The sequence below is a fragment of the Collinsella sp. CLA-ER-H7 genome (assembly GCF_040092345.1).
In the GTDB taxonomy this organism is placed as follows: Bacteria; Actinomycetota; Coriobacteriia; order Coriobacteriales; family Coriobacteriaceae; genus Collinsella.
The window spans coordinates 1-115,343 of record NZ_JBBNLT010000004.1 but is presented as its reverse complement, the minus strand read 5'-3'; the positions used below and the strand labels follow the sequence as shown (position 1 = coordinate 115,343).

Annotated in this window: 90 protein-coding genes and 7 tRNA genes (1 of these 97 running past the window's edge); 15 read left to right on the top strand and 82 right to left on the bottom strand. The window is 60.4% G+C overall.

What is annotated here, in order from left to right; all coding sequences use genetic code 11:
- The 15 genes from AAAX75_RS03770 to aspS all read right to left on the bottom strand — a co-directional run.
- A protein-coding gene (locus AAAX75_RS03770; protein WP_349091146.1) for a glycoside hydrolase family 88 protein crosses the window boundary here: on the bottom strand, window positions 1–933 show its 5' portion. The gene continues 306 nt to the left of window position 1, outside the view; 933 of the gene's 1,239 nt are visible here — the first part of the coding sequence; its start codon is at window positions 931–933; the stop codon falls past the left edge of the window.
- A gap of 107 nt (window positions 934–1,040) precedes the next feature.
- Window positions 1,041–1,709: an SGNH/GDSL hydrolase family protein gene (locus tag AAAX75_RS03765; RefSeq protein WP_349091145.1), complete on the bottom strand. Its 669-nt coding sequence runs from the start codon at window positions 1,707–1,709 to the stop codon at window positions 1,041–1,043.
- Window positions 1,710–1,778: 69 nt separating this feature from the next.
- Window positions 1,779–3,941 carry a pectinesterase family protein gene (locus tag AAAX75_RS03760; protein WP_349091144.1) on the bottom strand — a complete coding sequence of 721 codons (2,163 nt, stop codon included), beginning with the start codon at window positions 3,939–3,941 and terminating at the stop codon, window positions 1,779–1,781.
- A gap of 137 nt (window positions 3,942–4,078) precedes the next feature.
- Window positions 4,079–5,674 (bottom strand): glycoside hydrolase family 28 protein, encoded by a 1,596-nt coding sequence (locus AAAX75_RS03755; RefSeq protein ID WP_349091143.1) that lies wholly within the window; start codon window positions 5,672–5,674, stop codon window positions 4,079–4,081.
- Between the two features lie 115 nt (window positions 5,675–5,789).
- Window positions 5,790–7,349 carry an MFS transporter gene (locus AAAX75_RS03750; RefSeq protein WP_215693149.1) on the bottom strand — a complete coding sequence of 520 codons (1,560 nt, stop codon included), beginning with the start codon at window positions 7,347–7,349 and terminating at the stop codon, window positions 5,790–5,792.
- A 353-nt stretch (window positions 7,350–7,702) separates the two neighbouring features.
- Window positions 7,703–9,187 carry an altronate dehydratase family protein gene (locus AAAX75_RS03745; protein ID WP_349091142.1) on the bottom strand — a complete coding sequence of 495 codons (1,485 nt, stop codon included), beginning with the start codon at window positions 9,185–9,187 and terminating at the stop codon, window positions 7,703–7,705.
- Between the two features lie 75 nt (window positions 9,188–9,262).
- Window positions 9,263–10,777 (bottom strand): tagaturonate reductase, encoded by a 1,515-nt coding sequence (locus AAAX75_RS03740; protein ID WP_349091141.1) that lies wholly within the window; start codon window positions 10,775–10,777, stop codon window positions 9,263–9,265.
- A 94-nt stretch (window positions 10,778–10,871) separates the two neighbouring features.
- Complete coding sequence (uxaC, locus tag AAAX75_RS03735; RefSeq protein WP_055309673.1) at window positions 10,872–12,299, bottom strand: glucuronate isomerase; 1,428 nt, start codon at window positions 12,297–12,299, stop codon at window positions 10,872–10,874.
- A gap of 460 nt (window positions 12,300–12,759) precedes the next feature.
- Window positions 12,760–13,839 (bottom strand): substrate-binding domain-containing protein, encoded by a 1,080-nt coding sequence (locus AAAX75_RS03730; protein WP_055309672.1) that lies wholly within the window; start codon window positions 13,837–13,839, stop codon window positions 12,760–12,762.
- 144 nt (window positions 13,840–13,983) lie between these two features.
- Complete coding sequence (locus AAAX75_RS03725) at window positions 13,984–14,184, bottom strand: hypothetical protein (protein WP_035136858.1); 201 nt, start codon at window positions 14,182–14,184, stop codon at window positions 13,984–13,986.
- A 203-nt stretch (window positions 14,185–14,387) separates the two neighbouring features.
- Window positions 14,388–16,715: a ferrous iron transporter B gene (locus AAAX75_RS03720; RefSeq protein WP_349091140.1), complete on the bottom strand. Its 2,328-nt coding sequence runs from the start codon at window positions 16,713–16,715 to the stop codon at window positions 14,388–14,390.
- A gap of 122 nt (window positions 16,716–16,837) precedes the next feature.
- Window positions 16,838–17,059 carry a FeoA family protein gene (locus tag AAAX75_RS03715; RefSeq protein WP_006234774.1) on the bottom strand — a complete coding sequence of 74 codons (222 nt, stop codon included), beginning with the start codon at window positions 17,057–17,059 and terminating at the stop codon, window positions 16,838–16,840.
- 39 nt (window positions 17,060–17,098) lie between these two features.
- Window positions 17,099–17,341 carry a FeoA family protein gene (locus AAAX75_RS03710; RefSeq protein ID WP_040358815.1) on the bottom strand — a complete coding sequence of 81 codons (243 nt, stop codon included), beginning with the start codon at window positions 17,339–17,341 and terminating at the stop codon, window positions 17,099–17,101.
- A 232-nt stretch (window positions 17,342–17,573) separates the two neighbouring features.
- Window positions 17,574–17,822 carry an HPr family phosphocarrier protein gene (locus tag AAAX75_RS03705; RefSeq protein WP_022094361.1) on the bottom strand — a complete coding sequence of 83 codons (249 nt, stop codon included), beginning with the start codon at window positions 17,820–17,822 and terminating at the stop codon, window positions 17,574–17,576.
- 356 nt (window positions 17,823–18,178) lie between these two features.
- The gene (gene aspS / locus AAAX75_RS03700) at window positions 18,179–19,966 is read right to left on the bottom strand and encodes an aspartate--tRNA ligase (RefSeq protein ID WP_349091139.1); all 1,788 of its coding nucleotides are present in this window, start codon (window positions 19,964–19,966) and stop codon (window positions 18,179–18,181) included.
- A gap of 256 nt (window positions 19,967–20,222) precedes the next feature.
- On the opposite strand from aspS, the gene serB reads away from it, so the two are divergent.
- The 4 genes from serB to AAAX75_RS03680 all read left to right on the top strand — a co-directional run bounded on the left by serB (window position 20,223) and on the right by AAAX75_RS03680 (window position 23,207).
- Window positions 20,223–20,858 carry a phosphoserine phosphatase SerB gene (gene serB, locus AAAX75_RS03695; protein WP_349091138.1) on the top strand — a complete coding sequence of 212 codons (636 nt, stop codon included), beginning with the start codon at window positions 20,223–20,225 and terminating at the stop codon, window positions 20,856–20,858.
- A 114-nt stretch (window positions 20,859–20,972) separates the two neighbouring features.
- A complete protein-coding gene (larB, locus tag AAAX75_RS03690; protein ID WP_349091137.1) occupies window positions 20,973–21,755 on the top strand; it encodes a nickel pincer cofactor biosynthesis protein LarB in 783 nt (260 codons plus the stop codon).
- Window positions 21,756–21,765: 10 nt separating this feature from the next.
- Window positions 21,766–22,665: a LarC family nickel insertion protein gene (locus AAAX75_RS03685; protein ID WP_349091135.1), complete on the top strand. Its 900-nt coding sequence runs from the start codon at window positions 21,766–21,768 to the stop codon at window positions 22,663–22,665.
- Between the two features lie 2 nt (window positions 22,666–22,667).
- On the top strand, window positions 22,668–23,207 hold the full coding sequence (locus AAAX75_RS03680) for a TetR/AcrR family transcriptional regulator (RefSeq protein ID WP_349091134.1): 540 nt from the start codon (window positions 22,668–22,670) through the stop codon (window positions 23,205–23,207).
- A 278-nt stretch (window positions 23,208–23,485) separates the two neighbouring features.
- Here the strand turns inward: AAAX75_RS03680 and larD are convergent, their stop codons facing one another.
- The 19 genes from larD to AAAX75_RS03585 form a co-directional block, all read right to left on the bottom strand.
- Window positions 23,486–24,217: a D/L-lactic acid transporter LarD gene (larD, locus tag AAAX75_RS03675; protein ID WP_349091133.1), complete on the bottom strand. Its 732-nt coding sequence runs from the start codon at window positions 24,215–24,217 to the stop codon at window positions 23,486–23,488.
- A 49-nt stretch (window positions 24,218–24,266) separates the two neighbouring features.
- Entirely contained in the window at window positions 24,267–25,544 is a 1,278-nt protein-coding gene (gene larA, locus AAAX75_RS03670; protein ID WP_349091132.1) for a nickel-dependent lactate racemase, read from the bottom strand.
- Between the two features lie 420 nt (window positions 25,545–25,964).
- Window positions 25,965–28,697 carry a phosphoenolpyruvate carboxylase gene (locus AAAX75_RS03665; protein ID WP_346964898.1) on the bottom strand — a complete coding sequence of 911 codons (2,733 nt, stop codon included), beginning with the start codon at window positions 28,695–28,697 and terminating at the stop codon, window positions 25,965–25,967.
- Window positions 28,698–29,035: 338 nt separating this feature from the next.
- The gene (gene hisS, locus AAAX75_RS03660) at window positions 29,036–30,349 is read right to left on the bottom strand and encodes a histidine--tRNA ligase (protein WP_117640032.1); all 1,314 of its coding nucleotides are present in this window, start codon (window positions 30,347–30,349) and stop codon (window positions 29,036–29,038) included.
- A gap of 304 nt (window positions 30,350–30,653) precedes the next feature.
- Window positions 30,654–30,836, bottom strand: coding sequence for a hypothetical protein (locus tag AAAX75_RS03655; protein WP_349091131.1), 183 nt, complete (start codon window positions 30,834–30,836; stop codon window positions 30,654–30,656).
- A gap of 51 nt (window positions 30,837–30,887) precedes the next feature.
- Window positions 30,888–32,183 carry a M20 family metallopeptidase gene (locus tag AAAX75_RS03650; RefSeq protein WP_349091130.1) on the bottom strand — a complete coding sequence of 432 codons (1,296 nt, stop codon included), beginning with the start codon at window positions 32,181–32,183 and terminating at the stop codon, window positions 30,888–30,890.
- 115 nt (window positions 32,184–32,298) lie between these two features.
- On the bottom strand, window positions 32,299–33,282 hold the full coding sequence (locus AAAX75_RS03645; protein ID WP_349091129.1) for a DMT family transporter: 984 nt from the start codon (window positions 33,280–33,282) through the stop codon (window positions 32,299–32,301).
- A 339-nt stretch (window positions 33,283–33,621) separates the two neighbouring features.
- Window positions 33,622–35,811: a YhgE/Pip domain-containing protein gene (locus AAAX75_RS03640; protein WP_349091128.1), complete on the bottom strand. Its 2,190-nt coding sequence runs from the start codon at window positions 35,809–35,811 to the stop codon at window positions 33,622–33,624.
- Window positions 35,812–38,577, bottom strand: a complete 2,766-nt coding sequence (locus tag AAAX75_RS03635; protein ID WP_349091127.1) for a YhgE/Pip domain-containing protein — start codon at window positions 38,575–38,577, stop codon at window positions 35,812–35,814.
- Window positions 38,578–39,068: 491 nt separating this feature from the next.
- Window positions 39,069–41,093: a molecular chaperone HtpG gene (htpG, locus tag AAAX75_RS03630; protein WP_349091126.1), complete on the bottom strand. Its 2,025-nt coding sequence runs from the start codon at window positions 41,091–41,093 to the stop codon at window positions 39,069–39,071.
- Window positions 41,094–41,294: 201 nt separating this feature from the next.
- Window positions 41,295–41,795: a GNAT family N-acetyltransferase gene (locus AAAX75_RS03625; RefSeq protein WP_349091125.1), complete on the bottom strand. Its 501-nt coding sequence runs from the start codon at window positions 41,793–41,795 to the stop codon at window positions 41,295–41,297.
- 39 nt (window positions 41,796–41,834) lie between these two features.
- Window positions 41,835–42,485: a CpsB/CapC family capsule biosynthesis tyrosine phosphatase gene (locus AAAX75_RS03620; RefSeq protein ID WP_022094060.1), complete on the bottom strand. Its 651-nt coding sequence runs from the start codon at window positions 42,483–42,485 to the stop codon at window positions 41,835–41,837.
- A gap of 17 nt (window positions 42,486–42,502) precedes the next feature.
- Window positions 42,503–43,240 carry a CpsD/CapB family tyrosine-protein kinase gene (locus AAAX75_RS03615; RefSeq protein WP_055309657.1) on the bottom strand — a complete coding sequence of 246 codons (738 nt, stop codon included), beginning with the start codon at window positions 43,238–43,240 and terminating at the stop codon, window positions 42,503–42,505.
- 2 nt (window positions 43,241–43,242) lie between these two features.
- On the bottom strand, window positions 43,243–43,899 hold the full coding sequence (locus AAAX75_RS03610) for a Wzz/FepE/Etk N-terminal domain-containing protein (RefSeq protein WP_349091124.1): 657 nt from the start codon (window positions 43,897–43,899) through the stop codon (window positions 43,243–43,245).
- A 195-nt stretch (window positions 43,900–44,094) separates the two neighbouring features.
- Window positions 44,095–45,519, bottom strand: a complete 1,425-nt coding sequence (locus AAAX75_RS03605) for an ATP-binding protein (protein WP_349091123.1) — start codon at window positions 45,517–45,519, stop codon at window positions 44,095–44,097.
- A 3-nt stretch (window positions 45,520–45,522) separates the two neighbouring features.
- Entirely contained in the window at window positions 45,523–46,251 is a 729-nt protein-coding gene (locus AAAX75_RS03600; protein WP_089572665.1) for a response regulator transcription factor, read from the bottom strand.
- 64 nt (window positions 46,252–46,315) lie between these two features.
- Complete coding sequence (gene pstB / locus AAAX75_RS03595) at window positions 46,316–47,191, bottom strand: phosphate ABC transporter ATP-binding protein PstB (protein WP_349091122.1); 876 nt, start codon at window positions 47,189–47,191, stop codon at window positions 46,316–46,318.
- 103 nt (window positions 47,192–47,294) lie between these two features.
- Window positions 47,295–48,533 carry an ATP-binding protein gene (locus AAAX75_RS03590; RefSeq protein WP_349091121.1) on the bottom strand — a complete coding sequence of 413 codons (1,239 nt, stop codon included), beginning with the start codon at window positions 48,531–48,533 and terminating at the stop codon, window positions 47,295–47,297.
- A 26-nt stretch (window positions 48,534–48,559) separates the two neighbouring features.
- The gene (locus AAAX75_RS03585; RefSeq protein WP_055285941.1) at window positions 48,560–49,255 is read right to left on the bottom strand and encodes a response regulator transcription factor; all 696 of its coding nucleotides are present in this window, start codon (window positions 49,253–49,255) and stop codon (window positions 48,560–48,562) included.
- Window positions 49,256–49,452: 197 nt separating this feature from the next.
- Here AAAX75_RS03585 and AAAX75_RS03580 point away from each other — a divergent pair, with 197 nt between their 5' ends.
- Entirely contained in the window at window positions 49,453–50,793 is a 1,341-nt protein-coding gene (locus tag AAAX75_RS03580) for a D-alanyl-D-alanine carboxypeptidase family protein (RefSeq protein WP_349091120.1), read from the top strand.
- A gap of 323 nt (window positions 50,794–51,116) precedes the next feature.
- On the opposite strand, the gene AAAX75_RS03575 is transcribed toward AAAX75_RS03580, so the two are convergent.
- The 7 genes from AAAX75_RS03575 to serS form a co-directional block, all read right to left on the bottom strand.
- A tRNA-Ser gene (locus AAAX75_RS03575) sits at window positions 51,117–51,207 on the bottom strand.
- 92 nt (window positions 51,208–51,299) lie between these two features.
- A complete protein-coding gene (locus tag AAAX75_RS03570) occupies window positions 51,300–53,741 on the bottom strand; it encodes a hypothetical protein (protein WP_349091119.1) in 2,442 nt (813 codons plus the stop codon).
- Between the two features lie 564 nt (window positions 53,742–54,305).
- Window positions 54,306–54,382 (bottom strand) — tRNA-Arg (locus AAAX75_RS03565).
- 378 nt (window positions 54,383–54,760) lie between these two features.
- Window positions 54,761–54,837: transfer RNA gene (locus tag AAAX75_RS03560), tRNA-Arg, on the bottom strand.
- 354 nt (window positions 54,838–55,191) lie between these two features.
- A tRNA-Arg gene (locus tag AAAX75_RS03555) sits at window positions 55,192–55,268 on the bottom strand.
- Between the two features lie 77 nt (window positions 55,269–55,345).
- Window positions 55,346–55,723, bottom strand: coding sequence for a hypothetical protein (locus AAAX75_RS03550; protein WP_349091118.1), 378 nt, complete (start codon window positions 55,721–55,723; stop codon window positions 55,346–55,348).
- 173 nt (window positions 55,724–55,896) lie between these two features.
- The gene (gene serS / locus AAAX75_RS03545) at window positions 55,897–57,180 is read right to left on the bottom strand and encodes a serine--tRNA ligase (protein WP_055285929.1); all 1,284 of its coding nucleotides are present in this window, start codon (window positions 57,178–57,180) and stop codon (window positions 55,897–55,899) included.
- Window positions 57,181–57,291: 111 nt separating this feature from the next.
- On the opposite strand from serS, the gene AAAX75_RS03540 reads away from it, so the two are divergent.
- The gene (locus tag AAAX75_RS03540) at window positions 57,292–57,465 is read left to right on the top strand and encodes a DUF6724 family protein (RefSeq protein WP_006235069.1); all 174 of its coding nucleotides are present in this window, start codon (window positions 57,292–57,294) and stop codon (window positions 57,463–57,465) included.
- Window positions 57,466–57,622: 157 nt separating this feature from the next.
- Here AAAX75_RS03540 and proC read toward each other — a convergent pair whose 3' ends face one another.
- The 26 genes from proC to AAAX75_RS03410 all read right to left on the bottom strand — a co-directional run bounded on the left by proC (window position 57,623) and on the right by AAAX75_RS03410 (window position 81,217).
- Entirely contained in the window at window positions 57,623–58,393 is a 771-nt protein-coding gene (gene proC / locus AAAX75_RS03535; protein WP_349091116.1) for a pyrroline-5-carboxylate reductase, read from the bottom strand.
- A gap of 73 nt (window positions 58,394–58,466) precedes the next feature.
- Window positions 58,467–58,937, bottom strand: coding sequence for a 23S rRNA (pseudouridine(1915)-N(3))-methyltransferase RlmH (gene rlmH, locus AAAX75_RS03530; protein WP_271743785.1), 471 nt, complete (start codon window positions 58,935–58,937; stop codon window positions 58,467–58,469).
- A gap of 6 nt (window positions 58,938–58,943) precedes the next feature.
- The gene (locus AAAX75_RS03525) at window positions 58,944–59,882 is read right to left on the bottom strand and encodes an SPFH domain-containing protein (RefSeq protein ID WP_195362148.1); all 939 of its coding nucleotides are present in this window, start codon (window positions 59,880–59,882) and stop codon (window positions 58,944–58,946) included.
- A 288-nt stretch (window positions 59,883–60,170) separates the two neighbouring features.
- Window positions 60,171–60,257: transfer RNA gene (locus AAAX75_RS03520), tRNA-Leu, on the bottom strand.
- Window positions 60,258–60,300: 43 nt separating this feature from the next.
- Window positions 60,301–61,218, bottom strand: a complete 918-nt coding sequence (locus AAAX75_RS03515; RefSeq protein ID WP_349091115.1) for a TatD family hydrolase — start codon at window positions 61,216–61,218, stop codon at window positions 60,301–60,303.
- Window positions 61,208–62,068, bottom strand: coding sequence for a 16S rRNA (adenine(1518)-N(6)/adenine(1519)-N(6))-dimethyltransferase RsmA (gene rsmA / locus AAAX75_RS03510; RefSeq protein ID WP_349091114.1), 861 nt, complete (start codon window positions 62,066–62,068; stop codon window positions 61,208–61,210). Before rsmA ends, AAAX75_RS03515 begins: the two co-directional genes overlap by 11 nt.
- Before the next feature lie 110 nt (window positions 62,069–62,178).
- On the bottom strand, window positions 62,179–63,780 hold the full coding sequence (gene metG / locus AAAX75_RS03505; RefSeq protein WP_349091113.1) for a methionine--tRNA ligase: 1,602 nt from the start codon (window positions 63,778–63,780) through the stop codon (window positions 62,179–62,181).
- A gap of 69 nt (window positions 63,781–63,849) precedes the next feature.
- Window positions 63,850–64,728: a 16S rRNA (cytidine(1402)-2'-O)-methyltransferase gene (gene rsmI / locus AAAX75_RS03500; protein ID WP_138374422.1), complete on the bottom strand. Its 879-nt coding sequence runs from the start codon at window positions 64,726–64,728 to the stop codon at window positions 63,850–63,852.
- A gap of 6 nt (window positions 64,729–64,734) precedes the next feature.
- The gene (locus AAAX75_RS03495; protein WP_118256686.1) at window positions 64,735–65,796 is read right to left on the bottom strand and encodes a cellulase family glycosylhydrolase; all 1,062 of its coding nucleotides are present in this window, start codon (window positions 65,794–65,796) and stop codon (window positions 64,735–64,737) included.
- Between the two features lie 666 nt (window positions 65,797–66,462).
- A tRNA-Phe gene (locus tag AAAX75_RS03490) sits at window positions 66,463–66,535 on the bottom strand.
- 123 nt (window positions 66,536–66,658) lie between these two features.
- Complete coding sequence (locus AAAX75_RS03485) at window positions 66,659–66,943, bottom strand: ribbon-helix-helix domain-containing protein (RefSeq protein ID WP_035137167.1); 285 nt, start codon at window positions 66,941–66,943, stop codon at window positions 66,659–66,661.
- Entirely contained in the window at window positions 66,943–67,209 is a 267-nt protein-coding gene (locus AAAX75_RS03480) for a hypothetical protein (protein ID WP_117736226.1), read from the bottom strand. Before AAAX75_RS03480 ends, AAAX75_RS03485 begins: the two co-directional genes overlap by 1 nt.
- A 58-nt stretch (window positions 67,210–67,267) precedes the next feature.
- Window positions 67,268–67,627, bottom strand: a complete 360-nt coding sequence (locus AAAX75_RS03475) for a DUF192 domain-containing protein (RefSeq protein ID WP_346979013.1) — start codon at window positions 67,625–67,627, stop codon at window positions 67,268–67,270.
- On the bottom strand, window positions 67,624–68,100 hold the full coding sequence (locus AAAX75_RS03470) for a hypothetical protein (protein WP_349091112.1): 477 nt from the start codon (window positions 68,098–68,100) through the stop codon (window positions 67,624–67,626). The genes AAAX75_RS03475 and AAAX75_RS03470 overlap by 4 nt, the downstream gene beginning before the upstream one ends.
- On the bottom strand, window positions 68,100–70,160 hold the full coding sequence (locus AAAX75_RS03465; protein WP_349091111.1) for a hypothetical protein: 2,061 nt from the start codon (window positions 70,158–70,160) through the stop codon (window positions 68,100–68,102). The genes AAAX75_RS03470 and AAAX75_RS03465 overlap by 1 nt, the downstream gene beginning before the upstream one ends.
- Before the next feature lie 64 nt (window positions 70,161–70,224).
- On the bottom strand, window positions 70,225–70,761 hold the full coding sequence (locus AAAX75_RS03460; RefSeq protein WP_099432619.1) for a TadE family protein: 537 nt from the start codon (window positions 70,759–70,761) through the stop codon (window positions 70,225–70,227).
- A complete protein-coding gene (locus AAAX75_RS03455) occupies window positions 70,697–70,915 on the bottom strand; it encodes a hypothetical protein (RefSeq protein WP_147579407.1) in 219 nt (72 codons plus the stop codon). Before AAAX75_RS03455 ends, AAAX75_RS03460 begins: the two co-directional genes overlap by 65 nt.
- Before the next feature lies 1 nt (window position 70,916).
- Entirely contained in the window at window positions 70,917–71,480 is a 564-nt protein-coding gene (locus AAAX75_RS03450) for a hypothetical protein (RefSeq protein ID WP_349091109.1), read from the bottom strand.
- Window positions 71,444–71,677 carry a hypothetical protein gene (locus AAAX75_RS03445; RefSeq protein WP_006235091.1) on the bottom strand — a complete coding sequence of 78 codons (234 nt, stop codon included), beginning with the start codon at window positions 71,675–71,677 and terminating at the stop codon, window positions 71,444–71,446. Before AAAX75_RS03445 ends, AAAX75_RS03450 begins: the two co-directional genes overlap by 37 nt.
- A gap of 10 nt (window positions 71,678–71,687) precedes the next feature.
- On the bottom strand, window positions 71,688–72,329 hold the full coding sequence (locus AAAX75_RS03440; RefSeq protein ID WP_349091108.1) for a type II secretion system F family protein: 642 nt from the start codon (window positions 72,327–72,329) through the stop codon (window positions 71,688–71,690).
- Window positions 72,326–73,174: a type II secretion system F family protein gene (locus tag AAAX75_RS03435; protein ID WP_349091107.1), complete on the bottom strand. Its 849-nt coding sequence runs from the start codon at window positions 73,172–73,174 to the stop codon at window positions 72,326–72,328. The genes AAAX75_RS03440 and AAAX75_RS03435 overlap by 4 nt, the downstream gene beginning before the upstream one ends.
- Window positions 73,175–73,224: 50 nt before the next feature.
- A complete protein-coding gene (locus AAAX75_RS03430) occupies window positions 73,225–74,553 on the bottom strand; it encodes a CpaF family protein (RefSeq protein WP_349091106.1) in 1,329 nt (442 codons plus the stop codon).
- Complete coding sequence (locus tag AAAX75_RS03425; protein WP_349091105.1) at window positions 74,550–76,199, bottom strand: P-loop NTPase; 1,650 nt, start codon at window positions 76,197–76,199, stop codon at window positions 74,550–74,552. The genes AAAX75_RS03430 and AAAX75_RS03425 overlap by 4 nt, the downstream gene beginning before the upstream one ends.
- A complete protein-coding gene (gene cpaB, locus AAAX75_RS03420; protein ID WP_349091104.1) occupies window positions 76,199–76,858 on the bottom strand; it encodes a Flp pilus assembly protein CpaB in 660 nt (219 codons plus the stop codon). The genes AAAX75_RS03425 and cpaB overlap by 1 nt, the downstream gene beginning before the upstream one ends.
- Window positions 76,859–77,110: 252 nt before the next feature.
- Complete coding sequence (rsgA, locus tag AAAX75_RS03415) at window positions 77,111–78,190, bottom strand: ribosome small subunit-dependent GTPase A (RefSeq protein WP_349091178.1); 1,080 nt, start codon at window positions 78,188–78,190, stop codon at window positions 77,111–77,113.
- Between the two features lie 345 nt (window positions 78,191–78,535).
- Window positions 78,536–81,217, bottom strand: a complete 2,682-nt coding sequence (locus AAAX75_RS03410; RefSeq protein ID WP_349091103.1) for a cation-translocating P-type ATPase — start codon at window positions 81,215–81,217, stop codon at window positions 78,536–78,538.
- Window positions 81,218–81,658: 441 nt separating this feature from the next.
- Here AAAX75_RS03410 and pyk point away from each other — a divergent pair, with 441 nt between their 5' ends.
- Window positions 81,659–83,119 carry a pyruvate kinase gene (pyk, locus tag AAAX75_RS03405; protein ID WP_089572705.1) on the top strand — a complete coding sequence of 487 codons (1,461 nt, stop codon included), beginning with the start codon at window positions 81,659–81,661 and terminating at the stop codon, window positions 83,117–83,119.
- Between the two features lie 423 nt (window positions 83,120–83,542).
- Entirely contained in the window at window positions 83,543–84,616 is a 1,074-nt protein-coding gene (locus AAAX75_RS03400) for a hypothetical protein (protein ID WP_349091102.1), read from the top strand.
- On the opposite strand, the gene AAAX75_RS03395 is transcribed toward AAAX75_RS03400, so the two are convergent.
- The 6 genes from AAAX75_RS03395 to pheS form a co-directional block, all read right to left on the bottom strand.
- Window positions 84,613–85,461: a hypothetical protein gene (locus tag AAAX75_RS03395; RefSeq protein ID WP_271758490.1), complete on the bottom strand. Its 849-nt coding sequence runs from the start codon at window positions 85,459–85,461 to the stop codon at window positions 84,613–84,615. The two genes, AAAX75_RS03400 and AAAX75_RS03395, sit on opposite strands and share 4 nt — an antisense overlap.
- An 80-nt stretch (window positions 85,462–85,541) precedes the next feature.
- Entirely contained in the window at window positions 85,542–86,312 is a 771-nt protein-coding gene (locus AAAX75_RS03390; RefSeq protein ID WP_349091101.1) for an ABC transporter ATP-binding protein, read from the bottom strand.
- Window positions 86,313–86,356: 44 nt separating this feature from the next.
- Window positions 86,357–87,193 (bottom strand): energy-coupling factor transporter transmembrane component T, encoded by an 837-nt coding sequence (locus AAAX75_RS03385; RefSeq protein WP_349091100.1) that lies wholly within the window; start codon window positions 87,191–87,193, stop codon window positions 86,357–86,359.
- Window positions 87,171–88,256, bottom strand: coding sequence for a cobalt transporter CbiM (gene cbiM / locus AAAX75_RS03380; protein ID WP_349091099.1), 1,086 nt, complete (start codon window positions 88,254–88,256; stop codon window positions 87,171–87,173). Before cbiM ends, AAAX75_RS03385 begins: the two co-directional genes overlap by 23 nt.
- A 246-nt stretch (window positions 88,257–88,502) precedes the next feature.
- A complete protein-coding gene (pheT, locus tag AAAX75_RS03375) occupies window positions 88,503–90,956 on the bottom strand; it encodes a phenylalanine--tRNA ligase subunit beta (protein WP_349091098.1) in 2,454 nt (817 codons plus the stop codon).
- Window positions 90,957–91,019: 63 nt separating this feature from the next.
- On the bottom strand, window positions 91,020–92,096 hold the full coding sequence (gene pheS / locus AAAX75_RS03370) for a phenylalanine--tRNA ligase subunit alpha (RefSeq protein ID WP_117770495.1): 1,077 nt from the start codon (window positions 92,094–92,096) through the stop codon (window positions 91,020–91,022).
- Window positions 92,097–92,600: 504 nt separating this feature from the next.
- Here pheS and AAAX75_RS03365 point away from each other — a divergent pair.
- A complete protein-coding gene (locus tag AAAX75_RS03365; protein ID WP_349091097.1) occupies window positions 92,601–94,184 on the top strand; it encodes a carboxypeptidase M32 in 1,584 nt (527 codons plus the stop codon).
- A gap of 212 nt (window positions 94,185–94,396) precedes the next feature.
- Here the strand turns inward: AAAX75_RS03365 and glmM are convergent, their stop codons facing one another.
- The 3 genes from glmM to AAAX75_RS03350 all read right to left on the bottom strand — a co-directional run bounded on the left by glmM (window position 94,397) and on the right by AAAX75_RS03350 (window position 99,296).
- The gene (gene glmM / locus AAAX75_RS03360; protein ID WP_117821123.1) at window positions 94,397–95,728 is read right to left on the bottom strand and encodes a phosphoglucosamine mutase; all 1,332 of its coding nucleotides are present in this window, start codon (window positions 95,726–95,728) and stop codon (window positions 94,397–94,399) included.
- Between the two features lie 83 nt (window positions 95,729–95,811).
- Complete coding sequence (locus AAAX75_RS03355) at window positions 95,812–98,124, bottom strand: DUF4012 domain-containing protein (RefSeq protein ID WP_349091096.1); 2,313 nt, start codon at window positions 98,122–98,124, stop codon at window positions 95,812–95,814.
- 149 nt (window positions 98,125–98,273) lie between these two features.
- Entirely contained in the window at window positions 98,274–99,296 is a 1,023-nt protein-coding gene (locus AAAX75_RS03350) for an EamA family transporter (protein WP_349091095.1), read from the bottom strand.
- A gap of 289 nt (window positions 99,297–99,585) precedes the next feature.
- Here AAAX75_RS03350 and AAAX75_RS03345 point away from each other — a divergent pair.
- Window positions 99,586–99,660 (top strand) — tRNA-Val (locus tag AAAX75_RS03345).
- 226 nt (window positions 99,661–99,886) lie between these two features.
- Window positions 99,887–100,573, top strand: coding sequence for a DUF5710 domain-containing protein (locus AAAX75_RS03340; RefSeq protein ID WP_349091094.1), 687 nt, complete (start codon window positions 99,887–99,889; stop codon window positions 100,571–100,573).
- A 445-nt stretch (window positions 100,574–101,018) separates the two neighbouring features.
- On the opposite strand, the gene AAAX75_RS03335 is transcribed toward AAAX75_RS03340, so the two are convergent.
- The gene (locus AAAX75_RS03335) at window positions 101,019–102,101 is read right to left on the bottom strand and encodes an HNH endonuclease (protein ID WP_349091093.1); all 1,083 of its coding nucleotides are present in this window, start codon (window positions 102,099–102,101) and stop codon (window positions 101,019–101,021) included.
- Window positions 102,102–102,316: 215 nt separating this feature from the next.
- Here AAAX75_RS03335 and AAAX75_RS03330 point away from each other — a divergent pair, with 215 nt between their 5' ends.
- Window positions 102,317–102,808 (top strand): hypothetical protein, encoded by a 492-nt coding sequence (locus AAAX75_RS03330; protein ID WP_226790459.1) that lies wholly within the window; start codon window positions 102,317–102,319, stop codon window positions 102,806–102,808.
- A 100-nt stretch (window positions 102,809–102,908) separates the two neighbouring features.
- Here AAAX75_RS03330 and AAAX75_RS03325 read toward each other — a convergent pair whose 3' ends face one another.
- Window positions 102,909–104,375: an ATP-binding protein gene (locus tag AAAX75_RS03325; RefSeq protein WP_349091092.1), complete on the bottom strand. Its 1,467-nt coding sequence runs from the start codon at window positions 104,373–104,375 to the stop codon at window positions 102,909–102,911.
- 532 nt (window positions 104,376–104,907) lie between these two features.
- Between AAAX75_RS03325 and AAAX75_RS03320 the strand changes: the two genes are divergently transcribed.
- Both AAAX75_RS03320 and AAAX75_RS03315 read left to right on the top strand, forming a co-directional pair.
- Window positions 104,908–107,952: an insulinase family protein gene (locus tag AAAX75_RS03320; protein ID WP_349091091.1), complete on the top strand. Its 3,045-nt coding sequence runs from the start codon at window positions 104,908–104,910 to the stop codon at window positions 107,950–107,952.
- A gap of 364 nt (window positions 107,953–108,316) precedes the next feature.
- A complete protein-coding gene (locus AAAX75_RS03315; RefSeq protein WP_349091089.1) occupies window positions 108,317–108,913 on the top strand; it encodes a 5-formyltetrahydrofolate cyclo-ligase in 597 nt (198 codons plus the stop codon).
- Window positions 108,914–108,936: 23 nt separating this feature from the next.
- Here AAAX75_RS03315 and metA read toward each other — a convergent pair whose 3' ends face one another.
- Window positions 108,937–109,863: a homoserine O-succinyltransferase gene (metA, locus tag AAAX75_RS03310; RefSeq protein ID WP_349091088.1), complete on the bottom strand. Its 927-nt coding sequence runs from the start codon at window positions 109,861–109,863 to the stop codon at window positions 108,937–108,939.
- A gap of 210 nt (window positions 109,864–110,073) precedes the next feature.
- On the opposite strand from metA, the gene AAAX75_RS03305 reads away from it, so the two are divergent.
- Window positions 110,074–111,051, top strand: a complete 978-nt coding sequence (locus tag AAAX75_RS03305; RefSeq protein WP_349091087.1) for an L-lactate dehydrogenase — start codon at window positions 110,074–110,076, stop codon at window positions 111,049–111,051.
- Window positions 111,052–111,185: 134 nt separating this feature from the next.
- Here the strand turns inward: AAAX75_RS03305 and AAAX75_RS03300 are convergent, their stop codons facing one another.
- From AAAX75_RS03300 to AAAX75_RS03290, 3 genes are all read right to left on the bottom strand, one after another.
- Window positions 111,186–112,154 carry an SIS domain-containing protein gene (locus AAAX75_RS03300; protein WP_349091086.1) on the bottom strand — a complete coding sequence of 323 codons (969 nt, stop codon included), beginning with the start codon at window positions 112,152–112,154 and terminating at the stop codon, window positions 111,186–111,188.
- 144 nt (window positions 112,155–112,298) lie between these two features.
- A complete protein-coding gene (locus AAAX75_RS03295; RefSeq protein ID WP_349091085.1) occupies window positions 112,299–113,054 on the bottom strand; it encodes a GntR family transcriptional regulator in 756 nt (251 codons plus the stop codon).
- A gap of 2 nt (window positions 113,055–113,056) precedes the next feature.
- On the bottom strand, window positions 113,057–115,036 hold the full coding sequence (locus AAAX75_RS03290; protein WP_349091084.1) for an ATP-dependent DNA helicase RecQ: 1,980 nt from the start codon (window positions 115,034–115,036) through the stop codon (window positions 113,057–113,059).
- Window positions 115,037–115,343: the final 307 nt, after the last annotated feature.

Sequence of the window (115,343 nt, the reverse complement as noted above, 5' to 3'; positions counted from 1 at the left end):
GAAGGCGCGACGGCCGTACTGGTAGTAACGCTCGCCCAGCACGCCCAGACGCACGCCCTTCATGATGGCATTGGCAAAGATGGCGCTGCCCGACTCCTCCAGGTAGTTGGGGGCGATATTGGGCAGGTTGATGACCTGGTGCCACATCCCGGTCTTCTCGTCCTGATACGGCAGCATGGCGTCGATCAGATCGTGGAACATCTTGCGAATCTCGTCCTTCTCGGCTGACATCGAAGGCGGCATAAGCTCCCAGGTGTCGATGAGCGCCATGGCAAACCAGCCCTCGGCGCGCAGCCAGAAGTTAGCCGAAAGACCGGTGACCGGGTCGCACCAGAACTGTTTGCGGCTCGCGTCGTAAGCGTGATAGTACAGACCGTTGAGGGGGTTGCGCATCAGGTCATGCACGACCTGGAACATATGGAAGCTGTCCGAGCAGGCACGACGGTTGTGGAAGCTCAGCTCGTACTGCATGTAGAACGGCTGGGCCATATACATGCCATCGAGCCAGATCTGGTTGGGATAGACGGCCTTGTGCCAAAACACGCCTTCTTGGGTGCGCGGCTGGGTCTCGAGCTGGCGGTAGATGGTGTCCATGGCGGCACGGTACTTGGGCTTGCCCACCAGGTCATACAGCTTGTAGAGGGTCTTGCCCGCATTGACGTTATCGAGGTTGTAATCCTGCGGGTTGTAATGCTTGATGGTACCGTCATCCTGGACAAAGAAATCGATGTAGTCATCGGCAAAGGTCAGGTAGCGCTGCTCACCCGTGATCTCGTACAGCTCGATGAGCGCCTTGATCATGCAGCCGTCGATATAGTTCCAGGTGTTCTCCTTGCCGGCGCGAATCTTTTCGATATTCCAAGCCGGCGCCTGCGGCGTAGAGGTTTCGATCAACTGCTCGATATAACGGTCCAGGATTTGATTGCAACCCATTGCTGTCCCCTCTGACATAAACGATAGGTGAACGTTACCCCTAGTGTAACGCGAACGGGGAATATAGGGTGAACGTTAACCCTATATTCCCCGCAAACGGCAGACTTTTAGCGGCAAACGGCGGTGAGACCCGCGGCGATGCGATGCGCCAGGCGCTCATAGCCGGCAGGACTGTAATGCAGACCGTCCGGCATATAGAGCTCGCGGTGCTCTGGCAAAAACGGGCTGATGCCACTTTGCGCATACAGGTCAATCACCGGAACGGAGTAGCGGTCACAGACCTCGAGCATCGCCTTTACGTAGGCGACCTGCGTCAACCCCAGGTGATTGAGCTCATCGCTTGCCGGGATATCCTTCTCGTGCTTACCGCTCGTCTTGCACGGCGTCATAAACACAAGCTTTGCCTGGGGCGAGCGTGCCGTGATGGTGCGGATCAGGTAATCGAGTGCACCATAGAACTCGTGCACATCGGTACTGCCCAACTCGCCAAGCGGCACGTTGCGGCTAAAGTCGTTGACGCCGCCAAAGACGATGTAGATATCGGCCGCATCGTCGATACCGTCCAGGCGCTCGACAAACGAATCGGTACGGTCGGCCTTGATGGCGATACGCGAACCCTTGATGCCAAAGTTCTCGATGGTTGCGCCGCCCAGTAGCGCGCCCAAGTGCGAGGTCCACGAAATGTCGTTGCCTCCCCCACTGCAGCCGTTATCGCCCCAGGTGGTCGAATCGCCAAAGCAGCAAATGGTCGATTCACTCAAACTCTTCGTTTCCATAATCTTCTCCTCATCCGCCCATCGACGGTCATACAGGAACGTACCGTTTATTCGCAGCATGCCGAGGGGCTATGCACGGGCGCATTCCGCAACGTGCGAATCGAGCCATTCGATATCCTCGGCAAGATGTGCCACGCCCAGATGGTGTTCACCCGGACACACCTCGTGCCGCAGGCCATCTCTGCGACCCAGCAACTTGTAGGCATCGCGCACGATCTCGAGCTGCTCGCCAACATTTTTCAGCCCGCGCGAACCGTTCAGATGATCCTCTTCGCAGCTCTGCACTAACAACGGGCGCGGTGCAATAAGCGAGGCAATATCGCCCATGTCGAGTAAGCGCCAAAGTCCGGGTGTGTAGTTGCAGCTGCAATTGCCATTGAGATGCAGCAGCGAATCGTCGACACCGTACAGATAGCCCGAGACAAACGCCTTGCGCACACGCGGGTCGAGTGCGGCCAGGTACAACGTCATGTAGCCGCCACCCGAAAAACCAAAGCAACCCAGGTCATCCATGGCAATGTCGCCGCGCGCCTCTAGGTAATCGATCAGACGCATGTTATCCCAGGCGTTGAGGCCCGCAACCGTAAGACCCAGCGGCTCGGCCATACGTGCTTGATTCAGACACGTACCGCGCAGGTAGCTGTTCTCGTCATCGCCCTGACCCTTCCAGTCACGACGGTATCCCCAACCGCGCGCATCAGGGCAGACGGTCACGTAACCCATGCGTGCCAAACGCAGACCGTAGTCGTAATTGAACTTACGCACGGCATCATCGACAGCCGGCACGCCCGCAACACCGGCTACGCTTGCAGCACCCGCTCCCTGATGACCATGCGGGCAGATATAACAGCGTTTGAGTCCCCGCTCATCAAGCTTAGGATGAGACGGCTCCAACAGGTAGAACGGCATCCAAACATCACGCTCGACCTGCAACATCGCATGGGTGCGCACGATGCCGCCGGCAACCCGCACGCGGCTGAGCTCACGAATCTCAATCGGGACGCGGTCCATAAGCGAAAGGCCCAAAACATCGTACAGACGAGTCCTGGTCGCAATCTTCCATGCCTCAAAATCTGCAGGAGTCTTGCCCGCAAATGCGGCGGAGCGCCCCTCGCGCTTCAGCCGGGCACGCAGCGCAGGCTCGTCTTCGCAGTACGTCTCGATGTGCACGGTGCGACCATTGGCAGATAGCCCAGCCGTCTCAACCGCATCACCGTCGCCGCCCTCGGGATCCCAGCCGTCCGCACCGGCAAGCACCTGTTCGCGGGCGTACCCGGCAGCAGCCATCACATCGAGTTCATTCGCCCACGGCACCCAGCCGGTAGCATCACCCGCCGGCCCATGCAGGATCGTGCCAGCATACTGCACGCAGTTGTGCGCCGCCGGCTTATTCCAATCCCACCAGCCTTCGCGCTTGATATGTCGCCCCAGCCAGCAATCGATCAGCACAGTTTGCGCCCATTCGCGCCAAGGGCGACCCAGGTAGACCGAATCCGGCGCCACGTCATCCGGAGCTGTAAACGAACAACCATGAAACACAAATCCGTACGGCTCGCCTTTAGGCGTGGAGGCTGCCGTTACATACCCGTTGACATCCATATCGCGGTTGAGCGAGCGAATCTCGCATCCCTCAAAGTAGGCACGCGCGCCGCCAAAGATAAAGTCGACATCGCCCTCGATCCGGCAACGTCGGAAATACTGGCGCCCCACCCGGCGCGGCGCATACTGTTTGGGTCCTATGAACCCACCAGGTTTGGCCTCATGCGGCGGCAGCGGACCCAAAAACAGCGTGTCTTGGTGTCCCTTAATGCAGCAGGCATCGACAACCAGACGGTCGCCATCAGCATACAGGGCAATCGCCTGACCGACCTCGCGCCCATCGCCCGCATCGTTTTCGATCGTGAGGTTTGCAAGCGTCACGTCATCGGCATCGACCAGCACCGTATACGTGCGGAAGGTGCCGAGCTTTCCGTCCTGGCCGCTGCCGTCCCCCGAGGGCATCTGCGCCGCAAGGCCGCCAACGATACGCACGCTGTCGGCCGTCTCTCCCTCAATCGTCACATGCGGGCGATGAATCTCGACCCGTTCGCGGTACTCACCCGGCTCGATATGGATTGTCACCGGCCGTCCGTCATTCGGACAGGATTCGTCAATTGCCTCCAAGGCCTTAGAGATACTGTGATATGCCCCCGCACGCTCGGGCGAAACCTCAAAAAATCGTCTCTCACTCATCATCAGTCACCGCGTCCTTTCGTCGTAGACCGTCTACGTTGCAGTTTCGGCATATAAAAAGTTCGCGCAATGGGTCGGGAAGGCCCTGCCCATCGCGCGCCGCGACATACCGAATTTAATTGTTTAGGAGCAAACGCCTACGCACGGATAACCTTGTCGACGTTCTGGAGCTGCAGTTCCTCGCCGTCCTGGCCCTCGATCACCACATTTTGCAGGTCGAGTACCTTGACGTTTTGCGCGATGATGCCCTGGCGCACCATGGGCTCAACGCCACAGGCCATGGCCGGAACAAAGGGCTCGGCATCCTCGGCAAAGGTCACGTGGACATCCTGGAACGTCAGGCGCGTTACTTTGCTCTCGGGCAGGCCCGTGATGTAGGCAGCGGCCGCGTGGCAGTTGGTGGCCTCGATATCGCAAAACGTCGTGGCACCAAAGCCGGGCGTGCGGTCGTCGACAGGCAGCGCCTCGCGAGACTGCACGTAATCGGTCTTGCCGTCCTTGTCACAGAAGTAGAAGGAGTTGACCACAAAGGGCGTGAGCACCTCGTCCATGCGAATGTGCTCAAAGGTAATGCCCTCGTTAACGGCGTCCTTGCCGCGACCGCGGCGGGTCTTGACGCGCAGGCCGCGGTCGGTGCGCTCAAAGAGGCACTTGCTCACGGTGAGGTCCTTGATGCCGCCGGCGGCCTCGGACCCCAAGACCACGGCGCCGTGGCCATCGTGCATGTAGCAGTGCGAGATCAACACGTCGTGCGTAGCGGGGCGAAGCTCGGGCTCAATGCCCAGCTTGCCGCTCTTGACGGCGATGCAGTCGTCACCCACTGAGAACTGACAACCAAGGATGCGGACAAAACCGCAGCTGTCGGGATCGAAGCCGTCGGTGTTGTGGGAGTTCTTGGGACCCTCGATGGACAGGCAGAGCGCATCGACGTGCTCGCACAGGATGGGGTGGATGTTCCACGCCGGGCTGTTGCGGACGGTGAAGCCGGCCAAGCTCACGTTCTCACACTCGGATAGGAAGATCATGCGCGGGCGGGCGACCTCGCGGCCCTCCTCCGGGCGAAAGATGTTCTTAAAGTCCTTGTTCCACCAGTTGTCCTCGGCAAAATCGGTCTGACCGTCGATCGCGCCGCGACCATAGATGCACACGTCGTGCACGCCCAGGCCCGTAAAGGTAGAGCAGTAGGTCGAGAAGCTCTCGCCCTCCCAGCGGCCCAGGGGCAGCATATCGGTGCCGGCATACCCGGCACCCTCGTTGCCCGTGACCGTACCGGGAATGTAGGCAAGCGCCGCACGATCGTGGCGGGCCAGCAGCACCGCTCCCTCGGCGAGCTCGATGTTGATATTGCTCTTAAGGAAGAGAGACTTGATGCGATAACTACCAGCGGGGATCAGCACGCGGCCACCCTTGGGGCAGGCCATGATGGCAGCCTGGATGTTGGTGGTGTCATCATGCTCGGCATCGCCCTTGGCGCCACAGTCGCGAACGTTGATGGTAAAAGGCTCAGCCGGCGTGGTGACACCTACGCTCAGCTCACGCTCGCCACAAACAAAACGAACCAGGTTGCGCTTGCCGGGGGTCAGGCCGTCGACATAGGTCTCGACCGTATTCGTGGTACCGGCGGGCTCGTCGTTGACAAAGATCTCCCACGTATCGGCACAGGTAAAGTAGCCGCCGTCGTCAAGCTCGATCACGGCCGCGCGGGCGTTGCGCCAGATAACGTTCGTCTCCATGGATTTCTCCCTCAAAAAGATGCTCTAAAGGCAAATTGTACGCTGTTGAAAAAGGGCCGTGCCTGCCGGCGGAATTCCGGTGGCACGGCCCTGTGATTTGGACGATATGTCGGCCTTACTCGGCGGGGGTTACGCTACCGTCCTGGAAGCCAACGTTGTTGTGGGCAAAGCAGTCCTCGTACTTAAAGCCGGAGAGCTCCTCGCAAAGCGCCTTGACCTCGGGCTTGACGTCGGCCATCTTGCCGCCCTCCTTGACGCGGCGGATCTCGTCGCAAAGGACGTCGCACTGCTCCTTGTCAATCTTGATGCCGCGGGCAAGGACAGCCGCGAGCAGGAAGAAGCCGGCGCAGCCGATGAGCATGTAGCCGCAGATGTACAGAGGCACGGTGGCGGGCTGGGTCACGGCGTCGCTGTTGCCGGCGGTCTGAATGAAGCCGGAGGCAGCAAGGACGATGGCCCATGCGTTAACGGCGATAGCCTGGGCGATCTGCTGGCAGAGCTGCTGAGCGGAGCTGTAGATGCCCTCGCGACGACGCAGGGTGATGAGCTCATCGACATCGGGGATGTAGTTGAGCAGAACATCGGGCAGGTACTGGAAGCCGACGTAGAAGAACTTCCAGATGGCGAAGATGATGGGGTAGGCGATCATGGCGATGGCGACCGTGGAGGTGCCATTGATCTGACCAAAGGCGAAGTAGTTGTAGGCGATGATGCACGCAGCGCAACCGACGTTGGCCAGGTACCAAGACTTGTGGAAGCCCTTCTTGGCCATGAGAGCGACCCAGATGGCGGTGCAGACGATAGCGACGACCTTGCCAGGCATCTCCATCACGGACTCGTAGGACTTAGGAATCTGCAGGCAGTAGACGATGAAGAAGGACAGGCAGGCAGACCAGCAGGCAGCAGCGAGCTTCGTGGAGACCTGTGCGTACAGGACCTTGCGGAAGGACTTGTTGCGGAAGGTGGAGATAACGTCGATGAAGAACTTCTTGATACCCTCGCCGACGCTCTCGATCTTCTCCTGAGCGACCTCCTCGGGGGTGTGCTCCCACGTGGACAGGTACACACAAAGCAGCGAGATTGCCATGACCGAAGCGTTGATCGTAGCGATGATGAAGTAGCTGAACGGGTTGGTCTCGCCGAAGGTGCCAAAGCCGAAGCCCACAAGTGCAGCCATCAGGAAGCCGGCGGCGTTACCAAAGAGATGCTTGTAGCCGGTGAGGTACGTACGCTCCTTAAAGTCGTCGGTCATCTCGATGGTAAGCGGCGACAGGTTGGCGGTGCAGAACGTGTACGCGACGTTGTAGATCAAGTACAGCACAAAGTAGTACGGGAAGCCAAACGGCGTAGCCACGAAGATGAGCGGCTCGGCGATCATCATCGGGATGGCCAGCAAAATCCAGAAACGGCGACGACCAAAGATGCGGCCAATCTTGGTGGCATAGAAGTTATCGGCCACAAAGCCCATCAGCGGGCAAAGAATGGCGTTGACATAGATGGCAAACGAGCTGATCAGTGCAGCCTCGCCTGCGGACAGGCCACACTCCGTGGACAGGAACAGCACCATGTAGCTGTGCGTAAAGGTCAGGGCACCGGAATTGAGCATACCGCCCATACCAAAGCCCAAGCGCGTCCAGAATGTGATCTTACGCTTTTTTCCGATCTTATTAGTCATCGAGCTCCCTCTCTTTTCTCGATTGTCTTGTAACAAGACATTTGAGTCCACACTGACATCTGTCTGCCCAGCATTTAGGGTGAACGTTTAGTTAGATTATGCACGATTGCTTATGATAGGTGAACGTTCACTTGAATAATATCCTTGAACGGTCGATTTTTACCGCCGAACGGACACAATTGAGGCTCTAAGACCTATTGTCTGCTGGTAAAGGTGTCATGCTGGACACCCATGAGATAGGTGAACGTTTATCGTATTTTCCAATTTTTTCACTTAACCACAAAACGAAAACCCCGCCGGGAATACTCCCGACGGGGCCGACGACATAGCGCTACGCTTGGGTGCATTTGCCACTACAGGCAGACGCCGTCCTTCCAGATGCTGATCTCGTGACAGCCACGGCGCTCGGCACTCGTGAGCTTACCGCTCGCCGTCTCCAGCACCAGCTGGTACAGATCGTGGGCAGCCTCGTCGAGCGTGCGCTCACCCGTGGCAATCACGCCAGCGTTAAAGTCCATCCAGTTGGCCTTGTGGTCGCACAAACGCTGATTGGTGAACACCTTGAGGGTAGGCGCCGGCGCGCCAAACGGTGTGCCGCGGCCGGTCGAGAACAGAATCACGTGGCAGCCGGCAGCCGTCAACGCCGTGGTGGATACCATGTCGTTGCCCGGACCGCACAGCATGTTCAGGCCGTGTTTATTTGCCTGGCCGGCATACGGCAGCACGTCGACGATGGGGGCAGATCCGCCCTTTTGCACGCAGCCGCAGCTCTTGTCCTCGAGCGTGGTAATACCGCCGTCCTTGTTGCCGGGACTCGGGTTCTCATAAACGACCTCGCCGTGGCTAATAAAGTAGTCCTTAAATCCATTGAGCATGTCGGAGGCAGCGTTAAAGACCTGCTCGTTCTCGCAACGGTCGAGCAGGATGCTCTCCGCGCCAAACATCTCGGGCACCTCGGTAAGCACCGACGTGCCGCCACGGGCGACGACCATATCGCTCACGCGACCGATCGTGGGGTTGGCGGTAATGCCCGAAAGACCGTCGGAGCCGCCACACTTAAGACCAATGACCAGCTCGGAGGCCGGAATGGGCTCGCGCTTGGACTGCTTTGCCAGGTCTGCCAGCTCGGCCAGAATCTTGTGGCCCTCGATTTGCTCGTCGGCTACATCCTGGCAGGTGAGAAAGCGAACGCGCTCGTGATCGAAGTCACCGAGCTCGTCGAGCACCTGCTGGTGTGTGCAGTTCTCGCAACCGAGCGACAGGAACAGCACGCCGGCCGCATTAGGGTGACGCGAGAGCGCCACCAGCAGACGACGCGTCTGGACATGGTCGGCGCCGGTCTGCGAGCAACCGAACGGATGCGGGAAGTAGTAGACGCCCTCCAGCGAGCCATCGACCAGATCCTGGGCCTGCTCGCACATGGCACGGGCGACTTCGTTGACACAGCCGACCGTGGGGATGATCCACAGCTCGTTGCGCGTCGCGGCACGACCGTCGGCGCGGCGGAACCCCATAAAGGTCTCGGGCTCAACCGACTCAACGACCGGATGCGTGGGGTTGTAGGTGTACTCGACCTCGCCCGAAAGGTTGGTCTTCACATTGTGCGTGTGGAGCCACTGACCGGGCTGGACATCGCCCGTCACATGGCCGATAGGAAGGCCGTACTTGATGACGTCCTCCCCCGCGGCAATCGAGCGCACGGCCATCTTATGACCCTGCGGAATATCCTCCGCGGCCACGACCTCGCCCACCCCGGGAACCGCGACGGCGGTGCCCTTGGCAAGCGGCGACAGCGCGACGATCACGTTGTCGGCCGGATTGATCTGGATAGTGTTCATTGCAAATGGTCCTAACCCTACAGGTTGAGCAGAAGTCGAGACGCGGGCACGCCGTCCCGCGCCCGCACCGGGAATTTACGCCTGAGCGTTGGCGAAGGCCTGCTTGGTGCCCTCGACGCGCACGACGGTGAGCGCGTTGACGACAAACTCCTCGAGACCGGCGATCTGCGTAAGGTCCTCGCCCCACATTTGCTCATTGGTGAGCACGTCGTGCACCAGCTCGGCATCATCTGCACCGGCGTGGGCGGCGTAGAAATCGAGCACGAAGGCATCGTCCTGAGCGGTGTACTCGGTGCCGTCGGCGCGGCGCAGGTGCAGGCCATCGCCCTCGCGAGCAACGAGCTCCTGAGTATAGAAGGCAATGAGCGTAGCGAGGCTCGTCGCCAGGCACTTGGGCAGGTTGCCGGTCTCGGCAACGTAGTCCTTGAGCGTGGGCAGGTCGCGAGCGCGCCACTTAGCCGTGGAGTTGAGGCAGATGGAGAGCAGCGCATGATCAATAAACGGGTTGTCGAAGCGGTTTTCGACGGCGGCGGCAAAGGCCTTGCAGTCCTCGACATCCAAGTCGGCGGCAAGCGTCGGAATGACCTCGTCGTAGAGCATGGTGTTCATGAAGCCGCGAATGGTCTCATCATGCATGCAGTCGCGCACGATATCAAAGCCGGCAACCCAGGAACCCGGGACAAAGGCGGTATGGGCACCGTTGAGGATGCGGACCTTGCGCTTTTTGTACGGGGTGACGTCGGGAGTCACAAAGACACCCGGAAGACCAGCCTTCACAAAGGGAAGCTTCTCGGCAAGCGACTCGTCGCCCTGGATGCCCCACATCTGGAAGGGCTCGCGCACGGCCAGGAAGGGATCCTCGTAGCCCAGACGCTCGGCAACCGCCGCGGCCTCCTTAGGATCGCGGATGCGACCCGGAACGATGGTGTCGACAAGCGTGGTGCAGACGGTGCAGTCGTTAGCCATCCACTGCGCAAACTCGTCCTCCCAGCCCCAGTCGCTCACATACTGGTTCATGATGCGCAGCAACTCCTCGCCGTTGTGATCGATGAGCTCGCAGGCGAGGACGATGACGCCCGGCTTACCGGCAGCCCAGCGGGTGTGGAGCACCTGGGCAAGCTTGGCGGGGAAGCTCGCAGGTGGCATGTCGTCGGCCTTGCAGGACGGATCATAGGCGATACCGGCCTCGGTGGTGTTGGAGACGATGATCTCTAGGTCGTCGGAGACGGCGACCTCCATCATGGCGCGATAGTCGTCCTCACGATACGGGTTAAGGCAGCGGCTGCAGGCGCTGATCACGCGGGACTCGTCAACCGTGTTGCCGTTCTCCTTGCCGCGCACCAGCACGGTGTACAGGTCGTCCTGGGCATTGATACCGTCGGCAAAGCCAAAGGCACCGCTGATGGGCTGCACCATGACGACCTTGCCGTTCCAGCCGGTGGCCTCGTTGCCCATGTCAAAGAAGCGGTCGACGAAGGCGCGCAGGAAATTGCCCTCGCCAAACTGCAGAACCTTCTCGGGAGCATCCTTGGGCAGCAGATAGCCCTTGTAGCCGATCTTCTCGAGCGCATCGTAGCTGATGTTCTCCATCTATGTGTCTCCTTAGATGTCTGTTAGCGTGCAAGCAAAACGGGGCGCCGCGTGTGGCAACGGCGCCCAGGGTTCAATGTGATTCGATGCGGGCTTAGGCCTCGACGGTGTCCAGGTCAAAGCCAAAGTAGCGGACCGCATTGTTGTAGCTGATGTCGCGCACGATACTGCCCAGCAGCTCCATGTCGGCCGGATACTTGCCCTGCTCGACCCACTCGCCGATCACGCTGCACAGCACGCGACGGAAGTACTCGTGGCGCGGATAGGACAGGAAGGAGCGGGAATCGGTAAGCATGCCCACAAAGTTGCCCAACACGCCCTCGTTAGCCAGAGCCGTAAGCTGCTCGCGCATGCCGACCTCGTTGTCGTTGAACCACCAGGCGGAGCCGTTCTGGATCTTACCGGCAGTCGGAGCCTCCTGGAAGCAACCCATGACGGTATCGATCATGGTGTTATCGATGGGGTTCAGGCTGTACAGGATGGTCTTGGGCAGGCCGCAGGTCTCCTGGATGGAGTTGAGGAAATCGGCGAGCTGGTCGGACGGCGTGTAGTTGGAGATGCAGTCGTAGCCGGTGTCGGGACCGAGTTTGGCGAACATGGCGCGGTTGTTGTCGCGCTTGCAGCCAAAGTGCAGCTGCATGGCCCAGCCCAGACGGACATACTCGCCGGCAACGAACTGCATAAAGGCAGTCTTGTACTTGAGGACCTCTTCCTCGGTAAGCGGCTCGGCAGCCAGACCCTTGGCAAAGATAGCCTCGATCTCGTCGGCGGTAGCCGGGACGTACATAACGTAGTCGAGTGCGTGGTCGGAGGCGCGGCAGCCCAGCTCGTGAGCAACGTCGTAGCGCTTGGAAATGGCAGCCTTCATGCCCTCAAAGTCGCTGACCTCAACGCCGGCAACCTCGGAAAGGTGCTTGCAGTAGTCGGCAAACTCCTGGCCGCGCTCGATGCGCAGAGCGGCATCGGGGCGCATGGCGGGAACGACCTGAACGTCAAAGCTGTCGTCGGCGGCAATCTTCTTGTGCCACTCAAAGCTGTCGGCGGGGTCGTCGGTAGTGCAGATCATGCGGACGTTGGACTGCTTGATCAGGTTGCGGCAGGTAAAGCTAGCCTCAGCGAGCTTGGCGTTGGCAAGGTCCCAGACCTCCTGGGCAGTCTTGCCGTTGAGGACGCCCTCGTAGCCAAAGTAGCGCTTAAGCTCCAGGTGGCTCCACTCAAAGACGGGGTTGCCAACGCAGCGACCCAGGGTCTCGGCCCACTTTTGGAACTTCTCGCGAGCAGGGGCGTCGCCAGTGATAAAACGCTCGTCGACGCCGTTGGCACGCATCAGGCGCCACTTGTAGTGGTCGCCGCCCAGCCAAACCTCGGTGATGTTCTCGAAACGCTTGTCCTCCCAAATCTCCTTAGGAGAAATGTGGCAGTGATAGTCGACGATGGGCATGCCCTCGGCAAAGTTGTGGAACAGCTCCTCGCCGGTCTTAGTGCTCAGCAGGAAATCCTGATCGTCCATAAAGTTTTTCATCAAACAGCCCCTTTGCTGGCAACGCGGGCGCACGGCGCGCTCGTTATCCTTTAGGTGAACGTTCACTATACTAATCCATTGCACCTCAAAAGGTGAACGTTCACCTAACCACCACGGGGTGAACGGTAGATTTTGCCCGTTCAACGGTTGCTGGGGATGTGACTTGCATGTATTGCGGACTGGTTGGCGTCCCCGAGCACCGAACTTGAGCGCTTTTGCTCAGGTGGGTCATGTCCCGACGTACATTTTTGGGAGTATTCAGCATTGGAGCGCGCCGTGCGCCATCCTCAGCGTCCTATTTGGAACGCAGATAGCGCCCGATCGGCATAAAAAGTGCCCCCGATGGCAAATTACGCCATCGGGGGCACTTAAAACAGTCGTTCTGCACCTCATTCAGGGCATGCCAATGCTGAATACTCCCAAAAATGCACGTCGCAAGAGGGGGTACCTGCTCAATCGGCTAAATACCCGCAAGTTCGCAGTAGCGGTCGACATTGCTGGCAAATACCATCTCGACGGCACCCTTCTGGACGGGCACCGTCGGGGTCCTTCCCCACAGCAGATAATCGCCCAGCGTCTTAGCGCCGCGATACGCCAGGCTCGTCGGGTCCTTATAGACAATATTGGTAAAGATACCGCGGCGCAAGGCCAGAGCACTTTCGGGAAACAGGTCGTTGCCGATCACCATGACCTGACCGGCCTTGCCGGTCGAGACGAGCGCGTCGGCAACCACTTCGGAACCAACGGCAAAAACGCTACAGATAAGTTCAGGGGCGTCCGGCGCACTCAAGCGCTTTTCGAGCTCATGCTCGAGTTGTTTGACTTGCGCATGGGCACCTGCAAGATCCTCAACCTGCCACGGAATATCACGTTCGCGCAGGTAATTGTGGAAGGCGCGGGCGGTTAGATAGTGCGAATCGGTATATGGGTCGCCTGTCAAAAGGAGCACGCGGGCGTCGGCCCCAGAAGCATGGACCAGGTTTGCCGCCTGCTCGGCCATAAGGCTGCCTGCCGTCGAATAATCGGCCAAGCTCGCACCCAAACGATTCAAATGCGGACGGTCGCCGTCGACAAGCTCAATCGTCACGCCCGCCTCGGCGATCTGCCCCAAAAGCTCAGTCGCACGATCGTCGCCCGGCGCATAGGCGAGCAAGCCATCAATCTTCTCGCCCACCTGCAGACGCTCGTCGATTTGCTCGAGTGCATCAGCGTAGCCGCCCACGCCAAATTCAACGCGCTCAACCGTAATGCCCCGGTCGATGACCTCCTGTTCAAAGCGATTGCAGCCTTCCCACAGGTAACGGAAAAAGTACGCTCCCTCGCGCGATGCGCGGGGCAGGCAAAACACCAGATTGATATCCTTGCGGCGCAGGCTTGAGGCACTTGTGTTGCGGTGATAGCCCATGGCCTCGGCCTTAGCGTTCACCTTGGCGCGCACGGATTCGCTCACGCCGGCCTTTCCCGTCAGGGCCTTGTGCACGGTATTGATGGAAACGCCAAGCTCGGCGGCTATGTCCTTCATGGTTACGCGAGCGCTCATGCGGTTACTCCGTTATAGATAAGTTGCCAATTAATAGTCCAGTTAACGATACCCCAAAAATACTCTTCGACTCGCCGTGCTCTCCCTCAAATGCACAAAGCGCCCCGCGAACGGATGCCCGCGGAGCGCTTGGATGTCCGGACCTTATTTGATACCGCGACCCAAGTCTTCGGCGATTTTGTCTACGCCCTTAAGTGCAGCGCACGTCTTTTTGTTGGAACAATGCCCCGTGCAAACGCCACCCTGAGCGCAGTCGGCGCAGGTGCCCTTGCGGTAGATGCGCACGCATACCGCGACAAACGCAATACCGATAACAGCCAGTACAACAATATCGATAGGTGCCATAGCAAGCCTCCTCTAGTTAACCACCACTTACTTTACCCCATTCTCCACCTACCAAAAAGGGACAGGTTTATTTTGGTCGGTTTTATCTGCGGAAACGCCACATCTTAACTTCTGGGGCAAAGTAATCTGTCTCCCATGCACAAAAAGCCCGAGTGTCGCTGGGACACCCGGGCTTTCGGAAAGGGGTTAATCCTTATTCGGACTTAAGCGGAAACTGCGGCGGAAGCAGTGTTGGTCTCGTCCTCGTCGGTCCAAGCGTGCTTGGGCATAGGACGGAAAATCTGGAAGAGCATCGCGACCAGCAGCACGATAGCCACAACCGTCCATAAGCCAAACTGCCCAAGGACAAGCAGGTTGTAGAACTGGTTGATGAACAGGCCGATCACCCAAGCAAAGGCGCACTCGTAACCGATGGCAATCGCGAACCACTTGCCGGAATCCATCTGGTTGCGGATGGCACCCATGGCAGCAAAGCACGGAGCGCACAGCAGGTTGAACGCGCCAAAGGCGACGCAAGCGCCCATGGTGGGGAACATGCCGGCAAACGCGGTCCACAGGCTCGGGTCGGTCTCGCCCGCGTCGGCAACGGACAGCAGCGAGCCGGCGGTGGCGACGACGTTCTCCTTGGCGACAAGGCCCGAGACGGACAGCGCTGTTGCCTGCCAGGTGCTAAAGCCAAGCGGGGCGAAGATCCAGGAGACCAGGTTGCCGAGCATGGCAAGCACGGAGTAGTCCATGAACTCCTCGGAGATGCCGTCCATCGCGGGCAGGTAGCCAAAGGAACCATTGTAGCTACCAAAGTTGGACAGGAACCAAACCACGACAGTGGACGCGAAGATGACCGTGCCGGCCTTCTTGATAAAGGCCCAGCAGCGCTCCCACACGTGCAGCGCCCAAGAGCGGATCGCCGGGAAGTGGTAGGCAGGAAGCTCCATAACGAACGGCGTCGGGCGACCGGCGAAGAGCTTGGTCTTTTTGAGCATGAGGCCCGAGGCGACGACGGCAAAGACGCCCAAGAAGTAGAAGAGCGGGCTGATCCACGCGGCGGTGGTGGAAGAATCGCCGATGATGGAGCCCATGAGCAGGGCGATGATCGGCAGCTTAGCGCCACAGGGAATGAACGTGGTGGTCATGACCGTCATGCGGCGGTCCTTCTCGTTCTCGATGGTCTTGGTGGCCATGACGCCGGGGACGCCGCAGCCCGAGGACACGAGCATGGGGATAAAGGACTTACCGGACAGGCCAAAGCGGCGGAACACGCGGTCCATGATGAAGGCGACGCGGGCCATATAGCCGCAGTCCTCCAGGAAGGACAGCATGACGAACAGCAGGAACATCTGCGGGACGAAGCCGAAGATGGCGCCCAGGCCGCCGACGATACCGTCACAGACGAGCGAATCGACCAGGCCGCCGTCCTCGGTGCCACCCGCCACAAGGGCGTCGTGCACCACGGTGGTAATACCCGGAACATAGGGGCCGTACTGCGCCGGGTCGACCGAGTCGGCATTGTCGCCCGCAGCCTCGACGGCCGCGTCGTAGGCGTCGCGGCCCTGACCGAGCACGTACCAACCGTCGGTACCGAAGAGCTGGTCGTTGGTGAAGTCGGTCACCGTGCCGCCCAAGGTAGAAACGGCGATGTAGTACACGCAGAACATGATGACCACAAAGATCGGCAGGCCCAGGATACGGTTGGTAACCACGCGGTCGATCTTCTCGGAGGTGCTCATCTTTGCCGGAGCCTTGGTCATGCACTCGTCGATGATGTGCGCGATGACGCCATAGCGCTCACCGGTGATGATGGACTCGGCATCGTCGTCGCAGTCCTGCTCGCACTGGGCGACCAGCTCCTCCACGCGAGCGGCCTTCTCCTTGGTGAGGTTGATGAGCTTGCAGGCGTCTGCATCACGCTCGAACAGCTTAACGGCGTAGTAGCGACGCTTGTTAGCAGGAACGCTCGCCGGCAGGTTGTTCTCGATGTGCGTCAGGACGTCCTCGATGGAGGAGTCGAACTTGTGCTCCGGCACCTGGCCCTTGGAAGCAGCGGACTTCTTGACCTGCTCGAAGAGCTCCTTGATGCCCTTGTTCTTAAGAGCCGAGATCATCATGACCGGGCAGCCGAGCTTCTTGGAGAGCTTGTCCGTGTCGATCTTATCGCCGTTCTTCTCGACCAGGTCGGCCATGTTGAGGGCAACGACCACGGGCAGGCCGGTCTCGATGACCTGAAGCGCCAGGTACAGGTTGCGCTCGAGGTTGGTGGCGTCGACAACCTGGACGACCACATCGGGCTCGCCGCTCATGAGGTAATCGCGTGAGCATTGCTCCTCGGGGCTGTAGGGGGAAAGCGAGTAGATGCCAGGGAGGTCCGTGATGGTAACGTTCTTGTCGCTTAGGAGCTTGGCTTCCTTTTTCTCAACCGTGACGCCGGGCCAGTTGCCAACGTAGCCGTTGGCGCCGGTGATCAGGTTGAAAAGCGTGGTCTTGCCGCAGTTGGGGTTACCCGCCAGCGCGACATGGATCTGAGAATCCGCCATTCAATCCTTCTTCCTTGTGTGCCTGCGCTGCTTTCTCCGCGCAGGCTGGATAATGTGCTTCAAATTGCAGCATTAAGTTAGAAATACCTAACTTTATCTGCAGAAAGATGCGCCACGAGTCCTTACTGAACCTCGACGACGGCGGCCTCCTCCTTGCGGATGGAAAGCTCGTAGCCGCGCACGTTGATCTCGACCGGATCACCGAGCGGCGCGACCTTCACGACCTTGAACGAAGTGCCCTTGATGAGCCCCAGGTCCATAAGGTGGCGGCGAAGCGCACCCTCACCGTGAAGCTTGACGATGGTAGAGCTCTCGCCCACCTTAACGTCACCCAACGTCTTCATCCTCTTGTCCCCCTTTCGGTTTTTATGAAATGCTGCAGACTAGCCGACGGTCATGATGTGCATGGCAACCTTGGAATCGATACCAAAGCGTGCGCCCAGCACAGTGACGATGATATTGGCGCCACTCGAGCTCACCACGTGGATTTCGCTGCCCTCGACAAAGCCGAGGTCCTTGAGGTGGTGTTTCATGTCCTCATTGCCCTTTACACGGGACACGCGCACGGTTTCGCCCGCTTTTACCATCGAAAGCGGCATGGCCGGCATCTGCGGTCCGCAAGACATGAGTGGCTCCTAACGTCAGTTCGTCCTTAACATCGACACGGTAAAAGTTAACCACGCCTATGTTCACTATAGTAAACTAACACGTGGTTAACTTTTTGGAAAGGGTCCGCATTCAGATTTCGAAAAAGTTTCCTATACGAAACAAAGGCGCCGCAAAGACTGTCTCTTTGCGGCGCCTTGCCATACCAATTGATGCAACAGAGGGGACTGCCCCTTTGTCACATTGTTGAGGTTAGAGCGAGAGGTTTCTGATCGACGTAACGCAGGAGGCCTCATCTACGCCCGAAACGCGAAAGATGATGTCCTCGCCGCACTCGCCGTAGAGAGCCATGAGTCCCATGACATCGCGGCCATCCGTGTGACGATCGCCGATGCTGACTGACACGTCGCTACGATGCTTGGCAATGATGTCATAGAGCAGCGCAACCGGGCGGGCATGTAGTCCCAACGGATCTTTAATCGTCTTCGTAAACTCGACCATGTCCCCTCCCGCGACATCGCACATCGGCCGGCAAAACCCAGCCACGTGGTAGTTATTGTAGCGTTAGATGCTTGTTGAGGGCGGGATGGAAATCGCATCCCATTTCGAGCGTCAATGATGGGACACAGTTTCCGCCAGAAAGCTCAACCGGAAAGCGCGTCCCGTTATTTGGCTGGATTCTGGGTCGCAGTTTCCAAAAGGACCCTGTTTGGGAAACTGCGACCCGTTTTGGACGCAAATTCCGGGTCGCAGTTTCCGCGACGCCCAGTCAACCTATGCCCTCGCAACGCCCGCGCATAAAAAACGAGGGAAGGCGCGCGTCCTTCCCTCGTTACGGGCAATATGTAGCCGCTTGCCTACATCAGGCGCAGGCTGACGTCCTTGAGCTGGGCGCCGGAAACGGCACTCGGGGCGCCCGACATGAGGTCGGAGCCGCTGGCCGTCTTGGGGAACGCCATGACGTCGCGGATGGAGTCGGAGCCGGTGAGCAGCATGCACACGCGGTCCAGGCCCAGAGCGAAACCGCCCATCGGGGGTGCACCAAACTTGAGCGCCTCCATGAGGAAGCCGAACTGAGACTCGGCACGCTCCTCGGTAAAGCCCAGGAGCTTGAGCATGGACATCTGCATCTCGGCGTTGTGGATACGCATACCGCCGCCGCCGGCCTCAAAGCCGTCCATGACAAAGTCGTAGGTGCACGAACCGGCTGCCAGCGGATCGGCCTCGATCTTGGCGATGTCGGTCTCGGTCGGCAGGGTAAAGGGCTGGTGCTCGGCAGCATAGGCCTTGCGGTCCTCATCCCAGTGGAACAGCGGGAAGTTGACGACCCACAGGAAGTCGTGGCCCTCGCGCTTGATCTCGAGCGCGTTGGCCATGTGGGAACGCATGCCGCCCAGGATCTCGTCAGAGAGCAGGCGCGGGCCGGCGGCGAACATCACAAGGTCGCCGGGCTCGACGTCCATGCGCTCGCGCAGAGCCGCCATCTCCTCGTCCGAGAAGAACTTGACGATGGGGCTGTTGATGGAGCCGTCCTCGCGGAAGGCGATCCATGCCAGGCCCTTGGCGCCAAACGTGGAGGCCACGCCGGCAAGCTTATCGATCTTGGCACGTGCCCAGGCACCGGCGCCCTTGGCGTTAATGGCCTTGACGGCAGAGCCCTCCTCGTTTGCGGCAGTCGCAAAGACCTTGAACTTGGAGTTGGCAAAGATGTCGGTCAGGTCGACCAGGTGCATGCCATAGCGGGTATCGGGCTTGTCGGAGCCATAGGTGTCCATGGCATCCCAGTAGTTCATGCGACGCAGCGGTGTGGGCATCTCGACACCCATGCGGCCGAAGGCATCGGACAGGACCTCTTCGAGTGCGCTCATGACATCGTTCTGGTCCACGAAGGACATCTCGATATCGACCTGGGTGAACTCGGGCTGACGGTCGGCACGCAGGTCCTCGTCGCGGAAGCACTTGGCAACCTGGTAGTAGCGCTCGACGCCACCGACCATGAGCAGCTGCTTCAGGAGCTGCGGGGACTGCGGCAGGGCGTAGAAGTTGCCCGGCTGAATACGGCTGGGAACGATGAAGTCGCGGGCGCCCTCGGGCGTGGACTTAAACAGGGAGGGCGTCTCAACCTCCATGAACTCACGGTTGTGCAGCGCCTCGCGAATGGCAAAGGTAAAGTCGGAGCGCAGCTTGAGGTTGGCCATCATCTCGGGACGACGGAGGTCCAGATAGCGATAGCGCAGACGGGTGTCCTCGCTGGTCTCGATGCCGTCCTCGATCTGGAACGGCGGGGTGACGGACGTGTTGAGCACCTCGGCGTGGTCGGTCAGGACCTCGATCTCGCCGGTCGCGAGCTTGGTGTTGGTGGTCTCCTCGCCACGGGAGCGCACGACGCCGTGGATCTTGATGGGCCACTCGGGACGCATGGTCTCGGCGATCTTAAAGGCGTCGCCGTCGGAGTGCTCGGGGTCGAAGGTGAGCTGCGTGATGCCCTCGCGGTCGCGAAGGTCGCAGAAAATAAGGCCGCCGTGGTCACGGCGACGGCTCACCCAACCGGTGAGGGTGACCTCTTCGCCCACGTTCTCGCGGCGAAGCTCGCCGCAGGTACGGGTGTGCATGGAATGCTCGTCGATGGGACGGGTCTGGCTCATACCAGTGATCCTCCTTTATGGATCTGTGCCGCCCCGTGTCGTTCCGGGCGGCGTCGTACAGATTTGCCCAGCCTGCGTAAACCGCGCAGCCAGACATGGCGTTCTATCTTATCGCACCTGCGTCGATGTGCCGCGGAAAAGTAGCTCCTGCCCAAAGACTTGACGGAGACGAAACAATTGACGCACCGTGACCGTCGCCGACGCGCGCCACGTGCGACAATGTGCCCCAATACAACTGCACTCGGAAAGGCCCGCCATGACTGCACGCCTCATCGTTATGGATATCGACTCCACGCTCATCAACCAGGAAGTCATCGACCTGTTGGGCGAGGAGGCCGGCGTAGGCGAGCAAGTGGCGCAGATCACTGAGCGCGCCATGCGCGGCGAGCTCGACTTTAAGCAGGCGCTCGAGGAGCGCGTGAAGCTGCTTGCCGGCTTGGACAAGAGCGTGTTCGAGCGCACCTTTGAGCGCGTGACGTTTACCCCCGGCGCGCTGGAGCTTGTGCGCTCGGCACACAGCAAGGGCTGGAAGGTTGGCGTCGTGAGTGGCGGCTTCCACGAGGTCGCCGACAAGATCGTGGCCGCCGCGGGCATCGACTTTTGCCTGGCTAACCGCCTGGAGGTCGTGGACGGCAAGCTCACCGGTAAGTTGGCAGCAGACATTGTGACCAAGGAGTCCAAGCTCATCCAGCTGCTGGACTGGGCAGTTGAGTGCGGCGTCGACATGGCCCACACGGTCGCTATTGGCGACGGCGCCAACGATATCCCCATGATTCAGGCCGCGGGCACTGGCATCGCGTTTTGCGCCAAGCCCAAAACGCGCGAAGCCGCCCCGTTTGCCATCGACGAGCGCAACCTGATGCTCGCCATGGACATCATCCTGCGCGACTAGCCGATCCGTCTAACAATTGAATTAGTCTGTCCTATAGTTTCCGAACAATTTTGTCTTAGTGTTCGGAAACATACCCTTTGAGTGCTAGACTTTGCGCCGTCGAAGGGAACATATATGGATAAGCGAGACCTAGAGCAGCTGCTGAGCGATGTTGCCGGCGGAGCAGTCACTCCGGCAGTCGCCCTCACGCGCATCCAGACGGCGCCGACCGCCGATCTGGGTTTTGCGCAGCTCGATCTTTCGCGCGGAGTGCGCCAGGGAGCCGGCGAGGTTGTCTACGGTGCCGGTAAAACCGCCGAGCAGATTGCCGCCATTATCGAAGCGCTGCGCGATGCCGGCCAGGAACGTATCCTGGTCACGCGCCTGGATGCCGAAAAAGCCGCGCGCACCGCTGAGCTTCTCGGCAACGGCATTGACCTGGGATATGTCCCGGACGCGCAGCTCGCCCTCGTGGGCGGCAAGCCCTCCCCTACCGGCAACGGACGCATCGTCGTCGCCTGCGCCGGCACGAGCGACTTACCCGTCGCCGAAGAAGCCGCGTTGACGGCCGAGTTCTATGGCAACGAGGTCGACCGCCTCTACGACGTAGGTGTCGCCGGCCTGCACCGCCTGCTCGCGCATGCCGAGGAACTTGCCCAGGCGCAGGTGGTCATCGCCATCGCCGGCATGGAGGGCGCGCTGGCGAGCGTTATCGGCGGTCTGGTGAGCTGTCCGGTCATCGCCGTTCCCACCAGCGTTGGCTACGGCGCAAGTTTTGGTGGCGTAGCCGCGCTGCTCGCCATGCTCAGCTCCTGTGCCAGCGGCGTTTCGGTCGTCAATATCGACAACGGCTTTGGCGCCGCCTACCAGGCAAGTCTTATCAATCATCTGAGCGCCGGCACACCCCGCGCCCGCTAAGGAGCATTCCATGTCCAATCATCAGCACACGCTTATCATCGACGGCACCTCGGGCATCAGCGGCGACATGACCGTCGCGGCCCTGCTCGATCTGGGCGCCAGCGAGGAGCACCTGCGCGAACAGCTCGCCACACTGCCGGTTGACGGGTTTGAGGTTGCCGTTACACACGTAAACAAGCATGGCATCGACGCCTGCGACTTTGACGTTCAGCTGGCAGAGGAGCTCGAGAACCACGATCACGATATGGCCTGGCTCTACGGCAACGAAGCAGCTGCCGAGCACGAGCACCACCATCATGACCATGGTGAGCACGAACACTGCCATGAGCATGATCATGAGGCCCACGGCCATGGCCACGAGGGGCATCATCACGCCCACCACCATCACCATCGTTCTTTGGCGGACGTCACCGCCATCATCGACGGCTCGCAGCTAAGCGATGGCGCTAAGCGTCGTGCGCTCGCCATCTTTACCGCGCTCGCCGCCGCCGAGGCCAAGGCCCACGGCAAAACGCCCGAGACCGTCATGTTCCACGAGGTAGGCGCCGTCGATTCCATCGTCGACGTCTGCTCTGTCGCCATCTGCCTCGATGACCTGGGTATTGAGGACATCGTGGTCGAGTCGCTCTCCGAGGGCCACGGAACCATCCACTGTGCCCACGGCCTTATGCCCATTCCCGTCCCCGCTGTCGTCAACCTGTGCCAGGCGGGCAATATCGCCCTCATGCCTGCACCAGTCGCTGGCGAGCTCGTGACGCCCACGGGCGCCGCCATCGTCACCGCGCTGCGCACGTCCGACCAACTGCCCTCACGCTACCACATCGAAGCCGTCGGCTACGGCGCCGGCAAGCGCCCCTACGAGGGTTGCTCCGGCACGCTCCGCTGTCTGCTCGTTCACGTGGATGCATAGCCATGGATGCCCGCAAAGAAAAAAGCCGCGCCGCCATCGTTGCGGCGTTCTCCGAGCTGCTACGCGAAGAGAACTACGGCAAGATTACCGTCGGCGACATCATCGCGCGCGCTCACGTAGGCCGTGCGACATTCTACGGTCTCTTTAAGAGCAAGGACGACCTACTGTCCGAGCTCGTGAGCGACATCTGCACCCACGCCCTCGACGACGATGGCACACCGCTCGACGACCCACTCGTGCAGGTCGAGCATATCCTCAACAACCTCTGGGAGCGCCGCCAGGGCGTTCGAGCCCTCGTAGCCGGCGCCGGCTCACGCGTCTTCGCCGACTGTCTCCGCAAGACCATCATGTCGCGCGCAGCCGAAACCGTCTCCGCCGACCCCACAGGCCCCGCCAGCACCATGGACCGCAGCTTCCTACTACACCACATAGCCTCAAGCTTCGTAGCCACCGTCCAATGGTGGGCCTGGCACAACTTTCAAGCAGATAAGGCCGACGTAGCCAAAGACTATCTCTCGGCCATAAAGCCCCTCTTCAGATAGACGCCCCCTCCCAAGGCGTCGTCGCTTCCCAAAGTGTCGCCCTCATCTCAACGCCCCAACAGCAAAGCGCCCCTCACACCCAATTTCAGATATATGTTGGGTTGCCTGTTCCGACGCGACTAAGATCCCGCAGCTGGCCGCATGGGGTAACTTCCCAGCGCATTCCGCAGGACGAAAGAACCCCCGCCGCACGAAGCGCGCAGCGGGGGTTCTTTCATGTCCGAGGACGCGCTGGGAAGTTACCCCATGCGGCCAGCGGACAACTATGTAGCCTTGAACTAGAACATGCCCAAGAAACCGTGCACAAACAGCGCGGCCAGAGCGGCACCGACAAACGGTGCGATGCCAGGAACGAGCAGGCCGTACTTCCAGTTGTTGTCGGCCTTGTTCTTAATCGGCAGCACCTGATAGGCCATGCGAGGACCAAGGTCACGAGCCTGGTTCATGGCGAAGCCGGTGATGCCGCCCATGCCCATACCAACGGCCCAAACGATCAGACCGACGCAGATAGCGAGCATCAAAACGTTCTCGCCAGCGCGGCTAGCGGCAGCAAGGATGGCGCTGATGAACACGAAGGTGCAGATAGCCTCGCAGAAGAAGTTACGGGCATAGTTGGTGCCCTCGGTGGTGGGGTTGGTCGAGAAGATGTTGCGCTGAGCAATGGGATCGATGACACCATCGGAAGCCTTGAACTCATCGGCATACATCAACCACGCGATCACGGCACCCGCAAAGCCGCCGAGCATATCGGCAACCATGAAGGGGATGCAGCTGCTCCACGGCACCAGGCCGACGATGCACTGGGCAAGCACCATGGCGGGGTTCATGCACACGGCGCCGCCAAAGACAAACAGGCAAACCGAGATGCCAAAAGACCAAGTGGTGATGGCAAACATATGACCAGAGCCCTGATACTTGGTGCCCTTGAGCACGGTATCGCAGTGTACGCCCACGCCAAAGATGATCATGAGGGCCGTTGCGCCGAATTCGCAGAGGAGTTTGGTAAGCATAAAACCTTATCTTTCTTGTCGGTTATAAACGATTCGTTTGGGCCACGCACTAGTGCTGCGCGACGACAACGCCCAGGCCATCGGGAATGACGGCAACCTTGGCATCGGCACCCTTCATCTCAAAGGCGAGCTTGAGCGCCTCATCGAGGGTGTTAACCGGCGTCATGTGCATATCCTTGATCATCTGGTGATCGCACAGGTCGGTAACCATGATCACAGGGTGATGCGCCAGGATGCGGGCAAAGATCTGGCTCGTCCACTGGTCGGGCAGGGTCTCGTCCTTAGGACGGTCGATGCAGGCGCGCTCAAACTCTGCCGGATCATTGTCGGCGATGTTGTGATAGAAGCCCTCGCCACCGTGACCGTCGGCACAACCGGCGACATCGATGATCACGCCGCCCTCGGGAAGCGTAGCCTCGGCAGAGCACATGCCCTTCACGGCCTGATAGATGTTCTGGTCGAGCGGGTAGCCGCCGTTGGTGGTAATGGCAATCTCGCACTCGACGGGCTCAACGCCGGCAAGGCTCTTCACGAACTCGCAGCCAGCCTCGTGCGCCTTGTGGATGTCGCCGGCAAAGGAGCCGATGACCTCGTGCTTGCCGTTGAGCACCACGTTGAGCACAAAGGCAAGGTGAGCCATCTCGGCAGCGGCAAACATGTCCTCGCTCACGTGGTTGTGGCACAGGTTGCCGGCACGCGAATGGGAATCGTTCACAAACTGACCGTTGTGGTTGTACATGATGGTCTTGTAGCTGGCGATACCAGGCAGGACGGACTTGCGGCTACCAGAGAAACCGGCAAAGAAGTGCGGCTCAATAAAGCCCTCGGCAAGCAGCAGATCGCAATCGGCAGCAATCTTGTTGATGATGCACTCGCCGCCAGAAGGCAGGGTGCCGATCTTTTTCATCATGCTGTCATCGGTCGCGACGTGCATAACGATTTCCTCGTTGGCAACGATCTCCTCGCCGTACTTGTTGACGAGCTCCTCGTGCGTCGACGGACGATGCATACCCGTAGCAACCAGAATACGCACGCGAGCCTCGGGCGCAGCAGAATGGATGTGATGCAGCAGAATAGGCATCGTCACACGCGAGGGAACGGGACGCGTATGATCGGAGCTAATGATGACGATATCCTTCTTGCCAGCACAAAGCTCCTCGAGCGAAGGCGAGCCATAAGGATTGGCAAGCGACTCCTCTACCAGCTCTTCCTGCGATTTCGTGGTCTTAAACTCGTTTTGATGACCTTCCATCACACCCGCGAAGTTCTTATCCTCGAGCTCCAGATGCAACGTCTTGTGGTCAAACGGCGGTTCACATTCAAACAATGACGAGCGCCCTCTTCCTTTTCAACTGACACACTAGATAAACCGTTGGAAGGATACGCCGCTCACCGAAAAACACCACCGTCCACCGACTCATTAACACAACGTTCATATTTGACCCACAACAAAACGGCCGCGATCCCGCTTGGGACCGCGGCCGCTACAGTCGTAAGGCGAGAAGCGCCAAATGCGCCACCGGGATAGACCCCATCCAAAACGCGCGAAGCGCACCAATATTCCCCCAGCCAGTAATCCGCCGAAGACCGGACATCGCAGGGCCCGCCATCAGTTTTCTTTTAGGCACACTCCGCAGGACGCAAGAAGCCCTCGCCGCACGAAGTGCGCAGCGAGGACTTCTTGCATGTCCGAGGACGTGCCTAAAAGAAAACTGATGGCGGGCCCGGACGACTACAGGGCTATCGATTACCCCGTGTTCTGCAATCCTGCCGAGACGCCGGTCACAGTCGAAAGAATCAGGCTCATGTATTCGGCCTTCTTCTCCTCGGCCATCTCATCCTGGTTCATACGCACCTCGCGAAGGGCGCGGACCTGGGCGATGGACAGGGCGTCGACGTAGGGGTTACGCACGCGAACGGCGCAGCCGAGCACGCGACGACGCTGCAGCGGCCACTCATCACCGACGATGGCAAGGACCCACTTACGCGTGAGCTGCATCTCGGTGAAGACCTTCTCGGACAAATCATCGCGGTCGCCCAGGTGCAGATACATCTTGGCGATACGCTGATCGGTCTTAGCGATCGACATCTCGATGTTGTCGATAAAGGTGCGGAAGAACGGCCACTCCTGGTAGGCAGCCTTGAGCTGGTCAAGATCGCCAAGCTGCTCGCAGGCGGTGCCCAGGCCGTACCAAGCGGCCAGGTTAATGCGCGCCTGGCTCCAGCTGAAGATCCACGGAATGGTACGCAGGTCGTCGAGCGACTTGGCGCCCAGGCCGCGCTTAGCGGGACGCGAGCCGATCGGCAGCAGACCGACCTCGGTCAGCGGCGTCACGGTCGAGAACCACGGTGTAAAGTCCTCGGTGTTCAGCAGGTCCAGATAGCGCTCGTGGCTTGCGGTGTTGAGCTTCTCGGCCATATCCCAGAACTTCTGCGTGGTCTCGGTGTTGGTCTTCTCGACACTCGGAGCCGACTGCAAAAGCGTTGCGGCGGCAACGGACTCAACATGGCGCTGAGCCAGCGTGCGGTTGCCGTAACGGGCAAAGATGACCTCGCCCTGCTCGGTGAGTTTAAAGAAGCAGTTAACCGAACCCTTGGGCTGCGCCAGCACGGCCTTGTTGGCCGGACCGCCGCCACGGCCCACGGCACCGCCGCGACCGTGCATGAGCACCAGGTCGATATCGTTCTTCTCTGCCCACTTGGCAATGCGCTCCTGCGCGGAGTGCAGCGCGAGCATAGCCGTGGTAGGACCGGCATCCTTGGAGGAGTCGGAATAGCCCAGCATGACCTCCATGCGGCGGTTGGTCTGGGCAAGGCGCTTCTGCACCACGGGCAGCGTAAGCATCTGGTCGAGCACGTCGACACAGCCCTCGAGGTCCTCGAGCTGCTCGAACAGCGGGATCACGTCGAGCTCGGGAACGTCCTCCTCGTGTGCAAAGGACAGGTGGGCAAGCTCAAAGACGTCGGCCACATGCTGGGCGCTCTTGGTGAACGAGATGATGTAGCGGTGCGCCATCTTCTTGCCGTAGCGCTTTTGGATGGAGCCGATAGCGCGGAAGGTATCGATGACCTCGCGCGTCATGGGCTGCAGGTCGCCATGGATACCGTTCTCGTGGATATCCTTGAGGGCGCGGGCGTGCACCACGGAATGCTGACGGAACTCCATCTCGACCATATGGAAGCCGAAGGACTCGACCTGCCAGATGATGGTTTGGACCGGACCGTAGGCGGCACGGACGGCTCCGCAGGCAGCAAGCGAACGCTGGACGACGCGCAGGTCATCCAGGAACTCGTCGGCGCTGTGGTACATGGTGTCGGTGATGCGGCGCACGGTGGCGTTCAGGCGGTCGGCCATGACGAGCATGACGGCGCGATGCGGCTCGTGCTCGGAGATCAGCTCGGCGCGGGCCGTGTAACGAGGGCTCATCTCGACCTGATGGTTCCACAGGTTAATGAGCTCGGCCGACGGCTTGCTGTAGGTAGCCTCGAGCGTGAGGTTGCGGCCGATGTGGCGGCACTTGTCCTCGAGCTTGAGCACCATGTGCGTAAAGTACTTGGCGGCGACCTCACGGCTCACCTTGGCGGTGACGTTGGGGTTACCGTCGCGGTCGGAACCGATCCAGCTGCCGGGATGGAAGAACGCCGGGCACAGCGGCGGCACAGTACCGGCCTTGTCGCCCAGCACCCAATCGTCAAAACGACGATAGATAACGGGGATAACGTCGAACAGCGTGTTATCGAAGATGTCGATGATGGTATCGGCTTCCTCGACCGGCGTGGGCTTCTTGAGCGCGATGGGACTCGTACGCACCAGGGCGTCGATCTCCTGCAGCATATGGCGCTCGTTCTCCACCAGGTCGGAGCCGCCCAGACGCGGACGCTCCTCCAGCAGGTTGGAGATACGGCGGATCTTGCCCTCGACGGCCTTACGACGGGCCTCGGTGGGATGTGCGGTAAAGACAGGGTGGAACTCGAGCTTGTCGAGCAGCTCGTTGGCACCCTCGACACCCAGCTCATTCACCAGCTGGTGATAGGCAACGGTAAGCTCGTTGGCAGGATCGACCTCGGTATCGGTCGACGCACCGGCCTCGCGCTCGCGCAGCTGCGCCACACGGTAGTTCTCCTCCGACAGGTTTGCCAGATGGAAAAAGCTCGTAAAGGCGCGAACGATGACCTGCTGCTTATCGAGCGGCAGGCTGTCGATCAAATCGACGACCTCACGAAATGCCACGGCAGTGGGCTCGTCGGCGGTGGGCACGCCCTGCTCGTCGACGGCTTCGTCGGCAGCGCAGGTACCGGGGTTGCCGGCATTGACCACAATCTCGGCTGTCAAAATCTTGTCGAACAGGTCCGCGATCTCGGGATCATACTCGCTAAGCACACGGCGCTCCAGGCGCAAGAACAGCGCCAGATTGTCGCGCAGCTCCTCGGGGATCTCGATCTCGGCGAGACGCTCCCTGGACTCGGCATTCGAGCCGATTCGGTTAACGAGGCGGTTGACCACGGCAGCGACGCGCGCCGCGGCTTCGGGTACAGACTGGTTGCTTAGGTTCTCAGCCACGTTTCCTCCCATTCCTCCTTCTATGCACGTAACATGCGGTATTCATTATAGGCGCTTGAGAAATACTTTCGACACTGATTGCGCTTTACCACACAAAAGTATTTTCTGCATTGCAAAGGTTTTTGCCCTAAATGGTCGTATTTCTCGGTGGGCGGCATACGTAAACGGGGGCATTCCGCATAAAAGCGAAACACCCCCGTAACAATCGCTCTCCATGAGCAGGGCACGTTAGCAGGCCCGAAGCTCAAAAAGATGCGCTACAGGCGCTCGCGAACCGCCTCGACGACGTTGTCCAGATCGGCGAGCACCTCGTCATGGCTCTGCATGTCGCGCACTTTGACCTTGCCGGCGGCAAGCTCGTCGCCACCCAGGACCAAGATGAGCTTGGCGCCTACCTTATCGGCTTGCTTAAACTGGGCCTTGAGCGAACGACCCTGATAGTCGGCCTCGGTCACGATACCTGCGGCGCGAAGCTCCTGCGTAATGGCAAAGACGTTCTGACGCAGCTCCTTGCCGGCGTTGGCGACATAGACGCACGGGGCCTCATCGGCACCCAAATCGCTGCCAAAGGCCTGCAGGGCCAGCAGGGCGCGCTCAAAACCGACAGCAAAGCCGACGCCCGCCGTGGGCTTGCCACCCTCGAGCTCGACCAGGCCATCGTAGCGGCCGCCGCCGCCGATGGAGCCGACGCCGGCGCCAGGGGCCTCGACCTCAAAGACAGTACGGGTGTAGTAGTCCAGGCCGCGCACCAAGGTGGGATCCTCGACATACTCGATACCGGCGGCATCCAGATAGCGCTTGACCTGCTCGTAGTGCTCGCGGCACTCATCGCACAGGTTGTCACCCATCAGCGGAGCCTCGGCCATGATCTCGCGGCAGTGGTCGTTCTTGCAGTCGAAGGCACGCAGCGGGTTGAGCTCGGCGCGCTCGCGGCACTCATCGCACATCTCGTCGGCGTGATCGAGGATGAACTGCTTAACCTGCTCGCGATAAGCCGGACGGCACTGGGCGTCACCCATCGAGTTGATGAGCAGACGAAGCTTGGAAAGATCGAAGCCCAGGCGCTTGTAGAACTCCATGAGCATGATGATGCACTCGGCGTCTGCCGCCGGATCGGGAGCGCCGAGCCACTCGATGCCCACCTGGTGGAACTGGCGCAGGCGGCCCTTCTGGGGACGCTCGCCGCGGAACATGGCCTCGGCGTAGTACGCCTTAAACGGCGTGGAGCCCTGGGGCACCAGGTTGTTCTCGACGACGGCGCGCACCACGCCGGCCGTGCCCTCGGGGCGAAGTGCCAGGCGCTGCTTGGGCTTGAGTTTGGTGTCGGTGCCCTCGGTAAAGACGCGCTCCAGGTTGGCACCGCTGAACACGCGGAACATTTCCTTGCGCACGACGTCGGTCGACTGGCCGATACCGTGGACAAACACGTCCACCTGCTCGATCGCGGGCGTCTCGATGGGTTTAAAACCAAACGGCTCGAACACGCCGGCCGCAATCTGCTGCATCTTTTGCCAGGCGCGCATCTCGGCGCCGATAAGGTCGCGGGTTCCCTCCGCCTTCTGTGCCTGCATGGGCAAACACCTTTCTTTTGTATCGCGTCATAGGTAATGGTCATTATACGGCACAAACACAAACCGCGGCGGCGCGTCTGACCGAACGAGGGTATGGGGACTCGTTCGGCCAGACGCGCCGCCGCTGTTTGTGATCCCTATTCCTCCGTCCCCTTCGGATCACGTGATCTGTTGGGGACGGAGGAATAGGGATCATTTCGTAGGCCCGTGGCCGCCTTGGAAACCGAATGATGGTACGAGCATCCATTCGGCTTCCAAGGCGGCCACGGACAGAACGGGGCGAACAGAAAAGAGCGACGGACGTCTACTCCCCCGCCACGCTTGCGCGCAGCTTGGCGGCGATGGGCTCGGATGCCAGCAGGAACACGAGCATGACCACAGAGCACGCCAGGCACACGATCCAGGTGCTCGCAAAGGAGCCCGTGGCATCGAACAGCACGCCCGAGACAATGGCGCCGGTAGTGCCCAAGATTGCCTTGAAAGACAAGGGCATAGGCCTTACGGCCATGCCCGCAGGCTTGAAAGGCAAGGTTGGGTGCTACCGGTGGTCGGCGATATAGCCCAAAGCGACGGCGGTATAGGCCGCGGCACCGAGCGGCAGCTCGGCATCGTTAAAACGTGCCTTGGGATGGTGCTGGGCAAAGTGTTCGTCCGTGTCGGTTACGGCCGCGCCCACGGTAAAGTACGCACTTGGGATCTTGCTCGAGATAAGCGCGAAGTCCTCACTCGCCATGGCATGGAAAAGCGGCAAGAAAGCCGTCTTGGGCAGCACTGCGCCCACGTAGCCAAGCGACGCCTGAGTCATATCGCTGTCGAGTACAAGCGGCGGAACATCCGAAAGCGTCTCGATGGTCGCCGGCGTACGATAGGTCGTAGCAACGCCGTTAACGACCTCCGCGATGCGGGTCTTTAGGTGAGCCATGAGCTCAACATCAAAGCCGCGCAGCGTTCCCTCGAGCACGCAGGTGTCGGGGATGACGTTGGCCGCCAAGCCGCCAGCAAACTTACCAACGGTAAGTGCGACTTCCTTGGCCGCCGGCACCTCGCGGGAGATAAGCTCCTGGAGCGCCAGGTGCACGTGGACGCCGGCCGTGATGGGGTCGATGCAGATCTCGGGGCTGGAACCGTGGCCGCCCTTGCCCTGGAGCGTGATGCGGAAACCGTACACACCCGAGAGCGCCGGGCTGCCGTAGAGCACCAGGCCAAGCGGCGACTGGCTGTTGACATGCATGGCAAAGGCCGCCTGAGGGCGCGGGTTCTCGAGCAAGCCGTCGGCGATGGCAGCGCGTGCTCCCTCAAAGGTCTCCTCGCCCGGCTGGAACAGCAACTTGACGGTAGCGTTGGCCTCCACAAGCTCGGCCTCGCGGGCCTTGAGCAGGCGCGCCGCACCAAGCAGGGCCGTCGCGTGCATATCGTGACCGCAAGCGTGCATGCAGCCGTTGGTGGATGCAAAGGGCTCGCCGGATTCCTCGGCAACGGGCAGGGCGTCCATGTCGCCACGCAGCATGATGACCGTACCGGCCTGCTCATTCGTGCAGATGCCATTGCCTTGGGCCGCGGCGGCACCGGCGCCGACAAGGCCCACAACGCAGGAACCATCGACGAGCGTAGCAAATGGGATGTCCATCTCGGTCAGGCGCGCTTGGATATACGTAGAGGTCTGCGGGAGGCTATTACCCAGCTCGGGCATCTGATGTAAATCGTGTCGCCACGCAGCGAGCTCGTCTGCAAAAGCCTGAGCTTCTGCAACAAGACCGTCACCGATAGCGGTCTGCGCCGCCGCGGTGGCCTTGGGCGCTGATTGCGGTTGAAGATCGGACAGTGCTGGTGCCATAGATGCCCTCCAGTAACGTTTTTGCAGCAAGCACTTTGATAGCGTAAAGTGCAAGGTACTACTTTAAGGGCGACGCATAAAAAATGCCGCCCCGGGAGGCGGCGCAACAAATTGTTTACAATTGCGGGCGCGGCTTTCGACGCAAAAAATCGAAATGCGTCTCGCTCAAGATAATCGAAAGAAAGATGAGCGCGAAGCCGGCGAGCAGGCGCGAGGTGAGCGCCTCCCCCATCAGCAGCACCGAGAACAGCACACCCGAAGGCGACTCCATCGAAAGGAGCAGCGAGCCCGTCGAGGCCGGGACATGCGCCAGGCCGACGTTTTGGATGAGCAGAGCCACACATGTGCAGCCCACCGAGAGAAACGCCATCACACTGATAAAGCTCGGCGTCCAAACGGACAGCGGCGCTTGGGTCTCGAATAGCAGCGACGAGATCAGGCTCAGCACGCCGTTGCCCACAAACATCCAAAACGTGATGACGTTGATGTCCATCTTGCGGCCATACTTGGCGGTCACCGCCATCTGGATGGCAAAGAAGACCGCACCGCCCAGTGTGATGACATCGCCGACATTGAACTCGACGCTATCGAGCGCCACCAGACCAATGCCCGCCAGGCACAGCAACGCGGCGCCCAAGTTGTAACGGGTAAGCTTTTCGCCGCTTAGAACGTAGCTCGCAAACGGAACCAAGATGCAGTACGTGCCCGTCAAAAATGCACTCTTGCCTGCCGTGGTCTGTGCCAGGCCGATCGTCTGCAAACCGTAGGCACCCCACATGAGCGCGCCCATGCCAAGTCCAACAATCAGGTTTCGAGCGTTGAAATGGGCAACAATGCGCTCGTGGAAGATGGCAAGCATGACCAACGACGCCGGAAGAAAACGAATGTAGAGCAACTCGAACACCGGAATGGTATCGAGCGCATCCTTCATGGTGGTGAAGGAATAGCCCCAGATGACCGCCACCGAAAGCAGCAAGACCTTCCAGAACAGCGGCGAGCGCGCACCGGCACCGCGAGAGGTACCGCCGGCACCTAGGTCTTCGCGGGCTACAGGGCTATCGGGCATATTCTCGATTTCGTTGGCAGCGTATTGGGCCATGGAACATCCTCACACTCAATCTGGGCGTGGTGTCCGCACGCGTATGGCTGCGTGCCGCCTCATGGTCAAATAAAAACGGAGCGCACCGGACCCCCGGCACGCCCCGCTACTGTAGCAACAACCAGCGTTGCATCGCAATCCAGCCCACTAAAGCGTTTTGTTCCGCCGTTCTACCAAACGGCGGACCGGCCGACGCTGCGCGAGCCGCATTCACGCCAATCTGACGTTCAATTTCAAGGGCGCGACCAGAAGGTCAGCGCCCTTTCATTTCACGTCACCTTGGCGCAAATGCGGCTCGCTCGCTGACATTGCCGCAGCATCAGCGTTCACATTGTTGCGCTAGATTAATTTAGTACTCTCCAGCTTTTCGATGATCCAGTCGTTGGCTTTGATGACTGGGCGGCGGAAGACCACACCCAAGGCCAGCGACGGAATCAGATAACTCGCCAGAATGCCCAGCTCAATCCAGTACTCCATATGGTAGGCACCGGCCATGGCGGCATGCATGGCGTTGATGCCGTGGGTGAACGGCAGGAACGGATAGATCGCCTGGAACACGGGGCCGGTCATCTCGATGGGGAACGTGCCGCCCGAACCACCGACCTGCATAACCAACAGCACGACAGCGAGCGCCTTGCCGATATCGCCAAACGAAACCGTAAGCGTGTAGACGATATTGGAGAACACGAGACTCGCGACCCAGCCCGCCAGTACAAACTGCAACGGGTTGTCGCACTGGATGCCAAAGAACAGGATGTCGCCCGCACACACGAGCGTTGCCTGCAGCAGGGCCAGACCGCCAAAGAACAGGTAGCGGCCCAGGTAGATCTCGTGCAGGCGCACGGGGATGAGCTCGTTGATAAGCTCATCGTCAACCGAGACCTTCATCATGGCTGCTAGCACAATCGAGCCCACCCAGAGCGACAGAATCGTGTAGAACGGTGCCATGGCCGAACCGTAGTTGCGGATCGGATAGACCGGCTTGCGATCGAGTGCGACGGGGCCGGAAAGCGACGCGGCCAAACCCTCGGGGTCGTTGCCGATCATTGTCTTGATCGTGGCCAGATCGTCCGACATAAGGGCACCGTCAAGCTCGTCCTTAAACGCGCTGATCTTGTCCGATGCCTCACCCAACTGATCAGAAGCCTTGTTGACCAGCTTTGCGGCCTTAGAGAGGCCCTTTGCCAGCGAACCAGATGCGTCGGTCAGGCCGTCTACGGCGCTATCCAGGTCGTCCGAGATGCTGTTCAGTGAATCCAGAACCCCCGAGACGGTCTTCTTGAGCTCCTTGGCCTTAACCGAAAACGTGGAATCGTAGTCGGACTTGGCGCCCGAGATACCAGCCTTGGCATCCGCGATTGCCTGATCGACCTCGGCACGCGACTTGTTAACCTCTGCCATACTCTTCGTGAGCGACGTCGCGATGTTCGTCAGCTCATTGGCATTATTGCGGTACTCCGTCGCGGTTTTGTCAAGCTCAGCAGCCGCGTCCTCAAGCCCTGCCTTGACCTTGTCGTTACTCACCTGGCCAGCAAGACTACGGAGCTTATCCGCCGTGTCATCAATCTCGTCGGCACGTTTCTTGAGTGACGCTGCGCCGTCTTTGAGCTGAGACACCGTAAGATCGACATGCTGGTTTGCAGCGTCGAATGCCTTTGCGAGCTCGGTAGAAACGTTATCGAACGAACCCGCGCTCCCATCAATAGCGGCATCGATCGCATCGCTGGCGGACTTGAGCGCTTGCTCGGAATCGGCAATACCGCTCTCGGCATGCTGCATGAGCTGCTTCACCGACTCCTCGGTCGATCCGGACTGTTTGAGCATACCGCTCGCCGACGTCAGCGAATCGGACGTGGAGCTCAAAATGCCCGCAAGCGACGTTGCGCTGGCCTGAACGTCCTGCAGGTCCTGGACCGAATCGCCGAGCGTCGAGGACAGGTTGGCAATAAAGTTGCTGACCTGGTCGGTGCTCATGTAATCGAGCAGGCTGGACACCGTCTTAAGACCGATGCTCGTAATGGTCTCGGTAAAAGTTTCGTTAACCTGGCTCTGAACGGCACTCGAACCCTTCTCGGTCACGATCTGCGCAATGGCGTTGGCCTTCTGGTTCTCGTAAAACTCGATATCGGCGTGTTTCACGTCGGTCGAGAAAAGCGTCATCATGTCGGAGCTAAAGCTCTTGGGGATTACGACGGCCGCATAGTAAGCGCCCGACTTAACGCCCTCGATAGCCTTTTCGCGATTGTTGAGCACAACCCAATCGAAGCTCTCGTTGCCGCGTAGGGTGGCGGTCACGTTTTCGCCCACGTTAACCTCGACGGGGATCAAATCGCTCTCGTAACCCTCATCGGTGTTGACCACGGCGATCTTAAGATTGCCGGTGTTGCCGTACGGATCCCAGCTGCCGGCGATGTTAAACCACGCGTACAGACACGGTACGATAATGAGGCCCATCACGACAACCAAGCCGATCACGGAGCGAGACACGTTTTGGACATCGCGCTTAAACAGATGCAGGATGTTCTTCATTTATGCCTCACCTCCTTTGGAGTGCTTGCCAAGCGCGGTGGTATCTCCATCATTTGTGGCTGTGCTGTCGCTGCCCTGAGATTTATGGTGCGAGCCGATATGCGGCAAGCGGCCCGTGGACTGATCGCCGCCCTTGGCACCACGCTCGCTGGCGTTGAGGCCAAACATGTGGCGGGCGGCAGGAATGGCGGCCGTGTGTTCGCGCATCTCGCGACGCAGGTCCTCATCCGAAAGCGCCGAGATGCGCATCTGGGTATTGAGGCTCGCTCGGATATATTCGATATTGATAAGCCAGCCGCAGATGGCAATAACCGAGATGATCCAAATGACAAGCAGGATGATCTTGCCGTTATTGTCGATATCGAGAACCGTCGACAGGACAAAGAGCAGGACCTGAACGCCCACCACGGCGGCAAAACCGCCCTTGATGTAGTACGGGTAGCGATGTTCAAAGGCGACCGCATGATCGAGCAGTTCGCGACGGTACGAATCGGAATCGAGCATGACGCGCATGGCCGTGCGCAGCGAGTAGCGCTGGCGCGGCAGGTCGTTGGACTCGCAAATCATCATACCGGTCGTGGAGAGCTGTTTATCAAAGAGCAGGTTAAGGTTGAGCAGCAGCGGACGCAGCTGCAGGCCGATAAAGAGCGCCACGATCAAGAACACGCCCAGAATGCACAGGTTAAACAGGTAGTTGAACGAATACATGCCGCCGACCGTCTCGCGCAGCAGATTGATGCCGTAGGTAAAGGGCAGCAGCGGGTGCAGCCACTGGAAGAAGCCGGGCATCATCTCGATGGGGTACATGCCCGACGAACCCGGGATCTGCACGATGACGAGAATGACGCCGATAGCCTTGCCGATATGCTTAAACGTGGTGGACAGCGCATAGATGATATTGACGTAGGTGAACGAGATGGCGATGCCGCCCAGCACGAACAGCAGCGGGCTGACGCACTGCACGCCAATCACCAGATCGCCTACCGTAACGATGATGGCCTGCAACGCGCCCAGGATCACCAGGAGCAACCAGCGGCCAAAGTAGCCCTGACGCGCGGTAAAGCTGCCGACGCCTTCGCGATCGACCTCGAGCTTGTAGATGGCGATAAGCACGTAGCCGCCCACCCAAAGCGCCAGGTTGGTATAGAACGGGGCAATGCCCGAGCCGAAGCTCTTAACCGGATAGATCGACTTGGACGCGAGCTCAACCGGAGATGCCATGAAGTCTGCGACGTCATTGACGTCGACGCCCATCAGGTCGGCCAGCTCGCCCATGGACTCGGAGGTCTGTAGCGCCGCGATGTCGTTGGCGGCGGTTGCGAGCTTGTCCTGGACCTTGGCAAGCGAGGAATCGGTCTGGGACAGCGTGGTCTTGGCCTGGCCGAGCGTAGCGTTAAGCTGCGAAAGCGTACCGCGCGCGCTTGCAAGTGTAGGTGTCATACCCGAGACGATACCGGTCAGGTCGCCCGAAACGGCAGCAAAAGAGTCGAGCGCGCTCGAGGCCTTCGGCAGCGCGTTTTGGCCCAAGTCCGTCTGGGCTTGGCCAAGGTTGGTCGCACCGGTATGAATTGCGTTATTGATAGCGTCACTGGCACCCGAAACAGCCGCTGCGTCATTCGCCATGGCGCTCGACTGCGCGGACAGACCGTCCTTGATGCTCTGAAGCTTTTCATTCTGCTCTCGAAGCAAATCGATGGTCGATACAATGCGCGCGTCAATTTCCTCGGAACCTGTCGACGTGTCATTGGCGAGAATCTCCAAGTGCCCGATAACGGCCTTATTGTGGTCGATCGTCGCTTGAAGAGACTCGAGCGAGTTGTCGATACGGGTGGTCGTAGATGTGACCGCGCCCGTCAGCTTGCCGATGGCAGCGTTCGCAGAGGCCGACGTCTTGGTGAGCGCAAGGCTGCCTTCCGAGAGCGCCTTGGAGAGCGAGGTGATGGAGTTGCCCGCCGCGGTGCGAGCTTCGCTCAGCAGGTCGTTGCCCTGGGAGATCGCCTGCGTCAGCGACGGTGCCTGGCCTTGCAAGCCGGCAAGTGCCGCATCAGCCGAGGCGATAGCGCCACTCGTCTTATCGATGGCGGCATTCATATCGCCAATCGAATCGCGCACCTCGCCCAAGGTGTCGGACGCCTCGGACACCGAACTTGCCAGCGAGTCCTGAGTCTGGGTTGCCTTGTCCTTTAAATCGACACCGGCATCCTTGGCGATACCGGCAACAGTCTTGCCTACCGTAGAGACAAATTCCGAGTTGATCTGCTCCTCGATGGTGTTTGCACCGGTATCGGTAACCTTGGGCGCAATGGCGCTCTTCTTCTCATTGACGTAGTACGTGAGCTTGGGCTGATGGTAGTTGCCGTCGAGCATCGAAACCAGGTTATCCGAGAAGTTCTTGGGAATCACGATAGCGGCATAGTACTCGCCGCTCTCGACGCCCTCCTTGGCATCGGACGCCGAATCGACGAAGGTCCAGCCCAGCTGATCGTTCTCCTTGAGCTGATCGACAACCTGGTCGCCCGCGTTGAGCTCGCCCACCAAGTCGTTTTGGGTGCCCCGATCGTTGTTGGCGATGGCAATCTTGATACCCTGGGTGTTTCCGTACGGATCCCAGTTGGCCACGATGTTGTACCAGGCATACAGCGAGGGAATAACGCACACGCCAAGGGTAACCACCAAGGCGACGGGGTTCACAAGCAGTCGCTTAATGTCGCGCTTAAATATCGCAAAGGACACCTTTGCATTGGATAGTTTGCTGCCGAGACTCACGCTTGGACCATCCATCCTGTCGTTAAATCGAATCGTACTATCGACAACCATTGTACGTAGGCGCTTTAGCGTCTCAGAGCACAATGGTATTGAGTTTTGCGGGTAGCAATATACTACGAAGACAAATTAACGTACAGTTGTACAGTATCTTAAATTTCAGCAGGTCACAAAACCACAACCCGCACAAATTAGCAATTCAAATAGTCATCGGGGACGTTCTTAAACGACTAGTCAAACAAAAACGTCCCCAATGACTACTTAGGACCACGGCAACGTCGATGTTTTGGCAATGCCAGCGAGCGGGCGCCAGAGCGAACAAATTGGCATGAAAAGAGGACGGCATAGACCTTCTGGTCATGCCGTCCTCTTTGAATGACAAGTTGTCGCTCTGGCGCCCGCGCAGCGTCGACTGGTCCGCCGTTCGTTAGAACGGCGGAACTGAGGGCAGCGTCGAGCCGTTACGCGGTTCGTAGAACCGCGTAACTTGCTAACTACATCAAGTTACAAACAGCTGCCGCGAAGGCCACGGGGTCCTCGGGCAAAATGCCCTCGACCAGCAGGGCTTGGTCATAGAGCAGACCGGAGTACTGCTTGATCTTGTCGGTGTCGCCCGCCTTCTGGGCAGCGACGAGCTTGGCAAAGACCGGGTGCTTGGCGTTGAGCTCGAGCACGCGCTGGCTCTTGGGCATACCATCGGGCGCGCCCTCGGGACCCTTCTGGAGCACCTTCTCCATCTCGAGCGAAAGCGGACCCTCGGTGGTGATGCACGCGGGAGCATCGGTCAGGCGCGCAGAGACGGCGACCTTCTCGACCTTGTCGCCGAGCGCCTCCTTCATGGCGCTAACGAGGTCCTCGTTCTCCTTGGTGGCGTCCTCGGCCTCCTTCTTCTCGTCCTCGGTCGCCAGGTCAAGATCACCGGTCGCGACGTTCTTGAGCTCCAAGTGACGATCCTCGACCTCGGGCTCAGCACCGTCGGCAACGGCCTTCTCGGCAGCCTCGCGGGCAGCATCGTCCTCGTAGATCTTGGGCATATCGGCGGCAACGTACTCACGCATGGCCTGGAACGTGAACTCATCCACATCCTGCGTCAGCAGCAGCACGTCATAGCCGCGGTCGAGCACGCCCTTTACCACGGGCATCTTGGCCAAGCGCTCACGCGAGTCGCCGGCGGCGTAGTAAATGGCCTTCTGATCCTCGGGCATGCCCTTGGCATACTCGGCCAGGGTAATCATCTTCTGCTCCTTGGCAGACCAGAACAGCAGCAGGTCGGCGAGCTCATCGGCCTTCATGCCATAGCTCGAGTAGATGCCGTACTTAAGACCGCGGCCAAAGTTCTCAAAGAACTTCTCGTAGGCCTCGCGGTCGTTGTCACGCATATCCTCAAGGTCGGCGGTGATCTTCTTTTCCACACGCTTGGCGATGGCCTTGAGCTGACGGTTCTGCTGCAGCGTCTCGCGCGAGATGTTGAGCGACACGTCGGCGGAATCCACGACACCGCGGACAAAGTTGTAGTAGTCGGGCAGCAGGTCGTCGCACTTCTCCATGATCAGAACGTTGGAGCTGTAGAGCGCCAGGCCCTTCTCGTAGTCCTTACTGTACAGATCGAACGGCGCGCGGCCCGGCACAAACAGCAGGGCGTCATACTCGAGCGTGCCCTCAGCATGGAAGCTGATGGTGCGCGCCGGATCGTCAAAGTCGTGGAACGTGGACTTGTAGAACTCGTTGTAATCCTTCTGTTCAACGTCGGAGCTGCGCTTCTTCCAGATTGGCGTCATGGAGTTGATGGTCTCGAGCTCCTGGTAGTCCTCGTACTCGGGCTTGTAATCATCGCCGGCGTCCTCGGGCTTGGGTTTCTGGCGGCTCTTGCTCACCATCATCTGAATCGGGTAGCGCACATAGTTGCTGTACTGCTGAATCAGGCTCTTGAGGCCCCACTCGGTCAGGAAGCGATCGTAGGTCTCGGCCTCGCCGTCGGCGTCGAGCTTCTCGTTCTCACGCAGCGTCAGAATGACATCGGTACCGTGCTCGGCACGCTCGCCATCCTCGATGGTGTAACCCTCAAGACCGTCGGACTCCCAAACGTGGGCGGTATCCTCGCCATAGGCGCGGCTCACGACCTTCACATGGCTGGCGACCATAAAGGCCGAGTAGAAGCCCACGCCAAACTGACCGATGATGTCCACATCGGAGCCCTGCTGCTCGGCGTTCTCGGTCTTAAACTCCTCGGAGCCGGAATGGGCGATGGTGCCCAGGTTGCGCTCGAGCTCCTCGGCGGTCATGCCAATGCCGTTATCCGAGATGGTAATGGTGCGGGCGTCTTTATCAAAGGAGACGCGAATAGCCAGGTCGCCCTGGTCGAGCTTGACACTCGGGTCCTGCAGGCTCTTAAAGTTGAGCTTGTCGACGGCGTCGCTCGCGTTAGAGATAAGCTCGCGCAGGAAGATTTCCTTATTGGTGTAGATGGAGTTGATCATAAGGTCGAGCAGTTTTTTGCTCTCGGTCTTAAATTGACGCATGTGCAGTCCTTTCGCGCTACCCCCGTCCGCAAAAACGGCCCGGTTGCCCGAGCCGCATCGCAGACCTGCTATGTTCAGACTTAGATTTTATAACCCATTAGCGCGCATATATACATACGGAATCGAAAAACTGTATGTCAGAGCGCTCTGATGCGCCAATTGCCAAGGAGTGCCCCAACTGCCGGCAGAAAAGGAACGTCCCTATCTGCCATCAACGCGCTTGGCCATCCAGACATGGGGCTGTCCCTCGTCTTCGTAGTCTACCGGGGCAATTTGCGTGTAGCCCGCCTTTGCATAGAGCGGCAACACGTATTCCTGCGCATGCAGCTTAATAAGTTTAGCGCCGGCATCGCGTGCACACGCAGCGCTGGCCTCGACGATCACACTCGCCAGTCCGCGACGACGCATGACCGGCAGCACGGCGACGCGCCCCATAATGTAGGTCTCCCCCGCCGCAACGTCTTCGTCCATGTCACATGCCGGCGACACCGGGGCTTCCGCATCTGCCGCGCGCTCCAGCTCCTCGGGAAACACGCGCGAGCAGCCGGCGAGCTCGCCGTCTACATAGAGCGTCACATGAATGCAGTTCGGATCCTCGTCGATAGCGTCGAACTCATTCTCGTAGCCCTGCTCGTCCATAAAAACGACGCGGCGCACCAACGCCGCGTCATCAAAGCATCCTGTCTTAAGTTGGATATCCATGGCTGCCCTTTCATTCAATGCGAACGTTAGGGACCGATTTTAGCGAAAATGAGCTCCGCGCACGCTAAACTTCGCACGAGCCTTCGCCAGGCAGTCGTAATGACCCACGTTATGGGCATCGCTCGCGATGAAGCTGTACAGGTTCTGATCGAACAGGCGCTGTGCCGGCTTTTTCTCGCGACCAAAGCGACCGCCAGCAATAAAGTCCGCCGAAGCCTGCAGTTTGCAGCCCATATCGACCAGGCGCTCCGCCACGCTTACATCCTTTTGAACCGCACGATAGCGCTCAGGATGAGCGATGATCACCTGGTAGCCACGGCACTGCAAATCGTAAATCGTGTTCTCGTACTCTCTAAACGCATACGCATCGGCATGCGTCGAAAGCTCGAGCAGAAACTCGTTGGTTCCATCGAAATGCAAGTGCTCCGCGGCATCGATACCAAGCTCAACGAGCTTTCGATGGTTGACCTCGAAGCCCATCTGGAGCGGAAAACCGTCAGCGTTATCACGCAGCAGCTCAAAGGCATCCCACATCTTGTCGTAATCAAAATAGGGATCACGGCAGTGAGGAGTGCAAACGATTCTGGTTACACCGGCCCGCTTGGCAGCCTCGAGCATCGCCAAGCTCTCATCGAGATCGGCGGCGCCGTCGTCTACACCCGGCAAGATATGGCAATGAATGTCACGCATAGGTCAGCCTTAATCAACTAAACGTTTGCTCGGTTGGTGAAGATGCCCTTTTTGGAAGTCCCCTGATCGTCGGAGCCCTTCTTCACCTTCTTACCGTCCTTGGTGTAGTAGGAGTAGTAGTACTCGCTGGTCTCGGTCTCGCAGTAGTTCATAACGGTACCGATGAGCTTGACCTTTTCGGACTTCTTAAGCTGGCCGATAGCGTTGAGTGCCTCCTCGCGCTTGGTGAAGTCCTCGCGCACCACGAACAGCGTGCCGTCGGTCAGACTTGCGATCTCGGCAGCATCGATGAAGGTGCCTACCGGAGGAGCGTCGAAGATGACGTACTGGAACTTGGCAGACAGTGCCTTTACCAGCTTGGCAAAGCGGTGAGAGACGATGATGTCGGCAGGATTGGGAATATGCGGCTCGGCATCGAGGAAGTAGAAGTTCTTCTGACCCGTCTCGACAATTGCCTGGTCAATGGAGATCTGCTCGGAAAGGACCGCATAGAGTCCGCCGCGCGAACGAACGCCGAGCATATCGGAAAGGGACCTGCGGCGCATATCGGCCTCGACCAGGAGCACGGACTTGCCGCTCGTGGCGATAGCCTGGGCAAGGTTGATGGAAACCGTAGACTTGCCCTCGTTGGGAATCGAGGAGGTAACGGTGATGGTGCGAATGGGGTCGTCCACGCTCGCAAAGCGGATGTTGGCCAGAAGGGTCTTGGCGGCATTCTGTACAACGAGCTTATCGGTGTTCTTTGCCTTAGCCATGCCTATTTACCACCTTTCATAGCCGGAATTCGGCCAACAACGGGAATGCCCAGGAGCTCTTCTGCCTCTTCGGCACCGCGGATGCGGGTATTGAGCATGTCTGCCAAAACGACATAGGCAACTGCGATAAAGATACCGGCGAGGAACGCGACAGCAACGTACAGCGTGCGCTTGGGGCCGCTGGGGACTTCGGGAGTCTTAGCCTCGTCGATAACGTTGATGCTCTGGGCAGCGCCGACGTTCTGAGCGACCGTGCTCACCGAGCTGGCCATGGCCTTTGCGACCTTAGCCGTCTCCTTGGCATCGGTGCCGGTAACCGAAAGCGTAATGACACGCGTGGTGGTCTCGGAGGAAACAGACACCTTGTAGTCATCCAGGTCAGCAAGGCCCAGCTCATTGGCAGCACCGCTCTTAACGCTATCGCTATCCAGCAGCGTGGCGATATCGTTGGAAAGCATCTGGCTCGCCGAGAGATCGTTGTAGCTCATCTGACCACTATCGTCGGTTTTGGCGAGAATGTACATGCTCGTCGTCGCGGTGTAGGTGTTGTCCATCGCAACGAAGGACACGATGCCCATGGCGATCGCGCAGACCACCGGAAGGGTGATAACCAGCTTAAGGTGCTTTTTGAGCAGCTGGAACAGTTCGAGAAGGGTCATGCAGCTTGCCTTTCATTTCCCCAGTTCGGATTGACAAAACTGTTCGTATGTTATCGCATCTTTTTACCGAGGCCAAACTCTATACATAAGAAACAGGCTCTCCTGTAAAAATGTCGGAAGCAATCGTAAAATTGCACAACAACGCCGCACCCGAAAGTCAAATGCGGCGTCTACATCAATATCTATGTTGCATCGCTATGCGAATGGCTCGTCCTGCTGTATGGGAAACGTCACCGTAATGGTGGTTCCCACGCCCAACTCGCTCGACAGATCGAGCGTGGCGTGATGATACAGGGCCGCATGCTTGACAATGGCAAGCCCCAGACCGGTTCCGCCGCGTGCCTTGGACCTACTCTTGTCCACGCGATAGAACCGCTCAAATACCTTGCCCTGTTCTTCAGGCGCGATACCGATTCCCGTGTCGGCGACCGCGAGGAACGGATGGCCTTCGTCGTTGGTGCCGCACTGCAGCGTAACCGTACCGCCGGGTCGATTGTAGCGGATGGCGTTGCTTGCCAGATTATAGATGAGCTCGTCGATCAAGCGCGACACGCCTTCGATGACCACAGGCTTGGTCTCATGACTGATCGTCACATTCGCCTGACGGGCGACCTGTTCAAGACGCTGCTCAACCGCGTAGATGGCACGCGAGAGCTCAATAGGCTCCGTGGACCCAATGGGCACCGCCTCGCCCTCAGTTGCACGCTCGGCCTCGTCCAAGTTAGACAGCGTAAGGATGTCGTTGACAAGCGCCGCCAAACGGCCCGCCTCACGATAGATGCGACCGCCAAAGTTGCGCAGGTCGTCCTCGCCCTCGACCATGCCGTTTGCGATGAGCTCGGCATAGCCCGAAATCGCCGTAAGCGGCGTCTTGAGCTCATGAGTGATATTCGCCGTGAACTCGCGGCGCATACGGTCGTTGTCCGCTAGCACCGCCATTTGGCGCTTGAGCTCCTGGCGCTGCGACTCGATACGCTCAAGCATGGGAACCATCTCGGCATAGGCGTGCTCATAGCTACGGCGTGGGTGGTCCAAATCCACCTCTTGCAACGGCGCGATGATGGCACGGGACTCGCGGCGCGCCATAAAAAACGAGAGTACCGCACCCGCTGCCGCGATAAGCAGCATCGGCGCCACCATCGACAGCAAAATCGCCGCAACGCCAGGCTGGGCCTGCGCCAAGCGGACAACCTGGCCGTTATCAAGGGCGACGGCGCGATACAGCATAATCTCGTCGAGCGTAGAGCTTGCGCGCTCCGCGGAACCCAAACCACTCTTAAAGGCCTCGATGACCTCGGGGCGATCGCCATGGTTGGGCAGTGTAGAAGGCGACGCCTCGTTGTCGTAGGCAACCGATCCATCCTTGTTAATCAGCGTGATGCGCAAGTCCTCGCGATCGAGGCTACGCAAGAACGGGATGGGCTCCTGCTGCTCGTCGAGGGCGGCAGCAATGAGCTCGGTTTCCTGCGCCAGATTGGCACTCGTGGCATCCGCCAAGGTGTTTTGCACAAAGAACGCACCCAGCACCGTAAACGCCACGATAACCGCCATGGCACAGACAAAGATCGTCACAAAAACGCGGTGCGACAGCGTATGTTTTCCCTGGGGGGTAAAGACCACGGGTTACTCCTCCGATGCGGTGGCCGCGGTGTCGTCACCTTCGGCACCATCACCGGCAGAAGGCTCGGCCAAGCGGTAGCCCACGCCGCGCACGGTCTCGATGGCGCTGGCATGCTCGCCCAGTTTTTGGCGAAGCGTCTGCACGTGCACGTCAACGGTGCGCGAACCGCCGTCGAAGTCCCAACCCCACACGCTCTGCAGCAACGACTCGCGGGTAAAGACCACGCCGGGCTTGCGCATGAGGTACTCGAGAAGGTCGAACTCGCGCAGGGTGAGCTTAAGCGGCTCGCCGGCAACGGTCACCTCGCGATGACTGGGCGAGAGCACGATGTCGCCCACGCTGAGCACATCGCTCGCCTGCTTGACCATGCCGCCGCGACGCAGCAGTGCGCGGCAGCGGCTCGCAAGCTCCATGAGCGAGAAGGGTTTAGTCAGGTAATCGTCGGCACCGCCATCGAGCGCCATCACCTTGTCGAGCTCGGTATCCTTGGCGGTAAGCATCATGATGGGCACCGTCGCCGTCAGGCGATCGGCACGCAGGCGACGCATAATCGCCAAGCCATCGGTATCGGGCAGCATGATGTCGAGCAGGACGGCATCGGGTACCCGTCGCGCCACGGCAGCCTTAAACTCACCGTCGCACGAAAAGCCTTCGGCCTCGATCCCCTGCTTGCGCAGCGCATAGACCGTCAAATCCCTGATGTTGTCATCGTCCTCGACGTAATAGATCATGTTGAACCCCTTTGCGGCCGGCATGACCGCATCTTAACCCTAAAGGTGCCTGTACTAGATGGTATCAGCCAAAACGTCCCGTCAAATAATCCGCCGTGCGCGGATCGGTCGGATTCTTGAAGAGTTGCGCGGTGGGCGCGTGCTCCACCAACTCGCCCAGCAAGAAAAACGCGACCGAGTCGGAGATACGCGCCGCCTGCTGCATATTGTGCGTAACGACCACGAGCGTACAGGCCTCTTTGAGCTCGCAGGCCAGCTGCTCCACCACGAGCGTCGACACGGGGTCGAGCGCCGAGGTCGGCTCGTCCATCAGCAGAATGTCGGGCTGCACGGCCAGCGCGCGGGCGATGCACAGGCGCTGCTGCTGTCCACCCGAAAGACCCAGGCCCGACTCCTTGAGCTTGTCCTTGACCTCGTCCCACAGGGCAGCGCGACGCAGGGAGTCCTCGACCAGCTCATCCAGCACAGCGCGATCGCGCACGCCCATGCCGCGCGGACCATACGCGACGTTGTCGTAGATGCTCATGGGAAACGGGTTGGGGCGCTGAAACACCATGCCCACGCGCTGGCGCAAACGGCAGATGTCGTAATCGCCCAGGATATTCTGGCCGTCGAGTGCAATCTTGCCCTCGATGCGGCAATCCTTGATGCCGTCGTTCATGCGGTTAAAGCAGCGCAGCAACGTGGACTTTCCGCAGCCCGAAGGCCCGATAAACGAGGTGATCTGCTTGTCGCGAATCTTGATATTCACGTCCTTGAGCGCATGATGGTCGCCATAGAACAGGTCGAGGCCCTCGACGTCGATGCGCGTCGGCGAGGCGGCAAGATCCTCTGCCGTGGGGCGAGTCGCATCCCCAACCTCGCGCTCGTGCGCGGCCTCGGCCTGCGCTTTCATGAGTTCTTCAAGCTCCGTGGGCTCCACAGCCGCAGCAGCCGTCATACCGCATACCTCCACATCGATATCAATTCAGCAGTATCGATAGTAGAAATCGCGGCTCATACGCACGTGAGCACATTGTCAAGTGTTTGTAAGGGCACGCTGGCTATGCGGCGGGCAGCTCGATGGTGAATATCGTGTGTTCGGGCGTCGATTCACATGCAACGGTACCGCCGTGTGCCGCGATGATCTCCTTGGCGATGGCAAGCCCCAGTCCAGCGCCGCCGCGATTGGTCGCACGCGCCGCATCCAGGCGATAGAACTTCTCAAAGATCACCTTGAGCTTAGCCGCAGGGATAGGATCGCCCTGATTGATAAAGCGCACGCGCACGCCGCCATCGTCTTGGCGCCCGGCCTCAATCGTGATAGTCGAGCCCTCATAGCTATAGGCGACGGCGTTTTTCATGATGTTGTTGAACACGCGAGCCATCTTGTCGCCATCCACGAGCACCGTCAGGTCCTCGCGAATATCAACTTGGGCTTCCTTATGCTGCTCGTTGAGGATGGGATAGAACTCGTCAGCCACCTGAGCCAGCAGCAACCCCAGATCAACATAGCCGCGCGTGAGCACGATATCGTGGAAGTCAAAGCGTGTGATATCGAAGAACTCTTCGATGAGCGCATCGAGCCGGTGCGCCTTGTCGAGAGCCACGCCCGTAAAGTGCGCACGTTGCTCAACCGGCAGCTCAGGAGCCTCTTGCAGCAGCGAAAGATAGCCCACCACACTGGCAAGCGGGGTGCGTAGGTCATGTGCCAAGTACGTGACCAGATCGTCCTTGCGATGCGACTCGTCACGCAGAGCTTGCTGCACCTTGCGCTCACGGTCACGCACGCGATTAAGGGCGCCCTCGACCTCCAAGAAGTCGCCGTCGATGTTGTCCCAGGTGTCGGGGTGATCGATCAGGCGATCTTGAATACGAACAGCCAGCACACAATCGGCATGCTGCTCGCCCTGCTCGTAGCCCTGGTAGTACAGGGCGCGGCCGCACAAGAACAGCACGCACACGGCAAGCGCCAGCACAAAGCCAAGCATGTTGAATACAAAGCCGGCATCAAACAGCACCGGCCCTTCGATGCCGCCGAGCGCCATGGCGCCAATCGCCAACGTCATGGCCCACGCGGCGCCGCCAATCACCACGCAGCGGCACACGATCTCAAATCGATCGATCAGCAAAAAGCCGACAAGCAGCGCCGCCAAGATTCCGACGATGTTGTCGATGCCAATCAGCAGCAGGCTCAGCAAAAAGAGCAGCACCGTTGCAAGCGCGCGGTTGTCGACGACCGACCTCACGTATTCAAAGAGCCGATCGGGCACCTCGAACGCTTGCCTATCGTCTTTTGTCATATCAAGATCCTCACAAGCGAAAAGCGTTATTCGATGATGTAGCCGACGCCCCAGACGTTTTTGATAAAGCGTGGCTTTTGTGCGTCGTCGCCGATTTTTTCGCGCAAATGGCGAATGTGCACCATCACCGTATTGTTGGAGCCGGGCATAAAGTCCTCGTTCCATACCGCGCGGAACAGGTCCTCCACGGCCACCACGCTGCCGCGATGCTCGACCAGATACAGCAAGATTGAATACTCGGTGGGTGTGAGGCGTACCGGTGAACCGTCCACCGTTACGGAACGAGCATCGCGGTTGATCTCCAAGCCGTCGAGCTGAATGGTCGGCGACTCGGCCGCCTGTGCACGGCTACCGTAGCTGGTGTAGCGGCGAAGCTGAGCGTGCACGCGCGCGATGAGCTCCAGCGGACGGAACGGCTTAACCACGTAATCGTCCGCGCCAAGCGAAAGGCCCTCGATCTTGTCTTGCTGGGCATCGCGCGCCGTCAGCATGATCACGGGATAGGTATGGCTGGAACGGATCGTACGCAGCAGCTCAAACCCATCGATATCGGGCAGCATGACATCCAGCAGCGCCAGATCGAACTCCTGCTCCAAGATTGCCTTGGCAGCATCGGCCCCGCTATAGGCAATCTGGACATCAAAGCCCTCTTTTGTAAGGTAGATACCAACCAAGTCGGCAATGGCCTTCTCGTCATCAACTACCAGTATGCGCTCGTTCATGCGTGCTCCTCTCGCGCTCCATTATGCCCGAGGCGACGCACGCCACACACAACAAGCGCGGGTGATTAAGTCGGCCTTAAGCACCCTTGTGCCCGTTCGGGCGCGGATGTGGGCCACGCACGCACGCGATGATTGCCGACGCCGGCAAACGATATACTCTAGTTCCAGAAGAGACCATCCCGTCGAAAGCGAAATCCGTGAAGTCCCTCACCTCTTTTGCAAAGCGCCCAGCCCAGCTTGCCGCCAGCTTTGTCTGCGCTATCGCCCTTGCCGCTGGCGCGCCCACCGTCGCCGGCGCCCAAGTGCTCACGACCGACAATGTTTGCGGCAAAACCGCCGATGCGCGCGGCATCACGGCCGAAAACCTGCCCGATATCGATGCGACCAATGCCCTCGTCATGGGCAAAGACGGCACCGTCTACTATGCCCGCGACGCCGATGAGCAGGTCAAAATTGCCTCGATCACCAAGGTCATGACCGCAATCCTAACCGTCGAGAATTGCAAGATGGACGAGAAGGTCACGGTGAGCAACGCCGCAGCCACCGTGGGCAATTCGACCGCCGGCTTGCTCGAAGGCGACAAGCTTACCGTGGAGCAGGCGCTGCGCGGCCTGATGATTCCCTCGGGCAACGACGCCGCCATCGTGCTCGCCGAATATGTGGGCAAGAAGATCGACCCTAAGACCAAAGACGCCGAGGCCACCTTTGTGAAGGCCATGAACGAGCGCGCTAAGAAGCTCGGCTGTACCGGTACGCTTTTTGAAAACCCGCATGGTCTGGACTTTGATGAGTGGGCTGGCGAAATGCACTCAACCGCACATGACGTGGCGCTGATGATGCAGGAGGCCATGAAAAACGACACGATCCGCGAGGTCGTAGCGAGCGAAGATTCCTGGATCGAGGTCACGGGCGCCGACGGCACCGACCATTCGCATTCCATGGACACGCATAACTATTTGCTGGGCCAAGATGGCAACATCGGCGGCAAGACCGGCACCACCGACGACGCGGGCTATTGCTTTACGAGTGCCTACAACCGCGATGGCGACGAGATCTACACCGTCGTTTTGAACTCCACCACCACCGACCAGCGCTTTACCGATACCGCAACCCTTGCCAATTGGTACTACGGTCACAAGGTGACGGTCGCGATCGCCAACACGCAGGAAAAGACCGCCAACGGCAACCCGCTTATGGCGCGCATTGGCCAGACAGATTGGACGGACAAGACGATCGACGCCACGCTCGCCGACCCCACGGCGCAAGCGACCGTGTTTTCCCTTGCCGGCGAGGTGACCGAAAAGGTTAGCTACGACGATCTTTCGGGCACGGTGCATGTGGGCGACAAGGTGGGCAGCGTTACGCTCAAGCAGGACGGCACCAAGATCGCCGTCATGGACCTAGTTGCCGACGAGGAAGGTGCAGGGCCGAATCCCATTGAATGGCTGCTCGTGAAGCTCGATCGCTTGGGCCGCCGCATCGACAACCGCCCGCTCACAGCCGAGAGCGAGACCGTAGCCAAGGCGCCCGAGATGTAAGATCGAAGAACAATACACTCGCTGAAAGGAGGTGTCCGAAAGGATGCCTCCTTTTTTTGAGGGTTCGAATCCCCAGCGCCCTTTCTCGATAATAAAAAAGGGCCCCCGATGGGACCCTTCTTTAAAGTTAAACTGGCGGAGAGCTGGGGATGTCCGGACATGCTACGCATGCCCTCCGGCTTCAAAGCCTGGCGGCTTTTCGCCCACGGGCTACAAACGCTTTCGCGTTTGCTTAACGCCCGTGCCCTCTCGGGTTCGAATCCCCAGCCTCCTTTCTCCGCACAAAAAAGGGCCCCAAATGGGACCCTTCTTCAAATTCGTACTGGCGGAGAGCTGGGGATTCGAACCCCAGATGCCCTTTTGGGGCATACTCGCTTAGCAGGCGAGCACCTTCGGCCTCTCGGTCAGCTCTCCGTAACAGCCGTTCTATAGTAACCAAACAGCCAAGGATGGGCAAGAGGAAATTTTCTAATTGCCTAGCATCCTTTCCTCCTTGGAGGCTTCGCCTACCCCAGCGAGCGGTTGAGGGAGCCGAGCTCGTCGTTGCCCATGGTGCGCCACATTTGGAAGATGCAACCGCGTGCCAGGAAAAAGAAGCCGTTGTCGACCAGTTGCACAGCGGCATCTGCCAGCTGATTCGTCACGGCGGACACTGGCGGCAGCTCGAGTCCAGCCTTGCGGATGGTCTCGACCGCCTCCTCGAACGTCGGAGGCTCGCTGACGCCCATCTCATTCATAAGGCCCTGCATTTCTTCCAGCGCGCTACTGCCCGACTCCTCGCCGCGCGGCACCAGACGGTAACAAGCCAGCGCCAGGTCGAGCTGATCGCAATTCCAATAGGCAAACGCCAAGCGATAGAACAGGTAGCCGATTGCAGAACGATCGCTGGCAATACGTAGGCCGTGGCGCGCCACCTCGATAATCTCGTCAAAGCGCTCCAGACGCGCAAGCACGTTGATGAGCGCAAAGTGCGATTGCATGGACGAGCGTGCCAGATCGTAAAGATGGCGCACCTCGGGCAGTGCTCGTTCAAAGTCCTCTTGCTCGGCGTAAAAGCTGCAGATCTCGTGCTGGGCAAAGTACAGCGCATCGGGCGCATGAAGGATTCGCACAGAGCGGTCTTCTTCCAACACCGGTAGCACCATGCGTACCAGCTGGTTATCGCAAAACTGCGTTTGAACCGGACCTGTCGCCAAAAGCTCGGCGACGGCGCACTTAGCCTCCAACTCCTCGACAAGACGGGAAAAGCCTTCAAAGGCACCTGTACGGTCGACTTTTGCCTGCTCGCGCAATTCAACAACGCGGGCCACGTATGGGTCGTCGTCCTCTTCCATGACCTCCAACTCGTCAGCCGTATCGGCAAGCAGCAGATCGCGCAGCGCCGGCGGCAGTGTGCGATGGTCATCACGCGGACGAGCATGAACCTCCGCAGGCTCAATCGTCTCCGGAGCGGTTGACTCATACGCCTCAAGCACACGCTTGCACGGCATATCGTCCATGTCCATGCTCTCAAGATCCTTGGCGACAGGCACGCAATCGGCCAGATAGGCCGCGCGCCCAAAGAAATACGTTGCGACAACGCGCTCGCCCTGCTCACTGTCGGGAGCAGCAATCTGCACATAGCAGCGCGTGATGCAGGTGCCCGCGGCAAAACACGCTGCCGCAAGCGTAAGTGCCACGCGCGCATCGTGCTCCGCGGCCCAGATCGCGCGCATGTCCTCGTCCAGCTCGCGCCAGGCGTCATCCTGAGCGTCGTATTCACGTTGCGGCATGGCATCAACGACAGACCGCCCAAACCGAACGAGCATAATCCCCTCGGCAACGTTTGCCCGATAGGTATAGTCGAGCCGTGTGACCACGTTAAGCGCCTCGACAATACGCGCGAAGCGGGTACGCACATCCCACTCACCGCCCGGCTGGCAAGCCACCGTACCCGGTTTGCCCCACGGGTTATCGCTCGAGGCCGTATCGAGCAGTCGGGGAACATCGTTGGTCGTCTTGGCGATATGCCACGCATCAAAGAGCGCGCAGCCCTCAAGGCTCGGCGAGGATGCCGCAGGGGCCAATCCGGCCCCGATGCGCTCGAGGATGCCAGAGAGGCGGTTGAGACGGCACTCGATGGCAAGCAGCATGTCAATCTCGTCCTGGTCCAGCAGGCTACGATCAAAATTGAGATAGAAAAGCTTTGAGCGATCGATGCGAGCCAGGCTCATCTCGGACTTGGCGGCGATGGTGCGCAGTCGGGGCAAGTCGACCTCGCTCATAAGGGCGGCCGCATAACGCTCGATACCGCTCGGATTCTCGGCATGGTCGACACGGTAGAGCAGCGTCTCGATAGCGTCAGGTAGCGGTGCCGTGTTAAAGCCCAAAAACACCTCGACCGGCTCGGGCAACTTTACGAGCTTTATTTTGTCGACAACGTTTTGCATGTCCGCATCGAGACCGTCGACGCCCGCCGTGTTCGCAATAGCGCTTTCGGAGTTGGCAAATATCACGTAGCGCAAGAACATTGAGGCCATGAACTCGCCGTAAGGAAGGGCGCGGGTCGAATTCCATGTCTCGTGGTCGGACTGCTCGCGCATGGGGCCTTCGGGAGAGCCGGCAGTTTGCGCACACGTACGCATTGCACCGTTGGCTTCCCTTACCATAATCTCACCAATACTGGAATCCGACTCGTCAAGGACCAGCTCCATGTCGGGATCGTTGGGCAGCGGAGCCTCGCTAACGGGGCGGTCCACCTTGTACACCTCACCCGAAACGCTTACGTAGCCCAAAAGCGACACATGGCTTTTGCCAACGAATTCGACGACATAACAAGATTCATGCTGGTCCTCGCCAAAGAGTTTCCAGACCACGCCATATGAGCGCCCCGCAGGCTGCTCGGGCATCGCCGGAAAGCGCTTCTTGGGATCGAGAAACCTGAGCTTGTATGTCGGACGCTCTGCCACGAAGTATCACCCTGATCGGTCGCTTGAAGAAGGAGTGGTCACGGATGGGCCGCGACACCTACTCGAAATCTTACACGAGTCGACAGGAAATAGTCCGCTTTACGCCTGCGTCTCGACCGAGGTTCGAATCCATGCAGCGGCGGCATAAAAGAAAAGCCCCCGTTGCCGGAGGCTTCAAGTTCAATTGGTGCGGCGTATAGGATTCCGCGCATCCGCTGCGCGGATCCGCACCGGCTTCGCCCGCCTGCCGGCGCGCTCGCCCGCGGGCTAAAACGCTCCGCGTTTTCTTCACGCCCGCGCCTCGACCGAGGTTCGAATCCATGCAGTGTTTACGTAAAAGAAAAGCCCCCGTTGCCGGGAGCTTTAATCTCAAATGGTGCGGCGTATAGGATTCCGCGCATCCGCTGCGCGGATCCGCACCGGCTTCGCCCGCCTGCCGGCGCGCTCGCCCGCGGGCTAAAAACGCTCCGCGTTTTCTTTACGCCCGCGCCTCGACCGAGGTTCGAATCCATGCAGTGCTTACGTAAAAGAAAAGCCCCCGTTGCCGGGAGCTTTAATCTCAAATGGTGCGGCGTATAGGATTCGAACCTATGACGTTCTGATTCGTAGTCAGACCCTCTATCCAGCTGAGGTAACGCCGCGACTTGTTGATTATTATGCACATCGACTGAATAAATGTCAAGCATTTTTCGAAAAAAGTTATCAAATTTGATTTTTACTCATTTGACGCAGTCAATCGACTCGATACTTTCAAACACGGCAAAAGCAACTTCTCAAGTATATCGACATATAAGAAAAGCCTCCGTTACCGGAGGCTTTAAAGTTCAGTTGGTGCGGCGTATAGGATTCCGCGCATCCGCTGCGCGGATCCGCACCGGCTTCGCCCGCCTGCCGGCGGACTCGCCCGCTCGCTAAAAACGCTCCGCGTTTTCTTGACGCTCGCGCCTCGAACGAGGTTCGAATCTCCGCAATGCCCCCGTAAAGGAAAAGCCCCCGTTTCCGGAGGCTTAAAACTCAATTGGTGCGGCGTATAGGATTCGAACCTATGACGTTCTGATTCGTAGTCAGACCCTCTATCCAGCTGAGGTAACGCCGCAACGCACGGATTATTATGCACGTGACCCCTCGATGGGTCAAGCGACAATTTGGAAAAATTTTACGAAGTGATGATTAAGACGCTCGCGCCTCAACCGAGGTTCGTATCAATGCATGGTTTCCGAAAAAGAAAAGCCCCCGTTGCCGGAGGCTTTCAATTTCAATTGGTGCGGCGTATAGGATTCCGCGCATCCGCTGCGCGGATCCGCACCGGCTTCGCCCGCCTGCCGGCGGACTCGCCCGCGGGCTAAAAACGCTCCGCGTTTTCTTTACGCCCGCGCCTCGACCGAGGTTCGAATCCATGCAGTGTTTACGTAAAAGAAAAGCCCCCGTTGCCGGGAGCTTTAATCTCAAATGGTGCGGCGTATAGGATTCGAACCTATGACGTTCTGATTCGTAGTCAGACCCTCTATCCAGCTGAGGTAACGCCGCAGCGCAAGACATATAAAACCACTTTAGCTTATTGGAGTCAAGCACAATCTCAAACTTTTTTGTGGAACGCAGTTTTGTCATGCTGCTCCGCATATACCGCTGTGCCCCGTACGATCGATTGGCTTTTCGATCACGTCGAACTTGGCATCAAGTTCCCTCAGGAGCGATCTCACCCGCTGGGCACAATCATAATCGGCAACCGAGATGCTCAGCATGCGCGCGACCTGGTTGGAAGTCCCAACTCCATAGAAGTGCTCCAGCGCCACAAGTCCCTCGTGCGTCACAAAGGTCTCGACCACATGCGGCGACTCCTCAAAGCACCATTGTGTCAACGGACCCTCACTCGTCTGCCGAACCACCAGGCCGCCCATGCCAGACGGCTCACACGTTACAAGCAGGTACTCCCCGCCCTCGTCGCTCTCAAACAAAACCACCCGATCATCAAACAGCTCCATCGCGTCCCCTTTCTCTCGCTCTTATTTAGCAAAAGCATAGCAGGTAGATGGCTGTATACAGAACAGTTGTTCGTGTGTTTTCTATTGAGCTGTCCGCACGGCATGGTATGGACCTGCGTACGAAATAGGGCGCCCCCGAAGGAGCGCCCTTGCATACCCCCTATGCAGCCAAGTTACGCGACCGGCTCAATCTTCTCGAGGCCGCCCATGTAAGGACGCAGAACCTCGGGAATCGTGATGGTGCCGTCGGCGTTCTGGTAGTTCTCCAGAATGGCGGCCATGGTGCGGCCGGCCGGCAGGCCGGAACCGTTGAGAGTGTGCAGGTAGCGCGAACCCTTGAAGTTCTCGGGGTCGCGATACTTGATGTTGGCGCGGCGAGCCTGGAAGTCACCGCAGTTGGAGCAGGAGCTGATCTCCTTGTAGGCGTTGTAGCTCGGCAGCCAGACCTCGATGTCGTAGGTCTGACGGGCAGAGAAGCCCAAGTCGCCGGTGCACAGGCTAATCACGCGATACGGAAGGCCCAGCTGCTGCAGCAGGTACTCGGCCTCGGCGGTCATGCTCTCGAGCTCCTCGTCGGACTCCTCCGGCTTAGCGAACTTGACCATCTCGACCTTGTCGAACTCGTGCTGGCGGATGATGCCGCGGGTGTCGCGACCGGCGGAACCGGCCTCCTCGCGGAAGCAGGGGGTGAAGGCGGTGTAGCGGCGCGGCAGGGTGTCGGCGTCGAGGACCTCGCCGGCGTGCAGGTTGGTGAGCACGACCTCGGCGGTAGGGATCAGGAAGTTGTCGCCCGAGACGTGATAGGCGTCATCCTCGAACTTGGGCAGCTGGCCCGTACCGAACATGGTCTGACGCTTGACGACGATGGGCGGCCACCACTCCTTAAAACCACGGCTGGTGTGCGTATCGAGGAAGAAGTTGATGAGGGCACGCTCCAGGCGGGCACCGGCGCCACCGAGAACGGTGAAACGGCTGCCGGAGAGCTTGTTGCCGCGCTCGAAGTCGAGGATGTCGAGGTCGGTGCCCAGATCCCAGTGCGGCTTAAAGTCGAAGTCGAACTCGCGCGGGGTGCCCCAACGACGACGCTCGATGTTCTCGTCCTCGTCCTTGCCGTACGGCGTGGCCTCGCAGGGAATGTTGGGCAGGTGAGCCATGAAGTCGTACTGCTCCTGCTCGAGGGCAGTGCGGCGCTCGGCCAGACCGTCAATCTTCTCGTTGACGGCGCGCACGGCCTCCTTGGCGGCCTCGGCCTCGTCCTTCTTGCCCTCCTTCATCAGGGCGCCGATCTTCTTGGACTCGGCATTACGCGTGGCCTGGAGCTCCTCGACCTCGGTGATGACGGCACGGCGCTCGTCGTCGAGCTCAAAGAACTTCTCGCGATCCCAAGACGTCTGGCGGTTAGCCATGGCGACATCGATGGCATCGGGGTTCTCGCGAACAAACTTGATATCAAGCATTAGATCCTCCGGCGATATACATTCCATTTAGGTTGCAACCTTGTACATGTATGGGCAAGTATATACTTATGAGCGTTTACGACCCAACTCAACTACGCAAGAAGGCACCCAATGGACGCAGTTTTTTCCTTTTTGTTTGGCACCCGCACCGGTTTTGCCATCCTTTTCGCCGGCGGCATCCTGTTATTTGCGATTCTTGCCTTTGTAATGGAGAAGCGTACCCATAAGATGTACGTCGACCGCGGACCCAAGTCCGAGGATGAGGAAGACAGCTTCTGGGACTAACCTGCCAAAAAGGGACAGGTTTATTTTGGTCGGTTTTATCTGGGCAAACGCAAGCACCCCGCAACCGGTAACGATCCGGTTGCGGGGCGCTTTTCGCACATACGACAAAACCGCAGGAAAAACCTGCCAAAATAAACCTGTCCCTAAATGGCAGGTTTTACTGGAGAGTTGCGTCAATTGCCTTGACCAGGGCGCTGCGCATGCCGGCGTCCTCGAGTGCAACGACGCCCTTGATGGTGGCACCACCGGGCGAGCATACGGCATCCTTCATCGCCGCAGGATGCTGACCAGTTGAAAGCTGCAACTTTGCCGTACCTAGCACCATCTGGCTCACAATGCGATAGGCATCGGCACGCGGGATACCGTGCTTGACCGCCGCATCGCCCAGGGCCTCGATTGCCATAGCGACAAATGCCGGAGCGCAACCACCCACCGTGCCGCCCACGAACAGCAGGCTCGTATCGAGCTCGACCACCGCACCGAGCTTGCCAAGCAGATCAAGCACCACTGCGCTCTGCTCATCACTAAGCGTGGAAGCCTTCTCGCAAGCGATGACGCCCTCGCCCACCGAAACCGGCGTGTTGGGCACCGTCGAGATATGCGCGACGCCCGGCAGGACCTGCTCCCACTTGGCACTGTCCCAGGTCCAGGCAACCGACAGAACGACCTTTTTGGCAAGAGCATCCTTGAGCGGGGCGAATATCTTCTCGATCATATACGGTTTGACCGCAGCGACCACGATATCGGATGCGGCGACAACCTCGGCGGCATCGTGGCAGGCGGCCATGCCGCGCGCCTCGCAGCGCTCAACCAGTGCGTCGTAGCGACCCGCGCAGGCGCACATGTCGCTCGCAGCTACACCGGCAGCGATCCAGCCATCGGCCATAGCGCTCGCCATATTGCCAAAACCGACAAATCCAATCTTCATATCTCATAGTCCTTTCAGACACATTCCTCAAAACGAAAGGTATTGTCCCACGCCATTGTTTCGTATTGCCGACCTATTTGTGATACGGCTCGCCACGACTGATCTTGCAGGCACGGTAGATCTGCTCCAGCAACACCACGCGTGCCAGGTTATGCGGCAAGGTAATGCGTCCAAAGCTGAGCATCTCGTCGGCGCGGGCGCGCACCTCATCACTCACGCCGTCCGATCCGCCAATCACAAAGGCGATGTCGCTGTTGCCTCGCAGCATAAGATCGTCAAGCCGCGCCGAGAACTCCTCACTCGAACGCTCCTTGCCCTCGATAGCCAGCAGGATCACATGCGCTCGAGACGGCAGGGCAGCAAGAATCGCCGCCCCCTCCTTGTCACGTGCGGCATCCACACCGCCCGCCTTGGCCGGGTCGATATCGGCCACCTCGCGGATATCGACCTTGGCATAGGCACCTAGGCGCTTGGTGTACTCAGCGCACGCGTCCTTCCAAAAGCGCTCCTTGAGCTTACCGACGCAAACGACGGTGTATTTCACGCGCGTCTACTCCTTCGAATCGTTTTGAACTTTGCCGGCGGTCAGCATCTGTTCGAACATTGAGGCCGACTGCGAGAAGTCGCTCGGCAGCACGACCGTCGAGGTTTTACCCGTGCGAGCAAACTCCGTCATCATCTCGGACCACTGCGTAAACATGAACAGTTGGTTGGCCTCGTCATTGCCGACACCCGTCTCCTGGATGATCTCGAGCGAATCTTTGATACCCAGCGCGATGGCCTTGCGCTGGTTGGCGATGCCCTCGCCCGCCTTTTCCATAGCCTCGGCCTCGGCGGTCGCCTCGGTGACGCGCTTGATGCGGTCTGCCTCGGCGAGCTCCTGTGCCGCAGCGCGCTTGCGCTGGGCGGCGTTGATGTCGTTCATGGAGTTCTCGACCTCGGTCGGCAGTGCGATCTTGGTGATGAGCGTCGACACGAGGGTGAAGCCGTAGGCGGCCATCTGCTCGGAAACGGTAGCGTTGACATCCTTGGCGATGTCATCCTTCTTGGCAAAGACCTCATCGAGTGTGTAGACGGGAATCGAAGAGCGCAGGGCGTCGGTGATAAAATCGCGCATCTGGTCGACGGGCTCCTGCAGCATGTAGTAGCTCTTGTAGATACCCGAATCTGCCGGGCCGGCGCCCATGTCATAGCTCACGTGGTACTGAGCAGAGACCTCAAGGCCGATGGTCACGTTGTCCTGGGTCTTAACGTCGATGCCAAAACCGTTTTTCATGGTGCGCAGACTCACCGTGGCAGCCTTGCGGTCGATCACGGGCACCTTCATGTGGAAGCCCGCGTTGACGATGCGGTTGAACTTGCCCAGGCGCTCGATGATCACAGCATGCTGCTGTTCAACGACATAGCAGGCGCTGGGAAGCAACAGCAACAGGATGATGATGGGAATCAAAAGGCTGGTAAGGGCGGCGATGATACCGGAAAACAGCATGGTCTCTCCTCTGATAGGCACACGTTGGCATTAGGATACCCGTCCAAGGAGATCGTGCATAACAAAAAAGCCCCCATCGCTGGGAGCTCTTTCATGTAATGGTGCGGGCGAAAGGACGTCCGCGTATCCGCTTCGCGGATCCGCACCGGCTTCGGCCGCCTGCCGGCGTCCTCGCCAGCTCGCTAAAAACGCTCCGCGTTTTCTTTACGCTCGCTCCTTCGCAGGTTCAAGTCCCTGCGATGGGCCCATAACAAAAAAGCTCCCATTGCTGGGAGCTCTTCCATTTAATGGTGCGGGCGAAAGGACTTGAACCTTCATGGGGTTGCCCCCATACGGACCTGAACCGTACGCGTCTGCCAATTCCGCCACGCCCGCGTGCAGGAATTAGAATAACGGAGCGCCACCACGAACGCAAGAACTATTTTTGAAAAAGTTTGCGAGCATTTTCCCAAGCGGCTTGCGCGATTGTTTCGGCATCCTCACCAGTGCGATCGACACGGTCGTTAACCAGCGCGTTTGCCGTAATGGAGATCATTGCGGGCTCGCATTCAAGACCGCGGATGGGCTCCGGAGCCATATACGGGCAATCCGTCTCGAACATAATTCGATCGAGTGGGGTTGCCGCAAATGCCTCGCGCACATCGTCGTTGCGCTTAAAGGTGGCTGCACCACCATAGGCGATATAGCAGCCCAGCTCCACAAAGCGCTCCATCGTGGCGCAGTCCTCGCCAAAGCAGTGCAGCACACAACCGGCCTGGGGCACACCCACCTCGCGCAGTACGTTGTACGCATCAACGTGCGAGTTGCGCTCCCCGTCCGAATCCTCGTGCCGCAGGTGCAGCTCCACCGGCACATTGCGGCGCACGGCAACTTCGAGCTGACGTGCCATGCAGTCAATCTGCACGCTATGGGGCGCCGGCGCGATATCGTCGTCGTAATCCATGTGGTAGTCCAGACCGATCTCGCCGATACCGGCGCATAAGGGGTCATCGAGTGCGGAAACGACCTGTGCGTGAACGTCGTCGGTATAGTCCGGCGCGCCATACGGATGCACGCCGGCAAGATACTTGATCTGCGGAATATCCCGCATCGGCAGAATTTCGCGCACCAGCCAGTCGCTATAGTCCGCCACGCTGCGTTTGTCAGCGATGGGATCGAACATCGTCACCAACAGGTCGACGCCCGCGGCTTTGGCGCGCACGAGCGTCTCGGGCACTTCTTTGCCCCAAAACGAAAGCAGATGCGCATGCGTGTCGGCAAGCGGTGCCAAGGGCACGGGGCAGGCAACCGTCTTCTTTTTCTTGGTAAACGTCACGCGTGCGGCATTAGGCATCATGGATTAGCTCCTGGGCCAGGCGGACAAAGTCGGCAACATCAAGCGTCTCGGCACGCGTGGTGGGTGCGATACCGCAAACCTCAAAAGCGGCATCGAGCACGTCCTTGGCAAAGCCGTTGGCGCTCATGGAGTTGCGAATGGTCTTGCGACGCTGAGCAAATGCAGCATCAATCACGCGGGCCACAAACTCGCGGTCGAGTCCTTCGGGCACCACGCCGTCAACACGGTCGATACGCACGACGGCCGAGTCCACGTGCGGCGCCGGCATAAAGCAACGCGGCGGCACCTCAAAGCGACCCGTAACCTGCGCATACAGGCCGAGCTTTGTCGTGTAGCCGCCATAGGTCTTGTTGCCCGGCGTTGCGGCAATACGATCGGCAACCTCCTTTTGCACCATGACGACGGCGCGCTTGAGCGCGGGCATCGTCTGGAAGAACTGCAGGATGATTGTCGCCGCCACGTTATAGGGCAAGTTCGCGACAAACACCGTGGGTTCACCACCGGCGGCCTGCTCAATCTGCTCCGGGCCCACCTTAAGCGCGTCGCCCATGATAAAGCGGAAGTTGGCATAGTCGGCGGCGTGGGCGTCGAGCACCGGTTCGAGCTCAGGATCGGCCTCAATGGACGTAACGCACGCCGCTTCCTGCAGCAACGCAAGTGTCAACGTACCGCAACCCGGACCCACCTCGAGTACGCGCTCGTCACCTGCAAGCTCGGCAAGCTCGCAGATACGCTCGATCACATGATTGTCGATTAGAAAGTTCTGGCCCAGGCGATGCTTGGTCGCAAGGCCAAACTCCTCCAGCAGCTCCCTAGTTGCCGTGGGGTTTGCCAAAGGCGAAGTTGTCATGGTTGCCTCCTTAGCATGATGGCGGCGTCTTGAAACGAAAGGGCATGGACCGTTGCGGCCATGCCCTTACATCCAAACAGCAAATTGCCGATATGGCGCTCGCGCGGTCTCTACGCCAGACGCGGGAACAGCGGATCGCCCTTCTCGACGGGCTGACCGCCGGCAAGCAGGCCCCAAGTGCAAATGCCCTTGAGGTCGTCGCTCGCGGCCTCGCCCTCACAGGACAGACGGCGCAGAGCCTCGACAGAAGTCTGGGGCATGAGCGGCATCAGCAGGTGAGCAGCAATGCGGATGGCCTCGAGCAGGTTGTAGATCACAAATGCCAGTTCGTCAGCCTTGGCCTCGTCCTTGGCAAGCGCCCAGGGCTCGGAGTCCTCGATGTAGTGGTTGGCGGCGTGGATGAGCTCCATTACCTCGTCCTTAGCTCCACCGTAATCGAGCACGTCCATCTTGGTCATGTAGCGCTCGACCAGACCATCGGCAATCTTTGCCAGCGGGTTGTCGAACGCGTCGGCAGACGCCGGTTTAGCCGGGGCGCAGCCGTCAAAGTACTTTGCGCTCATGTTGAGCGAACGCGAAATCAGATTGCCCCAGCTGTTGGCCAGGTCGGCGTTGTAGACCTGCTCCATGCGATCGAAGCTGATGGCGCCGTCGGTACCGGGAACGACGTCGGTCATGAAGTAGTAGCGATAGCCCTCGACGCCCAGCATGTCGATAACGTCCTGCGGAGCGATGGCGTTGCCGCGGCTCTTGGACATCTTCTCGGCCTTGCCAGTCTCGGCATTGCGCACGGTCAGGAAGCCGTGGGCAAAGACGTGCTCGGGCAGGGCCTCGCCAATGGCCATGAGCATGGCGGGCCAAATGACGCAGTGGAAGCGGATGATGTCCTTACCCACGATGTGGAACTGCGCGGGCCAGCGATAGGCCAGCTCGGCACGCGCCTCATCGGTGTCGACACCGTAGCCGACGGCCGTCATATAGTTGAGCAGCGCATCGAACCACACGTAGGTCACGTGACCCTCGTCAAACGGGACCTGGATGCCCCAGTCAAAGCTCGTACGGCTCACGGAAAGGTCATTAAGGCCGCCCTCGACAAAGCTGCGTACCTCATTCATACGGAACGCAGGCTCGACAAAGTCGGGGTGCTCGTCATAGAGCTTGAGCAGCTTGTCCTGGAAGGCGGAAAGCTTAAAGAAGTAGGACTCCTCCTGCACGCGCTCAAGCGGACGGTGGCAGTCGGGGCACAGGTGCTGGCCGACGCTGCCGTACTCCTCGTCGCCCTTCTGGACCTGCGTATCAGTGAAGTAGGTCTCGTCAGGCACGCAATACCAACCGTCGTAGCTGCCCTTATACAGGTAGCCGGACTCCTTCATGCGCTCCCACAGGTACTGCACAGCATGATGCTGGCGCGGCTCGGTGGTGCGGATGAAGTCGTCGTTGGAAATCTCGAGCTTGCTCCAAAGCTCCTTGAAGTGCGGGGCCTGGCTGTCGGTCCACTCCTGCGGCGTCATGTTGTGCTTGGCTGCGGCCTCGGCGACCTTCTCGCCGTGCTCGTCCATGCCGGTCAGGAACTTGACGTTATAGCCAGCGGAGCGGCGATAGCGAGCCTGAACGTCGGCGATGATGGTGGAATAAGCCGTGCCCAGGTGCGGATCGGCGTTGACGTAGTAGATGGGCGTCGTGATAAAGAACGAAGGCTTGCTTTGATCCATGGGGTTTGTCCTCCAGAAAAACGTTGCATACAGGGGATGATTCTAGCGCAAGGGCTGGATATCCTCCATCTATTGCATATCGAGCACCATGGCATAGACATCGCGCTTGCGGCGCGAATACTTCTGAGACAGGCGCTTGGCCACCGCAGACGCGGGCTCCCCCTCCTCGAGCGCGGCGCGGATATCCTCGCGCAGGGCCTCGTCGGGATCCGCTGCCGCGGCGCCAACCGGCACGATACCAGCCTCCTCGTCCTCGCTCGGCGGCGCGATGACCAGCGCAATCTCGCCCTTTACCTCGCCGCGAGCACGCAGCTCCTCGGCGAGCTGGGCGGCGGGCCCGCGCAAGACCTCCTCGTGCAGCTTGGTGAGTTCGCGGCAGACGGCAACCTCACGTTGGGGAAAGACCTCCGCCACGGCCTCAAGCGTCGCCACGATGCGATGTGGAGACTCGTAGAAGATGAGTGCGCCGGGCACCACGGCAAGGCGCTGCAAACGGCGCACACGGTCACCGTGCTTTCGGCCCAAAAAGCCCTCGAAGAAAAAATGCTCGCAGGGAATGCCGGACGAAACAAGCGCCGTGACGCAAGCAGAGGGCCCGGGAATAACTTCGACGGGCACATCGGCCTCACGCGCCGCCTCGACCAGCGCCTGGCCGGGATCGGACACGCTCGGCATGCCGGCGTCCGAGGCAAAGGCGAGGGTCTCCCCCGCCAGCAGACGGTCGACTAGGCCGGCGGCGCGGCTGGCGATCACATTCTCGTCGCAACGGACAAGCGGCTTGGAAATGCCCAGGTGCATCAGCAGCTTTGACGTCACACGCGTGTCTTCGCAGCAAATGGCATCGGCGGCGGCAAAAGCCTCGCCAACGCGCGGGGACAGGTCGCCCAAGTTGCCGATGGGCGTGCCGACCACATAGAGTTTGCCCGTATGGGCGCTGTTTTGCGTCATATCAACCTATTCAATCATGCCGCGCTCGAGCGTACCGAGCGCCGCGCGGGCGTCCCATGCTGCAATGCGCTTCTCGGTCTTCCACGTTTGGAAGAACCAACCGGCAGCCGGCGCAAACGAAGCCAGCTGATTGGCGATAAACACGCGCTCGTAGGCATTGCGGCCCTCGGGCGTAACCGACGAGTTGGCAAAGATCGCCGCGCCCGACCATTCGCCCACCAGCACGGGGAACCCAGTCGAAATCGCTTCTTTAAGCTCGCGCTTGTTACGCGAAATCGCCGTCGTCAGCCCGCGGGGGCTCGTGATGTCGAGCGCATGCTCGTCGCGGTAATGGTACAGGTGAAGGTCCATGTAGACGTTCTTGTACTTAGCGCCGCGCATAAAATGCTTCCACTCGCTGGGATGCCCCGAAGACGAGAAGACGACGATCTTATCCTCGGGCATATACGAACGGACGAGCTCGTAGGCATCGCGATAGAAATTGCGCAGGTAGTGAGCCGGAATGCCATCCGTCATGGTGAAGAGGCTCTTACGGACGCTCATCTGCGGCGTGTCCAGCAGCTCAATGCCCAGCAGGCTCTCGGCCTCGCCGTAGCGATCGGCCAGGCGCTCGAGCACGTCGAGCGCGACATGACGGCCGTTGGTGGACGAATGCCACTCGGCAACAGCCTCTGGCGTGGCGGGCGAATCGTTGGAATCGCCCTGGCCACCGGGCACAGTTGCCAGATCGAGCAGCACGCGGATGTCGTACTTGGCAGCCCACTCAATTGCACGGTCGATGTAGTCGACAACCGAGATGTAGGACGCATCGGACTCCTGCGAGCCAAAGGCATACCAGGGTACCGGCAGACGCACGGCATTGAGGCCAATCTGCGCCATGCGGCGGAAATCGTCCTCGCTCACAAACGTCTCGTAATGACGGCGCATGCGCTCGTTATAGGCGGCGGTGCCCATGGCCTCCTGCAGCTCGGCTGCGTTGGATGCACCGGTCGCCGCGTACAGCGACGGGGTCACCCAAGGCTCGGGAATAAACCAGCCAGAGAGATTAACGCCGAGTATCCTCTCCATCACTGCTCCCTTCGGATCGTGCAGGCCGAGCCTGCATTGTATTGCATAGGAAAAGTATCGTTTTGAGTATACCCGCGCGTGCGGACAGACGACCGAACGGTCTGTAAAGTGGCGCAAAAGCGGGAGGAATGTCTGGGCGGGCGGGCCCGAGATGGCGCGCCGAGATGTACATATGCGCCGGAGGTAGGCGACCGGAAAGCGCATCCCGTTTTTCGCAAAAGACTGGGATGCATTTTCCGTTCGAGGCCTCAACCGGAAAATGCATCCCGTTCTGAGCGCGGGATCTGGGACGCAGTTTCCGCCAAAGACCGCAAAAGGAAAGCACATCCCATTCTGACGCCGGATTCCGGGTCGCGCTTTCCCAAGCGGCCTCAAAGCGGAAAACGCATCCCACTCTGAAGCCAAATTCCGGGACGCAGTTTCCGCAGAGCCCTCGATAAAAGAAAAGGACCCCTTTGCAGAGGTCCTAGTCAATTCAAGGTGGCGGGGAAGGGAATCGCGCCCGCGCTCCGCGCGTGCGGACCGCTGCGGCGCTTCGCGCCTTGCGAGCTGCGCTGGCAAACGCTCACGCGTTTACTCAGCTCCGCGCCCTCACGGGGTTCGATTCCATGTGGGGGCTGTATAAAAGAAAAGGACCCCTTTGCAGAGGTCCTAGTCAATTCAAGGTGGCGGGGAAGGGAATCGAACCCCTGACACGAGGATTTTCAGTCCTCTGCTCTACCAACTGAGCTACCCAGCCATTTGAGGTGTGCCTTGTTTCAAGGCTTGATTAGTATAACCAAGGACGCGTTCCGGTCAACCGAGAATTTTAAAAAAGTTTTTGAGCACAGCCTCGGTTCTATAAATCGGCACGTCAGAGGCATCAGCCGGCAGCAAGAAGTTTTTCACTCAGAGCCGCACGGGCAAACTCACTTGGCGTCATCCCCTCGGCAGCCGCCCGTCGACGAATGGCCTCCTTCATTCCCAGAGGAATCTTGACCGACAGCGTTGCCGTCCCCTCACCTGAGAGCGGGGGCCGTCCATGCACGATCCCACCAACGGTGTGTTCGCCATCCGGAAACTCTCCGCGCTCGTACGACTCGCACCACGCGTCAATCATTTCATCCGTTACAACCTGACCATTAGCGGCCGTATACGTCTTGCCCATCATCGACCCCTTTGCCGAGCCTGTTCAATCTCCTGCCAAAATTTCTTCTGGACTGGAGACAAGGCATGAATGATAAGCCACCCACGGACAAGCTCGACCGCGACAAGCTCCACGCTTCGTCCGTCTGGGAGCCATCCAATCGCAAGCCATCTCGGCGGCTCGTCCTTCGACTCGCGACGAATGCACTCAGTAACCGCAAGCCAAGCGCTAAGCACCTGCTTTTCCGTCAGGTGCTTTTTAGCGTTGGGATGGATCTCAACATCCATGCATCTTCTCCTCCATCTTACCCAATTTCGTATGACGAAAGTCCACTGTCGCCAATTCTTAAGCCGGCACGCGTTGGAGAGCAGGGGTCGAAACAATGATTGAAGGACGCTCTAGTACGGCCCAGGCGCCGGGGCAGGAGCACATACGCCATGGACGTACGTTTTCGTAGCATACGAGAACGTAGCCGCGTGCATCGATAAAGGCGATGTCGATGGGATAGGCCATAAAACACGTATGGACCGAAGAGCAGCGTGGAAACGCCATGACGAGCGGCAGGCCGTTGGCGGCAACCGGACGCCGTCCCAGCATGCCGCGCAGGCGCACGACAAACGACTCCGCCGCCACAAACTCGGCCGGCGTCCAACCCAGCCTATTGAGTGCCCGCGCGTAGGCGATGTAGGACGAGACCGCGGTCACATGACCACCCCCGGACGCCATGGATCGACCGTCACCGCACGCTCGTGCGACAACGTTGTCGGCGCCCCCAGCGGAACGCCAGCGATGCTGAGAGAAGTCGGCCACGGCTCATAGTGCATTGTGCAGGTGTAGGTCCTAAACGTACCGGATAGGGAGAGCAGGCCACCATCCGATGCCTTCGCGCCTTGCTCGCTCGACACTTCGATCTGTAAGTCATAGCCTTCCATGGCATTCAGAATTTGAGTCTGAACCGTCGCCGAGGCATCGCCAGAGCTTTCGTCGCCCTCCCCCTCCGACGCCACGGCATGCGCTAGCACGATGTCGGGCACCACGCGGTCGAAGCGCGCGACAGCGCTGGCAAAGATCATGACGTTGTACACGATGAGTGCCAGCACCAGCAAAACGGGCGTAACCACTGCCATCTCCACCGTCGCTTGGGCGCGCTCCTCGCGCAGACGCATGCGGATACTCATTACGACCCACCGCCCAGAGCGCCAACCAGCGTGGCGACATCGACGGTGAGCGGGATGGAGCCGCCGCCGGGCAGAGGAATCTCCGCAAGTGTGAACACCGTACCGCTAATGGTGCGTTCGACTTGATATTCCAACGCCTCGCAAAGCGCCTTGGGATCGGTCACGCCCAACGGAATACTTCGCAGTTTGTCTTGCGCTTGAGAGAGACCCGCAATGTCAGACCCCGGACTCTTAATGATATTGGCGGAATCGGTCAGCACCGGCTTTCGCAGGCGCAAGTCGCACGGTTCCAAACCCAGCGCCGCCACGGACGCCGAAACGGTATCGCCGAGCCACGATGCGATGGAGCCCAACGCGCCGCTGCCCCCTCCTAGGCCTTTAATCATCTCGTCCATAAGTTCGTCGGCTGAGCCTTGGATATCACCGTATCCCACGAGTAGCCGTCCCCAAACATCCATGACGCCGTCGAGCACGCCGGCAACGCCGCCCGAGCGTTCCTTCAATGTCGAGAAAAATCGCGAAAGCACGTTGTTTTGCGCCGTCGCCTCATCGGGCGCCAGCACCGCGGCAGAGATAGCACCGCGATCGCCAAGCCTGACTGCCGCGTTAAACGAGGAGTTAAGTTGATCGGGGCTGGTAATGTCGCCCGAAACTGCAAAGGCGACCACGCCGTTGCGGCCAGGTGGGGCGATACGCGGGCGCTCGCCGGAAAGCGCTTTAATGGCCTGGTCAAACGCATTGCCCGCACGGTCGGCCTCATCCTCGGTCTGACGCTCAAGTTCGAGTTCTTTGTTGCGGCATTCGACGTAGTCTTCCAGAGCCTCTTTGAACTTATCGAAGTGGTACTCGAAGCCCCTTTCGACAGAAGTCGTTGCAATCGCAACGTACCCTAAAGACGACACACCGAAATGGCATTCGCTACACGTTTCGTGACCGTCAAAATCTGCGACGGATGCCAGCCCACCCGGCTTTCCTTTTTTGTAATTTGGACAGTCAGTCCCATAATGCAAATAGGTAACTTTATCTACTTCACTCGTGGGCCAACGTGCATTGGTATAGAGTTCAGTCGTCCGCGCCTCATCTGGATTTCGCGGAAGGAAAGGGATGCGGGCGGAAACTTTGCCGTCCTTTTCAGTTATATATGCCCGCTCGACTTCTTCGCTCGCATACGCGAAGAACACCTTTCGTGCAGCAGAATCTGCCTGTTTTTCCGGACCTTCGCCAAGCGGCTTCTCATTTGCCAGGCGCTGGCGATAGTAGGCCTTCGCGCGATCGAGCGCCACTTGCGGCTCCCACGTAACGCTCGAAGCGTAATGTGGATTTTGAGCACCAGAGAGATCCGCTAGGCTTTTCGCACGCTCCCACATGCAAGAACAGCTGCTGACCGAGCCCTTGTCCGACCCGCCACAATCCGCCAGCCAAGCGCGCTCTTTAGCCTTCGCCGTGTCCTCAGAAGCCTTCCGCAGTTCCTCGGCCGCACGCTCTAAATCATCTGAAGTGTCTTTAATGGTATCGGTTGAGATCTCTGACCCTTTGAGCGCAGCGAAGTCCGACTCGGATGTCCTGGGCACGGCAAGCGCCGTACCGGTATAGGTCACACTATCGGTATCCTGCGCCGACACCGCCTGCGTGGCACGCGCGGCGATCAGATACGGCAGAGCCGTCTCGATTTTCTGTAAGCCTTCCGATGCGCTTTTGGCAAACTTGTTGCGCGTTTTAATGATTTCAATCCCGGTGTCGACCATATTGCCGGCAACTGGCTCGGCACCCGGGATGAGGATGGCGACCAGTCCCGTCCCGATCGTGGCAAACCCCGCCAGCCCCAGACTCAAGATGCTCGCATCCACCACCGTCGCAGCCGTATGGTAGGACGACATCACATTGGCGCCTGCCAGCGCGCCGCTATCGGCAGCCACCTGGGTATCCCCAGCACGCGACATGCTCCATATCGCCGCGGTCGACGAAAACAGCAACGTGAGCACCACTAGGATGACCACGGCAGAGGAAAGCGTGGTGTAGGCACCGTCTTCGATAAACAGGTCGATACCGGCTCGACCCATAAAGCCGCCTCGCTTGCGATGGCAGCTCGGACGGCGCGTCAAAACGCGTCTAGACCAGAAACGCTTAATCCCATGCAGCAATCCACGAACCATAATCTCCCTCCAGCCATTCGGGACGTGATTGATACGAGACATCGACCTTGAGCTCAACGTAGCCGCCCTCGGCGGTACCACCCATAGCCTGCGCAAACGCACCGATCACAGGTAACGGCTTGACCTCGCCGGAAACGGACACGGACGAGACGCCACCCGCATCGGCCCGACCAAGCTCGATATCCCACGACAACGGCCCGCCGGCATGAAAGATCGAAACGTTGGGCACTGCGGCAAGCCGGCGGCGGGTGAACTCCTTAAGATCGTCGTCCTCCGCCGTCGTCGTGGTCATGAGCCGCGCGGTCTCGGCAGCGGCAGACTCCATGACCGCGCGCGTATAGAGCAGGCACACCGGTTGCAGTGCGAGAAGGATGAGCATCAGAAACGTCGGCAGCAAAAAAGCGGCCTCGACCGTAGACTGCGCCCGGTCCTCGCGCGCGATATCAATACAACGCGATGTCCTTAGCACCCGCAGCGGCGTCGATAACCGACGTCGAGGCAACGCCATGGGATGCCGCCCGCTCGACCAGCGCCGCCAAGCGCCCGTCGGCACCGGCACGCCAAAGCCCCGCGATCGCCAGCACGATGGAAAGCAGCGCCACCGTGACGATGGCGTATTCGACCGTCGCCTGGGCAGATTCCTCGCGCAGGACGTCATGCATTTCACGACCCCTCCTTTGAGTTCGATGCCTGCGGGCTCAGGCGGATCACGCGCAGGCGGCACGAGGCATCGCCGGCATCCGCGGCAACCGTCACCATATCGACCCAGCCGCGCCCATCGCGCACAATGGCGCCCCATACGTTGCCCTTAATATCGAGATAGCCGCTCAGGGCGAGCTGGGCCGTTGGCACCTCGCGGTAGGCGCGTAACATATCCGCCGCTGCCTCGGTCATCGGTCGGTCCTCGGACCATGCAAGCCGGACCGCAATCGCGTTGTCCTCAGGCGAATCCGTCGCAGTGCCAGACCGCTTGTCGAGCATCCGCAGAAAGGTTTGCGCCGTGACAGCGACATCCGAATCGTCCGCATCTCGCATCTCATCTTTTTGAGACGCCACCGCCGAATCTGAGCCCGAATCGAAGGCGGCCCCAGGACGCTGCTGCCGCGCGGCGTTAAGCCCCCAAAGCACCGCCGCTATCGCCACGGTCAGGCAAGCAAACACCAGCAGCACCCCGATGGGGCGCTCGCCCTCTACAGGCTGTTGATGCCCTCGCTGATAGCGTTCCATAGATCTTGGACCTTGCCCTTAAATGCGACAATGGCAATGATGGCGATCACCACGAGCACGCCGACCAAGATGGCGTATTCGGTGGTGCCCTGCGCACTCTCCTCCTGCAGTAGCTCCCCGGCATGCTGGCGAGCGCGAATTGACTGGCAAACAGCCCAGCTCCAGACCTTGCCAGCAACGTCAGTCATCGTGTTCATGTATTCCTCCCTACATCATCCCGCCTGCTCCCAACAGCGGGCCCAATATGGACAGAAGCAACGCCGGCAAGATGAGCGTGCCGGTGGGAATCAGCAGCTTGACGGGCGCACGCTCGATCTCGCGCTCGACCGCGGCGCGATGAGCCGCACGGATCTCGCGACTTTGAGCGGCCAGTGTCTCGGCAAGTGGGGCACCCAGAGCGAGCGCCTGCCCCACCGTGATGGCAAAGGTCTCGAGCGCTCGCACGTCCAGGTCGCGTGCGGCGGCCAACAACTCGTCCTCACGCGTGCCCACGCCCACCTGCCACGCCATGCAGGCCCGCTCAAGTCGAAAAGCCAGCACTGACCGGCGGTTGGCGCAGAAAATCTCAAGCGCCGCATCAAACGAAAGACCGGCCGAAAGACCCAAGCGCACAACATCGATCATCTCGGACACTTCGCCGAGCGATACTCGCGCCGGGCCGCCCGCTCCAACCGCGCCCTTCATTCGCACGGCCAGAGCATCGACCACCGAGCGACCCGCGGCAGCGACCAGCACCGCCTCGCGCTTGCAGGCCTCTGCAATCTTGCGTGCATCCGCCCGATCCAAACCCGTCGCGACAAATACACTCAGAGCGCACAGGCAAGCCGCAACTGCAACCGGGGCGCTCATAGCTTCACCCGCATAATGCGCCGGATAACCACCAGGGCAACGGCGTTGAGGGCAAGACCCAGCACCACAGTGCCCGCGCCGGCAGGCGTCGCAAGACCGCGACGAAAATCTGCCGAAAGCAGCGCCAACACCGCGCACATGCCCGTCGGCATCGCCGCGACCATATGCGCAGACATGCGAGCCTGCGACGTCTTAACATCCAGGCGGCGCTTGAGCTCAATGCGCTCCCCCACCATGCTCGACGCCTCGGACAGTAAGTCGGCAAGCGGAGCACCGGTGCGCTGAGACACCTTAAGCGCCAAGGTCACAAGCGAAAGGCCAGGGGCGTCGATGCGCACGAGCAAGTCATCGAGCGCGTCGGTCGCCGAGATGCCGCAATCGATTGCCGCCGCCACCCGCAAAAACTCGGTATGCACCGGTTCTTGCGCATGAGCGCCCACAAAGCGCATGCCCTGGGCCAGTGAATGTCCCGAGGCAAGCGACATGGAAAGTGCGGCAAACGCCTCGGGCATGGCCTCTTCTGCATCGTGTTGCTCGCGCCGGCTCTCAAAGCCATCCCGAGCGGCGCCAACGGCAAACGGAGCAACAAGTCCCAAGGCAAATCCGAGGGGCGATAACGACACCATCGTTAGCAAAACGCAGCAGACACCGCTCGATAGCAGCAGAAACGCCAAACGCCCCGAAGCATCCTCGATCGCGAGGCCAAGGCGACGCGCCGGAGCCAGCGATGCCCACGAACGGGCGATCTTTTTCAGCAGATCGTTTTCCACCAGCTCACGCGGCAGCTTCTCTGCCACCGTCTCGAGCGCCTGACGCGCCAGCTCCGCCGGCGGTACCTGCGGCACACGAGGTTCCGCCCCGCACGCCGTCGCAACAGAAAACCCTGCCAAACCCCCTACGACGAGGGGCACAGCGACCTCCATTCGTCCACCTCCTCTTGTGTGAGCGTCCCCGACCGCAGGCCTTCTACGATAAACGGCGGCTCGCGGTCAAGCTTCCAGGTGCGCTCGGCGGCATCGAAAGTCACATAGCGCTCGAGCTCTACGCCGCCCGACGCGGCGCGACGCACCCCCGAATACGAGGAGACGAAACGCCTGCCATCGGCGTGGCGCTCGGACATCACGATGCCGTCGAGCGCCATGGCAATCTGCTCCTCGATGAGCTCGCTCGGCAGATCGATGCCATAACGTGCAAGCAACGTCAGACGCACCACGGTCTCCTGCTCGGAACCCGCATGAAGCGTGGTGAGCGACCCGTCGTGGCCCGTGTTCATGGCCTGCAACATGTCGCAGCACTCGGCACCGCGCACCTCGCCCACCACGATGCGGTCGGGGCGCATGCGCAGGGCATTGGTCACCAGGTCGCGGATCGTCACCGCGCCCTCGCCCTCAATTGAAGCCTCGCGCGCCTCTAGGCGCACCACGTGCGGATGATGCGCAAACTTGAGCTCGGCAGAGTCCTCGATCGTCACGATGCGCTCGCCGGTGGAGATCTCGCATGACAACGCGTTGAGCAGGGTGGTCTTACCAGATCCCGTGCCTCCCGCAACCGCCAGGTCCTGTCGCAGCGACACCGCGCACGACAGCAACTGCGCATACCAAAGCGGCAGTGACCCCAACCCCACAAGCTCGTCCAACGAACAGATACGGTCCGAGAACTTACGGATGGTAAGGATTGGCCCGTCGATCGCCACGGGTGGAATCACCGCGTTGACGCGATAACCCGTCTTGAGGCGGGCATTGACGATGGGGCTACGCTCGTCGATACGACGGCCGAGCGGCGAGATGATGCGGTCGATGAGCACACGGATCTGCTCGTCGTCCTCAAACGCGTGCTCGATGGGATACAAAACGCCACTGCGCTCAAAAAAGGCAGAGCGACAGCCGTTGATCATGATTTCGGTAACGGTGTCGTCCTCGATGAGCGGCTGCAACGGCCCCAAGCCCACCACGTCATCCAAAATCTCGTCGATGATGGTCTCGCGCTCGGGCGTCGCGAGATCGGTCGGCTCCTCAACATTGAGCGCCGCCTCCACCGCGGGACGCAATTCCGAGCGGGCAAGTACCGGGTCGATATAGGCGCTGATACGCGCCACTTCGTCGTAACCCATGCGGTCCATCACGGCGCGCTTAGTGCGTCGTTTCACCGCGCGGCGACGCCCCGCATCTACAGGAGCTGCCGCCGCTGCAGCGCCGGCAGCCTTAATCCTCGTTTGCAGGCTCATCGCTGATCACCCTCGCGCGACCAGGGAAGGCGGATACGCGGGCGTTCGGTACGCGTTGCACGGTCGGCGACTATATCGCTCCAAGGGCCGACGGCGCACCCCAGTTCCACGAGCATCTCGCGCGTGGCCTCGCGCACGCTGGTCGCAAAAGCGCTCGTCTGACCCACTGCCTCGTCGGCGCGCCCAAACGCCATGAGCGCGGCGAGATCCTGCCCGCCATCGGCGATACGAATCTTGGAGCTCAACGCACAGGCAATCTCAAAGCGCATGGCGACGTCCTCGTCTGCCCCGCGCGCACCGAACCGGTTGAACACGGCGCTCATGCGCGTGCGCGGCACACCTACTCGACTTGCCAGTTCAATGACGCGCGATGCCGATGTCGCGGACGACACCGCCGCATCGCCAACGACCAGGCAACGGTCGCTCGCCGCCACCGCAGCCGCCACGGCATCGCCCCAAAAGACCGAGGTATCGATAAAGACCACGTCGGATTCGCGACGCAGGACATCGAGCAGTAGCTCCACCGGACGTGCCATGAGCTCGGCTTGCTCGGGCGCCGCGACGGGACCCCAGAGCGTAACGCCCGGCGCCACGCGCTGGGATGCGGCTACGATATCCGGCTCGGTGAGCGTGCCCGCCGCCGACGGCTCGATAAGTGCCGCCATATCGCGCGGAGCATCGACGCCTAACAAGTCGTAAAGGTTTCCAAACATCAGGTCCAGGTCGAGCACGGCGGCACGCAAGCCCAACAGCGACGATGTGTGTGCCATGGTGGCAACGATCGTCGACTTGCCGCAACCGCCCGAACCCGAAATGGCGCAGATGACCGGAGCTCGATGCTGCGGAGCGGCAGCGTCTGCCGGCGGCATCGGAGGCGGCGGGGCGGGCGTCGGCGACAGCGTCCCCGTCTCCCCCGCCGCAACCACACGCTGCGTCCAAGCCGGCATGGCGGCTTGTTCGGTCTGCAAGGCAGGCTCGTTCTGTGCAATCTGCTCATGCTGCATCAGCGACAACTCGCCGCACCCGGCAAAGCCCTCAACTTCGTCGAGTTCATCCGCCAGATTCACGCCGTGCACGTATCCCATATCTACAGCCGGGGAGTCGCCAGCATGCTGTGCCGGCCCTCCAGCGTCATCGTATACAAGGGGGTTCCGGGGGCGCCGACCATGCTCGGCTTCCGCTTTTCCATAATCATCAACACGCGGGCCTCTTGTAGCGCGAGGCGCCCCGGGTTCCCTATCAACAAAAGCATCGGGCTCAATCGTCATGCGCCGATCGGAATCAACCGCTCCCTCGCCCGCGCGCCCGTTGCCGCATATACTGTGCGCAGCGATGACCTCGGTCGCCCCCGCGCGAAACAGTCCCTCGATATCCGACGGATCGAGCACTTCTATCAACACGACCACGCGACTCACGCGGCCTTCGGCCGTCAGGCGCGCAACAGTCTTGCGCACATCTTCGATATCAAACAGAGACGCCGCGATGATGGCAGCCCCGCGGCGCGACGGAAACGCCCGCGCCATGGAAACCAGCCCGTCCAGGTCACCCACGCGAAGCACCTGTGCACCCGCATCACGGCCCTCGACTTCCTGCTGCAACAGCCCGTAATCGCCGCACGCGCAGCACGCAAGCCAGATCGCCTTCATCACTCGTCGCCTCCGCTCTTTTTGCCGCGCGCCGTGGCGGGAATCGTCAAGCTGACCGTTCCCTTGCGCGAGGCTCCCAGCAGTTCCTTGACGTCTTCGGGGTCAGCCGCCAGCGTCACCCATTCGATCTTGCCCTCGCGCGTGGCACCGGAATTCTCACTGGTATCGATCACGTGCGCGCCGCACAGTCGATCGGTTACGTCATCTTTTTGCACGTACACGTCCACATAGCTGCCCACGCCCGTGGCACCGCCGACCGAGTGCTCGGCATCGACCGCCACCGAAACGGCGACCTTGCCCTTAGGCACCTCGAGCTTGTGGCTCTCGGCCTTGGTGTAGACATTGCAGATCACGGCGTTTTTGGGAATACGCGAAGTCGTCACGTCGCCGCGCACCTGGCGCAGCTCGGTCGCCGCGTCACGCGGCAGCAGACTCGTCAGCCATTCCTGGGTTATGACATTGGTCTCATCGAGGGTCTCGCCCACATCGATATCGCGCGCCGCGACGCATACCTCGACGCGATCGCCACCGTACTTGGCCAAGGTCTCAGCCTGGACCTGTTCGGCTTGCGAGCGGATCGACGAGCCGTAAACCATGCAGAGCAGAGCAGCGAGCACGCCCGCGACCAGACTGATGGCGATGCGCTTGCTCTTGTTCACGGTCGCTCCTCTCATGGCAGTGCCGGGCGAATGCCCGTACCACCATTGTCTGGGCGGTCAGAGCGCAAAGCGGCGCAATCGCGATCTTGGTTTTCGATGTCAAACCAATCGCTGACCAAAAGCTGACCAGCCCGTCAAGCTCGTGGCAAGGTTTTGGTCAGCACGTCAACAAACTGCATGTTTCGAGGCTTTTCCGCAGGAAAAAAGCCGTCTCCCGAACAGTTGGGAGACGGCTGTCATAGGAAAAATCAATTACAGATGAACATCGGGATCGAGCATTTGAGCGCTCACGCGCATGGATGACGCCAAGTTTTGGAACGTTTCCAGACGCAGACTGTCGATCTGCCCGGCGTCCTCGGCCTCGCGAACGGCGCAACCCGGCTCATGGGTATGTGTGCAATCGCCAAACCGGCACGCGCGCGATGCCTCGACAATCTCGGGGAAGGCGCGCGCCAGACCCCGCTCGTGACCCACGAGCGGTAGGCTGCGCAGGCCCGGGGCATCGGCGATCACACCGGCGTCGCCCGGCAGCGCCACCATCACGCGCGCGACGGTAGTGTGACGGCCCTGGTCGTCGCGCTCGCGCACACCGCCGGTCGCCAACGTATCGTGGCCCAGCAGTGCATTGAGCAGCGTCGACTTGCCGGCACCCGACTCGCCCAGAATCATGGCGCAGCTCCCGGCAGGCACGCAGGCACGGACCCCGTCCAGGCCGCGGCCCTCGGCAGAGGACGTCACGATCACGCGCACGTCCGGACCTACCAGGCGGCGCACGCGGTCCAGATCGCGCTCGAGCTCCTCGGCATCGCAGCGGTCAGCTTTGGTGAGCACCACCACCGGTTCGGCATCGCAGTCGAGCGCCAACACCAGCGAGCGCGCCACGCGGTCGAGCAGCACCTCACCGGCACCGAGCGCCTGCACGATTAGCACGCTATCCACGTTGGAGCAGAGCACCTGACGCTCTCCACGGGCACGGCCGCGCCAACGCTCAAAGCTCGTACGGCGCGGCAGAACGCACTCAATCACGCCCATATCGTGCCCGGGAGCGCGGCGCACCGCCACACGGTCGCCCACGGCGGGCAGCAGCACCTCGTCCTCGCCGCGCGACTTGGCAAACCCCACGGCATGCTCGGCACGAAAGGTATCGTCGGCCGTCGCCACCAGCGGAAACCCGCGATCTAAGCGCACCACGGCGCCAAGCTGCATCTGCTCGGGCTCCTCAGCATGTGCGCAAAAGTCGTCAAATGCCGCCCGCTGAGCCCCATCGACCGGCAGGTCATCAAACGCCGGGACATCCTGCAGCGCGTCAAGTCCCGGCACGCTTGCCAGCAACTCCTCGGCAGACGCGAGAGCCTCGGTCGCAAGCTTCCGACGACGATCGCGCTTAGCCCGCGCCCCCGTCGTCTTTTTCTTCGCCTTAGCCTTAGCCTTGCCCACAAGCGCCTCCCAGCACCATAAATCACAACTGAGCAGGTATTTTAAATCAAAAAGAGCTGGCCGGGCAAAGCCCGACCAGCTCACAAACTTTCCCTCAGCCCTTTTCATCCGCACGGGAGAAAAGCCAGCAAAGCCACCGCAGGGCCCGCCCCGGAAGCCCTTTCTCCCGAACGATCCCGCAGCGCAAAGCGCGAGGACCAGTGAGGGAGAAAGGGCGTGGGGCGGGCCCGGACGAGTGCGCTACCCTTTTTCGACCGCGCGCATGATCGCCTTGTAGATCTCCATCAGCGGGATGATCAGGAAGGCCAGGCCCAGCGCGGCAAGAACGCCCTTGAGCTCAAGCGTCACAGGGCCAAAGAACGTCTCGGCAAGCGTCGGCTGCACGGTCACGATCACCGTCAACACCAGTGCCAGCGCGGCAGAAGCCCACAGCCACTTGTTCTGCTTCTTCATGGTGAACAGCGACGCACGACGGCTGCGCATATTGAAGCAGTGGAAAATCTCGACCATGTTGAGCGTGATGAACGCCATCATCACGCCTTCCTCGTCGGCATTGCCGGCGATCATATCGGCGATGTGGATGTAGCCCATGTCAAAGTACACGCCCACAAAGAAGCTCGCCAGCACCAGCACGGTGATGATCAGACCCTGGACCACGCAGTCCAGGCCCATGTGACCGGCAAAGACACCGTCCTTGGCGTTGCGCGGCTTGCGCTTCATGATGTCACCCTCGGCATCCTCCATGCCCAGCGCGAGCGCGGGGAAGCAGTCGGTGACCAGGTTCACCCACAGCAGCTGCACCGGCTGGAAGATGGTAAAGCCGATGAGCGTGGCGATAAACACCGAGAAGACCTCGGCAAGGTTAGCCGAAAGCAGGAACTGGATGACCTTACGAATGTTGTCGTAGATACGACGGCCCTCTTCGCAGGCACCGATGATGGTGGCGAAATTGTCGTCGGCGAGCACCATGTCGGCGACGTTCTTGGTGACGTCGGTACCAGTAATGCCCATGCCCACGCCGATGTCGGCGCGCTTGATGGACGGGGCGTCGTTGACGCCGTCGCCCGTCATGGCCACGATCTGGTCGCGCGACTTCCAAGCCTCGACGATGCGTGTCTTGTGCTCGGGTTGGACGCGGGCATACACGCCGTAGTCCTCGATGTGCGCGTCGAGTTCCTCGTCGCTCATGCGATCGAGGTCGGCACCGGTGATGGCATGGTTGCGATCGGTGACGATGCCCAGCTGCTTGGCGATGGCCACGGCGGTGTCGATGTGGTCGCCCGTGATCATGACGGTGCGAATACCGGCATCGTGGGCCTCGCGGATGGCGTCGGCGACCTCGGGGCGGACAGGGTCAATCATGCCGGACAGGCCGCAGAAGACCAGGTCGTGCTCGAGCGCAGCGGGGCTGCAGTCGCTCGGGACCTCGGTGTAGGTGCGGCTTGCCAGCGCCAGCACGCGCAGGGCCTCGTCGGCCATGGCCTTGTTGGCGGCCACGAGCTCGGCGCGACGCTCCTCGGTCAGCGGAACGACCTTGTCGCCGTCGTAGATATGGGTGCACAGGCCGATCACCACGTCGGGCGCGCCCTTGGTGTACTGCTCATACTCGCCGTCCAGGGTCTCGACGACCACGGACATCATCTTACGGCCCGAGTCGAACGGGGCCTCGCCCACACGCGGGTGCTCGGCGGTCAGGCCGGTGAGGCCCGCCTTGCCGGCGTCGTTGACGAGCGCGCACTCAGTCGGCTCGCCCACGGCCTCGCCCAGCTCCTCGTCCCACTGGGCATCGGAGCACAGAGCCATGCCGGCCAGGAACTTCTCCTTAGGCGCGGCGAGCTCGTGCTTGACGACGGTCATCTTGTTTTGGGTAAGGGTACCGGTCTTGTCGGAGCAGATGGTCTGCGTGCAGCCGAGAGTCTCGACGGCAGAGAGCTTGCGGATGATTGCCTGGCGCTTGGCCATCTTGGTCACGCCAAGCGACAGCACGATGGTCACGACGGCGACCAGGCCCTCGGGGATGGCAGCGACGGCGAGCGAGACGGCAACCATAAAGGTATCGAGCAGGGCGGTCGGGTCGGTAAGAACGTTGCCCACGCCGTGGCGGATGATATCAACGCCAAAGATGACGACGCAGATGACGATAACCATGATGGTGAGGATGCGGCTGAGCTCGGCAAGCTTCACCTGCAGCGGCGTGAGCTCTTCCTTGGCCTCGGCCAGGGCGCCGGCAATCTTGCCCATCTCGGTGTTCATACCGGTACCGACCACGACGGCGCGACCGCGACCGTACACCACGGTGGAACCCATGTAGCACATGTTCTTGCGGTCGCCGAGCGGCACGTCGTCGGTGCCGGTGGCGAGCTCGATCACGTTGGCATGCTTCTCGACAGGCACGGACTCGCCGGTGAGTGCAGCCTCTTCGATCTTCATCGTGGCGCTCTCGAGCACGCGGCAGTCGGCCGGGACGGAGTCGCCCGCCTCGAGCATGATCACATCGCCAGGCACGAGCTCGGCACTCGGCAGGTGCACGAGCTTGCCGTCGCGCAGAACCTTGGACTGCGCCGCGCTCATCTCCTGCAATGCCTCGAGAGCTTCCTCGCTCTTGGCCTCCTGAACCACGCCCAGCACCGAGTTGACGATAACGACGAACATGATGATGGCGACGTCGGCAAAGTCCGCCTCACCCTTGACCATGCCCGTGAGTGCACTGATGACGGCGGCAACGATCAGCATGATGACCATGGGGTCGGCCATCTGCTCAAAGAAGCGCTTCCACAACGGCGTCTTCTCGGCTTCCTCGAGCTTGTTAGGGCCTGTCTTGGCGAGGCGCGACGACGCCTCGTCGTTGCTCAGGCCGAGGTTCTCATCGACACCTTGGTCGCTGAGTACCTCCGCCGCGGCGGACAGGTATTCCTTTTGCATATAGAGTCCCCTCCTGGGATTCGGGCCACTCAGCAGATTGATGCCCGATCATAATTCCCAGGAGAAGGGCAAGGGCTCATCAAGGCTGCCGTGCTGAGCGGCAGTTGATAGTGGAGCTATGGTACCCCAAAGCGGCGCGTCTAGCCAAAACATTCCAATTGGAAACACGGCTCGAGTGCAACGATGCAGACCGTATGATGTTCGACATTGATAAAACGTTTTTTCTTCGGTGCATCATCAAACTGAAATATCGCCCAGATAGCAGCGGTTAGAACGGTTGGTAAAGTTTTTGCATATACCGTTTATTCGCAAAAAATGAACTTCTAATTCGGCATACGGTCGATTTTTTGGGGTATTCGGTCGGCATTTCGTTATAATCATCTCAGTTTTATTTCTTATGGTTTATCTATCAGCGCAAGACGATGTCAGATGGAGGTCTGAATGTACAAGCGCACCAAGATTGTATGCACCATGGGTCCCGCCTGCGATAGCGACGAGACCATCCGCGAGATGATCAAGGCGGGCATGAACGTCGCCCGTTTTAACTTCTCGCACGGATCCTACGACGAGCACCACGGTCGCATCGAGCGCGTCCGTCGTATTTCCAAGGAGCTCGGTCTGCCCGTCGGCATCCTGCTCGACACCAAGGGCCCCGAGGTCCGCACCGGCCTTCTGGTCGACGGCAAGAAGGTTGCCGTCAAGACCGGCGATAAGATCGTCGTCACCGCTCAGCCCACGTCCGAGGATTTCCACGGCACCGCTGAGCACATCTCCCTCGACTACCTGGCTCTGCCCTCCGAGGTCGAGAAGGGCTCCCTTATCCTGATCGATGATGGTCTGGTTGCCCTCGAGGTCGAGTCCGTCGACGGCCAGGACATGACCTGCGTCGTTAAGAACGACGGCCTGATCGGCGAGCGCAAGGGCGTCAACATGCCCAACGTCAACATCTCGCTGCCCGCTATCACCGAGCGCGATCGTCAGGACATCCTCTTTGGCCTGACCGAGAACATCGACTACATCGCCGCTTCCTTCATCCGTGACGGCGAGTCCGTCCGCGGCATTCGCAAGCTTTGCCGCGAGAACGGTGGCGAGCACGTGACGATTTTCCCGAAGATCGAGTGCGCCCTGGGCGTCGAGAACTTCGACGAGATCCTCGAGGCTTCCGACGGCATCATGGTCGCCCGTGGCGACCTGGGCATCGAGATTAAGCCCGAGCTCGTTCCCCACATCCAAAAGGAGATCATCGCTAAGTGCAACGCGGCCTACAAGCCCGTTATCACCGCTACGCAGATGCTCGACTCCATGCAGCAGAACCCGCGCCCGACGCGCGCCGAGGTTGCCGACGTTGCTAACGCCATTTACGACGGCACCGACGCCGTTATGCTCTCTGGCGAGTCCGCTGCCGGTAAGTACCCGGTCGAGGCCGTCAAGATGCAGGCCAGCATTGCTCTCGAGACCGAGAAGTACCTCCCGGCCCACGCTCCGCTCGAGGTTCCGGCCGACGCTCATGGCACCCGCGTTGTTAACAACGTTGTGGGTATGTCCGCTGTGAACATGGCCACCACCGTTGGCGCCAAGTGCATCACCGTGCCGACGACCACCGGTCGTACCGCTCGCCTGATTTCGCACTTCCGTCCCAACATGCCGATCTGCGCGTTCTCCCGCCACGAGTGGGCCGTCCAGCAGATGATCATGTACTGGGGCGTTATCCCGCATCAGGCCGAGATTACCCAGGGCACCGTCAACGGCACGATCGTCAAGGCGATCGAGACCGCTAAGGAGCTCGGCTACGTCGAGGCCGGCGACCTGACCGTCGCTACCGCCGGCGATCCCCGCATGAGCGTCCAGCTCGAGGACAAGGTCTCCTCGACCAACGTCGCTTACGTCGCTCAGGTGCGCTAAAACGAACTTGCAAGCATACTAGCATTGCAAAGGGCCCGGAAGGCTTCGCCTTCCGGGCCTTTTTTCTGTGCCAATGCCGCCGCACGGCAAAACACGCACTCATTTCTTTACCAAAAGCGCGAAATCCACCCTTCGAGGCCCAAAAAATAAAGCCCCAAGCGCTAAAAGTGTTCGCCCGGTGGCAAACCCACACCTCACACAGGGCTGATAAATCGTTTTAGCAAGAACCAAATCGACCTGGTTTTCGGAAGCATGCGGCAAATTCTGGAACCTCCGAGCACACCCTGTTTTTTCGCAACAAAATGCCTGATAAACTAGCCTCAAAAGCAAGGTCCGCTCATAGGGTTCAGATTTTGCCGCATACTTCCGGATTGACGCTGGCATCACTCGCTTCAAAGAGATGATTTCGGCCAGGAGGGCATTATGGACCTGACGCTTTGTGGGCAATCCGCCTTTAACTATTGCCGCATCCCGCCGCAGGTATTAGGCCTTTACCCCGCCATTAGCCTTGGCAATATGGATCGCAGATGTTGTGGCCTCGGAAGTCATGCAGTTGTAAAAGACCTGCTTCACGCACCACTTCACAGGCTTGTATTCACTCGGGCACAATCCGGGTCGCGAAGCCTGTTTAAATCGCACCTCCTGACCCAAGAACCACCTCCGGGGTCGTTTAGGCAGACTGAACATAGGTTTGATGTCACGTCACCGGAGTTCACGCTGCTCAACCTTGCTACGCAGGTTTCACGCAACCAGTTACTCATGGCTTGCTACGAGATGTGCGGCTCCTTTGCAGTGTTTAAGCCCTGCGAGCGAACGCAACAACAACTCGATGAAGCTATTTCGCTTAAGTTCATTCCACCCAACTGCGGGTGGGAGCGAGTTAACGACACCAAGGGCAATGACACCAACTTGTGGAAGCGCACGCCGCTTCTTACCGCAACGGATATCGCCGCGTTCGCCAAGCAAGCCGCAGGCCTGCGCGGCGTCAAACAACTGCGCTGGGCGGCCGAGCACATGACGGGGCAGGCCGCCTCGCCCTTCGAAGTACAGACCTCCATGCTTATCTCGCTCCCCCGCGACGAGGGCGGCCAGGGCATCGAGATCGCCAACAACGCGCGCATCCCGCTCAGTGAAGCCGCACGTTCGCTGTATGACAAAACCTGCTGCTACGCCGATATCCTCATCGAAAGCGCCACCGACAGCATGGGCGTCATTCTGGAATGCCAAGGCCGCTCTGCCCACGACAGCGAAGCCGCGAGCCTCTCCGATGCCGAGCGCGCCACCGCACTCACAAGCATGGGCTACGACGTCATCCAAATTACCTATGACCAGATCAAGGAGAAGAAGAGCTTCGACCACATAGCCGAGCTCATCCATAAAAAGGCCGGGCTTCCCCACATCCCAAAGACCAAACAGGAGCGCATTGCCGAAGATACCTTACGGCAAGAGCTACTTGTCGATTGGGTTGAGCTATTCACTGCCGGGCCGGCCAGCTAGCAGCTAGCAATCAGGGGCAGCGCAGGCACATCGGGCGATTCGACACGGGCGGCAAAACCCGCCTCGGTCAGCTCGATGACCTCGGTAAACGTTGCGTCGAAGAATTCCTCGGTTAGCAGGCGGTATGGCGGATGGTCGGGATCGCCGGGGTTTTCGCGTACAATCTCGTGCATGACGCCGATGGTCTTGAGCACATACTCCTTATGGATGGGATACTGCCCAAAACGCGTCGCCGCAGTATACAGGCGATCGGTCGCGCGCGGAATCGAAACAATGCCGAGCGTCTTGCCGAACCAGTCAAAGTCGCCTTGCTTTTTAATGCGGAACTCCTCGCACGGCTTGCCGCCGTGCGCCTCCAGGTACTGATTCACGCGCGTATTCCATACGGTATCGGCCACCAGATGCGACCAGACACCCAGTGTCAAATCGAGCAACGACTGCGCCACATCTTCGGACGCAAGCGAGAACTCACGAGCGCCGGGACCGACAACCGGCTCAGCATCCCTGTAGCGCTGGGGATAGTGCACGCGATTCAGTCGCTCGCGCTCCTCGATAATCGAGGTCGCCGCGGCTGGCGCACCGGTGGGCGAACTTTTAAGCAACGGTGCCACATAGGTATCCCAGAACTCGTGCTCACGCGGCTTAGGGATAGGCTCGGGCTTGGCAAAGTGCGTAATGCGGTACGGGATGGGATCGGCGATGCCAGGGACCATATAGCCCACGAAAATATCCGGAACCACGCAGCCAAACAAAAAGGCATTGCGGTCGCGCACGCTCTTGGCAAGCGCACCGGTGCGCTCCAGCAAACGCTCCGTCTGAGCGATATGAATGTTCCAGCTTGGCATAGCCACCCCCATAAAAAACCTGGATAACTATACCATCACGGCAAAGCCGCGCGGGCGGCTACGCACGCTCTACGCAGCAACTAGTCCGTAGCACCGCTTTCGGTTCCATACGACGGCGAAGGCGCCTCGACCACATGGTGATATCGATCGATATAGATTGCACGGGCACTCAGGCGTCGCACCAAATCCTGGTGATGTGTGCTCATCAAGACCGTCTTACCCGCCGCGACGTAGGCCAGCAAGAAGTTGACCACGATGTCGCATGAATCCTCGTCGAGCCCATTAGTAGGTTCGTCGAGAACCAAGATATCGGGGTTCATCGATACGACTGCCGCCAGCGCCACACGCTTCTTTTGCCCACCCGAAAGCTGATAGGGCGAGGCATCGACCAGGTCGGCAACTTGAAACAGTTCTATGGCATCGTGCACGCGACGGTCGAGCTCGTCTGCCGGCAGCCCCATCTGCGCGGGACCAAAAGCAACTTCCTCACCCACCGTAGCGCAGAACAACTGGGCGTCGGCATTCTGGAACACAAAGCCCACGCGCTGATGGAACCGCTGGGCCGTCGCGGAATCCTTGAGATATGCCGCATCGACCATACACCCGTCAAACAGGTATGCCCCTGCGTCCGCGAGTTCAAGGCCGTTAATAAGACGCATAATCGTCGTCTTACCGCAGCCGTTGGGACCGAGCAGGGCAACGAGTTCACCACGATCGACCTGCAGCGACACGCCATCGACAACCGTATGCCCCGCATAGGAGAACACCACGTCGCGCAACTCAATAAGCGGCGCGCCCTCGGCGCCGCCCGCACCGTTCGTGCCCGCCGCACTATTCATATCGATCGTCAAAACGTCGCCCTTCCCTACTCACATCGACGGCTAGACCGCCCGCGCTACAGTACCGCACACAACACGGCGAGCAACGCCACGCCGACCGCATAGACCCCATCGCGCCAGCCAAAGCCGCTCCGCGCGGGAGCCGGATACGCGCCGGCAAAGCCGCGGCAGAGCATGGCCTCGTCCATCGCGCGGCTGCATTCCATCGCCTTGATAAAGGTCATGCCCATGATACCCGCGACCGAGTCGGTGCGCGAAAACCCCTCAGGCGCGCGACCCACACTGCGCAGCATGACCGATTCGGTCAGATCGTGCGCCGTTCGGCCCAGCACCTCGATGTGCTTGAGCGCCATATCAAACGTAAAGATGACCTCGTCGGGTAGATGCAGCATCTTGAGCGCCGCCGACATGCGGCTCCAGGTAAGCGTCCACGAAACGCCCAGCACCAGCGACACATTAATGAAGGTCTTGAGCGCGATCTTGAGCATGGCGCCCGTGGCAGACGCGCCCAGCAGCAGGGCAGGCAATGCCAGAACCACCGCAAGCCCCGTGGCGCCGAGCGCCGGTACAATGGTCGCACGCAGCCCGCGTGCGGGGCGCACCGCGACCAGCACCAGCGCAATGGCCGCCATCAACATGAGGTACAGCGGGCTTTGTGTCAGGCACACGCACAGGACGCAAACGAATATCCCCACCAGGCGCACCGGAGCCGAAACGCAAGAAAGGGCGCGGTCGACCATCGACCCGCCCTCGTGCGCGCCTCCACCCAGGCGAACCCGCTCAAGCAGGCTCGCCAGGTGCAGGACGTTCTTTTGCATCACGCGATGACGAGCGCCCGTGGGCTCGTAACGCTGCTCGACCGCAAGCCAGCTAGGCAGCTCGGCTATTGCCATGAGCACCGCTTTCCTTAACCGTCAGCGAGATCAGACGGAATGCGATGGTAAGCACCGCCACGCCAATCACGCCGGACAGGATATACATGGCAGCCTGGCCGGCAAAGCCAAGGCCCTGCTCCTCGGAATAGGCCTGCAGATAATCGCCCGTGGGCAGAGCGTCGGCAAAGGTCGGGGTGTCGAGGCCGACCGAAGCCTGCAGACTGTCGTCACCAGCCTCCTGAACGGCGGTCGCGGCGCCCTCAGCGTCCCACTCGCCCCAGGCGTCACCCGTGGCCAGCAGGCCCAGCGGCGTGGCCACGACAAGCACGGCGACCAGGATGAACGTGGGGACCAGCGAGGTCTTCTTGGCGGTTGCGCCCTCGGTCTCAAGCAGGCCGTCGGAAGCCTCGGGGCCGACGATAATGCTCGGCGCCGTCTTCTTGATAAAACCGTAGATGGCGGCCGTCGCTACGCCCTCGACCACGCCGGCAACCAGCATATGTGGGATCAACATGGCCGGAATAGCCACGGACAGCGGGAAGGGGCAGTACAGCGGCGCGCCCGAAGCGTTGGTAAAGAGCATCGGCTGAATACCAAACTCGATTGCCGCGCACAGGGCCGCCAGGCACAGGCCGACCCAGCCGCTTACGATGGCCGAAACCGAGGTGCCCCAGCTTTTGTCGTGCAAACGGCTGTTGAGCGCACGGAACACGATAGCAGCGGCAAACGGCAGCACGAAGGCCATGTTAAAGCAGTTGGCGCCAAAGGACAGGATGCCGCCGTCGCCAAACAGCAGCGCCTGCAGCGCCAGCGCGACCGAGACAGCGATAGCCGCGGCCTCCGGGCCCAGCAACAGCGCGATGAGCGCGCCGCCGACGGCGTGACCAGTGGTGCCGCCGGGCAGCGGCACGTTGAACATCATGAGCAAGAAGGAGAACGCGGCGCAGATGCCCAGGAAAGCCATGTGCTTGCGATCGAGCGTGGCGCGCACCTTCTTGATGCAGTGGACCCAAACGGGCACCATCGCCACCGCCATGACGGCATCGGTCTGCGGGGACAGATAATTATCTGGAATGTGCATGCACGCCTCCCGGTTATCGGCGCACGGAATTGCAACGCCGTTTGAATCACCTTTCCAGTGTTACGTAATGTCAGATTCGTAACACGACGCGGGCTATCATAGCAAAACGGCGCACTGCCGACAAAGCAGCACGCCGTTATGTAATGCGCGTGTCATATATGCAGGCTCAACGGTGCCTTATACCGGGCATAGCAGTCACGTAGGACTCGGCAGCAGCCACCGCTGACCCATACCCCAGCGCAGGACCTAGCCGCGGACCTCGCCGTTTACGCCCTTGCACACCTTGGTGACGATCTTCTGGTGCGCTTTTTCGACCTCTTCGCTGGTGAGCGTGTGGTCGTCGGAGCGATACGTAAGCGCAAAGGCCATGGACTTCTTGCCCGCACCGATACGGATGGGATCGCGGTAGACGTCGAACAGGCGCACGCCCTCGAGCAGCTTGCCGCCGGCGCTGGTAATACGGCGCTCAAGATCCTCGCAGGTCACAGCGTTGTCGACCACGATAGCAAGGTCGTGTTCAACAGCCGGGTACTGCGAGAACTCGCGGTAGTTCTCCTGGTTGCGGGCACCCTTGATCAGCTTGTCCAGATCGAGCTCAAAGGCAACGACAACCTCATCGATGCCCATCGCCTCGCGCGCCTTGGGGTGAATCTCGCCGACCCAGCCCAGCACGGTGCCGCCGGACAGAACCTCGGCCGCACGACCCGGCTGCAAGAAAGCGTAGCCCTCGCCCTCGACGGGACGGAAGCGAACCTTCTCGATGCGCAGCTGGGCGAGCAGTTCCTCGACAATGCCCTTACCAAAGAAGAAGCGCAGCTTGCGGTACTTCATGCTCCAAGACTGCTCGCTCCACTGGCCCGAGAGCACACCCGCCACGGACTTGGTCTCCTTGGGCAGGCTGGCGTTCTCGCGACCGTGGAACAGGCTGCCGACCTCGTACAGATGCACGTTGGGCGTGCCGTGGGCCTCGTTATAGGCCACGGATTGCAGCAGGCCCGGCAGCAGCGAACGACGCATCTCGGTCTGCTCGGCCACCAGCGGGTTCATGAGAACCACGGGGCAGCCGCGGCCCTCGGTGGACATGCCAATCTTCTCCAGGTCGCCCGGGGCGGCAAAGCCAAAGGTCGTGGTCTCGTTGAGGCCACAGGCGCGCAGGATCTCGCCAACCTTGCGGGTAAGCTTCTGCTCGCGCGTCAGACCACCGATGTGGTTCTTGGCAGCCGGAATGGTCGCCGTGACGCGACCCATGCCCCATAGGCGCAGGACCTCCTCGATCAGGTCGATCTCACGCGGCAGGTCGGGACGGAAGCTCGGCGGCGTGACCATAAAGTCCTCGCCGTCGCGCTCGACGGTGCAGCCCAGGCGGGTGAGCGAGCGCTCGATAAAGTCGGGCTCGATGTCGGCACCGCAGATGGCGTGCACGCGGGCCAGGCGCAGCTTGATGCTGTCGATGGTCTTGGGCGCGGGGAACACGTCCACATAGCCGGGGGCGACCTCGCCGCCGGCGATCTCCTCGATAAGCGCGCACGTCACATTGGCGACGTCCACGCAGCCGGTCTCGTCGACCTGGCGCTCAAAGCGGATGGAGGCGTCGGAGATCAGCGACAGGTCACGGCTGGTGTGCGAGGTGCGGCCGGCATTGAAGCAGGCGCTCTCGACCATCACATCGACGGTATCGTCCTCGATCTCGGAATCCATGCCGCCCATGACGCCGGCCAACGCCACAGGGCGCTCGCCGTCGGTGATGAGGCCCATGCCGGCGTCGAGCGTGCGCTCCTCGCCATCGAGCGTCGTGAACTTCTCATCCTGCTGGGCGGCGCGAACCACAACGCGACGATGGCCATCGCGCTCGGCAAAGGTGTCGAGGTCAAAGGCGTGCAGCGGCTGGCCGGTGAGCATCATCACGTAGTTGGTGATGTCGACGATGTTGTTGTGCGGGCGCACGCCCAGGGCGTTGAGGCGCTTGACCATCCAGTCGGGCGACGGACCGACCTTCACGTTGCGCACGATGCGGGCAACGTAGCGGTCGCACAGGCCCTCGTCGGCAATCTCGACGGAAAGCTCGTCGTCGGTCGCGCGGCCGGTCTCGGCCTTGATGGCGGGCAGCTCAACGTGGAAATCTCGATCGAAGATGGCGCCGGTCTCGCGGGCCATGCCGATCATGGACAGGCAGTCGGGACGATTGGGCGTGATCTCGCAGTCGAGCACGGTGTCGCTCGAGCCCACGTACTCGGCAAACGGCATGCCGCAGGGCGTATCCTCGGGCAGGATCATAATGCCGGAGTGGTCGCCGCCCAGGCCGAGCTCGCGCGCGGAGCAGTTCATGCCCATGGACACGACGCCGCGAAGCTTGCTCTTCTTGATCTTGACGTCGCCGGGCAGGACAGCGCCGATCATGGCCGTGACGATGTGGTCGCCGGCCTCGAAGTTCTGCGCGCCGCAGACGATCTGCAGCGGGGCGGGGTTGCCGTCGGCGTCGAGGTTCTTGTCACCCACGTCGACCGAGCACACATACATGTGGTCGCTATCGGGGTGCGGGATCTTGGTGAGCACCTTGGCGGTCACCACGTGGTCGAAGGACTCGCCCACGGTGTCGATCGCCTCGACCTCGGTGCCGGTACGGATATATTCGTCCGAAAGGGTCTTGGGATCCTCCGGAATATCGATCATGGTCTTGAGCCAGTCGTAAGAAACGCGCATCTAACTGGTCTCCTTTCATAAATGCGGCTTTGAGCCGGAAACTGCAACTAAGAAGAAAGCGTTCTAGAACTGGTTCAAGAACCTCATGTCACCAGTCATCAACGTTCGCAGGTCGGGCAGGTCGTAGCGCAGTGCCGCGACGCGCTCGGCGCCAATACCAAAGGCGAAGCCGGTGTACTTCTCGGGGTCGATGCCGCAGTTGATCAGGACGTTGGGGTCGACCATGCCGCAGCCCAGGATCTCGATCCAGCCGCTGTGCTTGCAGAAGTTGCAGCCCTTGCCGCCGCAGACGTGGCAGCTCACGTCCACCTCGCAGCTAGGCTCGGTGAAGGGGAAGAAGTGCGGACGGTAGCGCGTCTTGCGGTCCTCGCCAAACATGCACTTAACAAAGTAGTCGAGCGTGCCCTTCAGGTCGCCAAAGGTGATACCCTCGTCGACGACCAGGCCCTCGATCTGGTTGAACTGCGGCAGGTGGCAGGCGTCGGCCGTATCGGGACGGTAGACGGTGCCCGGGCAGATCATGTAGATGGGCGGCTTCTGCGACTCCATGGTGTGGATCTGTACGCCCGAGGTCTGGGTGCGCAGCAGCACGTCGGACTCGCCATGGGCGTGAGCCTCGGGGTGCGCGACGCTGCCGGGGTTGTTATCGACCACGTAGAAGGTATCGCGGGCCGAGCGGCTCGGGTGATCCATGGGGGCGTTGAGCGCAGTGAAGTTGTAGTAGGAAGTATCGACCATGGGGCCGGACTCGACGGTGTAGCCGATGCCGCAGAAGATGTCCTCGGCCTCCTCGATGATCTGCTTGATCAGGTGCTGGTGACCGATCTGCGGACGGATGCCCGGCAGCGTGATGTCGACGGCCTCGTGCTCGAGTGCGTGCTTGAGGGCGGCGGCCTTCATCTCGGTGGTGCGCTCGTCGAGCATGCCCTCGATCAGCTGGCGCATCTCGTTGGCGCGCTTGCCCATCATGGGACGATCCTCGGGGGCGAGTTTGCCCATCATGCGCATCAGGCCGGTGATACGGCCTTTGCGACCGAGCAGCTCAACGCGCGCAGCCTCGAGCTTGGCGGCGTCGTCGGCGCTAGTGACGAGCTCCTTGGCCTCTTCCTCGAGTTTGACCAGATCATCAATCAGACTCATGTCTTCCCTTTCGTCTCTCGCGTTCCCCGCTTGCCGAGGCGGCTGCCGCCGTCTGACGTTGCGAAAACGCGGCCCGGTTCGGTAACAAAAAACCGCCCTCGGGCATGTACATTGCCCAAGGACGGTTGAATTCCGCGGTACCACCTTGTTTGACCCGGCGGATGTCTGGCCCGCCGTGCCCACTCTGCGCCCCTTGTCGCGAGGCTCACGGCTTCCCTACTGGAGCTTCGCTGCCACCGGCCGCGCGCCCGTTGAGGTCGCTGCTCGGGAGTGAACGCTTGGCCCTTGCCACCGCAGGAAGGCTTGCAGCCCATGACCTTCCCTCTCTTGCCGGCGACACGGCGGGCAAAACCCTCTCCGTCAACGCATTGGGCTATAGGATAACACATTTCGCGAGCGCATCGCCGCGTTCCGTTTTGTTCGCGCTGGGTACAAGGCAGGTAGCTGTGCAAACTGGCCGTGCACCCGTCTGCGGCGCTCGGCCTGCGAGATTAAGGATGCGGTATGGGAAAGAAACTCGATAAGAAGGCCAAGGCCGCCGTGGCAAAGGCTGCCAAGGGCGTCAAGGCTGCTAAAGTCGACAAGGCCGTCAAAAAGTTCCGCAAACTCGAGGGCAAGCTGTGGACTCGCGAGTACCTGCTCAAGATTGCCGAGTTCGATGGAGCGACGATTGCTCCTGCCAACGGCGCTGCCGCCCGTGCCGACGCCATGGGCACGCTTGCCGGCGAACATCACAAGCTACTGACCAGCGAGAAGTCCGTTGAGCTCGTACGCTCGTTAGCGCGCGAGACGGTTGCAGGCGGACACGTAGACGACCCGCAGCTGCTCGACGAGATCCGCGTGCTCGGCCGCGACCAGCGCGAGGCAAGCGTTATTCCTACCGAGGAGGCCGAGGCCTGGACCAGGCTCACCTGCGAGGCCGACGCCGTGTGGCACAAAGCCAAGACGGCCAACGACTGGGCGAGCTTTGAGCCCTATGTGGATAGAATCGTCGCCCAACTTAAGCATCAGGCAGAGCTCATGGATCCCAAGCGCGACCCCTACGATGTTTGGCTCGACCAGTACGAGCGCGGCCTTTCCGCCAAGAGCTTCGACGCGTTTTGCGAGGAGGTCAAGGCCACGGTCGTGCCGCTCGTGCACGCCATCGGCGAGCGCGGCCAGCAGCCCGATGCCGACTTTTTGCACGCCCGCGTGCCCGAGGCCGCCCAGCGCGCCATGAGCTTCGACCTGATGAAGCTCGTCGGCCTGAACCTGGACGACACCACGCTTGCCTTTACCGAGCACCCGTTTAGCGAGGGCTTTGCCGTGGGTGACGCGCGCATCGCGACACACATCTACGAGGACGATTGCATCTCCAACGTCTACAGCATCATCCACGAGGCGGGGCACACCATGTACGAGCTGGGCGTCAATCCCGCCTATGCGCGCACCTGCCTGGAGGGCGGCACCTCCATGGGCATCCACGAGAGCCAGAGCCGCTTCTTTGAGAACACCGTGGGCCGCAGCCGTGCCTTTATGGGACCGCTGCTCGAGGTACTGCGCCGCCATGCGCCCGAGGTCTACGGCAACGTGGACGAAGACGCGCTCTACCACGCCGTGAACATTGCGCAGCCTTCGCTGATCCGCACCGAGGCCGACGAGCTCACCTATCCGCTGCACGTTATGGTGCGCTACGAGATCGAGCGCATGCTGTTTGCCGGCGAGGCCACGGCCAAGGACATCCCCGCGCTTTGGAACCGCTTTATGGATGAGTACCTGGGCATTCCCGTTCCCGACGACACGCACGGCTGCCTACAGGATACGCACTGGAGCGGCGGCTCGTTTGGCTACTTCCCCACGTATGCGCTGGGCAGTGCCTACGATGCCATGTTTGTGCCGGCCATGTGCCGCGACGGTGTCGACCTTACCGACGCCTGTGCGAGCGGCGACCTGACACCCGTCCGCGCCTGGCTGGGCGAGCACATTTGGCAGTGGGGACGCGCCAAGGACGCACCGGAACTCATCAAGGGCGCCTGCGGCATGGCGTTCGATGCCCGCTACTACTGCAGCTACCTGCAGGACAAGTTCACCACGCTCTACGAGCTGTAAAGCTTAGGCGACACGCCACCGCAAAGGGGCGCCGCGGGTTGGTTCCGCGGCGCCCCTTTTTCATCTAAGCCAGAGACCCGGCACTTGGGGACGTTCCTTTCATGCCGGCACAATAGGAACGTCCCCAAGTGCCGGGTGAAATTGAACGTCAGATTGCCGCTTGGGGCCGTTTGCAGCGTCGAGCAGTTACGCGGTTTGGTAAAACCGCGTAACTATAAAGCCTCGAGCGCGTTGGCGATGCGCTTCATGGCGGCGTCGGCGGCGGCTTGGTCGGGGGCTTCGGCCAAAACGCGGATCACCGACTCGGTTCCGCTCTTGCGCACCAGTACGCGGCCCTCGCCTGCCAGCGCGGCCTCGGCCTCGGCGATGGCGTTCTGCACGCCCATGTTCTCGAGCGCGGCGTCCTTGTCCGCCACGTGCACGGCCACCTGCGCCTGTGGCAGCAGCTTGCACGGAGCCGTGAGTTGCGAGAGTGTCTCGCGCTCGGCACGAATCACTTCCATCACGCGCAGCGAGGTCATAATGCCGTCGCCCGTGCGCTCGATATCGCCAAAGATCGTATGGCCCGTCTGCTCGCCGCCCAGGCTGTAGCCGCCCTCGCGCATCTTGGCATACACGTGACGGTCGCCCACGCCGCTGGTCACGGCGCTCAGTCCGGCAAGCTCCAGCGACTTGACCAGACCAAAGTTGCTGGCGATCGTCGGTACCACGGTACCGCCCGAGAGACGCCCGTGCTTGTTCAGGTACACGCCGCACACGTACAGGATCTGGTCGCCGTCGACCACGCGGCCGCGCTCGTCCACGGCCAGGCAGCGGTCGGCATCGCCGTCGTAGGCAAATCCCACATCCAGGCCCTGCTCCACCACGTGGCGCTGTAGGCGCTCCATATGCGTGGAGCCGCAGTCGACGTTGATGTTAAAGCCATCGGGCGCGGCGTTGATCACGCGCACGTCGGCGCCCAGCGCGTCGAACACCGGCTTGGCCACCGAGGAAGCCGAGCCGTTGGCGCAGTCGATACCGATCTTGACGCCCTGCAGCGAAAAGTTCGCACTTGCAATGAGCGAAGCAATGTAGCGGTTGCGGCCCTGCATGTAGTCCACCGTGGCACCGATGTGGTTGCCCGTTGCCAGCGGCACCTCGCTCTTGCCATCGATGTAGTCCTCAATGAGCTCCAGGACGTCCTCGTCCATCTTAAAGCCGTCGCTGTTGACGAGCTTAATGCCGTTATCGCAAAACGGGTTGTGGCTCGCGCTGATCATGATGCCGCAATCGAAGCAGCCTTCCACAGTCTGATGCGCTACGCCCGGCGTGGGGATCACGTGCAGCATATAGGCGTCCGCACCGCTCGCGACCAGGCCGCTCACCAGCGCCGCCTCAAACATATAACTCGAGCGACGCGTGTCCTTGCCCACGATCACGCGTGCCTTGCGCTCGCGGTTGGCGCCGTAATACCAGCCCACAAAACGGCCAATCTTATAAGCGTGCTCTACCGTCAGCCCAACGTTGGCCTCACCGCGAAAGCCGTCGGTGCCAAAGTACTTCATGCGCTCTCCTTACAAAATAGGGGCGAACAGATTGCCTGTCCGCCCCAAAATGGTACTCGATTATCTGCGCTACCAGAAAAACCCTACGCCGACGCGCTGTCGCGAGCTGCCTGGCATGTAGGAGTCTGACGCAGCGTAAGCGGCTTGTCCCCCGCCTCGGCCGACGTGGTCAGCGTATACGTGATCGTCGTCGTCTCGCCAGCATGCAGGTCAACGGTGCCCGAATAGAAGGGGATTCCATGCCACGTAGCGGCGCCAAGACCAAACTGTGTGCCCTCAACCGTAAGGTCACTGATGTTGCCGCCCGTCGGGGCAAACAACGAGACATTCAGGCGTTCGTCGTCACGCGCGGCATCGGGTGCGCTCGCCGCAACGTAGTCGGGCAGCTTGCCTGCCTCCTCCTGCGTCATGATGTTCGTCAGAGTAACGGTGATGCGATACGAGCACGTGCCGTCGCCGTTCTTGATGCCCTGGCCGATCTGCGTGTCGGCGTTCAGATACCAGTCGAGCTTGGAGAAGCTCAGGTTGTTAAAGTAAACGCCGGCAACGGGATCGGCACTCGGATCATCCGGATCGGGCAGCGAAGCGTCAATGCCCGTCTCTTTGATGGCATTCTGCTCATCATCGTTTCTCATCCAAGCAATCAGACGGCCCTCTTCGGCACCGCGCTCGAATGCACCGACAAGCTTTGTAACGTCGACGTCACCGATGCCACCGAGAATCTTGTCGAAGGCGGCGCTGGCAACAGCCGCAAAGATGCCGTCCGATTCCTCGACCGGATAGTTCCAATACACATCGTGCATGAGAACCTTCGCCGCGTTGGTGCCGTCGACAACCGTTCCGTCGGGCAGCGAGACATTACCGACCAGGCCCAGCAGATACTGCAGGAACACCGGGTCGATACCGATGACGCCATCAACGTCCTGTCCATACTGGGACTTCCACAGCGCGGCGACACGCTGCGAGTTGCGGGGCCAATCAGGCGAATAGGTATTGCCCGAGTTGTACAGGTTACTGTGGTTGCCGAACAGCGCCTCATCCTCTTCGTCGACGCTCTCGACTGCCTCATCCTCGCTGAGTCCAATGCGGGGAACAAACTCGCCAATCGACATCTGGCCGTCAGTGACCGAAATCAGGCCCTGCGAACCGCCAAAGCCGCCGCAAGCACGAATCTCGACGTTGTTCATGGCGTACATAAGGTAGTTGCGCGTCTGGCCGTTGGCGCCGAGCATCTGGGGAAGGACGGGGGCGACCTTCTCCGCCGCGTCAACCGCACCGTTGAGGGTGGCAAAGCCGTCCTTGGCCTTATCGACCAGCTCGGTCACCTGAGAAATATGAGTATCGCCAATGCCCTGGATCTTCTCGTTGGCGCTCTTGAACACCTTCGAGCTGCTGGAAAGCGAATCGGCGACCGCCTGCAGCGCGGACACGTTAATCATGCCGTCCTGGAACAGTTTGCCGGGCGTAGCCTGCGAAAGGTTATCGGCCATGGGAACCAGCGCATTGCTCGAGACATCGGACAGGGCGTCAATCATGGTGCGGGCCGCATTGATATCGCTGCCATACACCGGGATAAACGAAGCCGCCGCCCACAGCGGGCTCGAGGTCTCCGCCTTCATGCTGTTGCAGAGCTCATCGATCTTCTTCGCGTCGTCAGGCAGCGTCGAAAAATCGCCCGACGTGACCTTGTCCTTAAGGCCACCGACGATCTCGACAGCCTCCTTCGCTTCGCTCTTTACGGTCTTTGCCGAGTTAAGCAGCATAAAGCCGCTTGCGCCAAGCGCAACGAGAAGCACCGCGACTACAGCGGCAATAATGGCGCCGGTGTGACGCTTTTTGCGCTCGCCCTTGCGATGGCGATGACGGACCAGACCGTCAGAGGTCGAACTCGACGAAGCGTCGCTACCGTAGTTCAAGCCAAAATCGTAATAATCTTCCTTGGAACCCGAGCCCGCAAACTCGGCACCGCTATCATCCAGGCGGGCGAACGTGCCAGTCTCGGAGGCGCCGGTGTAGATCGTGCCAAGGTTGCCCGTAAGCCCCGCGCCACCGGCAGAGGGAGTATTGTTGTCGGCCTTGCCGGCATTAACGTTGCCGGCGGCATTCGCGGCGTTGGCAGCACCTGCGCTGTTCGCAGGTGCCGAAGGAGCCCCGCTCGGCTGCGACGCGGAGGTTGCACCGCCCGCAAAGACATTCCCTCTTGCACGGCCGGTCTTTTTTGCCTTTTGAGACTGCTCGTACAGAGCGGTAAACATCGCCGTCTCGCCCGGGGACACGCGCTTACCGGAACCGCCCTGTCCAGCGCCGCCCGGCGTGCCGGCCTTACCAGCCCCGTTCGGACGCGGCGGAACTGCAGGGCGGCCGCTATCGCTGCCCTTAAAGTGATTACCAGCCATAAAGAAATCCTCGCAATTGAGTCGCAATGAAAAAGTCCATAACGTTACTAGTTTATGGCATTTTGAGCATCGACAGCTAAACTCCAGACACGGACGTCAATTGGCGAAAATGCGGCACAACACCTTTTCTGTCTTGGCGGCGGTGCCAGCTACACCGTGAGGAACATCATCACGATGATCATGGCAAAGCCGATAAGGTCGGTTGGCAAAAACACCGTCCCCAGCATAACGGCACTGGTGATGGTCGCCGAAACCGGCTCCACAGTTCCGATGAGGCTCGCGCGCACCGAGCCGATGTCCTTAACGCCCTGCATATAGAGCATGTAAGCAAAAAACGAGCCGATAACCACGAACACCGCGAGCGCCTCGATGCCGGCAGCGTCGAGCGCCGGCATATGCGCCCAGGGCTGCACGAAGACGCACGAGACCACGCCCGCCGTGAGCATTGCCGAGCCCGTGACGATGGGGCTGCCGTATTCGGGCAGGATCTTGGCGGGAATCACCGCCATACACGCGGCGCTGACCGCACACATAAGACCTGCTGCCAGGCCAAGCGGCGAGATATTCAGGCTGGTGGGGTCGCCGCCGGTGGCGATTAAAAAGGTTCCACCCAGAGCCAGGCCAATGCCGATGACTTCGCGAGTACGCGGCATGCGGCGATCGGTCACGCAGGCGTAGCCCATGATGATAACGAGCTGCAGGCACTGGAGCACCGTCGCGGTTCCGGCGTTCGTCAGGCGCACGGCCGAAAGATAGCAAAACTGGTTGAACAGCAGGCCAAAAGCGGTAAAGAGCAGCAGCTGCTTGCGATCAGCGGGCGTCGTCCAAAGCTTGACCAGGCGTGCGCGGTCGCGCGTGACAACCACAGCCATAAAGAGCAGGCCGGCGAGAATCTGACGCACGCTCATAAGCCACAGCGTATCGACATGGTAGGTATCGAACAAAAAACTCGCGCTGGTGCCCGAGAAGCCCCAAAACGAACCGCCCACCAGCGTAGCCAAAACGCCCGTGATCATCTTGCGCGACGACGCATCGTTAAGGCGCTCGCGCCAGGCGCGACGGGTGTTGCGGCTGAGCTCGTCGGTGCCCTCGGGCACATCAATGTTCGATATATCGGTCATCGGCACCGAAGCCCCTGCGCCTTCGACCTGCTCGACACACTCTTTGCTCATTCCACTCCCCCGAAACAGCCTGGAAACAATTCGGCTTACCTTACCACGGCGAAGTCACCAGCTGGAGGCTTGTCCGCTTATCGGTAGGACAATTCCGCAGGCGTCTTTCCATAGCTCGATACCGCAATGGCCTTGCATTATGCGACAGCCAAATCGCGGCAGCAGGCACTTTTGAGATGGATATGACAAAGCCCCCGAATTCCACAATGTAAGCGATTTTTAAAAATGTTCTTGCCACCGAGTTCAGGCTCCGTTATATTATCCCTTGCGCGCTTGCGTACCCTTGATCGGGCGTTTAGCTCAGGGGGAGAGCGCTTCCCTGACACGGAAGAGGTCAGAAGTTCAAATCTTCTAACGCCCACCAAATGTTCGCAGCTCAGAGGCTATGTCCTCTGGGCTGTTTTGTTTTATGTCGCCAAATCCGCCGGCAGTTCCAACCGCCCAACTAGCCAAAAGCCGACCATCTACTTGCCGATATATCCATCGGCATAACCAATCAGTCCGCACCGCAACTTCTCAGCAAAACGCCGCGATGTCTGCGCCCTGCGGTATCCTTGGGCCACTTGCACCTGCAGCACCAAGGAGCCGCCATGCGCACCGAGCTCGATGTCCCCTTTTCGCACAAAGAAGAAGCCAAGGCGCTGGGCGCCAAATGGGACCGGACCAAGAAGGTCTGGTATGTACCCGGCGGCGTCAACCCCGAGCCCTTTGCCGAGTGGCTGCCCGGTGTTGACCGATCCGACCCCTCAGCGCCGTATATATATCTAGTACTGGGCAAGCGCGAGTGCTGGAAGTGTCACAAAGAGACCTCGGTCGCGGCCTTCGGCATTCCCTATCGAACCGATAACGACGAGAGCGTCGCCATCGCGCACGCGCCCAACGAGTCCGGGCACATTGCCATCGACACGGCCAACGCCAACGCACTCGCCATCGTGCCCGCTCTTGGCTGCGTGCCGGGCGAGATCCGCGACTACCTTCATAAGCGCTGCGGCTACAAGCCCGTAGGCGCGCGAGCCTCCAAAGCCCCGTCGCTCGGCAACACGTGCACCAGTTGCGACGCGCTGCAAGGCAGCCGCTATCTGTTCGAGGAGCCCTCGTCCCCGTTTGCCCTCACTGCCATCAACAAGCTGCCGGCACTGGAGTTTATACGCGTCGAAGTTGCCGGCGTCTTTGGCGTCCCGACCACGCGCACCGACTTTGACCAGGCGCTCTTTACCTGGGCACGCGACCATCACGCCGAGTTCCACAGGCAACTCGGTGAGGGGGTTTATTTGTAGAGACGGAGAAGCCTTCACAGCCAGCTCCTCCGCATCACCTATCCCTCGTCGCCGGCGTCATACACGATATCGAGGCCACAAACAGGGCATTTCTCCGGATACACCGGCATATGAACGCCTGTCTGTTTTCTCACTTCGTCGCTGAGTCTGTCGCGCGCATCGATGAACCGAATATCGAGACACGGTATTTGCGAGCCGCAGCAAGGGCAGGTGACGACAAACGACCCGCAATCAACCTCTACGCTCGGAAACATATTGTTGTCTATAAGGGCACACGGCAGTTTTCCGTACTTCCCCATCGCAATATCGCCTCGCCAGCTCATACACGCTCCCCTCTCGCTATACAAAACAGGAAGAGCATGCACCGGCGGGCGTGCGCGAGATTGTATCGCCACGCGATCCGATCAAACAACACGATCGTCAAAGAATACCAAAGCCAAATACGCTAATACGGCAGAAGCCCCGCCTTTTCACGCTTCTTTTCCGAGCGATCGAACTCAATGCGATGGGCCTCAAGAAACACCGTATTGGGTCGCCACTGACGCTCATTCGGCTGCCTTAGCGTCGCACCCGCAAAGGAAGCGTAGTCGGTCTTATCCAGCAGGTACGATCCGCACAGCCGATATTCGCCGCAAACAGGCTCAAACGAAATCAGGTGAGCATCAAATAGGGAATGAAGATCGCGCCGAAGCAGAATGCCATTGCTGGCAACCTGCGATTTGGGTCCCGAGTAATTCTCGATATGTGCAGCCTCCAGAGCTTCGCTGACGCCGCAGTCCGACACCGCGCAACGGCCGTCATAGGCGGCAACGAGCTGCTTGCGGAACCATTGCTGCCCCAATCGCTCGCGCCTTAACGCATAGCGGACCTTTTCGTCGTCGGTCGCACCCTGTCCGGCAAACTCAATATCGACGGGCATGTGCTTCAGATAACTCATGTCGGGTGCAAAACGAGGGTCCGGTCCGCCTTTATGAACAGGACCGTGCAGAACAAACCATCCGTTTTCGGGCTCGAACCGCTCAACAAACGCAAGGCCGAGCACCTTGTAGCCCACCTCGGTTGCAAATATGACTCCGACCGGAACGCCACATTCCATGCAGTTGAGCATTTTACGGTTATAGTCTTGGTCTCGAGAACCAACGGCGCCTGGCGCTTGAACCGAATACTTAATGACCCACGTGCCATCGTCCAAATAGAGCGGAGGCACATCGGTGTAGAAGCTCTTTTTAGAGTTATGGACCGAAAGCGCAAAGATCTTATTGGGATCTTGCTTCACCCGATCCTGGCCCGGCCAGAAGATCCCTGAATCCCGCGTTACGGGAAAGAAGTCCGAGCCAATTCTCAAACGATACTGATACTGAGGGCTATCTTCCTTGGTGTGGTGCGGAAGGCTGGTCCAAACGCCGCCGCGCTGTTCCTCACCCAGAAACCACTCCCATGCCTCAACGTATTCGGAAGGCACGAGACTGCAGGCGCGGTCATAGCTTGGTCCATCCATCAACGGAACAGCAAGGTCAATGTCGTTCATCGCCAGCACCTACAACCATACGAACGCGAGTCATGCCCCTCAATAATATGGCCGGAAGTCAATTATTACGAGATCTCATTCCGCGATCGGCACATTGTTGATGCTCTCGGTTTGCCGCTGGCGCGCTTGTACCCCGCTACCCCACTTCCCTGTATACTGATGTAGCACGTGTTTCATCCGGGCTTGTTGGGCCGGATTGTTCATGAGAGGGTCTTATGGCTGCTTCGAATCCGCCTAAGGGGAGCGTTTCTTCTTCGTCCATCAAGCCGGTTACGCGCAAGGCTGTGCGTTGCCAGCGCGAGGTCGCTTGGCTTGTCACGCAGGCGGCGGGCAGGCTTGTGGCGACCACTCAGGACGTCAATGCGCCTACGCCGAGCTTTGTGTTAGCGGCGGCGCTGGATTTTGTGCGCCAATTGGAGCTTGCCGCACAGGATGCCAGCGGCCACCTCGACTACCAGAATGTTATGGCGCCCGACCTGCAAACGTTCTGCCACATGGCCAAGTTGCCCGCCGCACCCAATGCGCTTTCGGACGCAGGCTACATGTTTACGCTTTCGGGCGCGGACCTTATCCGCGACATCTATGCATACTGCAGCGAGCTCGCCGAGCGCCACGTCTTTGACGCGGCTGAAGTCAAACCGGGATATGTCATCAAGCTGGTTCTTAGGCTGTTCTTGATGGACGGGTTCGGGGCCATGCCGGCGTAAGCCGAGTCTTTAGCATCACCGTCGACTGAGCAACAACCGCTTTACCTTAGTGGGCGCCAATTGAGGGTCGATTATTGGGTCGCCTCGTCCACTAACGCATTTATTCCACGCGCTCTGACAGTCGATACTTGCGGTTGCGGCTTGTCAACGGCGCCGTCGGCTCAAGCTCGCCCTGCTCAATGAGCGCATTGACGCGTGCCCTGACCTGGGAAACCGTGAGTCCCGTGCGCTCCGCCAGTTCGCGCGTCCCCAATTCGCCGTAGCGCTTGAGCGCCGTCATAATCAAGTCCCCGCCATGATCGACCGGCTCGATCTTTGAACGGTAAAGTACGACCTTGAACCGATCGAACCCCGGGCAGAACAGGGGCTCGGCCAGACCATGCGCGCGCATGGCATCGAGCATCATCGGGATGCCCGAGCCATTGCCCTCAGCCGGCGAACCTGCGCCATCCGGCAGCGGGACAATCGACATGAGTTTCACGAGCGTCGCGTTACGGCATCGGGAGCTGCCGTCAAACAAGCTCTCGCGAGTCTTCCCTCCATAAAGGCCGCCGGGATTCGTCACCTCGATACGGTCGTCAAAAACGTCGACGGCGATCGATTGCCCACAGAACCGATCCCCGTATTCCCTGTGGATAACCGCGTTGGCGACTGCCTCGCGCAGGACCTCCTCGGGAATCTCCAGCGAGTCGATACGCGAGATGCCTTGGACGGTCGAGGTGCGGCGCAGGTTTTTGGCGACAGCCGCGACAGTATCCGAAATCATCTCGCCCAGGGTGCCCTCGCAGACTGTGCGGTCCATAAATCTTAGCGGTCCCGCAGCGCCCTTTTGAGTTCCCGCATGGACAGCCACATCAATGAAGAGCTTGGGATAGAACTGCTGAGGGTAAACGCCCGCGGCAAGGAGGCCGGCCTTGGTAACATTGCCCTGGAAGTCGAGGAGATTCAGGCGCTCCATCTTTGTCTTCTTGTCCGTCGCACCACGCATCGCTCGAGGCGTCAACGAATAGGCGCGTTCTATCGTGCGGTCGACCAGCGACTCGTCGAGATCGCCCACACTCGTGCCGGGCACCGCATCGCGATCGCTCGGAGTCGCTCGACCGTATGACGCCAATGCGAGCACCTCGGTCGATGAAAGCGGCACATCTTTGTCATCGATGCGTTTGTAGCTGCCACCTTGAGCGCCCCGCTCTATGACATAGCACGGCTTGCTCGACGGGTCGAGCTCCTCAATCGTGATGACCAGAACCACGGTGCCCTGGAGCTCCACGCGCTCAATGGTGTATTTGGGCGGATTGGCCAGCTTTCCGCGACCGCCAGCATCGCCCATGACCGCCACGAATTGGTTGAGCACTTTCTCGGTCTCAAAGTTTGCAACTGGGACAAAACCCGCGCGCTCGCTCACTCCGAGCACGATGATGCCGCCGGCGGTGTTTGCGAAAGCGCTGACCGTTTCCCATACGTCGCGGGAAAGCGTCATGGCGCTCTCTTTTACTTCGACGCTAAGGTCATCCGAACCCATTCGCTTTAAAGACTCGAGCAAACCGGCCAGCTCGTTTTCGTTCATCTGCACGTCCTTTCGCTCGGTTCTGCGAAGAATGCCGCGAATAGATTTCCTTCGTCTCTCAGTTATCTCTCGTCTTTCTGTTATCTCTCATATTAGAGAGGAGTGAGAGATGAAAGATAAGATGTCTGTCATCTGTTTCATTTAAACATGTTTTCGCTGGTAAAACAATCTATATTGAGACAATACCATGGTTGCCTGTCTCTTTGCAGCATTGTTATCTCTCATATTTGTCTCTCATCTTTCTGTTATCTCTCGTATTAGAGACGAATGAGATATGAGAGATGTGCGGGCGACGGATGAGCGTGGATTTTTGGACGGTCGGGAAATGAGGGTGGATATTTGGACGGTTTTTGGGCTTTTGGCAGCCGATTTCGTCCGAAAATCCACGCTCATTTGATGGGCGTCCGAATTTCCACGCTCGTGTGTCCGAAAATCCACGCTCATCCGGCAGATTGGTCGAGGGCCCCATATGGGTATACTCTCGAGGATTCGACTCGATTCGCCCCCGCTGGGGCGTCAAAGGAGACTGCATATGCCCACCACCTCAACCGACCCGCGCGCCGCAGCCGCCGCGCTGCTGGCACCCGGCACCACCTGCCACGGCTTTGCCGTCGAGCGCTGCGAGACCGTGCCCGAGCTCGACTCGGACGCCTACGTGCTGCGCCACACCGCCTCGGGCGCTCGCCTGCTGTACCTGGCGTGCGACGACGAAAACAAGGCCTTTGCCATTGGCTTTAAGACGCCGCCAGCCGATTCCACCGGCGTGTTCCATATTCTTGAGCACTCGGTGCTGTGCGGATCGGCCAAATTCCCCGTCAAGGAGCCGTTTGTCGACCTGATCAAGAGCTCCATGCAGACGTTCCTCAACGCCATGACCTACCCCGACAAGACTATCTACCCCGTTGCCACCACCAACGAGCAGGATCTGTACAACCTGATGGACGTGTACCTGGACGCGGTGTTCAACCCGGCCATCTATACCAAGCCCACCATTTTTGAGCAGGAGGGCTGGCACTACGAGCTGGACCTGCCGGAGGGCGCCGAGGACGAGGGCGACGGCAGCTCCGCGAGCCTGCGCGAGGGCACGCTGCGCTATAACGGCGTGGTGTTCAACGAGATGAAGGGCGCGCTGTCCGACCCCATGAGCGTGCTGGACGACGCCGTCAACGCCGCGCTCTATCCCGACACCGCCTATGCGCACGAGAGTGGCGGCGACCCGTGCGCGATTCCCGCGCTCACCTACGAGCAGTTCCTGGACACGCACGCGCGCCACTACAATCCTTCCAACTCTTATATAACGCTCTACGGCGACCTAGATGTGGACCGCGCGCTGGCGTTTTTGGACGAGCGTTATCTGTCGCAGTCGAGTGCCGCGAGCCGCCGCATGGACGCCGCCGTTGCCGCCGGCGAGGACCCGTCTGCGCTGGCGCCCAATCCGCTGGACGTGCAGGAGCCTGTGACCTGCGAGTATAAGCGCATCGAGATGGCCACCACGCCCGAGAACGCCCTGGTGGGCCTGGGCCTGGTGCTGGGCAGCGCGCTCGACCGCAAGCGCACGATCGCGGCGGACATCCTGTTCGAGGCGCTGCTGGGCTCCAACGAAGCACCGGTTAAGAAGGCCATTCTGGCCGCCGGTCTGGGCGGCAACGTGGTGAGCTACACCGCGGCCGAGAGCCTGCAGCCCTACGAGCTCATCATGCTGCAAAACGCGCAGCCCGGTGTGGCGCGTGAGCTGCGTCGCGTGTTCCAGGACGCCTGCCGCGACCTGTGCGAACATGGCGTTCCGCGTGAGCGCCTGGAAGCCATCATCAGCAGCAACGAATACGACCTGCGCCAGCGCGACTACGGTATCGCTGACGGCGTGGCCATTGCGTGCGACGCGCTGAGCACCTGGCTCTACGATGACGACGCCGCGACGCTGGCACTCAAGTACGGCCCGGTGTACGAGGAGCTGCGTGGCGAGCTGGACGGCAGCTATTTTGAGGACCTGCTGCGCGAGCTGGTGCTGCAGAACGATCACATGGCGCTGGTCGAGCTGGTGCCGGTGAATGCCGCCGAGGGTTCGGAGGGCGCCGAAGCTGCCGAGCTGGCAGCCAAGCGCGATGCCATGACCGATGCCGAGCTGGCCGACGTGGTCGAGCGCACGGCTGCGCTGCGTGCCGCACAGGAGGCGGAAGACACACCCGAGGCCAAGGCCACGCTGCCGCGCCTGCGCGTGTCCGACATTGGCGAGGCGCGCCCCGAGCCGCCGCTGGTCGTAGACACGACCGCGCCCATCCCCTGCTTGCGCCACGGCATCCCCACCAACCGTCTGGCCTACGCCATGCAGTATTTCGACCTGAGCTGCGTCGCGTTTGAGGACCTGCCCTATGTGACACTGCTCTGCCGCCTGCTCAAACAGCTGCCCACGAGCGAGCACTCGGCCGAGGAGCTCGACAACTTGCTCGCCGGCAAGCTGGGCTTTTTGAGCTTTACGACCGAGGTCATGACCCAACCCGACGTGGACGGCGTGCACCCCTACCTGCTGGTGAGCGCCGGCGCCCTGTCCGAGAAGATCAATGCGCTGGCGAGCCTGCCGCGCGAGGTGTGGTCGAACACGCTGCTGGCGGATGCCGACGCCGACCGCGTCCGCGACGTGCTCACACAGATTCGCATTGGGCTTGAGCAGGGGTTTATCAACAACGGTCACTCGGCGGCACTCGGTCGCGCGATGAGCTACAGCTCGCCTTCGGCCGTGGTGTGCGAGCAGCTTTCGGGCGTTGATTTCTATCTGTTCCTGCGCGATTTGCTCGAACACTTTGACGAGCGCCTGGACGGTCTGCGCGCCAAGCTTACCGAGCTGGCAGGTCGTATCTTTGTGGCCGACGGCTGCCTGGCGAGCTTTACCGGCAGCGATGAGGACTTTGACGCGTACTGGAATGCTGCGGGCGACCTGGGGCTGGGCGCGGGTGCGGCGGGCATTGCCGGCAACGACGCGCTCGTGGTGCCGAAGCCGCGCGACCGCCACGAGGCCTTTGTCATCCCCAGCGACATCTGCTTTGCGGCGAGCGCGTGCGATCCGCGTCGCTTGGGGCTCGAAGTGACGGGCGCCTGGGCGGTTGCTGCCAACGCACTCTCCTACGACTACCTGTGGAACGAGATCCGCGTGAAGGGCGGCGCGTACGGCTGCGGATTCCGCGCGGCCGGCGAGCGTCAGGCGGCGTTCTACACCTACCGCGACCCGGCGGTCGATCCTTCGATTGAGCGCGTGGCGCGCGCAGGCGAATGGCTCGGCAGCTTTGAGCCCGACGAGGCCGCCTTCGAGGGCTTTATCGTGAGCTGCGTGAGCGGCATGGACGCGCCGGTGAAGCCGTACGCGCTCACCAAGCGTCGCAACACGACCTACCTGGCCGGGCTCGATCCGCACGCACGCGAGGAGCGCCGCGCCCAAATGCTCGCCGCCACGCCCGCCGAGCTTCGCTCGCTCGGCGCCGACGTGACGCGCATCGCGGCCGATTCGCCGACCTGCGTCTTTGGCGGCCGCGACGTCATCGCCAAGAGCAACGCCGGCTTCAACGTAGTCGACCTGCTGGGCTAAGGCACCAAGGTAGATTTTTGGGACATGCCCGAGAATCTACCTTTTTCTTTTGCCGCAGTCTGCCGATTTGTCTCGATCTGTAACGCTAAGGCGGCAATATTGGCTCCAGATGTTACAAATCGAGACGTTTCCGGATGACGCCGGCCCTTTGTCTCAATCTGTAACATCTAGGTCCAATTTTGCCGAGTTACTGTTACAGATCGAGACAAACCGCCGCGAACACCCGCTCTTCGTCAAAACCCACGAAGGTGTCCATGAACTGCCCCCTTTGCGATGGTTTGTGTGGTGATTTGGGTGTTTACCCAGATAAAACCTGCCAAAATAAACCTGTCCCTTTTTGGTAGGTTTGGGAGAGAGGGCCGGGATGGACAAGGCTGAGTTGCGGCGGGCGGTGATTGCTCGGCGCGATGCTCTTGATTTGGACTTGCGGGCAGCGAAGTCTGCCGTTATCTGCGCGCGGCTTGTTGAGCTGTTGGATCGCTTGGATGCCGCGGCGCCGCACACCGTTGCCATCTATGCCGCGATGGGCTCCGAAGTTGACCCAGCCGCGTTTGCCGCTGCGGCCGCCAAACGCGGCTGGCGCGTGGCCTATCCGTGCATGCTCTCGGCAATTGATGCCGCAGCTTGTGGCCAGCGCATGTGCATGCGGGCAGTTGCCGCCGACGATGCGTCCGCGGCTCCGTTTATCGCCCACCCCACACGGGCTTTCGCGGCCATAAACATCGACAGCGGCCGCTTCCCTATCGTGCCTGCCGAAGCTCTCAACATGATCGTCATGCCGCTCGTAGCATTCGACCGCGCCGGCACGCGCCTAGGCTACGGCGGCGGCTGCTATGACCGCTACCTGCCCATGCTCTCGCCCGTATGTCAAATCGTCGGCATCGCCTTTGACGAACAGCGCGTCGGCCACGTTCCCACCGACGCCCACGACCTGCCGCTGCCCCACATCGTCAGCGCCTAACGGCTGGCGCACCTCCCGACGGCCTAGTGCTCCTCGCCGGCGCGGGCCAGGTCGTAGGGCGTGGTCTGGTAGACGTAGTAGTTGAGCCAGTTGGTGTAGAGCAACTGAGCCTGGCTGCGCCAGACGTTGCGCGGCTCGGCCGTGGGGTCGTCATTCGGGAAGTAATGCGCCGGAACCTGGGGGTTGAGTCCGCGCTTCACGTCGCGCTCGTACTCCAAGCGCAACGTGTCGGTATCGTACTCGGGATGGCCAAAGACAAAGAAGCGACGGCTGTCGGTCGACTTGACGATGTACAGGCCCACCTCGTCGGACACGGCCACGACCTCAAGCTGCGGCTCGGCCTCTACGTCCTCGCGGCGCACATCGGTGTTGCGCGAATGCACGGCATAGAAATGGTCGTCAAAGCCGCGGACCAGCGGGCTTTGCGGCTTCACCAGATAATGCTCGAACACACCGCTCGCCTTTGCCGGCAGGTCGTACTTCTGGATACCGTAATGATGGTAGAGCCCCGCCTGCGCGCCCCAACAAATGTGCAGCGTAGAGTGCACGTGCGTGGTGGACCAATCCATGATCTGGCAGAGCTCGGGCCAGTAGTCGACCTCCTCGAACGGCATCTGTTCCACCGGCGCGCCCGTGATGATCAGGCCGTCGTAGTGGATGTCGCGGATGTCGTCGAACGTGCGGTAGAACGTCTCCAGGTGGCCGGCGCTCACGTGCGTGGCCTCGTGCGTTTTAGTGCGCAGCAGGTCCACCTCCACCTGCAGCGGTGTGTTGGAGAGCTTGCGCATGATCTGCGTCTCGGTGGCAATCTTGGTGGGCATGAGGTTGAGGATGAGCACGCGCAGCGGACGGATGTCCTGGTGCAGCGCGCGGTACTCGGTCATGACAAAGATGTTCTCGCTCTCGAGCTGCGCGGCGGCAGGGAGGGCGTCGGGAATGCGAATGGGCATGAATGCTCCTTACGAGTCAGTTGCAGCTATGGTACAACGACCGGCCCCATCCGCGCGAGCACATCGCCCAGCGATGCCGTCAGCGGCCCAAATCACTCCAAAAGTAGAGATTAAGGCATGTCCAAAAATCTACGGCGCTTTAGCCTAGCAAAGTGGCAGCAGGACGCTACAATGGTTCGACGCGAAAAACTCGGCCGAAAGGATACGTATATGTACCAGACGCGTAAGATCGGTGTGGTCGGCCAGGGCCACGTAGGAGCACATGTCGCCAACAGCCTGCTCATGCAGGGCATTGCCGATGAGCTGTACCTGTGCGATATCAACGAGGCCAAGGTGACGTCCGAGGTCCAGGACCTGCGCGACTCCCTTTCGTTTGTCCCGTACAACACCAAAATCGTCAACTGCTACGACCACTACGAGGAGCTGGCCTGCTGCGACGTCATCGTCAACGCCGCCGGCAAGGTCGCGCTGGCCGCCGGCAACCGCGACGGCGAGCTGTTCTTTACCACCGACGCCGCCCGCACCTTTGCCAAGCGCATCGTCGACGCCGGCTTTGACGGCATCTTCGTGAGCATCTCCAACCCCTGCGACGTCGTGTGCACCGAGCTGTGGCACCTGACCGGCTACGATCCCAAGAAGATCATCGGCTCGGGCTGCGGCCTGGACTCCGCCCGCCTGCGCACCGAGATCTCCAAGAAGGTCGGCGTGAGCCCCAAGTCCATCGACGCCTACATGATCGGCGAGCACGGCTTTAGCCAGCTTGCCGCCTTTAAGGCCGCAACCATCGCCGGCAAGAGCCTTAACGAGCTTCAGGCCGAGAACCCTGACAAGTACGCCTTCGACCACATGGAGGTCGAGGAGCTCGCACGCAAGGGCGGCTATGTGACCTACCAGGGCAAGCAGTGCACCGAGTACGCCGTCGCCAACTCCGCCGCGCGCGTCTGCGCCGCCGTGCTGCACAACGAGCACGCCGTGCTTTCGGCCTCTACGCTTATGACCGGCCAGTATGGCGAGGAGGGTATCTTTACCTCCCTGCCGTGCGTGATCGGTGCCGAGGGCGTCGAGGAGGTCTACACGCTCGACCTTTCCGAGTACGAGCTCGAAGGCTTCCACAAGAGCTGCCAGCACATCCGCGACAACATCGCCCAGCTCGACTGGTGGGATGCCGAGGCCTACGACGTCAAGTAAGCCGCTGGCTACCGCAACCTTGCGAATCTATGCGCGATACTAAGCGGGCCGCGCCGGAAACCCACCGGCGCGGCCCGCTTTTTTTGACTCACGCAGTGCCCCTGCGAATCGAAGGTGAATACTTTTCCCGTTACTTAGTACTGCTCGATGCCCATGTAGCGACGAATCTCAGGGCTGTGGTCGAACACCTTTCCGCGGGCGGCGCGCAGCTCGCAGCTCATGTTGTAGAAGAAGATCGGCTCCAGGTACGAACGCACGCTGGCGGGCACCTCGCCCACGCCGTACTCGAGTGCATCGAGCACCATTACCGTATCGGTATGCGTGTTGAGGAACGCCAACGCGCGCTCCTCCATGGGGCGGCACTCGCCCGATCCGAGCTGCACAAAGTAGAACACGCCGGGCTCGGTGGCCTCGAAGGGGCCGTGGAAGTACTCGCCGGAGTGGATGTAGCAGCAGTGCTGCCACTGCATCTCCATGAGCGAGCAGATGGCCATGGCATAGGTCTGGCTAAAGTTGGGGCCGGAACCAAGGATATAGAAGAACTTGTGCTGCTGGCAGAGCTCGGCAAAGCGATCGCCCAGCTCGGCGTTGACCTTCTCGCGGGCGGCGGGCAGCAGCGCATCCATCTGCTTTAGGCCCTCGTACATGTCGGCGAGTGCCTCGTAGCCTTCCTGCTGGTCGAGCAGCTCGGCGGCGATCAGAGCGCCGATGCCCTGAGGCACCTCGGCCTGCGGCACGCCCTCGCCCCAGGGGTAGACCCAGGTGGTCCACTTGCCGTTGTCGATCTTGGAGCCCTCGCAGTCGGTGAGGGCAACGACCTCGGCACCGGCCGCCAGCGCCATCTCGCAGCCGTCGACGACCTCTTGCGTGTTGCCGCTGTGGCTGCAGGCAATAACGAGCGACTTCTCGCCAAGGCTCTTGGGGGCCATCAGGCAAAACTCGCGTGCCGTGTAGACCGTCGAGGTAAACGTGGTGGCCTCGCGCTTGAGCAGCTCGTTGGCCGGCATCAGGTCGATCATCGAACCGCCACAAGCAATCCAAAAGACGTTCTCAATCTTGCCCTTGCGCTCGATGATTTCCTGAACCAGATCATGTGCGTTCATCCTGATGTTCCTCCTTGTGGGGCGGCTTTGAGCGACGGCGGATCGTACCTGCTGTCGTTCTATGTTGTCCTATTTATAGCACGCACGATGACGCTCGTGAAGCCATTTCGCCAAACTTGTTCTATGTTGTTCTATCTGTGGATGTTAGATGTCGAACACGTAGCGCGAGCCCACGATCTTTTGACGCCCAAGCAGCAAGGGCCGCTCGTCCGCATCGGTAAAGTACGCCTCCATATAGAAGAGTGGCTCACCGATCGGGATCTCGAGCAGTGGCGCGACTTGAGCGTCGGCAAGCGCAATCTCCACGGTACAAGGGTCGGATTTGAGCGGCGCGCGGCCCGAATGCTCGGCAACGAGCGCAAAGATTGAGTTATCGGTGAGGTCCTCGTCGGCAAGCGTCTGCAGATAAGGATGGTCAGCCAGCACAAAGGCGTTGTTCTCGAGCATGACGGGCACGCCGTCTGCCGTGCGCACACGCTCGACCACGATGAGCTCGCAGCCGGGTTCCACCCCAAAAAACGCCGCGTCCTCGCGCGTCGCCGCAACCACCGTGCGCGACACCAGGCGTGCTCCGGCCACCATGTCGTTGGCAGCGCAACCCTCGGAAAAGCTCTGAACGTCACCCTTCTGGACAATCTTGCGCTTGAGCTTGGGCGCGCACACGAACGTGCCCCTCCCCTGCTGGCGGTTGAGATACCCCGCGCGCGACAGCTCCTCGATGGCGCGGCGCACGGTGACGCGTCCCACACCATAGGACTTAGCGAGCTCCATCTCGGAAGGAATGCGCGAGCCGGATGCGTACACGCCACGCGCGATCTCGCCCTTTAGGTCGTCCATAACCTGCTGGTACAGCGGAACGGCGGATACCTCAGTGCGCTCGGTTTTATCGTCGAATGCCATCGTTACGCTCCATCCCGTGCATGCTCGGACTCAAACTCTTCAATCGCCGCCATAAACTGCTCGCCAAAGGCGTCGGCCTTTTTCTCGCCAATGCCGTTGACCTGGATAAGCTCGTCGCGCGTCTGTGGACGCAGGCGGCACAGACCGCGCAGGGCCTTGTCGGAAAAGACCATATACGGCGCCATCTCCAGCTCGGTCGAGATCTCCTTGCGCAGGGCACGCAGGCGCTCGAACAACTCGGCATCGTCGCCCACGCGTGGGCGCTGATCCAGCTCGGCCTCCTCGCGCAGCAGATCGACGGCGCGGCGGGCGCGGGCCGAGGCCTTGCGCTTGGACGCGCGACGCTTAACGGTAAAGGCAAACGCCTCATCCTCGACCTCGACGGCACGCGGACCCAGCCCCACGACCGGGTACTGCCCCTGCGAGGTGGCCAGATAACCGCGGCCGCACAGCTGGCCGATGATGTCCTTGATGCGCCCGACCGATTCGCTCGACAGCTCACCGTAGCCGCGGTCCTCGTCCAGATGCATCTGGCGAATGCGCTCGGTGTTGCCGCCGTGGAGCACATCGGCGATGAGCGACTTGCCAAAGCGCATGGGACGCGTGGCCACATAGTGCACGGCAGCGCGGGCCATATCGGTGACGTCCTCGACCTCGAACTGCGTGAGGCAGTTGCTGCAGTTGCCGCAGCTCTCGACGTCGTCCGTGGCGGTGCCGCCCGTACTGGCCGCGGCATGCTCGGCCGCGGCCTCGTCGCCAAAGTAGCGCAGCATGTATTCGCGCAGGCAGCCGGTGGTATTGCAGTAGCCCTCCATCTGGCTGAGCAGACGATATCGATTCTGGAGCGCCCACGCGCGCTGCTCGTCGTCGAGCGCCTCATCGGCAGCATCGCCGCGGTCGATCAGAAAGCGGCGCATGCGAAAATCGTTGCCGTTCCACAGCAAGTAGCAGCTGGCCGGGTCGCCATCGCGGCCGGCGCGGCCCGCCTCCTGGTAGTAGGCTTCGATGCTCTCGGGCACGTTGTTGTGGATCACGTAGCGCACGTTGGGCTTGTCGATGCCCATGCCAAAGGCGTTGGTGGCAACCATCACCTGGATATCGTCGTCGATAAAGGCGCGCTGGCTTTGGCGACGGGCGTCGTTGCCCATGCCGGCATGGTAGCGGCCAACGCGAATGCCGCTGGGGCCCAGTGCCTCGGCAAGCTCGCCCGCCAGCGCATCAACTGTCTTGCGGGTCGAACAATACACGATGCCGCTCTCGCTCGAATGCGCGATCACGTAGTCGCGCACCCAGGCAGTCTTGGCCTTGTCGCCCATCTCCTCGCAACCAAAGTAGAGGTTCTTGCGATCGAAGCCCGTCACTACCGTCGCGGGGTTTTGCAGGCCAAGCATCTGCTGAATGTCCGCGCGCACACGCTCGGTCGCCGTAGCGGTAAAGGCCGCCACGATGGGGCGCTGCGGCAGGGAATCGATAAACTCGCGAATCTGCAGGTAAGCGGGACGGAAATCCTGGCCCCATTGGCTCACGCAGTGGGCCTCGTCAATGGCCACGAGCGGCACGCCAATGCCGGCGGAACCCGCAGCCTCCTGCGCAAAGGCCAAAAAACGCGGCTCGAGCAAGCGCTCGGGCGCCACATACATAAGCTGGTAGCGGCCCTCGCGCGCCCGCTTGAGCACGGTGTTTTGCTGGGCCGGAGTAAGGCTGGAGTTGAGATAGCTGGGTCGCGCACCCGCCGCGAGCAACGCACGGGTCTGGTCCTCCATAAGCGACAGCAGCGGACTCACCACAAAGGTGATGCCGGGCAGCATGAGCGCGGGCACCTGGTAGCAAATGGACTTGCCGGCGCCCGTGGGCATAACACCCAGCGCATCACGACCGGCAAGGATCGCATCGACCATGCGGTCCTGTCCCGGGCGAAACGAGGTGTAGCCAAAATAGGCGCCGAGCGTGTCGAGTGCCATCTGCTGCATGCTATCGGTCATGGTTTCCTAACGTTCAAGTCATCTGCCGCCGATTATACGCCGCCACGCGGACAGCAGCACACGGCCGCCGCCCAGACTAGTCGTTTAAGAACGCCCCCAACGGCTAAGGAGTGTCCCCAGGTGCCGGCAGAAAAGGAACGTCCCCAAGTGCCGGCCCGGCAACGCCGATGTTTAGGCGCGGACAGACACTATGACCCAATCCGAGGGCACTAAAAAGATAGGAGCCCCCGCTCGTGACCGCGGGTCGGGGCTGCGACAATGATGTTGAAGTGCCATAGGCGCAGCCGCGCCGCAACGAGGTTGGGAG

Excerpts from the sequence above, each read along its gene's own strand:
- proC (WP_349091116.1), bottom strand. The coding sequence starts at position 58,393 with ATGAAGATTGGATTTGTCGGTTTTGGCAATATGGCGAGCGCTATGGCC.
- AAAX75_RS03430 (WP_349091106.1), bottom strand. The coding sequence starts at position 74,553 with ATGAGCCTGCAAACGAGGATTAAGGCTGCCGGCGCTGCAGCGGCGGCA.
- pheT (WP_349091098.1), bottom strand. The coding sequence starts at position 90,956 with ATGCGCGTTTCTTACGACTGGCTCAAGACCATGATCGATATTCCGGAG.
- larD (WP_349091133.1), bottom strand. The coding sequence starts at position 24,217 with ATGCTTACCAAACTCCTCTGCGAATTCGGCGCAACGGCCCTCATGATC.
- AAAX75_RS03585 (WP_055285941.1), bottom strand. The coding sequence starts at position 49,255 with ATGAACGAGCGCATACTGGTAGTTGATGACGAGAAGGCCATTGCCGAC.
- AAAX75_RS03355 (WP_349091096.1), bottom strand. The coding sequence starts at position 98,124 with ATGGCTGGTAATCACTTTAAGGGCAGCGATAGCGGCCGCCCTGCAGTT.
- cbiM (WP_349091099.1), bottom strand. The coding sequence starts at position 88,256 with ATGCACATTCCAGATAATTATCTGTCCCCGCAGACCGATGCCGTCATG.
- pheS (WP_117770495.1), bottom strand. The coding sequence starts at position 92,096 with ATGAGTCTGATTGATGATCTGGTCAAACTCGAGGAAGAGGCCAAGGAG.
- AAAX75_RS03615 (WP_055309657.1), bottom strand. The coding sequence starts at position 43,240 with ATGGCTAAGGCAAAGAACACCGATAAGCTCGTTGTACAGAATGCCGCC.
- AAAX75_RS03720 (WP_349091140.1), bottom strand. The coding sequence starts at position 16,715 with ATGGCGGATTCTCAGATCCATGTCGCGCTGGCGGGTAACCCCAACTGC.
- htpG (WP_349091126.1), bottom strand. The coding sequence starts at position 41,093 with ATGCGTCAATTTAAGACCGAGAGCAAAAAACTGCTCGACCTTATGATC.
- pyk (WP_089572705.1), top strand. The coding sequence starts at position 81,659 with ATGTACAAGCGCACCAAGATTGTATGCACCATGGGTCCCGCCTGCGAT.
- AAAX75_RS03290 (WP_349091084.1), bottom strand. The coding sequence starts at position 115,036 with ATGACCGATAGCATGCAGCAGATGGCACTCGACACGCTCGGCGCCTAT.
- AAAX75_RS03755 (WP_349091143.1), bottom strand. The coding sequence starts at position 5,674 with ATGGAGACGAACGTTATCTGGCGCAACGCCCGCGCGGCCGTGATCGAG.
- AAAX75_RS03765 (WP_349091145.1), bottom strand. The coding sequence starts at position 1,709 with ATGGAAACGAAGAGTTTGAGTGAATCGACCATTTGCTGCTTTGGCGAT.
- glmM (WP_117821123.1), bottom strand. The coding sequence starts at position 95,728 with ATGAAGTACTTTGGCACCGACGGCTTTCGCGGTGAGGCCAACGTTGGG.
- hisS (WP_117640032.1), bottom strand. The coding sequence starts at position 30,349 with ATGCAGGCACAGAAGGCGGAGGGAACCCGCGACCTTATCGGCGCCGAG.
- metA (WP_349091088.1), bottom strand. The coding sequence starts at position 109,863 with ATGCCCATTCGCATTCCCGACGCCCTCCCTGCCGCCGCGCAGCTCGAG.
- AAAX75_RS03470 (WP_349091112.1), bottom strand. The coding sequence starts at position 68,100 with ATGAGTATCCGCATGCGTCTGCGCGAGGAGCGCGCCCAAGCGACGGTG.
- aspS (WP_349091139.1), bottom strand. The coding sequence starts at position 19,966 with ATGAGCCAGACCCGTCCCATCGACGAGCATTCCATGCACACCCGTACC.
- AAAX75_RS03300 (WP_349091086.1), bottom strand. The coding sequence starts at position 112,154 with ATGAACGCACATGATCTGGTTCAGGAAATCATCGAGCGCAAGGGCAAG.
- AAAX75_RS03705 (WP_022094361.1), bottom strand. The coding sequence starts at position 17,822 with ATGGTCGAGTTTACGAAGACGATTAAAGATCCGTTGGGACTACATGCC.
- AAAX75_RS03620 (WP_022094060.1), bottom strand. The coding sequence starts at position 42,485 with ATGCGTGACATTCATTGCCATATCTTGCCGGGTGTAGACGACGGCGCC.
- AAAX75_RS03730 (WP_055309672.1), bottom strand. The coding sequence starts at position 13,839 with ATGAGCGCTCGCGTAACCATGAAGGACATAGCCGCCGAGCTTGGCGTT.
- AAAX75_RS03385 (WP_349091100.1), bottom strand. The coding sequence starts at position 87,193 with ATGGCAATAGCCGAGCTGCCTAGCTGGCTTGCGGTCGAGCAGCGTTAC.
- AAAX75_RS03350 (WP_349091095.1), bottom strand. The coding sequence starts at position 99,296 with ATGAGCAAAGAGTGTGTCGAGCAGGTCGAAGGCGCAGGGGCTTCGGTG.
- serS (WP_055285929.1), bottom strand. The coding sequence starts at position 57,180 with ATGCTTGATATCAAGTTTGTTCGCGAGAACCCCGATGCCATCGATGTC.
- AAAX75_RS03335 (WP_349091093.1), bottom strand. The coding sequence starts at position 102,101 with ATGAACGACATTGACCTTGCTGTTCCGTTGATGGATGGACCAAGCTAT.
- AAAX75_RS03750 (WP_215693149.1), bottom strand. The coding sequence starts at position 7,349 with ATGACTAATAAGATCGGAAAAAAGCGTAAGATCACATTCTGGACGCGC.
- AAAX75_RS03460 (WP_099432619.1), bottom strand. The coding sequence starts at position 70,761 with ATGGCGTTGCCTCGACGTCGGTTATCGACGCCGCTGCGGGTGCTAAGG.
- AAAX75_RS03315 (WP_349091089.1), top strand. The coding sequence starts at position 108,317 with ATGGACAAGGCTGAGTTGCGGCGGGCGGTGATTGCTCGGCGCGATGCT.
- AAAX75_RS03325 (WP_349091092.1), bottom strand. The coding sequence starts at position 104,375 with ATGAACGAAAACGAGCTGGCCGGTTTGCTCGAGTCTTTAAAGCGAATG.
- AAAX75_RS03760 (WP_349091144.1), bottom strand. The coding sequence starts at position 3,941 with ATGAGTGAGAGACGATTTTTTGAGGTTTCGCCCGAGCGTGCGGGGGCA.
- AAAX75_RS03715 (WP_006234774.1), bottom strand. The coding sequence starts at position 17,059 with ATGAAGACGTTGGGTGACGTTAAGGTGGGCGAGAGCTCTACCATCGTC.
- AAAX75_RS03550 (WP_349091118.1), bottom strand. The coding sequence starts at position 55,723 with ATGGAGCTGTTTGATGATCGGGTGGTTTTGTTTGAGAGCGACGAGGGC.
- rsmA (WP_349091114.1), bottom strand. The coding sequence starts at position 62,068 with ATGACAACTTCGCCTTTGGCAAACCCCACGGCAACTAGGGAGCTGCTG.
- AAAX75_RS03400 (WP_349091102.1), top strand. The coding sequence starts at position 83,543 with ATGGACCTGACGCTTTGTGGGCAATCCGCCTTTAACTATTGCCGCATC.
- AAAX75_RS03330 (WP_226790459.1), top strand. The coding sequence starts at position 102,317 with ATGGCTGCTTCGAATCCGCCTAAGGGGAGCGTTTCTTCTTCGTCCATC.
- AAAX75_RS03495 (WP_118256686.1), bottom strand. The coding sequence starts at position 65,796 with ATGGAGAGGATACTCGGCGTTAATCTCTCTGGCTGGTTTATTCCCGAG.
- AAAX75_RS03625 (WP_349091125.1), bottom strand. The coding sequence starts at position 41,795 with ATGGATATCCAACTTAAGACAGGATGCTTTGATGACGCGGCGTTGGTG.
- AAAX75_RS03395 (WP_271758490.1), bottom strand. The coding sequence starts at position 85,461 with ATGCCAAGCTGGAACATTCATATCGCTCAGACGGAGCGTTTGCTGGAG.
- AAAX75_RS03455 (WP_147579407.1), bottom strand. The coding sequence starts at position 70,915 with ATGCATGACGTCCTGCGCGAGGAATCTGCCCAGGCGACGGTCGAATAC.
- larB (WP_349091137.1), top strand. The coding sequence starts at position 20,973 with ATGGATAAGCGAGACCTAGAGCAGCTGCTGAGCGATGTTGCCGGCGGA.
- AAAX75_RS03425 (WP_349091105.1), bottom strand. The coding sequence starts at position 76,199 with ATGAAGGCGATCTGGCTTGCGTGCTGCGCGTGCGGCGATTACGGGCTG.
- AAAX75_RS03640 (WP_349091128.1), bottom strand. The coding sequence starts at position 35,811 with ATGAAGAACATCCTGCATCTGTTTAAGCGCGATGTCCAAAACGTGTCT.
- AAAX75_RS03525 (WP_195362148.1), bottom strand. The coding sequence starts at position 59,882 with ATGCTGTTTTCCGGTATCATCGCCGCCCTTACCAGCCTTTTGATTCCC.
- AAAX75_RS03645 (WP_349091129.1), bottom strand. The coding sequence starts at position 33,282 with ATGGCCCAATACGCTGCCAACGAAATCGAGAATATGCCCGATAGCCCT.
- AAAX75_RS03600 (WP_089572665.1), bottom strand. The coding sequence starts at position 46,251 with ATGATCTATTACGTCGAGGACGATGACAACATCAGGGATTTGACGGTC.
- AAAX75_RS03450 (WP_349091109.1), bottom strand. The coding sequence starts at position 71,480 with ATGGAACGCTATCAGCGAGGGCATCAACAGCCTGTAGAGGGCGAGCGC.
- AAAX75_RS03540 (WP_006235069.1), top strand. The coding sequence starts at position 57,292 with ATGGACGCAGTTTTTTCCTTTTTGTTTGGCACCCGCACCGGTTTTGCC.
- AAAX75_RS03305 (WP_349091087.1), top strand. The coding sequence starts at position 110,074 with ATGTACCAGACGCGTAAGATCGGTGTGGTCGGCCAGGGCCACGTAGGA.
- rsmI (WP_138374422.1), bottom strand. The coding sequence starts at position 64,728 with ATGACGCAAAACAGCGCCCATACGGGCAAACTCTATGTGGTCGGCACG.
- AAAX75_RS03445 (WP_006235091.1), bottom strand. The coding sequence starts at position 71,677 with ATGAACACGATGACTGACGTTGCTGGCAAGGTCTGGAGCTGGGCTGTT.
- AAAX75_RS03680 (WP_349091134.1), top strand. The coding sequence starts at position 22,668 with ATGGATGCCCGCAAAGAAAAAAGCCGCGCCGCCATCGTTGCGGCGTTC.
- AAAX75_RS03320 (WP_349091091.1), top strand. The coding sequence starts at position 104,908 with ATGCCCACCACCTCAACCGACCCGCGCGCCGCAGCCGCCGCGCTGCTG.
- AAAX75_RS03440 (WP_349091108.1), bottom strand. The coding sequence starts at position 72,329 with ATGAGCGCCCCGGTTGCAGTTGCGGCTTGCCTGTGCGCTCTGAGTGTA.
- AAAX75_RS03465 (WP_349091111.1), bottom strand. The coding sequence starts at position 70,160 with ATGGGTCGAGCCGGTATCGACCTGTTTATCGAAGACGGTGCCTACACC.
- AAAX75_RS03725 (WP_035136858.1), bottom strand. The coding sequence starts at position 14,184 with ATGGCACCTATCGATATTGTTGTACTGGCTGTTATCGGTATTGCGTTT.
- AAAX75_RS03410 (WP_349091103.1), bottom strand. The coding sequence starts at position 81,217 with ATGCAAAAGGAATACCTGTCCGCCGCGGCGGAGGTACTCAGCGACCAA.
- AAAX75_RS03295 (WP_349091085.1), bottom strand. The coding sequence starts at position 113,054 with ATGGCATTCGACGATAAAACCGAGCGCACTGAGGTATCCGCCGTTCCG.
- AAAX75_RS03685 (WP_349091135.1), top strand. The coding sequence starts at position 21,766 with ATGTCCAATCATCAGCACACGCTTATCATCGACGGCACCTCGGGCATC.
- AAAX75_RS03480 (WP_117736226.1), bottom strand. The coding sequence starts at position 67,209 with ATGGATGTTGAGATCCATCCCAACGCTAAAAAGCACCTGACGGAAAAG.
- AAAX75_RS03515 (WP_349091115.1), bottom strand. The coding sequence starts at position 61,218 with ATGATGCCTAATGCCGCACGCGTGACGTTTACCAAGAAAAAGAAGACG.
- AAAX75_RS03745 (WP_349091142.1), bottom strand. The coding sequence starts at position 9,187 with ATGAACACTATCCAGATCAATCCGGCCGACAACGTGATCGTCGCGCTG.
- AAAX75_RS03710 (WP_040358815.1), bottom strand. The coding sequence starts at position 17,341 with ATGTCTTGCGGACCGCAGATGCCGGCCATGCCGCTTTCGATGGTAAAA.
- AAAX75_RS03365 (WP_349091097.1), top strand. The coding sequence starts at position 92,601 with ATGGGAAAGAAACTCGATAAGAAGGCCAAGGCCGCCGTGGCAAAGGCT.
- uxaC (WP_055309673.1), bottom strand. The coding sequence starts at position 12,299 with ATGAAAAACTTTATGGACGATCAGGATTTCCTGCTGAGCACTAAGACC.
- AAAX75_RS03650 (WP_349091130.1), bottom strand. The coding sequence starts at position 32,183 with ATGGCACCAGCACTGTCCGATCTTCAACCGCAATCAGCGCCCAAGGCC.
- pstB (WP_349091122.1), bottom strand. The coding sequence starts at position 47,191 with ATGACGGCTGCTGCGGCTGTGGAGCCCACGGAGCTTGAAGAACTCATG.
- AAAX75_RS03590 (WP_349091121.1), bottom strand. The coding sequence starts at position 48,533 with ATGACAAAAGACGATAGGCAAGCGTTCGAGGTGCCCGATCGGCTCTTT.
- metG (WP_349091113.1), bottom strand. The coding sequence starts at position 63,780 with ATGGATCAAAGCAAGCCTTCGTTCTTTATCACGACGCCCATCTACTAC.
- AAAX75_RS03740 (WP_349091141.1), bottom strand. The coding sequence starts at position 10,777 with ATGGAGAACATCAGCTACGATGCGCTCGAGAAGATCGGCTACAAGGGC.
- AAAX75_RS03485 (WP_035137167.1), bottom strand. The coding sequence starts at position 66,943 with ATGGGCAAGACGTATACGGCCGCTAATGGTCAGGTTGTAACGGATGAA.
- AAAX75_RS03610 (WP_349091124.1), bottom strand. The coding sequence starts at position 43,899 with ATGACCCTTCTCGAACTGTTCCAGCTGCTCAAAAAGCACCTTAAGCTG.
- serB (WP_349091138.1), top strand. The coding sequence starts at position 20,223 with ATGACTGCACGCCTCATCGTTATGGATATCGACTCCACGCTCATCAAC.
- AAAX75_RS03340 (WP_349091094.1), top strand. The coding sequence starts at position 99,887 with ATGCGCACCGAGCTCGATGTCCCCTTTTCGCACAAAGAAGAAGCCAAG.